This is a genomic window from Lentzea xerophila (assembly GCF_051094245.1).
GTDB lineage: Bacteria > Actinomycetota > Actinomycetes > Mycobacteriales > Pseudonocardiaceae > Lentzea > Lentzea xerophila.
Window position 1 is genome coordinate 6,145,001 of the sequence record NZ_CP194934.1, and the last position, 111,807, is coordinate 6,256,807.

Below are 111,807 nucleotides of genomic sequence, written 5' to 3' on the forward strand. Positions count from 1 at the left end.
GTCGAGTTCGACGTCCTGGGCGGACAGCACGGGCGGTGTCGCCGGAGTCGCACGCCGGGCCAACGCCCGTACGCGCGCGACCAGCTCGGGGAACGCGAACGGCTTCGCGAGGTAGTCGTCCGCACCCAGGGACAACCCGGCCACGCGGTCCTCGATGGTGCCGCTGGCCGTCAGCATCATGACCCTGGTGAGCGCGCCGGAGCTGAGGATCTCCTTGCACAGTTCGTCACCGGACATCCCCGGCAGGTCGCGGTCGAGCACAACCACGTCGTACCGCGTCACGGTCGACTTCTCGTGCCCGGTCTCGCCGTCGTAGGCGACGTCCACGGCCATACCTTCGCGCCTCAAGCCGCGAGCGATCGCGTCGGCCAGAGGTGCCTCGTCCTCGACAACCAGAATCCGCACGCCACCAAAGGTGCCATATCGACCTGAGACCACGCTTAACGACACCTTCACGTGAGCTGTCGGCGCTAGGCGCGCTGGTGGTGCGCGAGCAGCACGCCGAGCAGGCGGGTCAGGGCCTGCCGGTCCTGCGGCGCGAGGGGGCCGAGCAGGTCGTCCTGCGTCTGGTCGAGCGCGGCGTCCAGTCGCCGCAGCTGCTCTTCGCCCGCCTCGGTGAGCGTCACCAGGTTGCGCCGGCGGTCGTCCGGGTCCTGTGTCCGCTCGACGAAACCCCGCTCCGCCAGCTCGGTCACCGCCGCCACGACATCGCTGCGGTCCATGTTGCAGCGGCGGCCGAGTTCGGCCTGGCTGGCCACGCCGAACTCGTCCAGCGCGGCCAGCACGCGGTAGTGGTAGCCGCGCGCCCCCGCTTCGCTGAAACCCTCGGACGCCAGCCGGTGGGCGTGCACCGCCAGCTGGGTCAGCAGCCAGCTCGGCCTACCTGCCAGGCGTGCGGGGGTCTGCTCCATGAACACCATCCTAAAACGTTGGCGCAACCAACGACGGTCTGTATGGTTGGTGGCGCCAACGTTGGCGCCACCAACCAAAGGAGAATTCCGTGGACGCACTGGTCGACCGCATCGAGATCACGGACCTGTTCAGCCGGCTCTCGCGCCTGCTCGACGAGAAGCGATGGGACGACGCGGACACCGTCTTCGACCGCGACATCTCGGTGTCCTCGCCGCGCAACGGCGAGCTCAACGGCATCGACGAGCTCGTCGGCGTGATGCGGCGGGCCGAGAACCCGGACGAGCTCACCCAGCACGTGACCACCGATCTGCTGGTGGAACTCGCCGGTGACAAGGCCGTCACCTCGGCGAACTCGGTCGTCTACTTCTTCCGCGACGGCCAGGCACCCTTCCGCACCGCGGGGCTGCGCATGAACGGCGTCGCGGTCAGGACGCCCGCCGGCTGGCGACTGCGCGAGTCGCGAACCACCCTCGTCTGGCTGGACGAGAAGTGATCAGGACTTCCTCGCAGGCCTGTCCACCACGACGGTCGAGGCGGCCTGCAGGGCGCGGAGTTCCAGCAACGCCGGGTGCTCCTCGGCCAGCCGGGCCGCGTTCAGCAACGACCGCAGCGCCGCGGTCTCACCGCGCGCCCGCTCCAGCGCGGCACGTCCCTCCGCGGCCGCCACCAGCTCGGCCAGCGCGGCCCGGCGCAGCTCAGCGGGCATGACGACGTCGCGGACGGCCACGTCGGCGACCGACATGCCCAGCTCGTCGGCGCGTGCCGCCACGCTGGCGGCCACCTCGGCAGCGATGGCCGCACGCTCCGGGTCCACCGCCGAGTGCGCACGAGTCAGCACGGCACCGCGCAACGCGAGCTGCACCGCCGTGTAGAGGTCCGACTCGGGCTCCGCCGCCTCCATCACGAACCGCGTCGGCGAGGTCACCGCCCACCGCACGACGACAGTGACGCGCACCAGCACGCCATTCGCGGTCGGCACGTCCTGCGCCGCCGGGGTCATCGTGCGCGGACGGACGTCGACGCGGTTCAGCACGGTCCGCATCCGCATCCGGTGACGGCCCGGACCGACCTCTCCGACCAGCACGCCGCGGTCGAACAGGACGCCCCGCTCCCACGGGTACAACGTGCGCTTCATCGTCTCCACCCCCGTCCAGGCAGACCACGACCCCGGCCGGCGGGACGTCGAGGCGGGAGTCCACAAGGGACTCGCAAAGCCCGACACCCCCGTGTGCGACCGGGGTCGTGGCGTTCAGGAATTGAACCTGGTGCCTTTACAGCGCCAATGCGTCCGCCCGATCGCGGGACCCGGAACAGGGAGTCCTGCCGTGGCCGCTTGAAGCGGACGCAAGGGGAGGTTAGCCGAGCTACTTCTCCGCGGGCGCGTCAATTTCGACGGGCAGGCACTCCAGCCGGGCGGCCCACTCCGTCACGCGGCGCGCCACGTCCTGCGCGGTGATCCCGCACAGCGCCAGCACCTCGCCACGTTCGCCGTGGTCGTGGAACTGTTGCGGCAGAGCGATGTCCCGCAGGGGCACCTCGACGTCGGCGTCACGCAGGGCGGCCGCGAGAGACGACCCGAAACCACCGTGGCGGCCTCCGTCCTCGACCGTCACCACGAGCTTGTGCGACGCCGCCATCTCCACGAGGTCGACCGGCATCGGGTAGATCCACCGCGGGTCGACGACCGTCACGCCGATGCCCTGGTCCTCCAGCCGTTGCGCGGCATCGAGGCCAAGCTCGCCCAACGCGCCGACCGTCACCAACAGCACGTCGTTGCCCGACCGCCGAAGCACGTCAACGGAACCCACGCGCTCCAACGCGGGCAGGTCGGCGCCGACGGAGGCCTTCGGGTAGCGGATCACCGACGGCGCGTCCGAGATCGCCACGGCCTCGCGCAGCTCCTCGACCAGCGTTCCGGCGTCACGCGGCGCCGCCACGTGGACACCGGGGACGACGCCGAGGATCGACATGTCCCACATGCCGTGGTGCGACGCGCCGTCCGGGCCGGTGACGCCCGCGCGGTCCAGCACGACCGTGACGCCCTGCTTGTGCAGGGCGACGTCCATCAGCAGCTGGTCGAACGCCCGGTTGAGGAACGTCGCGTAGACCGCGACGACGGGGTGCAGGCCACCGATCGCCAGACCGGCGGCGGAGGTCAGCGCGTGCTGCTCGGCGATGCCGACGTCGAAGAAGCGCTCCGGGAACGCCTTGGCGAACGCGTTCAGGCCGGTGGGTCCCTGCATCGCGGCGGTGATCGCCACGACGTCGGAACGCTCGCGGCCGACCTCCACCAGTGCGTCGGAGAACACGTGCGTCCAGGTGCGCTTGCTCGGCTTGACGTCCTCGCCGGTGATCGGGTCGATGATCCCGGTGGCGTGCATCTGGTCGGCCTCGTGGTTCTCGGCCGGCGCGAACCCCATGCCCTTGCGGGTCACGGCGTGCACGATCACCGGGCCACCGAACGACTTCGCGCGCTGCAGAGCGGACTCCAGCGTCGCCATGTCGTGGCCGTCGACCGGGCCGATGTACTTGAGGCCGAGGTCCTCGAACATCGCCTGCGGTGCCAGCGCGTCCTTGATGCCGCGCTTGGCGGCGTGCAGGGCGGAGTAGAGGGGCTTGCCGAAGAACGGCGTCTGCTGCAGCGCGCTCTTGCCCTTCTCCAGCACGCGCTCGTAGCCGGGGCGCAACCGCAGCGACGAGAGGTGGTCCGCGAGACCACCGATCGTCGGCGAGTACGAGCGGCCGTTGTCGTTGACGACGATCACGACCGGACGCGTCTTGTCCGCCGCGATGTTGTTCAACGCCTCCCAGCACATGCCGCCGGTCAACGCGCCGTCACCGACGACCGCGATTACGTGGCCGTTGGTGCCGCTGAGCTGCTTCGCCTTCGCCAGGCCGTCGGCGTAGGACAGCGCCGTCGAGGCGTGCGAGCTCTCCTGCACGTCGTGCTCGGACTCCGACCGCGACGGGTAGCCGGACATGCCGCCCCGCTGGCGCAGCCGGTCGAAGCCGTCACGACGGCCGGTCACGATCTTGTGGACGTACGACTGGTGACCGGTGTCGAACACGATCGGGTCCTGCGGCGAGTCGAAGACCCGGTGCAGTGCCACGGTCAGCTCGACGACCCCCAGGTTCGGGCCAAGGTGCCCGCCCGTCTTGGACACCTTGTCGACCAGAAAACGACGGATCTCCTCGCACAGCCGCGTCAGCTGCGCCTCGTCCATCCGTTTCAGATCAGCTGGTCCGTGCACGGACTCCAGCAGGGTCACCACGCCCACCTCACTCCTGAAGACTTCGGCTCAGTCTACGGAGACACGACTGAGACGCATGGTCACCGTGTCTCAGGTACCAGCAGGGCGATGCACTCCATGTGCTGCGTCATCGGGAACGCGTCGAACGCCCGCAGCTCCGCGAGCCGGTACCCCTGAACTGTGAATTCGGCCAGGTCACGGGCCAGTGCGGCGGGGTCGCAGGCCACATAGACGACCCGCTCGGGACGGCGCCGTGCGACTTCAGCCACAACGACCTTGCCCGCTCCCTTGCGCGGAGGGTCGAGCACCACGACATGAGGGTCTTCCACGGGCAGTTCGCGCGTCACGAGCCGTTCGACCTTGCCGACGACCCACTCGACCTGGGGCATGCGCCGGAGGTTGCGCCGACCGTCCTCCACAGCACCCGCGAAAGACTCCACGACCAGCACCGATCCGGTGTCGCCGACCTGCCGTCCGAGCACTGAGGCGAAGAGTCCCGCACCGCCGTAGAGGTCCCACGCGCGTTGCCCCGGCTGAGCCGCGGCCCACTCCCCCACTACGGACGCGAACGTGTCCGCGGCCTCCGGGTGGACCTGCCAGAAACCGTCGGCCGAAACTCGCCACTTTCGTTGGGCGGCGGTCTCGACGGCCGTACCGGTTCCGGCGCGTCGCACGGTGTGTCGGCCGCGCACCTCACCCACATGACGGTTGCCGTCACCGTCCTGGACGATCGTCAGCTCCTGCGCCCGCCACTTTCGGTCGGCCACGGCCTCGACCATGCCCGGCCGGGATATCACACAGTGGTCGACCGGGATCACATCGTGGGAACGGGTGCCCCGGAAACCCGGCCTCCCGTCGCGGTCGACGGCCATCCGGATCCGGGTCCGCCACTCCAGCGGGCCACCCGGCAACGCCTCCACGACGACGTCCCGCTCGATCTTGCCGAGGCGGCTCAGCTGCTCGCGGACGACCTGGGCCTTCAGCTCCCGTTGCGCGTCCCACGACACGTGCTGGAAGTCGCAGCCACCGCACATCCCCGGACCGCTGAACGGGCACGGCGCCTCGACGCGGTCGGGTGAGGGCGTGAGGATCTCCACGGCGTCCGCACGGCAGAACGACCCGCCGTTGTCCTCGTACACCGACGCCACAACGCGCTCGCCGGGCAGCGCGTGACGCACGAACAGAACGCGTCCCTCGTGCCGTGCGACGAAATGCCCGCCATGAGCGACAGGCCCCACCTCTACCTCGAACTGCTCGCCGACCCAGTTCTCTTTGGCCAAGCTCATCGGTCGTCCAGACCCCTTCGGACAGCGCCGGGCACGATGACGTCCTTGTCCTTGACCTTCACCGACGACTCGAGCTGCCACGGCACACTGGTCACCATCACACCCGGCTGGAACAGCAGCCTTCCCTTGAGCCGCAACGCGCTCTGGTTGTGCAGGAGCTGCTCCCACCAGTGGCCGACGACGTACTCGGGGATGAACACCGTAACAACGTCGCGGGGGTTGTCCGACTTGACGCGCTTCACGTAGTCGAGAACGGGCTTGGTGATCTCCCGATAGGGTGACTCGATCACCTTGAGCGGGATCTTGAAGTTCTCCTTCTCCCACTCCAGCACGAGCCTGCGGGTGTCGCCGTCGTCGACGTTGACCGTGACGGCCTCCAGCACGTCCGGACGCACGGCCTTGGCGTAGGACAGCGCCCTGATCGTCGGCATGTGCAGTTTGGACACCAGCACCATCGCGTGGTTGCGCGCGGGCATCGTGCGCACGCGCTCCTGCTTGCGCAGTTCCTCGGCGACGGTGTCGTAGTGCTTGCGGATCGCCGTCATCAACGCGTAGATGGCGGCCATCGCGGCGATGGCGATCCACGCGCCCTTGGTGAACTTCGTGATCAGCACGATGATCAGCACCGTCGCGGTCAGCACCAGGCCGAACGTGTTGATCGCCTGCGAGCGGCGCATCCGCCTGCGCGTCTGCTCGTCGGTCTCGGTCTTCAGCAGCCGCTGCCAGTGCTTGATCATGCCGAGCTGGCTGAGCGTGAACGACACGAACACACCGACGATGTAGAGCTGGATCAGCCGGGTGACCTCGGCGTCGAACGCGATCACCAGCACGACCGCGAACCCGGCCAGGAACAGGATGCCGTTGGAGAACGCCAGCCGGTCGCCGCGGGTGTGCAGCTGGCGCGGCAGGTAGCGGTCCTGGGCGAGGATCGAGCCGAGCACCGGGAAGCCGTTGAACGCCGTGTTCGCCGCGAGCACCAGGATCAGCGCCGTGACGCCGGCGATGAAGTAGAAGCCGGGCGGGAAGTTGTCGAACACGGCGTGCGCGATCTGCGCGACCATCGTCTTCTGCTCGTAGCCCTCGGGCGCGTTCGTGATCTGCTGCTTGGGCGACTCGGCCACGCGCACGTCGGTCAGCTGGGCGAGGATGATCAGGCCCATCAGCATGAACACCGAGATGCCGCCCATCAGCAGCAGCGTGGTGGCGGCGTTGCGGGACTTGGGCTTGCGGAACGCGGGCACGCCGTTGCTGATCGCCTCGACACCGGTGAGGGCGGCGCAGCCGGACGAGAACGCCCGCAGCACCAGGAACACGAACGCGAGACCCATCAGGTGGTCGGACTCGGCGTGGATCTCGAGACCGGAGCTCTCCGCCCGCATCTCGTCGCCCATCACGAAGCCGCGGATCAGCCCGTAGCCGATCAGGCCGAAGACGCCGATCATGAACGCGTAGACCGGCACGGCGAACGCGGCGCCGGACTCGCGGATGCCGCGCAGGTTCACCGCCGTCAGCAGCACGATGGCCGCGACCGCGAACTCCGCCTTGTGGGTCGCGACGAACGGGATCGCCGAGCCGATGTTCGCCGCCGCCGCCGAGATCGACACCGCGACCGTGAGGATGTAGTCGACGAGCAGGGCGCTCGCCACCGTGAGCCCCGCCTTGCGGCCGAGGTTGACCGTCGCGACCTCGTAGTCGCCGCCGCCCGACGGGTAGGCGTGCACGTTCTGGCGGTAGCTGGCGACCACGGTGAGCATGACCACGACGACCGCGACCCCGACCCACGGCGCCATGGTGTAGGCGCTCAGACCCGCCACCGACAGCATCAGGAAGATCTCCTCCGGCGCGTACGCGACCGATGACATGGCGTCGGAGGCGAACACGGGCAGAGCGATGCGTTTGGGCAGCAGGGTGTGCGAGAGGCGATCACTGCGGAACGGCCGTCCGACCAGGAGGCGTTTGGCAGCGGTGGCGAGCTTGGACACGGCCAGAGCGTAAGGGGTCCGCTCACCGGGACGGGCTAATGCTCGGTAGGTTCTGCGCAGAGTTCGCCTGAGGAGGCATGTCGTGCACGTCGTGATCATGGGGTGTGGCCGGGTGGGAGCCTCCCTGGCCAGGGCCCTCGAGCGGCTCGACCACCAGGTCGCCGTGATCGACAAGGACCCGCAGTCGTTCCGCCGGCTCGGCAGCGACTTCCACGGGCAGCAGGTCGTCGGCAACGGTTTCGACCGCAATGTCCTGGTCGAGGCCGGTGTGGAGCGCGCGGGCGCGTTCGCGGCGGTCTCCAGCGGCGACAACTCGAACATCATCTCGGCCCGGGTCGCCCGCGAGACGTTCGGTGTCGAGCACGTCGTCGCGCGCATCTACGACCACAAGCGCGCCGCCGTGTACGAGCGGCTGGGCATCCCGACCGTGGCGACGGTGCCGTGGTCGACCGACCGGTTCCTGCGGATGTTGCTGCCCGAGGGGGCGGCGACGGCGTGGCGCGACCCGTCCGGCACCGTCGCGGTGCTGCCCATCGAGGTCGACGAGGCCTGGGTCGGACGTCCCGTGTTCGAGCTGGAGAGCGCGATCGGCGCGCGCGTGGCGTTCCTGATGCGGTTCGGCACGGGTGTGCTGCCGGACGCCAAGGCCGTCGTGCAGGCCGACGACACCATCTACGTGGCGGCGCTGTCCGGCACGATCACCGACGTCGCGGCGGCGGCGCTGCAGGCACCGGAGGAGAGCTGATGCGGGTCGCGATCGCTGGCGCGGGCGCGGTGGGGCGGTCCATCGCGCAGGAGCTCGTGTCCGACGGGCACCAGGTCATGCTGATCGAGCGGGACCGGGCGCACTTCGACCCGAACTCCGTCGAGCAGGCCGAGTGGGTGCAGGCCGACGCGTGCGAGCTGTCCTCTTTGGAGGACGCGGGCATGCAGCTGTGCGACGTCGTGATCGCCGCGACGGGTGACGACAAGGTCAACCTCGTGGTGTCGCTGCTGGCGAAGACGGAGTTCGCGGTCCGTCGTGTCATCGCGCGCGTGAACGACCCGACGAACGAGTGGCTGTTCACGGAGTCGTGGGGTGTCGACGTGGCCGTGTCGACACCACGGCTGCTGGCCGCGATGGTCGAGGAGTCCGTGACGATCGGTGACGTCGTGCGGCTGATGACGTTGCGGCAGGGGCAGGCGAACCTCGTGGAGATCACGCTCGACGAGGCGACGCCGTTCGCCGGCCGTGCCGTGTCGGAGCTGTCGCTGCCCCGTGACGCCGCGCTGGTGACGATCCTGCGTGGCGGGCGGGTCATCGTGCCGCAGCCGGACGACACGCTCGAGGGCGGCGACGAGCTGTTGTTCGTCACGACCGCCGCCGTCGAGCAGGACATCAAGAAGGCCCTGGGCTACTAGATCGCGCCGGGCATCTGTCGTGGCGGACGGCGAGTGTTGCCGATCAGCTGACGCGCATCTCGTCCTCGATGGCGGTGCGGCGCGCTCTGCGCCACCTGACGCGAGCCGGGCCGGAACGCGACGCGGCCGGCGTCTCCTGGGAGGCGCCGGCCGCGAGAGCAGAGCGGGTCAGTCTCTGGACTTGTCGCGAGCCTCGGCGTCGACGACGCGCTTGAGCTCGTCCATGTCCGGGGTCAACAGGTCGTCTGCCGTGCGGGCCAGCACGCCCTCCATCTCGGCTTCCGCCGCGGCCTTGGCCTCGGCGGCTTCCTCGGCGGCCTTCAGGCGCTTGTCGGCCCGGCGGACCGCCCACACCGTGGCGAGCAGGGCGATGGCCATCAACGGGTAGCCCATGCCGAGACGGGCGACCGCGAGCCAGCCGACCTGGTCCTCGTCGTAGAGCCAGCGCTGGACCACGAAGCGGGCGAAGAACACCAGCGCCCACACGAAGGTGGCGATGTCGTAGTCGCGGACCGAGGCCTTGTCGGCGCGCCAGGAGCGGTCTCTGCCGTTGAGGAACGTCCAGATCACTCCGGCGAGCGGCCAGCGCACGATGATCGACAGCAGGAACGCGCTGCCGTACACGACGCTCTGCCAGATGCCGAAGAGGAAGAAACCCTTGGCCTCGCCTGTCTTGTAGGCGATGAAGGCCGCGATGCCGACGCCGAAGACGGCGGAGATCGCGGGCTGGACGGTGCCCTTGCGCACGGCCAGGACCACGCCGATGACGAGGGCCGCGGCGAGGGAGCTGATGATCGCGGCCATCAGGTTCTTGGTCGTGAAGTTGACGATCACGAAGACGAGGACGGGCAGCGACGAGTAGAGCATTCCGCTCACGCCGCCCATCTGGTCGAGGACGGTGGGCTGCTTTTCTTCGGTCTTGGCTGAAGTCATGAAGCGTTCTGCAACTCGTAATAGGGGTTGTAGAGCACCTTGCGCCCGTCGCGCACGGCGATGCGGCCGCGAGCCTTGATCGTCCGACCAGGCTCGATTCCCGCGATGCGACGGCGGCCGAGCCAGACGAGGGTGACGCCCTCGGTGCCGTCGTAGAGCTCGGCCTCCAGCGTGGCGGCCGCGTCCCGGGGGCAGAGCTCCACGCTGCGGAGCCTTCCGAGGACGGTGACCTCCTCACCGGACTTGCAGTCGCAGGCCTTCACCGCGCCGACGGCCTCCGCTTCTCGCGACAGGTCATCCGCGTCGAGCTCGGCAACGTCGCTGGTCAAGCGACGTACCAAGCGGCGCCAATAGCCGCCCATCCCCGACTCCTGCAGTGCTCTGGTGGCCCAGTGGTGTGGACCGTCTGACAGTGAGGGTACGCACGAGGGCCGACAATCTCGGGCGTGCCTGCCGAGACCGTCCTCCTGCTGCCCGGAACCGCCTCCGACGAGGTATTTGTCCGTTCCGTCTTCGCCGACCCGTTGTCCCAGGTCGGGGCCGTTCTCACCGCTCCGCGGGTCCGCACACTCAGTGAACGGTTGACGGCCCTCGAAAATGCCCCAGCAGGCCACCCGATCGTGGTGGGTGGTGTCTCACTCGGCGCGCACGTGGCCGCGAAGTGGGCGGTGGACAACCCGGACAGGTGCGCCGGCCTGGTCCTCGCCCTGCCGGCCTGGACAGGGGCACCGGACGAGGCACCGGCGGCACTCGCGGCCAGGGCCAGCGCGGAGATCGTCGCGACGCAGGGGCTTGCGACCGCGCTCGCCGGCACGACCGGGTGGCTGCACGACGAGCTGAGCCGGGCCTGGCGTGGCTACGGCGAGCAGCTCGTGCCGCACTTCGAGGAAGCCTCGCGGTCACACGCGCCGACGCTCGCCGAGCTGAGCACGCTGACGGTGCCGACGGGCATCGTCGGGTGCACCGATGACCCGGTGCACCCGATCGAGATCGCGGAGCAGTGGGCGGAAGCCATCCCACGCGCCGTGCTGGTCACAACGACGCTGGACGCCTACCCGCACGCGTTGGGCCGTGCGGTGCAGGCGTGGCAGCAGGCTCGTTAGCCCTGCTGCTGGATGTGCCGGGCGATCGCCTCCGGCAGCTCGATCGGCAGCGGGGTGCGGGGTGGCATCGGCTGCTCACCGCGCACGACGACCGTGCCGCGCAGCAACTCGCGCAGCGCCGCGGAGTTCTGCTCGAAGTGCTCCTCCGGCCCGGCCGCGACGCCGCGCAGCATCCAGCGCGGGCCGTCGACGCCGACGAAGAGGATCTGGACGCCCTGGTTGCGCGCGGTGATCTCCTCGCCCCACTCGCCGTTCTCGCGGTTGATGCGGGCGCCGTCCTCCTTGAGGCCCCCGATCAGCTCGGCGCCGACCTCCTTCCAGAGGCCACCCGACTTCGGCGCGGCGAACGCGCTGACCGTCAGCTGCCCAACGGGCGTGAGGACGTGCACCGCGCGCACGGAACCGTCCTGCTGGTCCATCTCGACCTGCAGCTGGGCCTCTTCCGGCATCGGCAGGAGCACCGATCCCAGGTCGAGCCGCTGCACGTCGTCCTGGGGCGCCACCGTCGAGTCCCACGGGCCGTCGACGTCCTCGTCGAACGCCTCGTCGTGCTCCGAACCGGTGTCGACCGCCCCCGAGGAGTGACGACCGCGCTTGCGGCGCCTTCCGAACATGCCCCTACCCCTCCGCATTCATCCGGGCGAGCACCACGTGCCCGCCGGTCGAGCCGTAGCCTCCCGCACCGCGTTCCGTGTCCGGCAGCGCGGTGACCTCGCGGAACACCGCGTGCTCGACGCGTTGCACGACGAGCTGGGCGATCCGGTCGCCGCGCGACAGCGCGATCGGCTCACGGAGATCATGGTTCACGAGGCAAACGCGGATCTCACCGCGGTAGCCGGAGTCGATCGTGCCGGGCGTGTTGACCACGCTCAGCCCGACCCGCGCCGCCAGTCCGGACCGCGGGTGCACGAACCCGGCGAACCCGTCCGGGAGCGCGATGGCGATGCCGGTGCCGACCACGGCGCGCTCGCCTGGTGGAATGACCACGTCCGACGTGGTGACCAGATCGGCGCCCGCGTCGCCGGGACGGGCGTAGGCGGGCACGGGAACCCCCGGATCGAGCCGGGTCAGCAACACCTCGACGCTGGACACGGCGGCCGAGATTACCCTGACTACGTGAGTGAGACTGCCGTGACCGCCAGTACGACCTTCCGCGAGCGCCTGTACGTGACGTGGTGGATCTGGCCGCTGCCGCTGCTCGCGGCCGGACTGCTGGCCGCCGAGGTGCACATGGGCTTCCCCGGTGTGCGGTCCTGGCTGCCGTACGTGATCCTGCTGCCGTTGACCGTCGTGCTGATCACACGCATGGGCGCGACGAAGGTGGAGGTCGCCGACGGCGAGCTCCGCGCAGGCGACGCGCACATCCCGCTGGAGCTGCTCGGCGAGGTGGAGGTCATCGCCCCCGAGGAGAAGCGCAGGGCCATGGGCCCGCAGCTCGACCCGGCGGCGTACGTCGTGCACCGGGGCTGGGTCAAACCGCTCGTGCGCGTGCGGGTGAACGACCCGGAGGACCCGACGCCCTACTGGATCATCAGCACGCGGCGCCCGGCCGAGCTCGCCGCCGCGATCAAGTCCTGAAGAACCCTGAAGAACACAACTGGGCGCCACCCGTGCGGGTGAGCGCCCAGTTTTCTGGCGGACTTCGTCGCTGACGGGCCTGTCCGGCCTTGGATCAGGCGCAGTCGCGGCAGATGTACACACCACCGTTGTCCTCGGCGAGCCTGCTGCGGTGGTGCACCAGGAAGCACTTCGAGCACGTGAACTCGTCGGCCTGCTTGGGCAGGACCTTGAACGTGAGCTCCTCGCCGGACAGGTCGGCGCCCGGAAGCTCGAAGTTCTCCGCGCTCGCGTCCTCGTCGACGTCGACGACGCCGGACTGCGTCTCGTTCCGCCGGGCCTTCAACTCCTCGAGGGAGTCCTCAGCGAGTTCGTCCGCCTCGCTGCGACGCGGCGCGTCGTAGTCGGTCGCCATCTTCTTCACCCCTGCGGTCTACGGAGACTGTTCGTGTCGCTGGTTAACGCTCCAGCGCCCTCTTTTGTGCCCTACGTCAAGGTGACGTAGGTCTCCCTCACCCAGGCGGCAAGCCAACCCCCTGGACGTGCCCGTCGGCTTGATCCACTTAGGTGCGGAGCGCGCAGAGGGTAGCTCATTGCCCGAGTCGCCCGGCATCGGGTTACCCCTTACCGACCGGACGGGTGACACAACCTTTCTACGCTGGACCGATACCCTGTGCGGGAGCACCTACACCTTGGCGTGCAACCTGGCGCCGAGCCGGTACCGTCCTGACTGTGAGCGACGGGGCCGGTGCCGTGGGTCACGCCCGTCAGGGCGCGTGTCAGCCGGGCAGGGCCTAGGCTGATCTCAGGGGACGGATCACGGGGAGGGCTTCGCACGTGGGATCCGCATCAGGAAGCTTGACGCCATACAAGCGGCGTCGGCCCCTGCCCGCGCTCGTCCTGTTCACGGCACTGATGGTCAGTTCCGTGTTCGTGTGGGTGAAGGTGCTCGGCAACGCGAGCGACGTCGACGCGGCGATCAAGTGCAACCCGCCCAGCCACGTGACGACTTCCGCGAGCGCCGGGGCCGACCCCGCCGCCTCGACCGCACCGCCTCCCGCGCTGGGCACCGTCCTGGAGCACGACGCGCTGGACCGCACGAACCCGGTGCCGGTCGGCGAGGTCAACTTCAAGGTCGTCAACGCCTCGACGCAGCGCAACCACGCCAAGGCCGTGGCGACGATGCTCACCGAACTGGGCCTGAAGCAGGCCGCCGACCCCGACAACGACGCGCTCTACCCGGCGGGCGACATGACCTGCCGCGGCCAGATCCGCTTCGGCGCCCCCGGCGCGCAGGCCGCGCGGACGCTGTCGCTGCTGGAGCCGTGCCTGGAGCTCGTGCGCGACGACCGCCAGGACGCCACCGTCGACGTCGCGATCGGCAAGAAGTTCGACGAGGTCAAGCCGAACAGCGACGCCCGCAAGGTCCTCGACCAGCTCAGCGAGTGGGCGGCGCAGCAGCCGGAACAGCAGGGCGGCCAGGTCGCCGCGGCCGCACCGCCGACGCTGAACGCGGACAACCTCGCCGCCGCCCGCGACGTGACCTGCTGACTTCACGGCCGCGCGCCGCTATCTTGCGCGCATGGGGGTTGGTCTTCTTCCGGACGAGCGTGTCCTCTGGCAGGCCTCGCCGGCGCATCGCTCCGTGTTCCTGCGCACAGATCCGGCCTGGATCCGGTTCAGCCTGAAGTTCGGCACCGTCAAGATCCTGCTCATCGCGGCGCTCATCGCGTGGCTTGGTTCTGTCGACACCTGGGGCGCGATCTTCACCCTGGTCGCGGCGTTCGTCGTGTTCGACGTCCTTTACCTCGCCGAGCCGTTCCTCTGGCGCCACCGCACGCTGCCGCGCACCACCTACTACGTCACCGACCAACGCGTCGTGTCCGTGCCAGGCCGGCGGGCGCGGTCAGTGCGGCTCGCCGAGATCAGCAACCTGACGTTCACGGAGGAGCCGGACGGCTCCGGTCACATCCGGCTCGACCAGCGGGTCATGCCGGACGGCTTCGGCAACGGAACGGTGGCCGAACTGATCCACGTTCCGGACGTGCGTGAGGTCGTCACGCTGCTGTCCACGTTGACTGGGCGGACGCCCAATCAACCTCCTAATCAACATTGATTGGGCCTGGTCAAGGCACGCTTATTAGTGCTCTGACCTGCGGTTTCAGACCTTGCCGAAGCCGGACTCGACGAGCGCGCCGTACATGGCGTCGGCGATGCCGGGGGCGGCGGCGAACGTCGCGTCCTCGCCGAGTTCGGGCGACGACCCCGGCAGCCGCACGACCGCGCCGGCCTCCGCGGCGATCAGCCCGCCGGCCGCCCAGTCCCACCGGCCGAGCTCGTGCTCCGCGTACGCGTCGAGCCGCCCGGCGGCCACTGAGCAGAGGTCGAGCGACGCGGCACCGGCCCGGCGCAGGTCGCGCACCCGAGTCGCCATCCGGGCCCACGCGTCGGCCTGCCGCTGACGGCGCTCCGGCCGGTACGCGAAGCCGTACCCGAGCAGGGACAGCGACAGGTCCGTCGTCGCGGACACGTGCAACGGCGTGCCGTCCAGGAACGCGCCGTACCCGCGGGCTGCGGTCCAGATCCGCCCGGTCGCCGGCTCCACCACGGCGCCCGCGACGGACTCGCCGTCGAGCTGCGCCGCGATCGACACCGAGTACCAGGGGATTCCGTAGAGGTAGTTGACGGTGCCGTCGATGGGGTCGACGACCCAGGTCAGGCCTTCGACGACGGTGCCGCCCTCCTCCTCGCCGAGCACCGGCTCGCCGGGGCGCAACTCGGACAGACGCGTCCGGACGAGTTGTTCCGAGGCGCGGTCCGCGGCGGTGACGACGTCGGTCGGGGTGCTCTTGGTGTCGAACGAGACGACGGCGGAAGCACGCATGCGCTGAACAAGAGCGCCCGCTTCCTGTCCGATGGCCGTCGCGATCTCAACGAGTGGCCGGGGATCGAACACGACCGGTTCCCTCCTGCGTCACTAGCACGGGACTATCGGACAACGTCAGGCTAATGTCTGCGCACCACGGTTACTGAATCGAAGCCAGCAGGATCGAGTAGGAAGGACCACGGGGAATGGGCATCACCCGCGGGTTCGGTGTGGACATCGGCGGCTCCGGCGTGAAGGGCGGCCTGGTCGACCTCGAGGCAGGAGCACTGGACGGCGAGCGCATGCGGATCCCCACGCCTCAGCCCTCGACACCGGAGGCGGTCGCGGAGGTCGTCGCCGAGATCGTCGAGAAGTTCCAGTGGGACGGGCCTGTCGGCATCACGCTGCCGTGCGTGGTCAAGCACGGTGTCGCCCACAGTGCCGCGAACGTGGACAAGGGCTGGATCAACTGCGACGCGCAGCAGCTGTTCGCGGAACGTCTCAAGCGCAGGCCCGAGGACATCGTCGTGATGAACGACGCGGACGCGGCCGGCATCGCGGAGATGTCGTTCGGCGCGGGCGTCGGCAAGAACGGGACCGTGGTGCTGCTGACGTTCGGCACGGGCATCGGCAGCGCGGTGTTCCTCGACGGCAAGCTCGTCCCGAACACCGAGTTCGGCCACCTCCAGGTCGACGGGCACGACGCGGAGACGCGCGCGGCCGCCTCCGTCAAGGAGGAGAAGGGGCTGTCCTGGGAGGAGTGGACGCCTCGGGTCACGCGGTACATCAACGTGCTGGAAGACCTCATCTGGCCCGATCTCGTGATCGCCGGTGGCGGTGTGAGCAAGAAGGCGCACAAGTGGTTGCCGTTGCTCGAGGTTCGCACGGAGGTCGTCGCCGCCGCCCTCAAAAACGACGCCGGCATCGTCGGTGCCGCATGGGCCGCCACGCACGGCGTCAGGCCCTGACGAGCGTTCGACACCGAAACGTGTCCGACTCGATCTAGCTGCGGGAACGCAGGTGAGAGCGCCTCGAAGCACCTCGGGGCGCAACACCGCGTCACCGACGTCGTTACAATGGAACACACACCCGCCAAGCAAGATCGGCGGGGAGATCCCCCGAACTCTGGCGACCGAGGTTTCGCGCCCTCTGGTCCGCCTTGAACGACCGTCGCGAAAGGGCGTACGTGGCAGCCGCAGAAACCGCAACCCGACGCTCCAGCTCCGCCGCGAGCGCCGCCAAGACGACCAAGGCGACGGCGGCCGGCGAGGCCGAGGAGAAGCCGAAGCGCAAGACGACCGCTGCGGCAGCGAAGAAGCCCGCAGCCAAGGCCCCGCGCAAGACGGCCGGCAAGGCCGATCCTGCCGCGAAGGGCGCGACCAAGAAGGCCGACGGCGAAGAGCCGGACGACGTGGATGGCGCTCCTGGCGCCGAGGACCTGGTCGACGAGGTCGAGATCGTCGACGAGCCGGTCGTGGACGAGCCCGAGGAGGCGGAGGACCCCAAGAACGAGGGTGACTTCGTCTGGGACGAGGAGGAGTCCGAGGCCCTGCGCCAGGCGCGCAAGGACGCGGAGCTCACCGCCTCGGCCGACTCGGTCCGCGCGTACCTCAAGCAGATCGGCAAGGTCGCCCTCCTCAACGCCGAGGAGGAGGTCGAGCTCGCCAAGCGCATCGAGGCGGGTCTCTACGCCGCCGAGCGCGTCCGCCGCTCCGAGGAGGAGGCGGAGAAGCTCACCCCGCAGCTCCGCCGCGACCTGCGCTGGATCGTCCGTGACGGCGAGCGCGCCAAGAACCACCTGCTCGAGGCGAACCTCCGTCTCGTCGTGTCGCTGGCCAAGCGCTACACCGGCCGTGGCATGGCGTTCCTGGACCTGATCCAGGAGGGCAACCTGGGTCTGATCCGCGCGGTCGAGAAGTTCGACTACACCAAGGGCTACAAGTTCTCCACGTACGCCACCTGGTGGATCCGTCAGGCGATCACCCGCGCGATGGCCGACCAGGCCCGCACCATCCGCATCCCGGTGCACATGGTCGAGGTCATCAACAAGCTCGGTCGCATCCAGCGCGAACTGCTCCAGGACCTGGGCCGCGAGCCCACCCCGGAGGAGCTCGCCAAGGAGATGGACATCACGCCCGAGAAGGTGCTGGAGATCCAGCAGTACGCGCGTGAGCCCATCTCGCTGGACCAGACGATCGGCGACGAGGGCGACAGCCAGCTCGGCGACTTCATCGAGGACTCCGAGGCCGTCGTAGCGGTCGACGCCGTCTCGTTCACGCTGCTGCAGGACCAGTTGCAGTCCGTGCTCGCGACGCTGTCCGAGCGCGAGGCGGGCGTCGTCCGGTTGCGCTTCGGCCTCACCGACGGCCAGCCGCGCACGCTGGACGAGATCGGCCAGGTCTACGGCGTCACGCGTGAGCGCATCCGCCAGATCGAGTCCAAGACGATGTCGAAGCTGCGCCACCCGTCGCGCTCGCAGGTCCTGCGCGACTACCTCGACTAGGTCTTACCCAGTCATACGCACACAGCCCCGCACCGGTTCGGTGCGGGGCTGTTGTGTTTTTCCGCGCCCTCAGGCTGTGGCCGAAAGAGCTTTCTCTTTGCCGGACAAACCGATGGGCGATGGTGAGCTGGAACTCACGCAATTCGCCGTCCGGCGGGCGCGGAGTTCGCCAGATCCGGCGGGGAGAGCAAGCGCTCGACCGGAGTTTGATCACGGTCCCGCGTCCGAATCGTGGGACGTTCGTGACCTGTTCGCTGCGGGCGGACAAGGGCAACCGATATCACACTCCCGGCCGCACGCAACCGACCGTTTGGCCGGAATTCGCTGCTCCACCAGCAGGTTTTCGGTTGCGCAGCGTGCGTGTCAAGACGGTGAACCGGTGGCGAACGCATGTGTAAGCCTGCTGCAGCCGGGTAAATCGCATAGTGACGCGAGTCGCCACGCACACGGGAACACTGACTATCGCCGAAACGTCTGTCAGAGTGGAGCCAGCGAGCACCGCGCACCATCCAGGGGCGCCGTGGTCGCAGCTTGGTAAGAGGGCACCGAAACACAACGTTGCCGGTGCTGGGACGGAGGGAGATTCATCATGACCGCAGCACTCACCCGCCCCGAGTTGACCGCTGCCGACCGCTGCGACCGCTGCGGGGCTGCTGCCCAGGTTCGCGCCTTGCTCCCCTCCGGGGGCGAGCTGCTGTTCTGCGGGCACCACGCTCGCGCGCACAGCGAGAAGTTGCGCGAACTCGCTGCTGAGATTCAGCAGGGCTGACTTCCACCCCACCTAGCCGCTCGGGGCGGGGATCCGCGAGGATCTCCGCCCCCTTCGCTTTCTAGAGCGTGTCCAGCACCGGCTCGAAGGCCAGTTCGGCGGCCCCCACGAGCTTCGCGTCACGGCCCAGCGGCGACGTGACGACCTGGGTTCCCCCAACCGCGCGGGAGACCAGACTGCGTTTCTGCACGGCGGAGCTCACCGAGTCCACGACCGATGCCGGCAGCGCCGTGTAGAGATCACCGAGCACGACCAGCTCGGGCCCCAGGACGTTGACGATGTTCGCGAGCCCCAGTGCGAGCCAACCGGCGAACTCGTCCAGCACCGCCGGGTCGTCGAGCGCCCGCAGTGCCGCGACGACGGCGCCGCGCGGGGCGTCGTCGGGAAGGCCCAGCGCCCGGCACAGCGCCGGTTCGCCGACCTCGGTCTCCCAGCAGCCGTCACAGCCGCAGTAGCAACGCCGTCCGCTCGGGTTGACGACCATGTGCCCCAGTTCGCCCACATAGCCGCCAGAGCCGCGCAACGGCTGCCCCGACAGGATCACTCCGCCGCCGACGCCGACGTCCGCGGAGATGTAGACCATGTCCGAGGACTCCTGCGCCGCACCGCGAACGTGCTCCGCGAGCGCACCGAGCTCCGCGTCGTTGCCGACCTGGACGGGCAGCTTCAGCACCGCCTCCAGGCGTTTGCCGAGCGCGACACCGGTCCAGTGCAAGTTCGGTGCCTCGTGCACGTGCCCGTCGGCGCGTCGCACGACACCGGGCACCGACACGCCGACCCCGACCGCGGTGGTGTCGAGGTCGTCGGCCATGAGGCGCGCCGACTCGACGATGTGCGTGATGACCTCCCCCGGATCACGCGTCCGGTGCAGGTTCCAGCTGTCCCGCCCGAGGATCTCCCCGCCGAGGCCGACGAACCCCATCGCCACGTGCTCCACCCGCACGTCGATCGCGATCACGACCGCGGCGTGCGGCTGGGGCAGGACCAGAAGCGACGGACGGCCCGCTCCGCTGCGCAGAGCGGGCACGCGTTCGGCGACCACACCGGCTTCGGCGAGGCCGTCCACCAGAGCCTTGATCGTGCTGCGGTTGAGCCCGAGCTCGGCCGCGAGCGACGCCCTGGTGGACGGTCCGTCGACGTGCAGGCGGCGCAGCAGCGCCGTCCTGTTGTGCCTGCGGATCTCGTCGGGACGGGTGCCGGACGTGGGTCCCGTCACCGCGTCAGCGAGCCGCGGTGGCCGCCCGGCGGCGGGACAGCGCGTCGACGCTCGCGGCGAGCAGCAGGACCAGGCCGGTCACGATGAACACGACGGCGGCGGGCTGCTTGAGCAGGCCCATGCCGTTCTGGATGATCGCGAGCACCGCGCCACCGATCACCGCGTCGCGCAGGCGGCCCTTGCCACCGAACAGCGACGTGCCACCGATGACGGCCGCGCCGACGGACAGCAGCAGCGTGTTGCCGCCACCGGCGTTCGGGTCGACCGAGCCGACCTTCGACGAGTACACGATGGCGCCGATCGCGGCCGCCGCGGAGGCGATCACGAACACGCTCATCCGGATGCGCTCGACGTTGATACCGGCGCGGCGCGCGGCTTCCTTGTTGCCGCCGACGGCGTAGATGTGGCGGCCGTAGCTGGTGCGGTCGAGCACGAAGGTGCCGATCACCAGCAGCACGAGGACCAGCGGCACCACGAACGGCACGCCTTCGATCACCACGAGGTTGCTCGGCGCGCGGTTCATCGACAGCGCGTAGGTGATCACGGCGGCCAGCACCGCGAGGGCACCGATCTTGGTGAGCACCAGCGCGGTCGGCTGGGCCACGAGGCCCTTGCGGAGGCGGGAGAAGTGCCGGGTGAGCACGACGCCCGCGTAGCCGCCGACGGCGATGACGAACAGCGCCCACGAACCCGCGACGTTCAGGTTGCCGTTGGCGACGTTGAAGATCGTGTCGTCGCGCAGGCCGAGCGTGCCGCCCTGGCCGATGAGCTGCAGCACGACACCGCCCCACACCAGGAACAGGGCCAGGGTCACGACGAACGACGGGATGCCGACCTTCGCGACGAGGAAGCCGGTGATGCAGCCGATCGCGGCACCGACGCAGACGGCGAGCAGCATCTCGAGCCAGGCGTTCGCGGGGATGCCGACCGCGGCGATCACGAGCGCCACCGCCGACAGCGCGGCGCCGGCCCAGATCTTCATGATCACGGCGAGCACGATCGCGAGGATCAGCAGGCCGCAGAACACGTAGAACACCGTGTCGCCCATGCCGCCGAGCAGGTTGCCGTTGTGGATCAGGTGCAGCGCCATCACCGCGGCCGTCACACCGGACGCGGTACCGGCGGAGAGGTCGATCTCGCCGAGCAGCAGCACGAACACCAGGCCCATCGCGATGATCGTGATGCTGGCGCCCTGCTGGAGCAGGTTGGCGAGGTTGCCCAGGGTGAAGAAGCTGTCCGACAACGCGCTGAACACGATCAGCAGTGCGACGAGCCCGAGCAGTGCGGGCAGTGAGCCGAGCTCGCCGCCGCGGACCCGCGCCCAGTAGTCGCGGACGGCCTCGCCGGTGGACTGCGACGTCGTGTCGATGCCGAAGTCGGAGATGGCGCCCTGCTGCGGGGTGTCCTGCGCGGGCGATTCGGTGGTGTCGGTCATGCTGCCCTCTTCGGAACTCATCAGATCGTCGCCGCCTCGGGGCGGGCGATGCCCAGGTCACCGGAACGCCCGGCGGTGATCAGCTCGACCACCTGGCCGTGCGTGACGTCCTTCGACCCCACGACGGCGGCCATGCGGCCGAGGTAGAGGCACGCGATGCGGTCGGCGACCTCGAAGACGTCGTTCATGTTGTGGCTGATCAGGACGACCCCCAGGCCCTGCTCCGCGAGCCGGCGGACCAGGTCGAGCACCTGGCGCGTCTGCGCGACGCCCAGCGCGGCGGTGGGCTCGTCGAGCAGCACCACCTTGCTGTTCCACAGCACGGCCTTGGCGATCGCCACGGTCTGGCGCTGACCACCGGACAGCGACGAGACCTGGGTGCGCACCGACTTGACCGTGCGGACCGACAGCGAGGCGAGCGTCTTGCGCGCCGCCTGCTCCATGTCCGTCTCGTCGAGCAGACCGCCCTTGGTGCGCTCACGGCCGAGGAACATGTTCTGGACGATGTCCAGGTTGTCGGCCAGCGCGAGGTCCTGGTACACGACCTCGATCCCGAGCTCCGCGGCGTCGCGCGGGCCCTTGATCTCGACCGGCTTGCCGTCGAACAGGACCTCACCCGAGTCGGTCGGGTGGATGCCCGCGATGCACTTGACCAGCGTCGACTTGCCCGCGCCGTTGTCGCCGACGAGGGCGGTGACCTCGCCGGGGTTCACGACGAGGTCGATGTCGTGCAGGACGTGCACGGGGCCGAAGCTCTTGTTGATGCCGCGCAGCTCGAGAATCGGCTCGCTCACTGGGGATTCCTCCGTGGTTACCACGCGCCGAGGCGGGGTGCGCAGGTTCCGCACCCCGCCTTGACGCAAGCGGTCCTACTTGATGCCGAGCTCGGTGCAGGCTGCCTGGGTGTCAGCCACGCAGATCTCCGAGGCCTTGACGAAGCCCGCGTCCACCACGGACTTGACCTTGTCCTTGGTGATCAGCTGAGCGGTGAGCAGCACGGACTTGACGTCGCGGTTGCCCTTGTCGTCCTTCACCGAACCGGTCGCGAGGGCGTCGGCGGCGGCGGTGTCGCCCTTGGCCAGCGCGGCGGCCAGCTTGGCGGCGGCCTCGGCCTCGTCCTTGATCGGCTTGAAGACGGTCATGTACTGGTCACCGCGGAGCACGGCCTGCAGGCCGTCCGGGGTGGCGTCCTGACCGGTGACCGGCACCTTGCCGTTCAGGCTGTACTTCTTGAGGACCGTGATCACGGCGCCGGCGAGGCCGTCGTTCGCGGCGACGACGCCGTCGACCTTGCCGCCGTTGGAGGTCAGGATCTGCTCGAAGACCTGACCACCCTTCTGGTTGTCCCAGTTGTCGATCGGCTGCGACTGGACCAGCTTGAGCTTGCCCGAGTCGTACAGCGGCTTGAGGACCTTCTGCTGACCCTCGTAGAACAGGGTCGCGTTGTTGTCCGTCGGCGCGCCCTCGATCTCGATGACGTTGGCGCCCTGCGGCGCGGACTTCATCGCGTCCGCGAGACCCTGGCCCTGCAGCTCGCCGACCTTCACGTTGTCGAACGACACGTAGTAGGACGAGGAGCCGCCGGTGTTCAGGCGGTCGTAGTCGATGACCTGGATGCCTTGGGCCTGCGCCTTCTTGGCGACGGAGGCGCCGACCTCGCTGTTGGGGGTCGCGATGATCAGGACCTTGACGCCGGCGTTGATCATGCCGTCGGCCAGGGTGCTGAACTTCTGGACGTCGCCCTGGGCGTTCTGGATGTCGGGGTCGAGCCCCTCCTTCTTCAGAGCCGCCTCGAGGAGCGGCTTGTCGAAGCCCTCCCAGCGAGCGGAGGAGGCGGTCTCAGGAAGGATCACGCCGACCTTCGCGCCCCCGGCGCCGCCAGAGTTCGTGTCAGTGCTTCCTCCGGTGCCGGAGGACGTGTTGGCGCCACACGCCGAGACCGCCAGGGCGAGGCCCGCGGTCACGGCGATGGAAGCGAGGCTCTTGCTGCGCATCCGCCATCCCTTTCACTGCGCTGTGTCACAGAGAATGTTGTGGCGCACAACGTATGCCGGACATATGCGTGACCGGAACCACACTGGATCGATTAAGTCGCAACGATGCGGTAACCGTGGCGAAATTTGGTGACCGAGAGTTGTGAGAGCGTTACCACGGCGCTACTGCATTCAGCGGCGATATATTGGATATCGCTTGCGGTGAACACTCGCCCGTTGCCTCCCGGACATCTCTAGGTTGGGTCCATGACGGTCGACAAGGAAGCCGCCAAGCGGCTGGCGATCTCGTTCGGCGCCGATGCGGCGCGTTACGACCGCACCCGCCCTGCCTATCCGGACGAGCTGGTCCGGAAGATCGTCACGGCCAGTCCCGGCCCGCGCGTCGTCGACGTCGGGTGCGGCACCGGCGTCCTGTCCCGCCCACTGGCCGCGGCCGGGTGCGAGGTGCTCGGCGTGGAGCACGACGAGCGCATGGCCGAGTTCGCCCGCGGCACCGGGGTGACCGTGGAGGTCTCGAAGTTCGAGAGCTGGGACCCTGCCGGTCGCGAGTTCGACGCCGTCGTCGCCGGGCAGTCGTGGCACTGGGTCGACGCCGAGGCGGGGCCGCTCCAGGTGGCACGGGTGCTGCGGCCGGGTGGCGTGTTCGTGGCGCTGTGGCACGTGTTCGCGCCGCCGGAGCCGATCAGCCAGGCCATCGCCGACGCCTACCGGACGGTGGCGCCGGACCTCCCGTTCCCCGCCGGCCAGACCCGCGCGGAGGCGCTCGAGTCCTACCGGGCGGGCTGTGTGCGCACGGGTGAGACGTTCGCCGGCACTGGCGCGTTCGGCGGCGCCAAGCAGTGGAAGACGAACTGGGCGCACACCTACACGAGCGCCGAGTACCTCGAACTGATGCTCACCATGGGTCCGATCGCCCTGCTCGGCACCGAGCAGATCACCGCACTGCTCGAGGCGGTCGGCGGCGCGATCGATGCCGCCGGCGGCCGGTTCACCATGCAGTACGACACGCTGGCCGTCGCCGTCACCCGAAGCTGATCGGCTACCAGGAACGCAGGGTCGCGATCCGCTCCTCGAGCTGTTCGATGGTGGCCATCGCCGTCGGCGGGCCGCCGCAGTACTCCCGCAGCTGGTTGTGGATCTTGCCGTGGGGCTTCTTCGTGCGGTGGTGGTGCATCGCGACGAGTGTGTTGAGCTCCTTGCGCAGTGACGTGAGGCGCTCCTGCACGCCGACCGGCCTCGCCTCCCGTACGGCGACCTCGGGCTTGGGCCGCTTGGCCGCCAGCGCCATCTGCTCCTCCTGCCGCTGCAGCAGCAGGGTGCGCACCTGGTCCGGCTCCAGCAGCCCCGGCAGGCCGAGGTACTCCTGCTCCTCGTCCGAACCCGCGATGGTCGGGGCGCCGAACGACGAGCCGTCGAAGATCACCTGGTCGAGCTCGGCCGTGGTGCCCAGGGCCGTGAAGGCGCGCTCGTCCTCGCCAGGCTCGTCCTTCGCCTGGTTCGCGGCGGCCATCAGCTCGTCGTCCCAGCCGTCCTTCTCGCGGTGCGGCTTGCCCAGGACGTGGTCGCGCTCGGCCTCCAGCTCGGACGCGAGCTGCAGCAGCACCGGCACCGACGGCAGGAACACCGAGGCGGTCTCGCCGGGTTTCCGGTTGCGCACGAAGCGGCCGATGGCCTGCGCGAAGAACAACGGGGTCGACGACGACGTCGCGTACACGCCCACGGCGAGCCGCGGCACGTCGACGCCCTCGGACACCATGCGGACGGCGATCATCCAGCGTTCGTTCGTGGCGGCGAACTCCGCGATCTTGCCGGACGCCTTCGGGTCGTCGGACAGCACGACCGTGGCGACCTGGCCCGTGACGCGCAGCAGCACCTGCGCGTAGGCCTTCGCGGTCTCCTGGTCGGTGGCGATCACCAGCCCGCCCGCGTCCGGCAGCCCGTTCTCACGCTTCTGGGTCAGCCGCTGGTCGGCGGCGCGCAACACGGACGCGATCCAGTCGCCCGCCGGGTCCAGCGCCGTACGCCACGCACGCGCGGTCTGTTCCTGCGTCAGCGGCTCACCCAGGCGAGCGGTGAACTCCTCGCCCGCGCTGGTCCGCCACGACGCCTCACCCGAGTACGCCAGGAACAGCACGGGCCGGACGACGCCGTCGCGCAGTGCGTCGGAGTAACCGTAGGTGTGGTCGGCCTTGGACGTCTTGAACCCGCCGTTGCTCTCCTCGTACTGCACGAACGGGATCGGCGAGTCGTCCGAGCGGAACGGCGTGCCGGTGAGGCAGAGGCGACGCACCGCGGGCGTGAACGCCTCACGGATCGCCTCACCCCACGACTTGGCGTCACCGCCGTGGTGCACCTCGTCGAGCAGCACGAGCGTCTTGCGGTTCTCCGTGCGCACCCGGTGCAGCGTCGGGTGGGCGGCGACCTGCGCGTACGTCACGGCCACACCGTGGTAGTCGCGGGAGGTCATCGCGTTGGTGTTGCGGAAGTTCGAGTCGATGTGGATGCCCTGCTCGGCCGCCGCCTTCGCCCACTGGTGCTTGAGGTGCTCGGTGGGCGTGACGATCGTGACGGCCTCGATCGTCCGGTCGGCCAGCAGTTCGGCGGCGACGCGGAGCCCGAAGGTCGTCTTGCCCGCGCCGGGGGTCGCGACGGCGAGGAAGTCCTGCGGCTTGGCGGCGAGGTACTTGGTCAGCGCCCGGCGCTGCCATGCCCGCAGCGGTCGCATTGCTGCTGTCGCTGTCACAGACGTGTTTCTCCTCATTTGTGCAGGTCAGACATAGCAATACCCTCAGGCGGACCGTGGCCGAGGGCACTGCGACTGTACCTGTTGTGGGCGTCGATGCCGCGAAACGTGGCGGCATGCACCATGCTTGTCATTGCGATGGGCCCGGCTTCCGACAACGACGCACGCAGGTCCGGCCGCAAGGGGCCGCTGCGTCTACTCGCGCGCACACTGTCGAAGGCGTGGGAAGGCAACATCTTCTCAGAAGCGGCCGAGGCGGCGTTCTGGCAGACCCTGTCGTTCCCGCCACTGCTGCTCGGTGTGCTGGGCGCGATGGGCTGGTTCGGCGACTGGTTCGGCGACGAGGTGGTCAACGCCGTCCAGGAGAGGATCATCGGCTTCAGCCGCACGATCTTCAGCCAGGACGTGGTCCGCGGTGTGATCGAACCGACGGTCGCCGAGATCCTCACCACCGGCAAGGGCGAGATCGTCTCGATCGGCTTCCTGATCTCGCTGTGGGCCGGTTCGTCGGCCATGTCGTCGTTCGTCGACGCGATCACAGTCGCCCACGGCCAGTACGGCGTGCGCAACGAGCTGTGGCAGCGCATCTTCGCCCTGCTGCTCTACATGGTGTCGCTGGTGGCACTGGTGGTCGGCCTGCCGGTGCTGGCGCTGGGCCCCGACATCCTGCCGCAGTTCTTCCCGACGTCCTGGCAGCCCTACATCGAGACGTGGGCCGGCCGCTTCTACTACCCCGGCGTCGGGCTGCTGCTCGTGCTGTCGCTGTCGCTGCTCTACAAGGTCGCGCTGCCGCGGCGACTGCCGTACCACCGCGTGCTGCCCGGCGCGATCCTCGCGATGGCCGTCTTCATCCTGTCGTCGATCGGCCTGCGCCTGTACATCCAGTGGATCACCACGACCGGCTACACCTACGGCGCGCTGGCGACGCCGATCGCGTTCCTGCTGTTCGTGTTCTTCATCGGCCTGGCGATCACCATCGGCGCGTACTTCAACAGCGCCATCCAGGACATGTGGCCCGCCCGCATGACCCGCCGGCAGCGCCGCCGGTGGCGTCGGCTCGAGATGGAGCGCGCCGCGTCCCGCATCCGCGAGGAAGCCTCGCAGCCCCAGGAATCGTCACGGCAGGAGACGAACAACACCGGCTACTCGGCGCCCTCGCCCGCGGACACGCAGCTGACGACGCCGCTCAAGATCCAGGACCAGCGGCAGCACTCCGAGGAGGAGCGGCAGCGGGGGTAGCCGAGGCCTCCCCGCCGCGGCAGTCGAAGACGTAGACCCTGTCGTTCTCGACTCCGAGCTGACCGTCGAGGCAACGGCCGGTTGCTGACGCGGATCTTGCCGTCCGAGCCGATCGGCACGACGACGGACTGCGCGCTCTGCGGGATGCCGGCGACGCCTCGGATCTGCACCGCGGCGGCGGTGAAGCCGGACCCGGCGGGGGCGGCGGGCGGGGTGGCCGGCGTCGGACGCTGAGCGGCCCGTTGTCCCAGGTGTTGTTGAACTGCTTGGGGTTCGCGGCGTTCTGCAGCGCGGTCTGCAGCTGCAAGGCATCGAGCGCGGGGTTCGCCGACTTGAACAACACGGCTGCGCCGGCCACGTGCCCGGCCACGGCGGAAGTGCCGCGCAGCACGCCCATCGCGTTCGTGGTCACCTGGTCGTAGCCGTGATGTCCGGCTTGGTCCGGCCGTCGACCGTCGGGCCGCGGCCGCTGTGGTCCTGCACCCGTCCCGATGCGGGATGGGTCGCACCGACCGCGATCACGTGGGCGACGTCGCCGGCTCGACGACGCTGCCGGCCTCGGTGTACTGCTGCAGCTGCTGGTTGTTGCTCGGTCCGCTGACGAAGAGCTCCATCGGGGTGTTGAGCGGAGCGTTGTTGTTCTTCACGTAGATCCAGTAGGACTGCGTGATGCCCGTGTCGTTGCGGAACGTGGCCGACTCTAAGGCCGATCTGTGGATCACCGACGGCAAGAGGGGCGCCAACGTCAAGGTCGGCATCATCGACGTCGGCTTCGGCAACCTGGCCGACGCGCAGGACAACGGTGATCTGCCCGCGACAGGTTCCGAGCTCACCATCAACAACGCGGGCTGCGTCGACAGTTCGGTGCGGACTCCGCACGGCACCGCCGTCGCGGAGCTCGTGCACGACATGGCCTGCTCTACCTCGCCTGCATCGAGGACGCGGCCGGCTTCTCCTCGGCCGCCGACTGGCTGAAGCAGCAGGGTGTTCAGGTGATCACCGCCGCGGTTGGCTTCCTCAGCCCGACCGGTGGCCGCGGCGACGGCACCGGCCCCGCGGACAGCCCGGCCGATGTGGTCAAGCGCAGCCCGCGAGTCCGGCATCCTCTGGTCCGTCGCGGCGGGCAACCAGGCCCGCCTGCACTTCGCGGGCACGGCCGCGGACGCGAACGGCGACGGCTGGGTCGAGTTCTCGGGTACCACGCAACGGCTTCCGTTGGAGCCGAGTCGCACCGCGACGGTCGGTCTGCGCTGGGACGCGTGGCCGACGACGAACGAGGACCTCGACCTCTACGTCATGTCGCAACCGCACCCGCCCACAGGCGACAATGACCCGGACCTCAAGGCCGTGTCGACCAGGTCGCAGAAGGACACGACCGACGGGCTCAGCCCGACCGAGCAGGTCACCTTCACCAACACGACCTCGATCACGACGACCCACTGGGTGTACGTCAAGAACAACAACGCCAAATTCGTCACGCCGGTCGAGCTGTTCGTCAACGGTCCGAGCGACCAGCTGCAGACCTTCACCAAGGCTGGCAGCGTCGCCGAGCCCGCCACCTCACCGCACGTGATCGCGGTCTGCGTGACGGCGCCGAACTCGGGTGCGGTTGAGTCCTGCAGCAGCCGCGGACCCACGGTCGACGGCCGGATCAAGCCGGGCATCACAGCGTTCGACAAAGTCTCCACGCGACCATCGGCCAGTTCTCCGGCACGTCGGCCGCCGCGGCGCACGTGGCCGATGCCGCGGCGCTGCTCAAGTCCGCCAACTCCGGTCTCGACGCCGCGTAGCAGGTCAATGTGCGAAATTTCACTCGTGCGGGTGTAACGGACGCGGACGCAATCAGACGCCGCTCACATGATCACGACAGCGGTGCAGAACAGCAGCGCCCTGCGCCTCGCTGGGAAGCGAGGCGCAGAGCGCTGCTGTCAGCTTTGAGGAGTTGCCTTACTCGTCGCCGCCGGGCGGCAGGCTCTCGTAGATCTTCTTGCAGTCCGGGCACACCGGCGAGCCGGGCTTCGGTGACCGCGTGACCGGGAAGACCTCGCCGCACAACGCGACCACGTGTGTGCCCATCACGGCGCTCTCGGCGATCTTCGCCTTGCGCACGTAGTGGAACATCTTCGGGCTGTCGTCCCCGGACTGGTCGGTCTCATCCGGCCGTACGTCGACCTCGGGGAGAGTCTGGGTGCTCACGCGCCCAGGGTACCTGGGATGATGTCCTCTCGTGACCACGCTGCACATCGCCGATGAAGTTGCCGCCGCACTGGCCGAGAACCGGCCCGTCGTCGCTCTCGAGAGCACCATCCTGTCCCACGGCCTGCCCGCGCCGCGCAACCTGGCCGTCGCCGCGCGCCTGGAGGAGGTTGTGCGGAAGGCAGGCGCCGTACCCGCGACGATCGCCGTGCTCGACGGGGTGCCGCACATCGGCCTCTCCTCCTCCGAGCTCGACCGCGTGTGCAACGCGGGCGACCTCGTGAAGCTCTCGCTGCGCGACCTCGGCCCCGCCTACGCGCTGGGCCGCAGCGGCGCGACGACCGTGGCCTCGACCACGGCCCTCGCCCACCAGGCCGGCATCCGCGTCTTCGCGACCGGCGGCCTCGGCGGCGTGCACCGCGGCGCCCGCGAGACGTGGGACGTGTCCGCCGACCTCGACGTGGTGGCGACGACGCCGGTGCTGATCGTCTGCTCGGGCGTGAAGTCGATCCTGGACATGGGCGCGACCCTGGAGGTCCTGGAAACTCGCTCCGTCCCGGTCGTCGGCTACCAGACGTCCCGTTTCCCGGGCTTCTACCGCCGCGAGTCGGAATTCGACGTGCCGTGGCGCGTCGAGACCGCCGCCGAAGCCGCCGCCGTGTTCGCCGCCGGTGGCCGCGGCATGCTGCTGGCGAACCCGATCCCCGCCCCGTTCGAGATGGACTCCGCACTGCACGACCGCCTGCTCGCCGAGGGCCTGCAGAAGCTCGTCGACCAGGACGTGCGCGGCAAGGACGTCACGCCCGTGCTGCTGGAGCACTTCCACACGGCGAGCGCCGGTGTCAGCCTCGACACGAACGAGGAACTCGTCGTCAACAACGCCTCCGTCGCCGCGGCCGTTGCCGTCGAGCTGTTCCAGTGAGGCCGGTGATCGTGGTCGGTGACGCGGGCCTCGACGTCGTGGCCCGCCACACCGGCCCCATTGCTCACGGCGGCGATGTGCGCGCGAAAGTGACCATCGAGCCAGGCGGTGCCGGCGCGAACACGGCCGTGTGGCTCGCCTCGTGCGGCGCCTCGCCGGTGCTGGTGGCCCGTGTGGGCGCCGACTCGGCCGGCCGCCAGGTTCACGCCGAACTGACCTCGGCCGGCGTCCAGTGCGCCTTCGCCGTCGACCCGGACCTCGCGACCTGCTGCGTGGTCGTCCTGGTCGACGAGAACGGCGAGCGCTCGATGCTGCCCGACCGCGGCGCGAACGCCCGCTTCTCCCCCGCCGACCTCGACCCTGGCCTACTCACCGGCACCGACGGTCACCTGCATCTGTCCGGCTACGTCCTGCTGGACGCCACCTCACGCCCCGCCGGCCTGGCGGTGCTGGCCGCCGCCCGCGCCGCCGGGTGGACGACGTCCGTCGACCCCCAGGCGGCAGTGCTGATCCACTCCGCCTCCGCCTTCCTCGAGGACGTGCGCGGCGTCGACTTCCTGCTCCCCAACGCCGACGAGCTCGTCGCCCTCACCGGCTCTCCCGAACCGGCCGCCGCGAAGGTGCTGCTGTCCCACGTCGGTGCGGTCGTCGTCACCTCCGGCGCTGACGGCGCTTCGTGGGTGGACGCCGACGAGGTGATCTCGGTCCCCACTGAACCCACTGAGTGCGTCGACTCGACCGGCGCCGGCGACGCGTTCGACGCCGGTTTCCTCGCCGCCTGGCTGTCCGGCGCCTCGAAGCGCGCCGCTCTCGTCGGCGGCGTCCGCGCGGGCTCGCGCGCGGTCAGTGTCGTAGGCGCCCAGCCGCCTCGATAGCCCTCCGGCTTCAACCGATATATCAGCTCACCCACTGATATATCGGTTCTCGGCTGCCCGCGATCCGCCGCCTGCTCCAGCCTCCACCGGATGCAAAAAACGTTTGCGGACGACTACAAAAGACTCATTGCAAAGGGCGGCAGGCGTGGTGAGCTTTGCAATGAATCTTTTGCGGACGTCGTCAAAAGACTCGTTGCTAAGTTTTGGGCGTGTAGGAGTAAGCGGCGGCCGTGAACGGCCGAGCTGGAAGGGCGGGGTTCGGCGGGCTCAGCCGTCGATGACCGTGGTGCTCTTTGGGGCGATGGCGCGGCGCTCGGCGTCGTAGCGGCTGGCCTTCTCGGTCTTGCGCGGCGGCCTGTCGTTCGCGATCAGTACCGCCATCCACGGCAGCGGCACGGACAGCACGATGAAGAACAGGGCGAGCCACCAGGTGTGGGCGAACAGCGCCGCGAGGATGAGGCATGGGAAGCGCAGACTCATCATGATCGCGTACTTCTTGCGCCGGGCGGCGTGCTGTTCTTCGTAGGACGGGGCCGCCTCGGTGATCAACACCGGGGTGTCGTTCCGGTCGGGACTGCTCACGACACCACCTCCACGTGTCATATGGTCCCACGTCCAGGTGACGTCCGGGACAGCCGGGCGGCGGTTAACATCCGCGGGTGGTCGCCCTTGATCGCCTCGTGGACGTGCTCGGCAGTCTGGGCACGCATCTGGCCTGCGCGCCGAGGGGCCGTGACGCCGAACTTCGTGGGGTTGCCCTGCACGACCCGGCGGAAAACACGCCTGCCGCCGCGGGTGACGTGCTTCTCGGTCTGGGCACTCCGTCGGTCGCCGCGGCCGTGCGCCTGGTGTCCTCCACCGCGGCTTCCGCCGTTGTCCTGCACGGCAAGCCGCCGCTCGACGAGCGGGTGATCGCCGCGGCGAAGAAGTCCGGTGCGGCTGTGTTGCTCGTGGACCCGTCCGTGCCGTGGAGCCAGCTCGCGAACGTCACGCAGACGCTGGTCAACGGCGGTACGCGCACTGGAGACCTGTTCGGCCTCGCCGACGTGATCGCGGGCGTTGTGGGTGGTCCGGTGACGATCGAGGACCAGCAGTCCCGCGTGCTCGCGTACTCGTACCGGCAGGAGGACGTCGACCCCGTCCGGGTGCAGACCATTCTCGGCCGGCGCGTCCCGGAACAGGCCCGGCGCGCGCTCGACGAGTTCGGCGTGTTCACGCATCTGGCGTCGTCCGACGAGCCGATCTTCGTCCCCAAGCTGACCCCGCAGCTGGGCAACCGGCTGGTCGCGGCGGTGCGGGCGGGGCGTGAGCTGCTCGGGTCCGTCTGGGTCGAGGTGACCGGGCCGGTCGACGCCGCCCGGAGCGCCGCATTGGTCGATGGCGCGCGCACGGCGGCGTTGCACCTGTTGCGGTCGCGGGCGTCGACGGATCTCGAACGTCAGGCCGAAGCGGATCTGGTGATCAGGCTGCTGGAGCATCCGGAGTCCGCCGATGTCGCGCGGCTCGGTCTGCCGTCCGCCGACCTGCGGGTGATCGCCGTCCAGGCCCACGCCGGTGAGGGTGAGCACGGCGCGGCGGTGCTCGCGTTCCAACGGGCCACCGCGGGCTTCGGCTGGTCCCGGCCCGGTCGCAGCGCGCTGTTCGGCAACGTCCTCTACACGGTCATCCCGGCCGCCGACGACGCCGTCGAGTGGGTGCGCTCACTGGTTCGGGAACTGCCTGCCGAAGCCACCGTGCTGGCCGGAATCGGAGGTCCTGCCGAGGCGACGCAGCTGCCGGTCTCGCGGCAGGAAGCCGATGAATGCCTCGCGCTCTCCACCGGTGCACCGGTTGTATACGACGACGCGTGGGCGCGGGTCCTGCTGCACCGGCTCGCCGCCGTGGCCGAGGCCGGACGGGTTCCGACACGCGGGCCGATATCCAATATTTTGCGGTACGACGCTGAATACGGGACGCAGTACGCGACGACGTTGAGGGCGTGGCTGGCGGCTCAGGGCGACGTGCGGGCGGCCGCGCGCGAGCTCAACGTGCACCCGAACACGATGCGGTACCGCTTGCAGAAGATGTCCGAGGTGACGCCACTCCCCCTCGACGACCCGGAGCAGCGGCTCGCGATGGCCATCGCCCTCCAGATCACGCGGTGAACCGGGCGGCGTGAAAGCATCTCCACCCGTGCACCCCGATCAGCTGCCCACCCTCTCCGGCGATCTCTGCGCTCGCCTGCGCGAGGCCTTCCTGAACGCCGGCTACACCGCGGACGGCGTCGTCGACGCGCTCGGTCCGCAGGCCCACGCCGCGCTCGGCCGCGGCGAGCCGGAGCCCGCCCGCCGCGCGAGCAAGGACGCCGGGTCGCTCGGCACGTTGATCCGCCTGTTCCTGCTCGGTGACCAGGAGCCGGAGAAGGACGTCCGCAAGGCACTCGACGGCGTCGACCTCGACGACGCCGTCAAGAACGAGATCCTGACCAAGGATCTGAAAGCCGGGCTGGACGTGCGGCCGTACGAGGACAACTGGTGGGTCATCGCCGACCTCGACTCCGACCTGCGCGGTGCAGCGGTCCCCGAGGACCACGTCCTCGGCGTCGGCCACGCGTCCATCAGCCTCGCCCGCGCGACCAAGCGCACGCCGGTCGGCACGCTGCTCGACCTCGGCACCGGCTGCGGTGTCCAGGCACTGCACGCCAGCACGCACGCCGAACGCATCACGGCGACCGACCTGTCCGAGCGCGCACTGAGGCTCGCGCAGGGCACGTTCCGCATCAACGAGCTCGACGTGGAGACGTTGCCGGGCGAGTGGTTCGGCCCGGTGCGCAACCGGCGGTTCGACCAGGTCGTCTGCAATCCGCCGTTCGTCGTCGGTCCGCCGCGCGTGGACTTCGTGTACCGCGACTCCGGTCTCGGCGGCGACGACGCGTCGGCGCTCGTCATCCGGCAGCTCCCCTCGTTCCTGAACGAGGGCGGCGCGGGCCAGCTGCTCGCGTCCTGGGTGCACCGCAAGGGCGAGGACTGGGAGGAACGCGTCTCCGGCTGGCTGCCCCGCGGCGGTGTGGACGCGTGGTTCGTGCAACGCGACATCGCCGAGCCCGCCCTCTACGTCGGCACGTGGCTCAAGGACGCGGGTGTCGACCCGCGCAGCCCCGAGGGCCGGGCCAAGGCGAGCGCGTGGCTCGACTGGTTCGAGGAGAACCAGGTCCAGGGCGTCGGCTTCGGGTACGTGACGCTGCGGCGCACTGATGAGATGCACTCACAGGTCGTGTGCGAAGACCTGCGCCACGCCTACGACGACCCGCTGGGCCCGGAGGCGGCGCGCTGGCTCGACAACGTCGCGTGGCTGCGCGCGAACCCCGATCTGCTGGGGCAGCGGTTCCGGGTCGCCGACACCGTGCTGCTCGAAGAGGTGTCCGAGCCGGGCGAGGAGGGCTGGCGCAAGGTCGTCGCCCGGCTGCACCGCACCGACGGGCCCGGCTGGCAGCACGAGGTCGACGAGGCGACCGCGAAGCTCGTGGCCGGCTGCACCGGTGCGCTGCCGCTGGAAGACCTGCTCTCGTTGCTCGAGTTCGCGTACGGGGAAATCGATGCAGAAGCGGCTTTGCCGATCGTTCGTGATCTCATCCGGCACGGAATGCTGATTCCCGCGTGAAAGCAGTTGTGGCGCGCGTCACAGAGGCGAGTGTCGAAGTCGAAGGGCAGATCGTCGGCTCGTTCGACGAGCCCGGATTGCTGGTGCTACTCGGCGTCCACCACGACGACACGGACGCACACGCTCGCAAAATGGCACAGAAGCTGCACGGTCTGCGCATCCTCGCCGACGAGCAGTCATGTGAGTCGACCGGTGCTCCGTTGCTGGTCGTCAGCCAGTTCACGCTCTACGGGGACACGCGTAAGGGCCGCCGCCCGTCCTGGACGGCGGCCGCGCGGCCCGAGCACGCGGAACCGTTGGTGAACGCAGTCGTGCAGGAACTACGCCAAAAGGGCGCGCGTGTCGAAACGGGACGATTCAGAGCCGAGATGAAGGTACGGAGCGTGAACGACGGTCCGTTCACCGTGCTCGTCGAGGTGTGACTAAAGGGTTCTCAGCCAATCCTCAGATTAGCCGCGCAACCGCTGTGACAGTGGCGACGTCTTCAGGTCATGGAAGTCGGGAACGAATTCGGAATCGGGTTCGTTACCCAGGTATCAGCCAGCTAGCGATGGGATCCCGAGCGGGCCCCGCCGCAACCGGCAACCAGGGCGCAGCGCCGCGCCGCCTTGACCGCCACGCGCGACTGTCCTGACCGGCAGCAGCGTCGCCCGCAGCAGGGGGAGGGAGATCCATGACTGTCACGAGGATCTCCGACCGTGAAGTCGGAGAGAACATGCCCACCGTCGTCGAGCACGAACTCGACGCGCAGGGACCAGCAGCCGACCTCGTTCGAGTCTACCTGAACGGAATCGGCAAGACCGCGCTCCTCACCGCCGAGGAGGAGGTGGAGCTCGCCAAGCGCATCGAGGCAGGTGTGTTCGCGCAGCACGTCCTGGAGACGGCCAAGCGCCTTACTCCCACTCGCCGCGACGAGATGGGGGAGCTCGTCCGCGACGGCCGCCGCGCCAAGGACCACCTGCTCAAGGCGAACCTGCGCCTCGTCGTGTCGCTGGCCAAGCGCTACACCGGCCGCGGCATGCCGCTGCTGGACCTGATCCAGGAAGGCAACCTGGGCCTGATCCGCGCGGTCGAGAAGTTCGACTACACCAAGGGCTTCAAGTTCTCGACGTACGCGACGTGGTGGATCCGCCAGGCCATCACCCGCGGCATGGCCGACCAGGGCCGCACCATCCGCCTCCCCGTCCACCTCGTCGAGCAGGTGAACAAGCTCGCGCGGATCAAGCGCGACCTGCACCAGACGCTCGGCCGCGAGGCGACGAACGAGGAGCTGGCGAAGGAGTCGGGCCTGTCGGTCGACAAGGTCGCCGACCTGCTCGACCACGCGCGTGACCCGGTATCGCTCGACATGCCGGTCGGCACGGAGGAGGACGCACCCCTCGGTGACTTCATCGAGGACTCGGACGCGACCGACGCCGAGAGCGCCGTCATCTCCGGCCTGCTGCAGGACGACCTGCGCCGCGTGCTCGCGACGCTGGAGCCGCGCGAGCAGGCGGTCATCCGGTTGCGCTACGGCCTGGAGGACGGCCAGCCGCGCACGCTGGACCAGATCGGCAAGCGGTTCGGGCTGTCGCGCGAGCGGGTGCGCCAGATCGAGCGCGAGGTCATGTCCAAGCTCCGCCAGGGCGAACGCGCTGCGAAGCTGCGGGCCTACGCCTCGTAGTCACGGTCGGGTCTCACCTGACCGGCAGTATTGACTTGTGACTCAACTCACGGCACGGTCGGGCGTTACCAGAGCCACGCGACGCCCGTCGTGAGTCGGGTGTCGCACACGAAGGAAGGTCGGGGCAGCCGGGGGCTGCCCCGGCCTTCCGCGTTCATGGGGTCCTGTGGGGCACGGAACAACGCGGTGGTCGGGGATCACACCAATACGTCCCTTTGATGGCGGTACGGTTTTCTGATCCGAACTGCACACCGTTGGAGTTGTGTACGACGTGCCCACCACTTTCGAGTACACCGATGTCCTGCCGCTCGCGAAGGACACCGAGACCGAGTACCGCCTCGTCACCTCCGACGGGGTGAAGCTGATCGAGGCCGGTGACCGCAGGTTCCTGGAGATCGCCCCCGAGACGCTCACCCTGCTCGCGAAGGAAGCGATCCGGGACATCCAGCACCTGCTGCGCCCGTCGCACCTCGCCCAGCTGCGCAAGATCATCGACGACCCCGAGGCGTCCGGCAACGACCGCTTCGTGGCCATGGACCTGCTGCGCAACGCGGCCATCTCGTCCGGCGGAGTGCTGCCGATGTGCCAGGACACCGGCACGGCGATCATCATGGGCAAGCGCTCGGAGACCGTCCTGACCGGCGGCGACGACGAGCAGGCCCTCGCCCGCGGCGTCTTCGAGGCCTACCAGGAGCTCAACCTGCGCTACTCGCAGATGGCGCCGGTGACGTTCTGGGACGAGAAGAACACCGGCACGAACCTGCCCGCGCAGATCGAGGTGCTCCACAAGCCCGGCCAGGAACCCGTGTACGAGTTCCTGTTCATGGCCAAGGGCGGCGGTAGCGCGAACAAGACGTTCCTCTACCAGGAGACGAAGGCGGTCCTGAACCCGAAGCGCCTCGCGTCGTTCCTCGACGAGAAGCTCCGCTCGCTCGGCACCGCCGCATGCCCGCCGTACCACCTGGCCGTGGTCGTGGGTGGCCTCTCGGCCGAGCAGAACCTGAAGGTCGCGAAGCTCGCCTCCGCCCGCTACCTCGACAATCTGCCGACCGAGGGCTCGCCGCTGGGCCACGCGTTCCGCGACACCGATCTCGAGCAGCAGGTCCTGGAGCTCACCCGCAACTTCGGCATCGGCGCCCAGTTCGGCGGCAAGTACTTCTGCCACGACGTGCGCGTCATCCGCCTCCCCCGCCACGGCGCCTCATGCCCGGTCGGCATCGCGGTCTCATGCTCGGCCGACCGCCAGGCCAAGGCCCGCATCACGGCGGAGGGCGTGTTCCTCGAGCAGATGGAACGCGACCCGGCCCAGTTCCTGCCCGAGGTGGAGGGTGAGGACCTGTCCGACGAGGTCGTCCGCATCGACCTCACGCGCCCGATGCAGGAGATCCGCGAGGTCCTCACCACCCTTCCGGTGAAGACCCGCGTCTCGCTGACCGGTCCGCTGGTCGTGGCACGCGACATCGCGCACGCCAAGATCAAGGAACGCCTCGACGCCGGCGAGGAGATGCCGCAGTACCTCAAGGACCACCCGGTCTACTACGCCGGTCCGGCCAAGACGCCCGAGGGCTACGCCTCCGGTTCGTTCGGCCCGACCACCGCCGGCCGGATGGACTCCTACGTCGAGCAGTTCCAGGCCGCGGGCGGCTCGCTGGTGATGCTCGCCAAGGGCAACCGCTCGAAGCAGGTCACGGACGCCTGCTCCGCGCACGGCGGGTTCTACCTGGGCTCGATCGGTGGCCCGGCGGCACGGCTGGCGCAGGACTGCATCCGCAAGGTCGAGGTGCTCGAGTACCCCGAGCTCGGCATGGAGGCGGTCTGGAAGATCGAGGTCGAGGACTTCCCCGCGTTCGTCGTCGTCGACGACAAGGGCAACGACTTCTTCGCGGAGACGTCCGCGCCGACCCTGCAGATCAGCTTCCGCCGCTAGCCCTCACAGCTACCTCACGAGACCCCTGGTCGGACAGGACGCTTGTCCTGTCCGACCAGGGGTCTTTTGCGTTGCTCCACCCTGTGTAACAGGACTTTTGCTGACGAAGTCAAAAGAGTCATTGCTAAGGCGCAGGTCAGCATAGGGGCGGGAAGATCGAAAACTGATATATGGCCGTCAAGGCCAGGGTCAGGCGAATCTCAGCGTGGGGATCGCGGAAGGCGAAACCGCCGGACCGGCGCACCGCGAACGTCAGGACATCCAAGACAGCAGCGATATGCGATATATCAGCTGCGGCCGTCACCAACGAGCGCTGAAAGGGTTGGGCTGGCCGTGGCTCCAGCCCAACTCAAGATCCACTATCAGCGTCTCATCGTCAGCCCATCTCCTCGCGGGAGTCGAGGACCAGGCGGCGGTCACCGAGCGGCGCGCTCAGGCGGACGGTCAGCGGCACCTGGCGGATCTCCTGGGTGCACGCGGTACCCGGAGACTGCTTGGTGATCGTGACCAGCGTGATGTGGACGACCTCGGCGGACTGGCCGGTCACCTCGGCACGGGCCTCCTTGCAGCCACCGCCGACGCCGAAGACCTCGATGTCACGACCGTCGCCGAAGACGTAGGCCTCGTCGCGGTAGGTGTCTGACAACGATGTCGTGTCGACCTTCTCCTTCGCCACGGGCGTGACGTTGGGCGGGATGACCGGCTTCTCCTCCGAGATGGAGACCGGGGGCTGGGCGGGAGCCGTGGGGTTCGCGCCGGACGAGCCGGTGGAACCGGGGGCGGACGTGCCCGTGGTGGGTGTCCCGCTGGACGACCCGGTGCCGGGCGCGCTCGACTCCGTGCCGGACGAGCAGCCGACGAGCACGACGGCGAGAGCAACGGCAGCGACGGCGTTTCTCATGCTCACCATCCTTGCAAACCGGGACAAGAGTTCCGGTGAAGTAAGTAGTGATGCCCGGCCGGCGGGGCAGATGCCGGCCGGGCACCGTGGGGAGGAAGGTCTACTTCTGTTCCTGCCGTGACGTCAGCACGACCGTGCGCTCACCAAGGGGCTCGGACAGCTGCACCGTCAACGGAGGGAAGCGGATGTCCATCGTGCACATCTGCTTGGTCAGCGGCAGCGTCTCGAGGAGCTCGATCTTCACCGTGGAAGCGTTCTGCTCCAGCACGGACGCGCTCGCCTTGCCGCAGCCGCCCTCCTGGCCGATGACGCCGACGGTCCTGCCGTCGTCTTGCGTCCACACGGTGCGTGGATGGTCCGGCGTCAAAGCGCTGGTGTCGAGCTTCGTCACGGGTTTGCCGTCCGGAGGCACTTCTCCGGGCGCGACACCAGGAGGCGCTTCAGAAGGTGAGGTGGCGGTCGGCAACGTCGGACCGCCACCTGCCCCGGTGCTCGCGTTCTGCGCACCGCCACAGGCCGAGATGACCAGCAGCAGGACGCCAGTGCCAACTACGGTTCCTATGTGCCTCATGCACCAAGGACGGAACCGCGCTCACAACGGGTTGCAGCGACTTCCCTTCACAGTTACCGCGACACGGCGGCCACGGCCTCGCGCAACGCCTCCAGACGTGCGGCGGACGCCAAACCGCCGTGGTAGAGGTGGAACTCCTCCACGCCGGCGTCCAGGTAGGCCAGCCATTCCTTCGACAGCGCCGCGCCGTCGGCCGGCTTGGGCGGCAGCCCCAGCACGTACGCGGCGATCCGCGTGTCCGGGGCGATCGCGCGCAGTGCCTCGATGCCGGGCACGGCGACGTCCTGGCCCGGCCAGCACATCGTCGTCAGGACGTCGACGTCCGCGTCCACACCACCGGCGACGGTCGCGAACGGCCCGGTACCCCACGGGTCCGCGGTCACGTGCAGCCCGACCCGGACCGAGGGTGCGGCGGCACGGATCTCGCCGACCAGCTTCTGCCGCAACGACCGCACCACGCCGGTGCGCACGGCCTGAACGTCTTCCGCGAGCGCACCCAACGCTTCCTCAACGCTGGGTGCACCGCGATCAACCCCGGCCCGGACCGCTTCACGCAGGGCATCCGGGTCGGCGTACCGGGCGGTGCAGGCAGAGCAGAAGCACAGCGACAACAGCTTCTGCTGCACCGCGTTCCAGTCCGTGCCATCGGTCTTCTCGTGGTGCCCGCCGTGGAAGAACCCGAGCGGCCCGCAGGCTTCGAGGATGATCCCGTCCGGCGCGCCGAGTTCCAGCACCTCGGACACCAGCGCCGACGTGTATTCCACGACATCGGGCTGTGCGGTGCACAAGGCGTACGGGTAGCGGTCGCCGAACGCGTTCACGACGGTCACGTCCGGATGCAGGTCACCCAGGCGCGAGTTGTGCGTCAGCACGGTCCACGCGTACACCGGCAGCCCAGCGGCACGAACCAAAGCCGCTGCCGCGCCGAAGGAATCCGAACCGTCCATCCAGGACGGTTCCGCCGGTACCAACCGGCCGTACTTCGAAGCCCGCACCGGCAGGTAGAACGCCGCATGCCGCGCATCGACCATCCGATGCGCGGGATGCAACGGCGTCGCAGCCCGCACGGTGTGGTACGACGCGGCAAGAGCGATCGCGTCGACCCCGAGGTCCTGATACCGCGCAACGGCTTCAGGATCTCCGATCAGGTCCCACGGGTAGGCGTGGACCACCGACTTCACCACCGGGGACGCTTCCTCTCGTAGCTCGGGTCGAACTTCTGCATGTACCCCGTGTCGTCGCGGGCCGTGATGCCGCAGCGAACGTAGTTCTCCGCCAACCGCGCCAGCGCGTCGCGGTCCAGCGACACGCCGAGGCCCGGCGTGACCGGCACCGGCACCGCTCCATCCACAAAGGACAACACGCCGGGCTCGACGACCTCGTCGGCAGCGTTCCACGGGTAGTGCGTGTCGCACGCGTAGTTCAGGTTCGGCGTCGCCGCCGCCAGGTGCGTCATCGCGGCCAGCGAAATGCCCAGGTGCGAGTTCGAATGCATCGACAGCCCGATGCCGAACGTCTGGCAGATCATCCCCAGCTGCCGCGACCGCTGCAGACCGCCCCAGTAGTGGTGGTCGGACAGCAGCACCTGCACGGCGTCCTGCTCCACGGACGGCTTGAGGTGCTCGAACGCGACCACGCACATGTTGGTGGCCAACGGCATCGGCGCCTTCGCGGCCACTTCCGCCATGCCGGAGATCTCCGGCGCCGGGTCCTCCAGGTACTCCAGCACGCCGTCGAGCTCGGCCGCGACCTTCAGCGACGTCGCGGGCGACCAGGCCGCGTTCGGGTCGAGCCGCAGCGGGTGATCGGGGAACGCCTCGCACAGCGCCCGGATCGCCTCGATCTCCTGTTCGGGCGGGAACACGCCGCCCTTGAGCTTGATCGACCCGAACCCGTACCGGTCGATCATCATGGCGGCCTGGGCCACGATGCCGGCGGGGTCGATCGCCTCGCCCCACTCGTCCGGCTCCGCGCCGGGATGCCCGGCCCACTTGTAGAACAGATAGGCGGAGTACGGCACAGCGGACCGCACCGCGCCGCCCAGCAGGTCGTGCACCGGACGTCCCAGCGCCTTGCCCTGGATGTCCAGGCACGCGACCTCGAACGGCGAGTACACGCGGTCGACGGTGCTCTCGGCAGTGATCTTCCCGGTCAGCCCGTGCTTGTCCGGCCCGGCCTGGCCACCCAGCCGAGCCGCCACCCGCGCGTGCATCTCGTTCAACGCGAAGACGTCGAGCCCGATCAGGGAGTCCACAACGGACCGCGAGCGCTCCAGGTGCCCGAGGTCGCCGTAGGTCTCCCCCAGCCCCGAGATGCCTTCGTCGGTGTACACCTCGACGATCGTGCGCAGCGCCCACGGCTCGTGCACGCCGGCCGAGTTGAGCAGCGGCGGGTCCCGGAACGCGATCGGTGTCAGAACGATTTCGGTGATCTTCACTCCGAACCCCCTCTCAGCTCAGCAGTGCCTTGCCCGCCGCGATGATCTTGTCGAGAGCGGCGAGGTGCTCGTCGGCCGGGTCGACCAGCGGCGGACGCACGCCGCCGACGTCGAGACCGTTCGCCCGCACGGCGGCCTTCACCAGCGCGACCGCGTATCCGGGAACCTTGTCCCGCAGCTCGACCAGGGGCTTGTAGAACTCGAGGAGGAAGCGGTTCACCAGCTCGGTGTCGCCGGAGTGCACGGCGTTGTAGAAGCCGAGCGAGATCTCCGGCGCGAAGCAGAACACCGCCGACGAGTACAGGTCGACGCCGATGGCCCGGTACGCGAGCTGGGTCATCTCCGCGGTCGGCAGGCCGTTGAAGAACTGGAACGGCTTGTCGACCGCCGCGCGGACCGACAGCACGATCCGCTGCATCTGGTCGAGGTCGCCGATGCCGTCCTTGAAGCCCACGACGTTCGGGATCGACGCGATGTCGACGGCGGTCTCCGGCGTGAACCGCGCGTTGTTGCGCTGGTACACGATGATCGGCAGCTCGGTGGCGCCGGCGGCCTCCGCCACGTACCGCACGAGACCGGCGGCCGGGTTGGACACCAGGTACGGCGGCAGCAGCAGGATTCCGTTGGCACCAGCGCGTTCCGCCGCCTGCACGAACTGCTTGGTGGCGACGATCGAGCCGCCCGCGCCGGCGAACACCGGCACCTTGCCCGCGGTCGCCTCGACCGCGACGGCGACCGCGCGCTCGAACTCCTCCAGTCCCAGCGCGTGGAACTCGCCGGTGCCACAGGCGGCGAACACGGCGCCCGGCCCGGCGGAGACACCGTGCTTGACGTGCTCGGCCAGCACGTCGTACGCGATGTTCCCCTCGGTGTCGAACGGGGTCACCGGGAAGAACAGCACACCATCGAGTTGCATAACGAGACTCATCCCTTGATCGCTCCGGTGGTGATCCCACGCAGGAAGGACTTCTGCAGCGACAGGTACACGACCAGGCTCGGTACCAGCGCCAGCAACGCACCGGCCAGCACGATGCCCGTCCCGACCATGTCGTCGGACCGGAGCGCGAGAAGTGCGACCGTGAGCGTGTAATCGGAGGGGTCAGCGGCGACGATCAGGGGCAGCAGGTACTGCTCCCAAATCATGTTGAAGCCGAACACGGCGATGACGCCGAGCGCGGGTTTGCACAGCGGGAGGATGATCTGCGCGAAGAGGCGCAGCTCTCCGGCACCGTCCACTTTGGCCGCCTCCTCCAGTTCGGCGGGGATTTCCTTCATGAACTCCGTCATGACGAAGATGGAGAAACCCCACGCCCCCAACGGGAGGATGACGCCGAGCAGGGTGCCCTTGAGACTCACGTGCACCAGCGGCAGGTCTCCGATCACCAGCGACAGCGGGATCGCGATGACCTCCTCCGGCAACATCATCGTGGCAAGGATGACCAACAGTGCGATGGCCTGACCGCGGAACTTCTTGCGCGCCAGCGCGTACGCGGCGAAAACGCTCACCGCCAGCTGCAGCAGCAGCGCACCACCGGCGATGATCAACGAGTTCGTCAGGTAGTGCCAGATCTTGTTCTCCGCCGCGACCTGGAAGTTGATCAGCGACGGGTTCTCCGGGATCACCGACAGCTTGGTCGGGTCCGGGTTGTGGTCGAACGCGCCGGAGAAGATGACCAGCAGCGGGCCGCAGAAAAGGATTACAGCGAGGGCGCTGAAAAGGAACCGGATGCCCCTGCTGACCCACGCGTCCGGGCGGGCGGACCAGCCGATGGCGCTGTCGAAGCGACTTGAGTTGACGCTCATCGCGCCTCCTTCCAGCGGCGGTACCACTGCACGCTGACCGTCAAAATCAAGGTAACCAGGAACAAGAGCACGGAACCAGCGGATGCGAGTCCGGCTTCGGACTGTTCGAACGCCGTGGTGTAGACGCGGGTCATCCACACGTCGGTCGACCCCGCGGGGCCACCACCGGTGAGCACGTACACCTCGGTGAAGACGCGCAGGCCGCGGATCGCCGCCAGCGTCAGCAGGATCGTGATGACGGGACGCAGCGCGGGAAGCGTGACGTTCCAGATCCGCTGCGGCGTCGTGGCTCCGTCGATCGCGGCGGCCTCGTACTGCTGGCGGTCGATGCCCGCGAGCCCGGCCAGGATCAGCACCATGTCGTACGGCGCATGCTTCCAGATGCCGACGAACATGACCGACACCAGGGAGGTGTCCGTGCTGTGGATGTACTCCCACGGCCCGAGGCCGACCCACGAGATGAGCTCGTTGAGGAAGCCTTCGGGCGCCGGGTAGAAGAACAGACGCCAGATCTCACCGATGACGGCGGTGGCCGCCACGACGGGCAGGAACACCGCGGACCGCACGAACCACAGCGACTTGGTGTGGCCTTCGAGCAGCAACGCCAGGAAGAAGCCGATGACCATCGCGCCGACCGTCTGACCGCCGGCCAGCACGAGGGTGTGCCAGCTGGCGGTCAGGAACTTCTCGTCCCGCAGGATCGTCGCGTAGTTCTCGAAACCGACGAAGATGTCGCCGAGGAAGGGGCGGACCTCGAACAGCGAGAGCCGGATCCCTTCCGCCATCGGGATGAACTTGAAGACCAGGAAGATCAGCGCGGCGGGGAGCAGGAACAACCACGGAACCCAGGCCGGTCCCTTCGAGGTGGCTCCCGTGAGGCGACGCCGGCGGCGCCGCCTCACGGGGTGGGTTTCGACGGCACCGCCGCCACTAGCCGTCGAGCCCACGTCTCGGGTGTCCCAGTGACTTTCCACGGGCGGTTGGACCGCCGTCACTGCGACGCCTTCTGGTTCTCGAGCTCCTTCTCCAGCGCCTCGGCCAGGGACTTCAGCTCAGTGGAGGAGTCGGCCGGGCACTTCGCGAAGATGGAGTTCAGGGTCTCCGAGGTCTTCTGCCGGAACGGCGCGAAGTTCGGAACGCTGGGGAACGGTCGCGCCTCGCTCTGGTAAACACCCGCCACGGTCGCCCACCGCGGGTCGTTGTAGGTCGCGTTGACGTCGACGTTCTTGTTGACGGGCAGGCGGACGACCGGTTGCGGGGCGCCCTTCATGCCGGCCTGCTGCGCCTCGGGCGTGATCAGGTACTCGGCGAGCTTCTTCTGGTCGGCGGTCTTGGCGGACCCGGCCATCTGGTAGATGTTCTCGCCCTCGCCGAGCACCGTGGCGCCGGCCGGGCCGCGCGGGGACGCGATGACCTCGTACTTGTCCTTGCCCATCGACTTGTCGAAGCGGCCGATCATGTACGGGCCGGTGAGGTAGATGCCGCTCTTGCCCGATTCGAACAGCGGGTGCGCGTCGTTCGTGCCGAGCGTCAGCGAACCGGGCTGCATGACCTTCTCTTCGCAGAAGAGCTTGCGCAGCCGTTCGACCGCCCTGGTCGACTCCGGCGAGTCGATGCCGACGGCGAACTTGCCGTCGCCCTCTTCCTCGAGGATGTCGCCGCCGCCCTGCCAGATGTAGCTGGACGCCCACCACGCGAGGTAGCCGCGGTCGGTCGTTCCCGGGACGAGCATGCCGTAGGTGTCGTTCTGCCCGTTGCCGTCGGGGTCGTCGCGGGTGAAGGCCTTCGCGAGGTCGTCGAGCTCCTCCCACGTGGTGGGGACGGGCTTGCCGAGCTTCTCGCGCCAGTCCTTGCGGATCAGCGTGACCATCGCCTGGGTGGAGTACGGGATGGCGTAGAACTTGCCGTCCGCGCCCTTCCCGTTGTTCCACGCGCGGTCGACGATGTCGCCGCCGCCCGCGACGTCCTCACGCTTGACCTCGGTCGTCCAGCCCTGCTTGACGAAGTTGCCGAGCGAGCCGGTGTCGGTGATGACGACGTCGGGGAGGTCCTTCGACGCGGCGCGCTGCTGCACCTGCTTGTCGAAGTCGTTGAAGATCGGCTTGTAGTCGACCTGCACACCGGTCTTCTCGGTGAAGGACTTGAAGATCGTCTCGTAGACCTTCGCGGTCGCCTCCGTCGAGCGGGTCCACACCTCGAGGGGCTTGTTCGGGTCCTTGGCCGACGACGCCGTGCCACCACCACTGCCACAGCCTGCGAGCAGCGCGACCACGCTGAGCGTGGCGATGGTTGTGGCTGTTCTACGGCGCATCGTCGGAGCCCTTCGTTTTCACGTATGTGAACTGGGGTCGTACTTGTGAACCTGGTGCAGGACTGTAAGAATCAGCACAGCGACGTGTCAAGGGCAAGTTGCTTACCTGTTTCGAGGAGGCCAGGTGGCGTCACCGATCGACAAGGGCACGGCTCGTCCGGGCGCGGTGAAGTCCGCCGACCGCACGGTGGAACTGCTCGAGGTGCTGTCCGCGTCAGACCGCAGGCTGACCCTCACGGAGCTGCACCGCGAGCTCAGCTACCCCAAGTCCAGCCTCTACATGCTGCTGCAGACGCTGGTCGCGCGCGGCTGGGTGGAGGTCGACTCGGACCGGGGCACGTACGGCATCGGCGTGCGCGCGCTGCTCGTCGGTACGTCCTATTTGGACCACGACCCGGTGGTGCGCGCGGCGATCCGCGTGATGGAGCAGGTCCGCCAGGAGATCAACGAGACCGTGCACCTCGCCCGTCTGGACGGGGCGGACGTCGTCTACCTGGCGAGCCGCGAGTCCGAGCACCACCTGCGCGTCGTCTCGCGCGTCGGCCGCCGGCTGCCCGCGCACTCGACGTCGCTGGGCAAGGCCGTGCTCTCGACGCGCACGCCGGAGGAAGTCGACCTGATCCTCCCCGACGAGCTGGCGCCGCTGACGCCCAACACGGTGACGGAACGGGCCGCGTTGCATGAGCAGCTCGCGGGGTTCCGCAACGTCGGGTACGCCCACGAACGCGAGGAGAACACGCCCGGACTGGGCTGTTTCGCGGTGGCGCTGCCGTACCGCAATCCCGTTCTCGACGCGATGAGCTGCTCGGTCCCGCTGGGCAGGCTGACCGCCGAGCACGAGAAGCAGGTCATCTCCGCCCTGCTGGACGCCGCCAGGACGATCACCGAACTCCTGCGCCAGTTCGGCCGCTGAACGAGTTTCACCCGAACACCCGAACACGACGGAGGGTCCCAACCCGTGACCGCACGCATCCTGATCACCGGCGCCGGTGGCGGGGTGGGCACGCTCATGCGTACCCGCCTCGCGGCGCCGGGCCGCGTCCTGCGGCTGCTGGACATCGCGGAGCTCCCCGCGGCCGCCGACGGCGAGAACGTCGAGCTCGTCGAGGGCTCGGTGACCGACATGGCCACGATGGAAGCCGCGATGGCGGACGTCGACGCCGTGATCCACCTCGGCGGCCACAGCCTCGAGGAGTCGTGGGACAAGATCCTGCGCGTCAACATCGACGGCACGCACACGGTGCTGGAGGCCGCACGGCGGTCCGGCGTCCGCCGCGTGGTCCTGGCCAGCTCGAACCACGCCGTCGGCTTCCTCGAGCAGGCCGATGGGGAGGCGGGTGATTACGCGTTCCCCCGCCCGGATACCTACTACGGTGTGTCCAAGGTGGCGCTGGAAGCGCTGGGGTCGCTGTACGCCGACCGCTACGGCATGGACGTGATCGCGATCCGCATCGGCTCGTGCTTCGAGAAGCCGCGTGACGTGCGGATGCTGTCGACGTGGATGTCGCCGGACGACGGCGCGCGCCTGTTCGAGGCGTGTCTTTCCGCTCCGTCGCCGGGGTTCCGGGTCGTGTGGGGCGTTTCGGACAACAAGCGCGGCTGGTTCTCGCTGGACGAGGCCCGCGCGCTGGGGTACGAGCCGAAGGACGACTCGGAGGTGCACGCGGCCGCCGTGCTGGAGCAGCACGGTGAGCCCGACCCCTCGTCGTACGCGGTGAAGTACGTGGGCGGGGTCTGGTGCGGCCCCGATTTCGACACGGCAGTCAAGGAGGCAGGGCGTTGAGCCACGTCGTGCAGGGATACGACCCGCGCACCGGTGAGCCGTTCGGCGAGCCGGTTGCGAAGACCCCCGACAGCGAGGTGGACCGGATCGCCTCCGCCGCGGCGCTCGCGTTCCCGGCCTGGTCGGCCGTCGCGGCGGCGGACCGCGCCGTGGTGCTGGAGAAGGTCGCGGACGCGCTGGACGCCGAGTCGTCGCTGCTGGTCTCCACCGCCGACAGCGAGACGGCCCTCGGGGTGCCGCGGCTGACGACGGAGCTGAAGCGCACCACGAACCAGCTGAGGCTGTTCGCGGAGGTGTTGCGCGAGGGCAGCTACGTCGAGGCCACTTTGGACACGGCGAACCCGGACATCATCCCGCCGCGTCCCGTGCTGCGCCGGGTGTTGCGTCCACTGGGGACGGTCGCGGTGTTCTCCGCGTCGAACTTCCCGTTCGCGTTCTCGGTGGCCGGTGGTGACACGGCTTCCGCGCTGGCGTCCGGTTGTCCCGTTGTGGTGAAGGCACATTCGGCGCACCCGTCGACCTCGCGCGAGACCGCGCGGGTCGTGGTGGACGCGCTGCGCGAGGCCGGCGCGCCGGAAGGTGTGTTCGGCATCGTGTACGGCACGGAGTCCGGCGTGGCGCTGGTGAAGCACCCGGCGGTGCGCGCGGTCGGCTTCACCGGTTCGACGGGTGGTGGCCGGGCGTTGTTCGACCTGGCCCAGGGCCGGCCGGACCCGATCCCGTTCTACGGCGAGCTGGGCAGTGTGAACCCGACGGTGATCCTGCCGGGTGCGGCCACTCCGGAGATCGCCGCCGGTTTCGCGCAGTCGCTGACGATGGGTGTCGGCCAGTTCTGCACGAACCCCGGTCTGGTGTTCGCGCCCGAGTCGATCGTGCCCGCGCTGGGTGAGGCGGTCGCGGCGTCCACCGGTGGCGCGATGCTGAACGAGCGGATGTGCGACTCCTACAAGGCGGGCACCGATGCGTTGGCGGCGTCGGATCTCGTCTCCGTGGTGTCGACCGGTGTCCGCCCGGACGAGGCATGGGCGGTGGCACCGCTGCTGTTCGCCACGCCGGTGAAGGTGTTCGAGGAGAACCTCGAGAAGCTCACCGAGGAGCACTTCGGCCCGGCGGCGTTGGTCGTGACGTACTCGGAGCCGTCGGAGCTGCACTCGGTGCTGGCCAAGCTGCCCGGAACGCTGACCGGCACGGTGCACGCGGCCGAGTCGGACCACGCGGAGGCCGGTGCCGTCGCGGAGATCTTGAGGCACGTCGCGGGTCGCATCATCTTCAACGCGTGGCCGACCGGTGTCGCGGTGGCGTGGGGCCAGCACCACGGTGGTCCGTGGCCGTCGACGACGAACCCGCTGCACACGTCGGTGGGCGCCACGTCGATCCGCCGCTGGATCGCCCCGGTGACGTACCAGTCGTGGCCGGACGCGTTGCTGCCGGCCGAACTGCAGGACGCGAACCCGCTCGGCATTCCGCGCCGGGTGGACGGCGTGCTGGGCGTGCACTGAGGTTGCGGAGCGGGCGGGGTCACCGGCGGTGGCCCCGCTTTTCGTTGGGAGGCCTCGTGGTCGGTCGTCGTGCCTATGACTTCATGTACCGGACCTGGGCGCCGTGGGAGGTGGGCCCTCGTTCGGAACTGGTGCGGCTGGTGACGTCGGGACGGATCCCGGCGGGGCGCGACGCCCGGCTCGATCTTCGTGATGTGGTGCTTCTACGACGAGATCGCGTGGTGGAAGCGTCATGGCGGACGGTTCCCCGGCCTCGCGGTCGGCGACGAGCAACCGCTGTTCGGCGCTTCGTTCGACATCGAGCGGTTGCCGGAGCCCGTTCCGGGCAGCGGATTCGCCTGTTCGTGATGACTCGGGCTTGACCTTGGAGTGCGCTCACAGGTTTAGCGTGGAGCGCATGAGAGTCGCCGAGCTCGCCCGTCAGGTCGGGGTCCGGCCGGACACGGTCCGGTACTACGAACGCGCGGGACTGCTCGCGCCGCCACCGCGCACGTCGTCGGGGTATCGGCAGTACCCGTCGTCGGCCGCGGACCGGATCCGGTTCATCCGCGACTGCCAGCGCCTCGGGCTCACGTTGCGGGAGATCTCGTCGTTGCTCGCCGTCCGCGACACCGGCGAGTGCCCGTGCGAGCCGGCCGAGGAGTTGCTGCGACGGCACATCGCCGAGATCGACGCGGAGATGGAGCGGCTCGCGCGACTGCGTTCGGACCTGGTGGGCATGGTCGGCACCGACTGCCCGCCGTGGTGCCCGCCCGAGGGGAGGTGAATGGGATGGATGACTGCTGCACCTCTTGCGACTGCTGCTGACTGACGGTTGATTAGCCAGTCGACACCGGTCCGGCGAGGCGCCCGCCGGATTCGTGTCATCGGCATGACCAGCGCTATGAGCCGCTTCTCCCGCCCGGGCTCTGTTTGCGAGCTACTGCTCCGGCAGCGTCTCGCGAGCCATCACGTGGCAGCCGCAGCAGAGCCGACATCTCCGCAGCACCTGCGGCTTCCGCCCTCAACGGGTCTCGATCCACTCGGCGATCACCTTCGCGCACTCGACCGCCTCGGCACGCGCGGTGTCGACCTCGACGTCGTAGGCCATCCCGCGATGCACCAGATCGGCCCGTGCCTCGGCCATCCCGGACACCCGATCACCGCGAGCAAGCTCCCGACCAGCGGCGACGGCAGCGGCACACCGCACCCCCACCACGTCGAGCCCGCCCAGCACCTTCTCCCACCGCCGCCGCGACTCGGGCCCACCCAGGAACACATCGTCGACGATCACTCGCGCTCCGGCACGCACCATCGCGGCGACGCCTTCCATCCACGCGTCCTCCAGCAACCGGAACTCCGCTCCGACGCTGACCTCACCGCTCTCCGCGAACTCGATCCCCTCCGACCCGAGCTGCAACCGAGCGGGCATCACGTCGATCAACGCGTCGACCCCGATCGCCAACCAGGCATCGGGCGACAGCGCCTGCAGACACCGCGCGATCCCCGACTTGCCGGAGCTCGACCCACCGTTGAGAACGATCACCTGAGCAGTCGACGACACGCTCCGACCGTACCCACGCCGTCCCAAGCCCACGTCCGCTCCGCCGCACCCCAGCCTTAGCAATGACTCGTTTGCGGACGTCCGCAAACGAGTCATTGCTAAGCCGCAGCTCAGAGCGTCCTCACAACTAATATATCGCCCGTCGCACCACGCCGGATGCAAAAACGTTTGCGGACGAAGTCAAAAGACTCATTGCAAAGCTCGACAGCCAGCCGCCAGCGCTCGTCAGCGGCGAGCGGCGCCGGCCCGGCGTTCCGCCTGCAGCTCCCGCTGGTACCCGAGGAAGTCGACCTCCAACGTGTGCCGCTTCGACTTCACGTACCGGCGCCGCAGTGCCTGCCGGTACGAGGTGATCTCCGCGTTCATCTCCGGCACTGAAGGCAGCGCGGCGCGGCCCGAGATCAGGTCGGCGATCCACTCGGACTGGGCCTCGGCCAGCGGCATGATCGCCCCCAGGGGCTGGATCAGCCCGATGAAGTACAGCCCGGGATGCGCCGGGTCCACGACCCGCCGGTACAGCGACACGTCGTTGTCCTCGGACGACACGGCCGGGAACTCGGCGGCGGAGAGGAACGGGAAGTCGACCTTGTACCCGGTGCAGTAGACGATGACGTCGACGTCCTCACGGCTGCCGTCGGAGAACACGACCCCGGAGCCGTCCAGCCGCGAGAGGTTCGGCTTCACGGTGATGTCGCCGTGCCCGAGCCGGGTCAGCAGGTCGTCGGACACCGTCGGGTGCGCGGCGAGGATGCCGTGCGACGGCTCGGGCAACCCGTAGCCGGAGAGCTTGCCGCGCGCCAGCCGCAGCATCACCCGCAGTGACAACGCCTGCAGCCAGGCGGGCGCGAACCGGGCGAGCGGCGACGTCGTCAGGTGGTCGGTCGGCATGCCGAAGAGGTACTTGGGCATGATGTGCGCGCCGCGGCGCATCGCCAGAAACGTTCGCGAGGAGACGCGCGACGACTCGACCGCGATGTCGCAGGCAGAGTTGCCGATGCCGAGGACCAGCACCTTCTTGTCCGCGAAACGCTCGGGCGTCTTGTAGAAGTGCGCGTGCATCTGCTCGCCGTCGAACGCGCCGGGAAACGCCGGTTCGGGCATCCGCGGCGACCAGTGGTGCCCGTTCGCGACGATCACCGAACGGTAGACAACCGAAATCTCCTCCTCCGTGTCGCGATCGCGCGTCGTGACCGAGTAACCATCCGGCGCGACGGAAACGGAGATGACCTCGGTCCTGAACCGGATGCGGTCGCGGAAGCCGTGGTGCTTCACGAAGTCGTCGAAGTACTCGGCGATCTGGAAGTGCGACGGATAGGCCGGCAGGTGCGCGGGCATCGGGAACGACTTGAACTCCATCATCTGCCGCGAGGTGTTGATGTGGAGGGATCGATAGGCGGAGGACATGCCGTTGTCGTTGAGGTAGCGCCAGTTGCCACCGATCTCGGACCCGGTCTCGAAGCAGTCGAACTCGATGCCGCGGGCGCTGAGCACCTGACATGCGGCGATGCCGGACGACCCTGCTCCGATTACGCACACGCGCTCCATGGCGCTGAAGTATTTTCACGTTCAACGTGGCTGTCAATCACCGGCCACGGTCGTCAATCGCACGAAAATTGTCGGACAGGACCGCCATGATGCCCGCATGACAGACGCGATCGTGGCCGAAGGCCTGGTCAAACGCTACGGGTCGGTCGTCGCGCTCAACGGCCTGGACCTCAGGGTTCCCGAAGGCACCATCACGGGTCTGCTCGGTCCCAACGGCGCCGGCAAGACGACGGCGGTGCGGGTGTTCACCACCCTGCTCGAAGCCGACGAGGGGTCGGCGCGCGTCGCCGGGCTCGACGTCCGCGCGCAGGCGGACGACCTGCGCAAGAAGATCGGGCTCTCCGGCCAGTACGCGGCCGTCGACGACAACCTCACCGGATTCGAGAACCTCGACATGGTCGGCCGCCTCTACCACCTCGGCCGCGTCCGGAGCCGGGAACGAGCCCGCGAACTGCTCGCGAGGTTCGACCTCGAGGACGCCGCCGACCGCCCGGTGAAGGGCTACTCCGGTGGCATGCGCAGGCGGCTCGACCTCGCGGGCGCGCTCGTCGCGAAGCCGAGCGTGCTGTTCCTCGACGAACCGACGACGGGCCTCGATCCGCGCTCGCGCCTGGGCATGTGGGACGTGATCGAGGAACTCGTCAAGGGCGGCACGACGTTGCTGCTCACCACCCAGTACCTGGAGGAGGCTGACCGCCTCGCCGACCAGATCGCTGTGATCGACCACGGCAAGGTGATCGCGGAAGGCACCTCGGACCAGCTCAAGGACCAGGTCGGCGGCGAACGGCTGGAGCTTTCCGTCGCCACGTCCGGTGAGCTCGGCACCGCCAGGTCCGCACTCGCCGGGCTCGCCATCGGCCAGATCGAGTCCGACGAGCGCCAGTACCACCTCACCGTGCCGGTCGCGGGCGGGTCCACGGTGCTGATGGAGGCGATCCGGCGGCTGGACGCCGAGTCGGTGAAGGTGCTCGACATCGGGCTGCGCAGGCCGACGCTCGACGACGTGTTCCTGGCCCTGACCGGCCACCACGCGGAAGACGATTCAGCGGGGGAGGAAGAGAAGTGAAGCTGCTGCAGGCGCTCGCGGACGGGTCGGTCGTCGCGAAGCGCAACCTGATCAAGATCAAACGGGTTCCGGACCTGCTGGTGTTCTCCACCGCGGCGCCGATCATGTTCGTGCTGCTGTTCGCCTACGTGTTCGGCGGCTCGATCGAGATCCCCGGCATGGACTACCGCGAGTTCCTGATGGCCGGCATCTTCGCGCAGACGGTGCTGTTCGGCGCCACCATCACCGGCAGCGGTCTCGCCGAGGACATGACCAAGGGCATCATCGACAGGTTCCGGTCGCTGCCGATGGCCCGCTCGGCCGTGCTGGTCGGCCGCACCACGTCCGACCTGGTCAACAACGCGCTGGTCATCGTCATCATGATGATCACCGGCCTGATCGTCGGGTGGCGCATCCACTCCTCACCGCTGGAGGCGCTCGGCGGGGTCGCGGTGCTGCTGCTGTTCGCCTACGCGTTCTCGTGGGCGATGGCGTGGATCGGGCTGCTGGTGCGCAGTCCCGAGGTGTTCAACAACGCCAGCTTCATCTTCCTGTTCCCGATCACCTACATCGCGAACACGTTCGTGCAGTCGGAGAACCTGCCTTCGGGACTGCGTCACATCGCGGAGTGGAACCCCGTTTCGGCGGTGACGCTGGCGGCCCGCGAACTCTTCGGCAACACCTCTCCCCTGCAGACGCCACCGGACGTGTGGCCACTGCAGCACCCGGTGCTCGCCTCGCTCTGCTGGGTCGTGATCTTCCTGCTGATTTTCGTTCCGCTCGCCAACTACCAGTACAAGCGCGCGGTCGCCCGATGAGTGGAATCGGGTATGCCCGGCACGTCGGGAGGAATACGTTGGGCCGCATGCGAAATCTTCTTGTGGCGGTCACGTCGGTACTGGCGTTCGCGGTCTCCACCGGCACGGCGGCGGGCGCGCCGCTGCCGTTCCCGGAGATCTTCGCGACGAACAACACCGCGATCATCACCGATCCCGGCGATCCGCGCCTGCGGGACAGGCTGGTGCGGTTCGACCGCGAAGTCCGCGGCATCGTGCACGCCAACGGCGGTGTCACCACCCGTTCCACGTTGCTCGACGGTGTGTTCTGGTCGAGCGACCTGCAGCAGACGACGTTCGAACGCTCCCGCAAGTTCGATGTCACCCTCGACGAGGAAAGCCTGCGCCACACCGCCTCGACGATCAGCAAGCAGTTCCGGCAGGAGTCGGTGCTCACGTTCCGTTTCCTGCTCGCGAACTCGCCGGAGGTCGACGCCGTCCAGGTCGAGGTCGACGGCATCACCGCGGCACAGGTCCGCGAGGGCCTGCTCAACGACGCCACCGCGCGCGAGAAGCTCGGCGGCGGTAGCGTCACGTTGCAGAACAAGGCGATCCTCATCGCGGACGTCGACGACCTGCCGACCGTGCGGGCCTTCGTCACCGGCATCGGAGGCGACATGCGCAAGGCGAAGGTGCGCAAGGGGACCTGGGAGTTCGTGTCCGGCGCAGAGGAAACTCCTTTGTGGAACGGGCAAAACGCGGCCTAACCTCGAAGACATGGCAGCAACCCTGGTCCGCGGCCAGAACGTGGACATCCGCATGTGGACTCGGCCCGACGAGGTCGAGGAGTTCGCCATGCGGCAGCTTCAGAACATCTCCGCGCTGCCGTGGGCCGTCAAGCACATCGCGGTCATGCCTGACGTGCACTACGGGAAGGGCGCCACGGTGGGCTCGGTGATCGCGCTGCGCGACGCCGTCTCCCCGGCGGCCGTCGGCGTGGACATCGGCTGCGGCATGGCCGCCGTGCGCACCTCACTCACGGCGAGCGACCTCCCGGAGACGTTGCGTGGCCTGCGGTCCCGCATGGAGGCCGTGGTCCCCGTCGGTTTCGGTCAGCACAAGGCGACCGCGTTCACCGACAGGGACGCGTCCGACTGGGGAACGTTCTGGCGGAAGTTCGACGACCTGACGCCGGCGGTGAAGGCCCGCGCCGACAAGGCGATGCACCAGATGGGCACGCTCGGCGGCGGGAACCACTTCCTCGAGGTCTGCCTGGACACCGACCAGCGGGTGTGGGTGATGCTGCACTCCGGGTCGCGCGGCATCGGCAACGAGCTGGCGCAGCACCACATCTCGGTGGCGCGCACGCTCGCGCACAACGCCGAGCTGCCGGACCCGGACCTCGCCGTGTTCCTCTCCGGTACGCCCGAGATGGCGGCGTACCGGCACGACCTGTACTGGGCGCAGGACTACGCGCGGCGTAACCGCGCGGTCATGCTGCGCTTGGTATGCGACGTGCTGCGCGCCGAGTTCCCGCAGATCGCCTTTGAGAAGCCGATCTCGTGCCACCACAACTACGTCTCCGAGGAGAACCACTTCGGTGAGGACGTTCTGGTGACGCGCAAGGGTGCGATCCGCGCCGGGCGTGGCGAGCTGGGGATCATCCCGGGCTCGATGGGCACCGGCTCGTACATCGTGCGCGGCCTCGGGAACCCGGACTCGTTCGAGTCGGCATCGCATGGCGCCGGCCGGAAGATGTCGCGCAACAAGGCCCGCAAGACGTTCACCGAGCAGGATCTCGCCGCCCAGACAAGTGGCGTCGAGTGCCGCAAGGACTCCGGTGTGGTGGACGAGATTCCGGGCGCCTACAAGGACATCGACGCCGTGATGGCGAACCAGTCCGACTTGGTCGAGGTGGTCGCCAAGCTCAAGCAGGTGGTATGCATCAAGGGCTGATGTTTCCCTTCTGAGACCATGGGAAAGCCTCCGGACAGCAGAAATTTTGCCTGTCTTGGAGGTTTTTCCATGTCAACGGGCGCCATCATCGGCCTGGTGGTCGCGGTTCTCGTGGTGCTGACGGTCCTCGCATTCGTGCTGAGGCCCGCGATGCAGCGCAAGAAGCTACGCGACCGCTTCGGCCCTGAATACGACCGCGCGGTCTCGCACAGCGACAGCAGAACGGCCGCGGAGAAGGAGCTCGCGGAGCGGGAGCACCGCCACAGCGAGTTCGACCTGAAGCCACTTTCCCCGACGGCGCAGGAGAGTTACCGCCGGCACTGGGCGAACGTCCAGGCGAAGTTCGTCGACTCGCCGGAGAGCGCGATCGCCGACGCCGACCGCCTGGTGACCGACCTGATGGCCGAGCGCGGCTACCCCACTGAGGGTTACGAGGCGCAGCTGAGCGTTCTGTCCGTCGAGCACGCACGGACGTTGGAGCACTACCGCAAGGCGCATGACATCTCCGAGCGCCAGGAGATCGGCGAGGCGAGCACGGAGGACCTGCGCACCGCGATGGTGCACTACCGCGAACTGTTCACCGATCTGCTCGAACGCGGCGCCACGCCGCACAAGAACCGGGAAGCCGTGCGGAAGGAGAAGTCGGATGTCTGAGACACCCACTCACGCCGCTGGAGTTCCCACTCCTGCTCGGCCGCAACCGACCGAGCGCACCGCGCAGACTGAGCGCGCAGCGCAGACCGAGAACATGCCGCAGCAGTCACAACGTCACGATCAGCAGCGCACCGACCAGCAGCGCACGGACCAGCAGCGCACGGACCAGCAGCGCACTGGGGCGCAGCGCGTCGATCCTCAGCCGTCCAGCAAGCTCGCGGACGAGTGGCAGGCGGTGCAGTACGAGTTCGTCGACGATCCGAAGGCGGCCGTCCGCAAGGCCGACGGCCTCGTGACGCGGGCGCTCGAGGAGCTCACCACCCGGCACCGCTCCCTCGCCAAGCAGTTCGAGGGAAACGGTGATCCACAGACCGAGGACTTGCGACTGGCTCTCCACCGGTATCGGGAATTGTTCAAGTCGCTGGTCGCCGTCAAATAAGTGCTGGAAGCCCCGGCGCCGTGGCCGTAACAGGTGGCGGCGCCGGCAGGCATGTCCGGACCATCCCGGGCCTGGTTCAGCTGGGCAGCTCGCGGATCTCCATCTCGAGCACGTCGATCTCGTCGCTGATCGCCTCGTCGAGCATGTCGTCCAGCAGCTTGCGGCACTCCGCCGATCCGCAACTCGGCAGTCCCGCACCGAACCGCGGCACCTGCTCCCACCACACCGCCGGGTTGTTCCAGAACGAGCCGGAACCCTGGTCGACACCTTCGAGGGACCTCAGCCTCTGGTCCGCCGCCGGAAGGGCTCGCACGAACTCGATGAACAACGCCAGTGCGTCGGGGTTGCTCACCGGGACCGCGCCGTAACCGCGCAGACAGTCCTCGAGTTCAGCGAGGAACTCCGCCTTGAAGGACACGGCACACCCCCGCTCCTCCGCACCCCTGCGGACATCCTGAAGTCGTGGCATCAACAGTACCTCCGCGACTTGAGCGGGAAACGAGTGCGAACGGGCGGTACTTTTCTGTGCCCGCAACGGTGTCCGGTGACCCGCAGTCACTTCGCCGAGGTACCGCTCGCCCACGTCAGCCTCACGGACGCGCCCGGCGGGTCACGCAAAGTGCGCGACCACTCCGTTGGGACCCAAAGGAGACTCTGGGTCGACTGGTCCACTGTGGACGGTGTGGCGTTCCTAGCGGTCCGCGTGCAACCTCGCGACGAAACTGAACCGATCACCCCGGTACAGCGATCGGGCGCGTTCGATCGGGTGGCCGTCGACGTCGTAGGAGACGCGGTGCAGCAACAGCATCGGCAGCGCCGGGTTCGTGCCGATCAGCAACGCCTCGCGGGGCGTCGCGAGCACCGTCTCGACGCGTTCCTCCGCCTCGGCGAACCGCACGCCGAGCCGTTCGGTGAGGCACGCGTAGAGCGATCCGGCGGGGTCGAGCTTCTCCAGCAGGTCCGGGAAACGGCCGAGGCTCAGGTAGGTCGACTCCAGGCCGACGCGTTCGTCGTCGGCGAGCAGGACGCGTTCGAGGTGCACGACCGGGTCGCCGGGCTCGATCACCAGGTCGCGGGCCAGGCCGTCGTCGGCGCTGAGCTCCTCGACCGTGATCACGGTGCGGTTCGGCTCGACGCCCTGACGGCGCATGCCCTCGGTGTAGCTGACCAGGGACAGCGGCTGGACGAGCTTGGGCGGCGCGACGAACGTGCCGCTGCCCTGGCGGCGGATGAGCTTGCCTTCGAGCACCAGTTCGCTGACGGCTTGGCGCAGCGTGACGCGCGAGACGGAGAACCGTTCGGCGAGTTCGCGTTCGGACGGCAGGACGGTGCCTTCGCCGAGGGTCTCGACGAGGTCGAACAGCTCGGCCTTGACCGCGTAGTAGCGCGGAACTCGGCCGTGTTCGGGAATGCCCGCGCGAACGGGTCGATCAGCACGGTGCGGCGGGACGCGGTTCACGTTGCGTGAGCCTACGTGACGCCCCGTGTGATCAGGGCGCCAGCTTCGGTGGGTCGGGAATCTTGTAGCCGGAAGATCCGATGTTCACCTCGAGCGACTTGCGCCAGGCTCCCGTGTCGATCATCTTCTGCAGCGCCGCCTGCACCTTGGCCTTGCTGTCGGGGTCGTCGCGACGCAGGCCGACGCCGTACTCCTCCTTGCTGAACGGGTCGCCGACGACCCGCAGCAGCTCGGGGTTCTGGGCCGCGTAGCCCGCGAGCAGGACGTCGTCGGTGGTGACGGCGTCGACGTTCTCCGCGAGCAGCGCCGTGACGCAGTCGCTGAACTTCGCGTACTCGACCATCTTCACGTCTTTCGCGAACTGGTCGCGCACGTACTCGGCGGAGGTAGAGCCGGCGGTGGAGCAGAGGCGCAGGCTGGCGTTGAGCGACTTCGGACCGTCGATGCGGCTCTCGTTCATGCGCACCAGCAGGTCCTGGCCGGCGACGAAGTACGGGCCGACGAAGTCGACAATCTGCTTGCGCTTGTCGGTGATCGAGTAGGTGGAGACGACCATGTCGGCCTCACCGCTGGTCAGCAGCGTCTCCCGGTTGCCGGGCTGCGCTTCCTTCCAGGTGATGTTCTCCTCCGTGACGCCCAGTTCGCCCGCGATGTACTTGGCGACGTCGACGTCGAAGCCGCGGTAGCTGCCGTCGAGCCTGCGCACCGACAGTCCCGGCTGGTCGTACGACACGGCGATGACCATGCGGTCGTTCGAGCTGACCTTGCCGACCATCGTGGACACGTCACCAGCGGCGCACGAGGCGAGTAGGAGCACGGCCGCGCATGTTGTCGCCACCAGGCGGAGAAGTGCTCTCGGCGTCATTCTTCCCTCTTACGGCGTTATTCCACGGGCATGCGCCTGCGCACCTGGGTCGGCACAGCTCGGCGATGCCGGAAACCTAAGCGGCGAAAGGACGTATGTCCATACCTCAGCGCGAATGAAACATCGGAATCGTTGCCGTGACCGTGTCAGCGCAAGCGACGCGGACCGACGTCGTGCAGGGACGGAGGTGGGCCGATGACCACACGCGCGCTGCTCACGAAAGCACCTGCGGCAGAAGCAAGAACTGGTTCGAGCTTCAGCGAGCGCACCTCCGGAAGGTCCTCGGCCAGTGCGGCCAAACGGAGTACCAGTTCCTGAAGTGCCTTCAGATCCGCGGGTTCGTCGCCGCGGTAACCGGTGAGCAGCGGCGCGGCTTTCGGTGCGGCAACGAGTTCCGCGGCATCGGTGTCGGTGAGGGGTACCGCACGGTAGGCGCGGTCGCCGAGGAGATCGCTGACCAGTCCCGACAGTCCGAACCAGACCAACGTGCCGAAGCTCGGGTCGTCCTGCAGGCCCAGGACACAGCTGACTCCCTTGGGCGCCATGCGTTGCACATACACGCCCTGTTTGCCGGAGAGCGCGGCGAGGTCGTGGTAGGCGGCCTTGACCGATTCCTGCTGGGCGATGTCGAGCCGGACGCCGACGAGGTCGGTGCGGTGGCGGAGGCGTTCACTGGTGGCCTTCATCGCGACCGGGAAGCCGAGCTCGGTGGCCGCCAGCACGGCTTCCTCGGCGCTGTGGGCGATACGGAACGGGACGACGTCGATGCCGTAGCACTCCAGCAGCTCGACGGCCTTGTGGTCGTCAAGCACGACTTCGGCCCGCACGTTGTCCACAATGGACCGCGCTCGGGCGGTGTCGATGCCGTCCGGCCGCATGAAGGTGCCCTGGGGTGCGGCGCGCCAGCGGGCGTAGCGGACGACGCGGGCCAGTGCGAGCACGGCGCGTTCGGGGCTCGCGTAGCTGGGGATCGAGCCCTTCCCGGGCATCTTGAGCTCGGCCGGGATGCCTTCGACCGCCAGGAACGTTGAGACGATCGGTTTCGTGCCATGCGCGGCTTCTTTGAGCGCTCGGGCGTAGGCGGCGCCCGGAACCGCGATCGGCGGCACGAACACGACGACGAGGGCGTCGGTGTCGGGGCGGTCGAGGGCCTCCTTCACCGCCTTCGTGAACTCCTCGGGGGCGGCCTGGGCGCCGACGTCGACCGGGTCGCCCGCGAGGTCCAGGTCCTGGGCGAGCAGCGTGTCGGCGGCGAGCAGGCCGATCGCGGTGGAGTTGCCGACGACGGCGACGCGCTTGCCCTCGGGCAGCGGCTGGTTGGCCAGCAGGAGCGCGGTGTCGAACAGCTGGGCCAGCGAGTCGACCCTGATCACGCCGGCCTGCTCGAACAGCGCCTGGACGCTCGCCTCGTCGACTTTCGCGGCGGTGGCGGCGAGTCCGGGCACGACGGCGTGGCGGCCGGACTTCACCGCGACGATCGGCTTGGTGCGGCCGAGCCTGCGCGCGAGCCTCGCGAACTTGCGCGGGTTGCCGAACGACTCCAGGTAGAGCAGGACGACGTCGGTCGCGGGATCGGTCTCCCAGTACTGCAGCAGGTCGTTGCCGGAGACGTCGGCGCGGTTGCCCGCCGAGACGAACGTGGACAGGCCGAGGCCCCACCCGGCGGCGTTGGCGAGGATGGCCGTGCCGAGGGCGCCGGACTGGCAGAAGAAGCCCGCGCGGCCCCGTGACGGCAACTGCGGGGCGAGGCTCGCGTTGAGGCGCACCTTGGGATCGAGATTGAGCACGCCGAGTGCGTTCGGACCGACGACGCGCATGCCGTGCGCCCGTGCTTCCGCCGCGAGCCTGCGTTCGGCCGACAGACCGTCCGGACCCGTCTCGCCGTAACCCGAACTCACGACCACGAGCGCCTTCACGCCCTTGGCGAGGCAGCCGTCCATGACCTCGTCGACGCTGGCCGCGGGCACGGCGACGACAGCGAGGTCGACATCGTCGGGAATGTCGAGCACGGTCGGATAGGCCCTGACACCCCGTACGGCACGGTGCTCGGCGTTGACCGGGTAGACGGGTCCGTTGAAGTCGGCTTCGAGGAGGTTCTTGAGGACCGCGTGCCCGATCTTGGTCGGATCCGTGGAGGCACCGATGACGGCGACGCTGCGCGGGTGCAGCAGGTTGTGCACGCTGCGGGCCTCGGCTGCCTGCTCGCGGGCCCTGGCGACGGCGACGGACTCGTCGGTGGGGTCGATCGCGAACTCCAGGTGCAGCACGCCCTCCTCGAACGCCCTGCTGACCTGGTAGCCGGCGTCGCGGAACACCCTGACCATCTGCCCGTTCTCGGCCAGCACCTCGGCCTCGAACCGCACCAGCCCGACCTCCTTGGCCGCGGCGGCGAGGTGTTCGAGCAGGATGCTGCCCAGCCCGCGCCCCTGATGCCCGTCCTCGACTACGAACGCGACCTCGGCGCTCTCCCCCTGGGCGTCACCGTGGTTGAGCCGGTCGAACCGGCCGACGGCGACGATGTCGTCGCCGAGCAGCGCGATGAGCGCCACCCGGTCGTGGTGGTCGACCGTGCTGAACCGCTCGAGGTCGCGCTGCGGGATCCGCGGGTAGGGCCCGAAGTAGCGGAAGTACCGCGTCCGCTCGGACAACCTGCCGTGGAACTCCCTCAGCTTCTCGCCGTCGTCGGGCGTGATCGGCCGCAGGTGGACGGTGCCACCGTCGCTGAGGACGACGTCCGCCTCCCACTGCCTCGGGAAATCGAACGGATCTCGCGCGGAGTCCGCCACCGGGCCCACCTCTGGCACTTGGCTTCAGTCCCTGGGGTCGTCGGGATCAAGACCGTGCAATGGGAACACCGCGCGACGCGTGTCGCGGATCGCCTTGTCCACCGGCTGCTCCGCGTCACCGCCCCACGGCTCGTGTCCAGGGTCGCATCCATCCGTCATCGACGCAGGCAACGGCCACTCAGGTGCGATCTGTGTCGCATGCGCGACCCAGTCGGCGGGCAACGGCCGGTTCGGGTCGACATCCCGGTCCAGCACCGTCGCGAGCAGGTGCGTCCACGACCGCGGCACGACCCTGAGCAGCTCGTACCCGCCACCGCCCAGCGCGAGCCACTTGTACCCGTGCTCGTTCACCAGCTCCCGGAACGCCTGGTAGATCGCCCGGTGCCCGTCCACGCTCAACGACAGGTCCGCGAGCGGGTCCTCCTTGTGCGTGTCCACGCCGCACTGCGTGACCAGCACCTGCGGCCGGAACGCCTTGAGCAGCGACGGCACCGTCGCGTGAAAGGCCCGCAACCACGCGCCATCCCGCGTCCCCGCGGGCAACGGCACGTTGACCGCACTCCCCTCGGCCCCGGCGCCACCGACCTCACCGGCCCAGCCGGTCCCGGGCCACAGGCTCATCGGATGCTGATGCAACGAGATCGTCAGCACCCGCGGGTCGTCCCAGAACGCCGTCTGCACCCCGTCGCCATGGTGCACGTCGACATCGACATACGCGATGCGCTCCACACCGCTGCGCAACAACCACTCGATGGCCACCGCACAGTCGTTGTAGACACAGAACCCAGCCGCGCTGTCCGGCATAGCGTGGTGCAGCCCACCGGCGATGTTGACCGCCCGGTCCGCCTCACCGGACGCGATGGCCCGCGCCGCCACCAGCGACCCGCCGACCACCAACGCCGACGCCTCGTGCATCCGCTCGAACACGGGGTTGTCCGCCGTCCCCAACCCGTGCCCGACATCCCACCCAGCCGTGGGCGCCGCCCGCACAGCGCTCAAATACCCAGGCTTGTGGACCAGCTCGATCTCTTCGTCGCCAGCCGGCTCAGACGCCCGCAACTCGACGTCGTCAAGCACCCCGAGCGCCGTCGCGAGCCGCACGGTCAGATCGAGCCGAACCGGATTCAGGGGATGGTCGCCACCGAGGTCGTACCCGAGGAATGACCTGTCCCAGACAACAGCGGCTGGCTTACCCATGCCCCGCAACCTACAGTCGCAGCTCGCCGGCGCACCTTCCCGGCGATCCCATCGGCACGAACCCAGAGCCCGAACCCAGAGCCCGAACTCGGAACCGATCTCACCGAACAGAGGTCAGAGGCGACATGCACCTGCGACCGGCAGCCATCCTCATCGCACTGGGCCTGACCCTCGCCGCCGTCACAGGCTGCAGCGACCAGATCAAGGGCTCCGCGACGGCCGGCACCAACGCCGCCCCGGAACCCGCCGACCCCACCACGACCTCGAAGAAGCCACCCGCCAGCACCCAGGCCTCGAAGCCCGCGGACCCCACCGCCCAGAAGCCGGGCGACGTGAAGATCACCACGAAGAAGAAGGCCGCCGGCCTGGAAACCTGCGGCGTCCTCAAGGCGGCGGACATCGAAGCCGCCACCGGCGGCAAGTCCTCGGCGGACGGCGGCTGCATCCACACCATCACCGGCCCGTCGGCCGTCATCACCCAGATGGTCACGGTGCCCGACGTGGCGGACCAGGACGGCGAGAAGAAGCAGATCGAGATCGGCGGCAACACGGCGTGGCAGGTCGCCGCCTCCAAGGAGGACTGCCAGGTCACCGTCATGCTGACCGACGACCCGGCGGTCATCACCCCGGCGTTCTCGGTGAGCGTCCTGGCGATCGAGGAGCTGGACACCTGCGCCACGGCCCTGAAACTCGCGACCGATGGCTTCAACCGCATCCCGAACGCCTGACCGCCTCCACCGGCCGCACCAACGTCAGCCGCCGGTCGCGACCTCCCGGTCCAACGCACACCAGTTGGACCACGACCCGGCGTACAGCGCCGCCGGTTTCTCGGGCGACGTGATCCCCGCGACCTCCAGCGCGAGCACCACGGACGACGCGGTCACCCCGGACCCGCAGTACGCGCCAACAGCCACACCACCCGGCACCCCGATGTCCGCGAACCGCGAGGCCAGCTCCGCCGCGCCGAGCCACCGCCCGTCCGCCCCGACGTGCCCGGTGGCCGGCGCGTTGAGCGCACCCGGGATGTGCCCGGCCTTGGGATCCACTGGCTCGGTCTCCCCGCGATACCGCGCACCCGCACGCGCGTCGAGCAGCACGCCCTCCTGAGCGAGCACCGCCGCCTCGTCCGCGTCCAGCACGGGCATCTGCCCGGGCCGCACCACCACGTCGCCAGCCGAGTCACCCGTCAGGGCCGCCGGCACCTCCGCGGTCACCGGCAGCCCGGCCGCCTCCCATGCGGCGAACCCGCCGTCCAGCACCGCGACCTCGCCATACCCGGCCCACCGCAGCAGCCACCACACCCGCGCGGCGACCGAACCATCCGCAGCGTCGTACGCAACGACCTGACCGCCCTCGCGCACACCGGCGCGACGCAGCACCTCCTGCAACCGCTCCGGATCCGGCAGCGGATGACGGCCCCCGACGCCGGGGGGAGCGGACAGTTCGGTGTCCAGATCCACATACACCGCACCGGGCACGTGGCTGACCTCGTAGTCTTGGCGTCCGGGCGGTCCGCCGAGCCGCCACCGGACGTCCAGCACGACGGTGCCTGGCCGCGCACTCAGCGCGTCGGCGAGGGCCTCAGGAGTGATCAAGGGATGCACGGCTCACATCCTGCACCCGCGCGGACACCTGTGTCCCCCGGCACGACTACCATTGACACCATACGAAGGGGAGCGGGTGTGAACGACCTCATCGACACCACGGAGATGTATCTCCGCACGATCTACGAGCTCGAAGAAGAGGGCGTGGTACCACTGCGCGCCCGCATCGCCGAGCGCCTCGGCCAGAGTGGACCGACGGTGAGCCAGACCGTCGGCCGCATGGAGCGGGACGGCCTGGTGGTCGTGGCGGAGGACCGCCACCTCGAGCTCACCGAGCAGGGTCGCAACCTCGCGATCGCCGTCATGCGCAAGCACCGGCTCGCCGAGCGCCTCCTCGTGGACATCATCGGGCTCGAATGGGAGCACGTGCACAGCGAGGCATGCCGCTGGGAGCACGTGATGAGCGAGGCGGTCGAGCGCAAGCTCATCAAGCTGCTCGGCAACCCCACCACCTCGCCCTACGGCAACCCGATCCCCGGCCTCGACAAGCTGGGCGACGGCGAGCCCGCCCCGCCCGCCGAGGCGGACCTGGTGCGCGTGGACGAGGTGGCCCGTCGCGGCGGCGGTCGGGTCGAGGTGCGGCGCATCGCCGAGCACGTCCAGCTCGACCCGGACCTGATGGCCGAGCTGAAGGACGCGGGCGTCGTGCCGGGCGGCACCGTGGAGGTCGAGGCGCTGGGTGGCGCCAAGGTCATCCAGGTGCGCGGCGGCAACGGCAACACGGCCGAGCTCGACCCCGCGGTGGCCCACGCCGTCCTGGTGCTCGCCCGGTGACCCAGGCGAAGACACCGGCGGCGAAGGCGGCCGAGGCGTTCCAGCGCCTTCACGGACGCGACCCTGAAGGGGTCTGGTCGGCCCCAGGCCGCGTCAACCTCATCGGCGAGCACACCGACTACAACGACGGCTATGTGCTGCCGTTCGCGCTGCCCCACCGCATCGCGGTCGCGGCGTCGCCCCGCACCGACGGCGTGATGACCGTCGCCACGATGGGCGATGACGGCGAGACGCAGGAGGCGGACCCGCTCGTGGTGGCCGACCTAGTCCCCGGCACCGTCAAGGGGTGGGCCGCGTACCCCGGCGGCGTCGCCTGGGCGCTGCGTGAGCAGGGGATCGCCGTCACCGGCGGAGCGGACCTCGTCATCGCGGGCGACGTGCCCGCCGGGGCCGGTCTCTCCTCCTCGCACGCCTTGGAGTGCGCCGTCGCGCTCGCGTTGCTCGGCCTCGCCGGCGTTGACGCCGAGCGGCCGGACATCGCGCGCTGGGTGCAGCGTTCCGAGAACGACTTCGTGGGCGCGCCCACCGGCATCCTGGACCAGACGGCATCGCTGTGCTGCGTCGAAGCGCACGCCCTGTTTTACGACGTGCGCTCCGGCAAGCCTGAGCAGGTCGCGTTCGACGCGGCTGCCAGCGGGCTCGAGGTGCTCGTCATCGACACCCGTGCCAGCCACGCCCTCGTCGACGGCGGCTACGGCGCCCGGCGGGCCGGTTGCGAGCGTGCCGCCGAGATCCTCGGCGTCCCCGCCCTGCGCGACATCGACATCGCCGAGCTCGATCAGACGCTCGTCCGGTTGCCCGAAGAGCTGCGTCCGCTGGTACGGCACGTCGTAACCGAGAACGACAGGGTCCTGCGCACCGTCGAGCTGCTCCGCGCGGGCCGGCTCGCCGACGTCGGACCGCTCCTCTCGGGCTCCCACGCGAGCCTCCGGGACGACTACCGGGTCTCCTGCCTGGAACTCGACGTCGCCGTCGACTCCGCGATGACGGCCGGCGCTCTGGGGGCCAGGATGGTCGGCGGCGGCTTCGGCGGCTCGGCCATCGCCCTCGTGCCCGTCGAACGGCACGACGAGGTCGAGCGGTCCGTGCTCGCCGGCTTCGCCTCGCGTTCGCTTACGCGACCGAGGCTCTTCACGGCGGTTCCGTCCGCGGGCGCGGGCAGGGACCGGTAGCGAACAGCGATTTTGACCAGGAATGCGAGGACTGCGGTGAAGCTGCTCGTGACGGGCGGGGCCGGATACGTCGGCAGCGTGTGCGCTGCCAGGCTGCTCGAAGCCGGGCACGAGGTGGTCGTCCTCGACGACCTCTCGACCGGCCACGAGGACGCCGTTCCCGCGGGAGCGCGCTTCATCCGGGGTGACATCGCCGAGGTGATCGGCGATGTCCTCGCGGAAGGGTTCGACGGCGTTCTGCATTTCGCGGCGAAGTCCCTCGTGGGCGAGTCCATGCAGGACCCCGGCAAGTATTGGACGGGCAACGTCCTCACTGCGATGCGCCTGCTCGACGCGATGAAGGAGCATGGCACGCCGAAGCTCGTCTTCTCCTCGACTGCCGCGACGTACGGCGAGCCGCGGGAGGTGCCGATCCCCGAGACCGCCCCGACCGCGCCGACGAACACCTACGGCGCCACCAAGCTGGCCATCGACCACGCGATCACGTCGTACGCCGCCGCGCACGGCCTGGCGGCGACGAGCCTTCGGTACTTCAACGTCGCCGGCGCCTACGGCAGCATCGGCGAGCGGCACGCGACGGAGACCCACCTCATCCCGCTCGTGCTCCAGGTCGCACTCGGGCAGCGCGAGCACATCTCGATCTACGGTGAGGACTGGCCGACGGAGGACGGCACCTGCGTCCGCGACTACATCCACGTCACGGACCTCGCGGACGCCCACCTCCTCGCGCTCGACCACGCCACCGCGGGCGAGCACCGGATCTACAACCTGGGCAACGGCACCGGCTTCTCGGTCAAGCAGGTCATCGACACCTGCCGCGAGGTCACCGGCCACCCGATCCCCGCCGTCGTCGCCCCCAGGCGTGCCGGCGACCCGGCCGTCCTGGTCGCCTCCGCCGAGCGGGCCCGCACCGATCTCGGCTGGAAGCCCGAACGCGCCGACCTCGCCGGCATCGTCCGCGACGCGTGGGAGTTCACCCGCGCCCGGCACGGGGCCTGAGCCGGCATGACCGACTTCGCCTCCTTCGAGAGCTACAACGCCACCCCGCGGCTCGCGTCGCTCGCGCTGTCCCCGGACGGCACCCGGCTCGTCACCGTCGTGTCCTCGCTCGCCCCGGACGGCAAGACGTGGCAGGGCGCTCTCTGGGAGGTCGACCCCACCGGGGAGCGGGAGGCCGTCCGGCTCACCCGCTCCGCGAAGGGCGACTCCTCCCCCGTGTTCGCGCCGGACGGGTCGCTGCTGTTCCTGTCGGCCCGTCCCGACCCGCTCGCGAAGCCGGGTGAGACCAAGGACAAGAAGGCGCTGTGGCGGCTTCCGGTCCGCGGTGAGGCCGCCGAGGTGCTGCGTCCGGGTAGCGGAGTCGGTCAGGTGCGCGCCGCCGGTGAGACGGTGTTGTTCACGTCGTCGGCGTACCGCTTCACGGAGTTCGGCGACGAGGACGACGCCAAGCGCAAGGCCCGCGAGGACGCCGGTGTGACAGCGATCCTGCACGAGTCGTACCCGATCCGGTACTGGGACGCGGACCTCGGCCCGGCCTATCCGCGCCTGTTCTCGGCCCCGCTGCCGGACATCACGGCCGGCGAGGTCGCCGCTCTCAGCGAAGACTCCGAAAGCAGGCTCAGCGACGAGGACATCGCGCTCAGCCCAGACGGGAAGTGGGCCGTCTACGGCCACGCCGTGGACGTCAGCTCCTCCTACGGCCGCCGGACCGAACTGCGCGTCGTGCCGGCGAGCGGCGGCGCGTCGCGGACGATTGCCTCCGAGGACGGTTTCTCCTTCGGCGGCGCCACTTTCACGCCGGACTCCGCAGCCGTGATCGCGATCCGGTTCCGCGAGTCCACTCCGGACTCCCCGCACCGGCGCGACCTCGTGCGCGTCGACCTGGCGGGCGGCTCGGTCACGCCACTGGCGCCCGATTTCCAGGAGGAGCCGGACCACCCGGTGGTGAGCCCGGACGGGTCGGCGGTCTACTTCACGGCCAGCCACCTCGGGCACCAGCCGGTCTGGCGACTGGACCTGGCGAGCGGCGAGGTTACGAAGCTGACAGTCTCCGGTTACTACAGCGATCTGGTCGTAAGCCCGGACAGCAAGACGCTGTACGCGCTGCGCAACTCGATCGACCACCCGCCTCAGCCAGTGCGGTTCGCCGCCACCGGAGCCGACCAGGACCCGGAGCGGTTGCGCGCGCCCGGTGCCATCGCCTCGGTGCCCGGCACCCTCACCGAGATCTCGACCGTCGTCGCCGACGGCAGGACCGTCCGCTCCTGGCTGGTGCTGCCAGAAGGCGCCTCCGCCGAGTCCCCCGTGCCGCTGGTGCTGTGGGTCCACGGCGGCCCGGTCATGAGCTGGAACGGCTGGACCTGGCGCTGGAACCCGTGGCTGATGGCCGCTCGCGGGTACGCCATCCTGCTGCCCGACCCCGCGCTGTCCACCGGGTACGGACCTGACTTCATCAAGGCCGGTTGGGGTCGTTGGGGCTCCGAGCCCTACACCGACCTCATGGCCATCACGGACGTCGCTGTCGAGCGCGCCGACATCGACGCCTCCCGGACCGCCGCCATGGGCGGATCGTTCGGTGGCTACATGGCCAACTGGATCGCCACCCAGACCGACAGGTTCCGCGCGATCGTCACCCACGCGTCCCTCTGGCACCTCGACGCGTTCTCCGGTGGTACCGACAGCTCCTACTTCTGGATGCGGGAGATGGGCGACCCCCTCACCCAGCCGGAACGGATCCTGGCGAACTCCCCGCACCTGCGGGTGGCCGACATCAAGACCCCGATGCTCGTCATCCACGGGGACAAGGACTACCGGGTTCCCATCGGCGAGGGGCATCGGCTGTACTTCGACCTCGTCCGGCACGGGGTCACCGCGAAGTACCTTTACTACCCAACCGAAAACCACTGGATCCTCACCCCCGGGAACTCTCGGGTCTGGTACGAGACGGTGTGGGCGTTCCTGGCCGAGCACGTCCTGGATCAGGACTGGGAGCGACCCGAACTGCTCTGAGCGCCGGCGAGCAACTGACGGGCGTCGTCCATGTACTTGATGGACAGCGCCCGCATCTCGTCCGGCGGGAACGCGGCACTGACGGCGGCACGGAGGAGCTTGCTCAGCGTGTGGCCGGGGCAAGCGTCCTCGGCCGCGTCGAGCGCGATGGACGCGACCCCTCCGTCGCCGCGCTGGTAGGCGTAGAAGGCGAGCAGGCACGCGGCCTCCGCACGTTCCGGTGCCGGGCAGGACCTGGTGAGCTCGAGCCACAGGCGTTCCGCCAGTCTGGACCTGGACTGTGCCGCGAACCCCATGCTCGCGTCCCGCACCTCGGGTACCGCCAGAGCCCTCGCCAACGCGGCGATCTCCTTGTCCGGCAACGGCCCCTTGCGATCCTCTACGGCGTCGATCGCGGCGCTCACCCGGTGCAGCTCCGTGCCCGGATCAGGCTCGCCCAAGCTCGTCATCAGCTCGTCGAGCAACGAGGATCTGCGTTCCAGTGCTTCGGGTGGATCCAGCGCGGCGATCGCGGCCAGAGCGGCACGGGACTCGAACGTCACGTTGCCCTCGTGCGCTGACGCGGCGGCAACAGCCGACAGCCGAGGATCCGGCAACTTCCCATGGCAGTCGATGTCGAGATAGCAAAGCCACTGCGCGTCCTTCTGGCAGGCGGGCAGCCACACCGCCTCGACGACTTCGATGCCGACAAGGCCCAGCTTGTCTTTGAGCATGGTGATCAATGGTTCATGCGGCAGTTCCTCTGGCATGTGTTCGGACGGCGCGCAGACAACCACGAGGACCACGTCCGTGGCGCCCTGTTCGAGCAGCGGCATTTCCAGTTGCGCCGCAAGAAAGCCTCTATGTCGCGGTCGCGGCAGGTCGACGCGCATGGTCATGCTGACCAGGTCGTCCTTCAGCACCAGCACGACGAGCGAGTCGGCGGGGTGGAACCCCGTGAGGTGCGGGATCGCGGCGTAGAGGTCGGCCGCGCCACGGACGCGGATCGGTTTCGGAAGGGTTGTGGGCATGGGCCCACTGTGGCGGGTCGGAGTGGGTGCTGACCCCGGCTGACCGCGAGGTTGTGGACAACTCAGCGGTTGTGGACAGGTCGAGATCTTGGAGCGTGCGGGAACGGGGTTTCGTCAGGGGTGGGTGCTAGGTTGCCGCGCTTCGGTCCCGGCGATCACGGACCGAAGCGCGGCGCCATGTCAGAACGTCTGGAACAAGGCACGCCAGCCGCCGACGACCGGCAGCTCCACCGACGTCCGGGTGAGGTCCAGCGACAGGCCGGCACCCGGCCGCGGGCGCAGCGTGTAGTCGTAGTCGCTGGAGATCACGACGAACTCGAGCCGGTGACCGGCCTGCAGGACGTAGTCGTCAGGAACGATCGGCACCTCGACGTCATAGAACTTGCCGGGCTTGATCGGCGACGTCTTGTCCGGCCGCTCCCTGTTCTGCGGATCGGTCGAGCCGCGCGTGATGACGTGCGACCGTCCGTCCGGGGCGCGGTCGACGAGCAATGTCGTCACGTTGGCTGCGGGGCGGTCGAACGCGACCCGCAGGTTCGCGGTCGGCTTGCCGGACAGCCGCAACGGCTTCCGCGTCGGCTCGGAGGTGTAGGAGAGCCGGTTCGGCGAGGTCGCCAGGTCGATCAGCGACTCAGCCGTCTTGGTCGCGTCATCGGTCAGCTTCTCCACACCCCGGCCGGGCAGAACTCCCAGGCCGCCCTTGGTGGATCCACCCGCGGACAACCGCAGCCGCACGTCCGACGTGCCGGGCGCCGGCCAGTCCTTCTCATCGACCCACGTCTTGTCCTCGCGCTGCAGCGTCGCCTTCGGCTCCTGGTCGATGCCGTTGCGGTGTCCCCAGAGGTATTGGGTGAACCAGCGGTTCAGCGTGCGGCGCCACTCGACCGAACGCAGCGTGTCGGCGTCGGTGTGCCCGGATTGGTGCAGCCAGATCTTCTGCGGCACGCCGACCTTCTTCAACGCCGAGTACCACTGCTCGACGTGCGTCATCTTGACGTTCCAGTCGTTGAGCCCATGGACCGCCAGCACCGCCGCACGCACCTTGCGAACGTCGTTGAGATAGTTCCGCTTGTCCCAGAACTGGCTGTAGTCACCGGTGACGCGGTCCTGGTCCTTCGCGATCTCGGCGATGATCGGCTTGCAGATCTCCCTGTCGGCGCGCGTGTAGACGTACTCGGCGAGCACGTCGGCGTCCTCGCCCTGGAACGTGCCGGGCGCGACGACGGCGCCGTCCGCGCGGTAGTAGTCGTACCAGCTGGAGATCGCGGCGATCGGCACGATGGCCTCCAGGCCGCGGACACCGGTGGACGCGACGGCGTTGGGCAGCGTTCCGTTGTAGGAGACGCCCATCATGCCGGTCTTACCGGTCGACCAGGTCGCCTTGATCGCTTCGCCCGTGGCGGTGCGTGCTGTCGCACGGCCGTTGAGCCAGTCCACGACGACACGCGCACCGATCGTCTCGTTGACGTCACCCGTCGTCGGGCAGCCCGTCGACTTGCCGGTGCCGAGCGATTCGGCGTAGACGACCGCGTATCCGCGCGCGATGAAGTAGGCCTCGTAACGGCCGGACGTGATGGGGTTCGGGCCGAGCGCGGCGGTGATGCGTTCGTCGGAGGAGGACTTCAGCAAACGGCCGTTGCGCTTGTCAGGCACGTACAGCTCGACGTCGACATTGTGGTTTGCGACGTCGTTGCCGCCTGAGAAGTACGGGCTGACCATGTAGACGACCGGGACCTTGAGGCCGCGTTCGGTGGCACGTGGCCGGACGACTTCGGTGTACACCTCGTCGTCCTTGCCGTCGCGGTCGCTGTCGACCGGCGCGCGGACCCAGAGGCTCTCCTTCACCACGTCCTTCGGGTCGAAGACGGGTTGCGCCTCGCCGTCCTTGAACACGGGTCCTTCGGCGGCCTGAGCCGTGGCGGGCAGGAATGGCAGGACCAGCACAGCGGTCAACAGTGCAACTCTTCGTGCGCCCCTCACGAGGCACCCCCAATGCAATGCCAGAGACAGGGATTTCGCCCTGCACCCTTCCCCTTGACTGCAAGACATGTCACCCGTCGAACGGCTCTTGACCTGAGAGCATGGATCGTGCACATTTCCGACTTCGTCCACGCGCTGCCGAAGGCCGAGCTGCACGTCCACCTCGTGGGCGCGGCTTCCGTCGACACCGTCCTCGCACTCGCCCGCAACCACCCCGACGGGCCGGTGCCGACCGACGAGGCGGCGCTGCGGAGGTTCTACGAGTTCACGGACTTCCGGCACTTCATCAACGTCTACGGCATCGTCAACGACCTCGTCACCACCGGCGAGGACGTGCGCACACTCGTCGTCGGATACGCCCGCGACGCCGCTCGGACCAATATCCGATTTGCGGAGCTGACGATCAGCGCCACCAGCCATCTACGAGCGGGCATCGCGCCCGACGAGCTGGTCGAAGCGTTGCGCGCAGGTCGTGACGAGGCACTCGCCGTGCACGGCGTGGCGTTGCAGTGGATCTTCGACGTCCCTGGTGTCTGGGACGGGGACTGGGGCATGACGAGCGCGCGGTTCGCGACCGAGCACCGGCCGGAGGGACTGGTCGGGTTCGGACTGGGCGGATTCGAGTCCGACTCGCCGAGGACGAACTTCCGGGAGGCGTTCGCGATGGCGCGTGACGCCGGGCTGCACATGGTGCCGCACGCGGGTGAGACGACGCCGCCCAGCGAGATCTGGGCCGCGCTGCGCGACCTGCGTGCCGAACGGATCGGTCACGGCGTGAGTGCGGTGCAGGATCCCGCGTTGCTGCAACATCTCGCCGAGGAGGGCGTCGTCGTGGAGGTGTGCCCGACGTCGAACATCCGCACCGGTGCGGTGAAATCGCTGGACGAGCACCCGTTGCCGCGACTCGTGGAGGCCGGCGTCCCGGTGACGATCAGCACCGACGATCCCGGCATGTTCCACACCGATCTCGACCGCGAGTACCTGCTGTGCCACGAGCGGTTCGGCTTCGGCCGCGACGAGCTTGCCGGCCTGGCACAGGCCGGGGTGCGGGCGTCGTACGCGCCGGCCGAACTGAAGGACCAACTGCTGAAGGAGATCGACGCGCTATGAGTGGTGCCAGTGTCGTGACCACGACCGTCGACTCCGCCGAGGCCGCGGAGTCGCTGGCGAGGGGCATCGTCGAGGCACGGCTCGGCGCGTGCGTTCAGATCGTGCCTATCCGCAGTGTCTACCGGTGGGACGGCGAGGTGCGCGTCGACGCGGAGTGGCAGTGCGTCGTGAAGACGTCCGCCATCCGCGTCGACGAGCTCGTCGCGCACATCAAAGCGCATCACAGCTATGACGTGCCCGAGGTCGTCGTCACCCCTGTGGTCGGAGGCAACGACGACTACCTCGCGTGGATCTCAGATGAGACTTCGTAGGTGACGTGGCAACGGTTGGGTGTGCAGGACACCGAGCCGTTGCGTCGCTCTCGTCAGCGCCACGTAGAGCTCGCTGGGCGACATGCGTTGCGGTTCGACGACGAGGACGACGTCGAATTCCAGCCCTTTCGACGCGCGCGGCGGCATCCAACCGCCGCCGATGACAGCGATCGTGCGTCCGCTGCGTGCCTCGGCGTGCGCGTCGAGTTCGTCGCGCACGGCCGCCGATATATCAGTCACGCGGCGAGCCCACGGCCGCACGCCGGTCGTGCGCACCGACGTCGGCGCCGACGCGTCGGGGTCGACGAGTTTCAGTACCGGGGTGGCGACGGCCATGATCTCGCCCGGAGTGCGGTAGTTGACCTCCAGCCGGCGGTAGGTGAACCGGTCGAACACCGAACCCCAGCTCCGGACGCCGCCCGCTGCCTGGCGCTGGGCCAGGTCGCCGACGACGGTCATGGACCTGTTGGGGCACCGGCGCAGCAACACACGCCAGTCCATCGCGGACAGCTCCTGTGCTTCGTCGACGACGACGTGGCCGTACGTCCAGGTGCGGTCGTCGGCGGCGCGTTCGGCGAGAGAACGGCGGTCGCGCACTTCGTGTCGTGCGGCCAGGACCTCGGCGTTGATGAAGTCGGTGACGATGTACTCGTCGTCATCGGCGCGCTTGTCGATCGACAGGACGTCCATGACGCCACGGGCGTATCCGAGCTGTTCTTCCTCCTGACGCCTCACCGCGCGCTCCGCGGCGCCGTCAGATCCGAGCAGGTCGGCGAGTTCGTCGAGCAACGGCACGTCGGACACCGTCCACGCCTCGGGGTCTGCCCGGTACAGCTCGGGTGCACCGATCCGGAAGCAGCGGCCCGCGTACAGGTCGGCGAGCAACTGCTCGGGCGTGAGCAGCGGCCACAGCCTGTCGACGGCATCGCGCAACTCCGAGCTGTGGCGGAGTTCGTGGCGGACGTCCTCCTCGATCTCGGGCCAGTCGACACCGATCAGCCGCATCGCCGGAGCGACGAGTTCCTCGGCCAGTGCGAGGAAGAAGTACTTGCGGGCGGCGTTGTGCGGTAGCCCGTAGTACCGCGTCTTCTCTCGTGCCACGGCGGCGACGTGCGCGTCGAGGGGGACGACGACGTCCTCCAGCTCGATCTCGATCGGATCGTCGGGAAGCTCCTGCCGATCGGCGACCGCGACGGCCAGCAGGTCCAGGACCGACAGGTCGCCCTTCATCCGTTGCAACGACGGAGTGTCCTCGACGTCGGTCGCAATGCCGGGATAGAGCTCGCCGGGTGTTGCGAACACGACGTCGGTCTCCCCCAGCGAAGGCAGGACGTCGCCGACGTAGTGCAGGAAGCCGGTGTTCGGGCCGACGATCAGCACACCGTGCCGCGACAGGCGTTCACGGCGGGTATACAGCAGGTATGCCACACGGTGCAGGGCCACGGCGGTCTTGCCGGTGCCAGGGCCACCTTCGATCACCAGAACGCCGGGGCCGGAGTAGCGGATGATTCCGTCCTGCTCGGCCTGGATGGTCGAGACGATGTCGCGCATCGTCGCCGTCCGCGGCGCGTTGAGGGCGTCGAGCAGTGTGGTCGTGTCGGTCAGCAGTTCGTCGTCGTGGAAGTCGCGCAGTTCCCGGTCACGGACACGGAAGTGCCGCCGCAGCACGAGGCCCTCCGGATTCGCGGCGGTCGCGGTGTAGAACGGCCGCGCGGCCGGTGCACGCCAGTCCAGCAGCAGCGGCTGGAAGTCGTCGTCGAACAACCCGACGCGTCCGATGTAGGTGCATTCCCCTTTGTCCGAGTCGATGCGGCCGAAGCACAGCCCGTCCTCCGCCGCGCGGTACTTCCCGACCTGCCTGATCAGCACCTCGACGGCGGCTTCACGGTCCAGCCTCTGGGTGGTGCCGTCCCGCAGCGCGGCCGCGAGGTCCACTGCCGCCTTGTTCCGTTCCTGGTCGAGCTTTTCATACAGAGAGGTGATCCGTGCCTGTTCGCTCGCCAACACCTTGCCCCCTGTGATACAATAATTCCGTCTTCCCGGAAAATTCATTCCGAAAACACAAAGCCATTCTTTGTATCACAGCTCTGTCGCGCTCGAAACCCCGTCGCGGAGATTTTCGAGTAATCGCGAGCGCCGACAAGCAAGACCATCAGCGTGCCGCAGCCGACGTCCATCGCATGGCTGAGCTGGCCTAACGCGATCCACGCCATCGTCTCGCCCGGCGCGCCCTCAAATGCGCCGACCGCCCGGCGCGCCCTCAAATGCGCCGACCGCCCGGAACTGCGTTCTGGAGCCTTGAGGTGTCCGGCGTCGGCCTGGTCGGCACGATGACCATCCAGTAGAACTGGAACATCAACAGCTGCACGTCCAGGATCAATACGACGTGGCGTTTCAATACAAGAGGCCGGAGCGGATGTGACTGAAGCATGAAGCTGGTGATCCTGGGCGGGGGCGGCTTCCGTGTGCCACTCGTATACCGCGCGTTGCTGGCCGATCGGTCGCCCGGCCGCGTGTCCGAGGTAGTGCTGCACGACCTCGACCCGGCCCGGCTCGCTGCGATCGGTGGCGTCCTCGCCGAGCTCTCGACCGGTGTGTCGGATGCGCCGTCCGTGACGATGTCGACGGACATCGACGACGCTCTGCGCGGGGCGGATTTCGTGTTCTCCGCCATCCGGGTCGGCGGACTCGGCGGACGCGCGGCCGACGAGAGCGTCGCGGTTGGCTGCGGCGTGCTCGGACAGGAGACCGTCGGCGCCGGCGGAGTTGCATACGGTCTGCGTACCGTGCCCGTCGCGATCGACGTCGCACGTCGTATCTCCGCGCACGCGCCGGACGCGTGGGTCATCAACTTCACGAACCCCGCGGGCATGGTCACCGAGGCGATGTCGACACATCTCGGCAACCGCGTCATCGGCATCTGCGACTCCCCCGTCGGGCTCGGCAAACGGGTCACGCGCGCCGTCGGCGCCGACCTCCGCGACGCGTGGCTCGACTACGCCGGCCTCAACCACCTCGGCTGGCTGCGAGGGGTCCACGTGCACGGGAGGGATGTGCTGCCGGACCTGCTCGCCGACACCGAGCGGCTCGAGTCGTTCGAGGAAGGCAAGCTCTTCGGCGCGGAGTGGCTCCGCACGTTGGGCGCCATCCCGAACGAGTACCTGCACTACTACTACTTCACGCGTGAGGCGGTGGAGTCTGGTGCGTCGCGGGGGGCGTTCCTGCTGGAGCAGCAGAAACAGTTCTACGCGGCGCCGTCCTGGGAGAGCTGGGAGCGGACCCGCCTCGAACGCGAACAGACGTACATGGCCGAGACCCGAGATGACGAACGCGACGCCGACGACCTCGACGGGGGCGGCTATGAGCGGGTTGCCCTCGACCTGATGCACGCCATCGCGTCGGACAACCAAGCCACCCTGATTCTCAACGTGCCGAACCGGACAACGCTGTCGTGCCTCGACGCGGACGCCATCATCGAGGTGCCGAGCCTTGTCGACGCCAACGGCGCGCGGCCTGTCTCCGTCAGTCAGGTCCCGGACGAGGGTGTCGGGCTCGTCACCGCGCTCAAGGTCGTCGAACGCGCCACCATCAAGGCGGCCATCAGCGGCGAGCGAGCGCACGCGGTGAAGGCGTTGGCGCTGCATCCGCTCGTCGACTCCGTCAACGTCGCTCGCAAGATCGTTGACACTCACCCGCTGCTGTCCGGGGTCTTCCGCGCGCGGTGATCGCTGAGGTGGGACCGAAACGCCAAGTTGCGCGGGGCGGTGTCCGCACCAGCTTCTGAGCGTGGATGCCGGCCTGCTCCGACGGCTCGATGACCTCTGGCAGCCGTGCCGGCACGGCTACGCGCAGCTGCACACGTCGGCGTTGCTGGACCTGTACTCGCCGGAGCTCATCAGCGCGGGCGGCGCGGCGACCAGGACGTGACCAGGGGTCTGATGCCGAGTGGTGGTGTTCTTAACTACGCTCGTCGGCAAATGGACACCACCACCTCTCGCCGCGTGCCACTCGTCATGGGCATCGCCGTGCTCGTGCTGCTGCTGGACCAGGCCACGAAGTTCTGGGCCGAGAGCGCGCTGACCGGCCGCGCGCCCATTCCCGTACTTGGGGAGTTCCTGCAGCTCAGGCTTCTCTACAACCCCGGCGCCGCGTTCTCGATCGGCGCGGGGTCGACGTGGATCTTCACCATCGTCGCGGCCGTCGCCGTCGTCCTGCTCGCGCGGTACGGCATGCAGCCGCAGACGAGGCTGCGGGCGGCCGCGCTCGCGCTGATGCTGGGTGGCGCAACGACGCACCTGCTCGACCGGCTGTTCCGGCCGCCGGGCTTCGCGCGCGGGCACGTCGTCGACTTCCTCGACTACAACGGCTGGTTCGTCGGCAACGTCGCGGACATCGCGCTGGTCTGCGGCGCGATCCTGCTCGTGCTGCTGAGCTTCACGCCGACGAAGCAGCCTGCCTCGTGAGCGCGTCGGCACGGCGGGTCGTCTCGGGCAGCCGATAGCGCGGGGCGAGACGCAGTACCTCGGCGCACGCCCGGTCCAGGTCGATCTTGTGGCCGATCGACACGAAGACCGGCTTCACTCCGTCCTGCGTCCGCAACGCCCTGCCGACGACCTCGTCGCCGTTGTCTCCGGCCATGACGAGGTCGCTCACCGACCCGCGTTCGCGGCCGGGCGGCTCGAACCTGCCCATCGGGTTCTTCGCGAGGCCGATGCTCGGGATGCCGGTGTGCACGCCGAGATGGCACGCCAGGCCGAACCGGCGCGGGTGCGCGAGGCCCTGACCGTCCGCGACCAACAGGTCCGGGGCGACGGTCACCTGATCGAGTGCGCGCAGCAGGACCGGCATCTCCCGGAACGCGAAGAGACCGGCGATATACGGGAAGTCCGTCGTGTCCTCAACTACGACTTCGTCGAGGACGACCAGCGTTTTTGCATCAAACACCACGCAGACGCCCGCAACTGTGTCATTGCTACGGTAGCCGACGTCCAGGCCTGCGACAGTGTCTATGCGCAGGTCAGGGGCACTGGTGGTGATCACCTGGGCGCGCAGGCGTTCTTGCGTTGCAACAGCGTCGTCAACCGTTCTGGGCCACTCCACGGACGACAGTGTGCCGTGACGCGTTGTAGTGGGCAGCGAGAAGGTCGTCGCCGAAGTCACCTGAATGACGACGCCAGACCGTATGCACATGGTTGGCCTCGTTGGCCGTGTTGTCGTACTCGATGAGCAGTTCCGGGCCCTCGATGCGGTAGTAGTGGCCCTCGCCGCGACGCAGTGAGCCTTCCCACGAGAAGTGCAGGCGTTCCGGGTCGACTCGCGCGAACTCCTCGTCGGCGAGCTCGAACGCAAGCCGGTCGAGGTAGAAGCGGACGATGTCGAGGAGCAGTTCACCAGAGGACTTGCCGAGCTGTGCCGGCGTCACGCCGGCCGTTTCGGACGGGCTGATCCGAGATGAGTTGCCGGTGCGGATGTCGTGTGGCGCGGTGTCCGCCACGACGGCCAGGCGGCGTGCGGTCGGGCCCATGCGGTCGAGAAGCTCGCGGGCCAGTTCCTCTTCCAGCCGTAGTGGCTGGCCGACGACCCGGCCTCGGTAGGTGACGCGCGCCGGGTTCGCGCCGAGGAAGAACGGTGTCGCCGAGACCCGGCCGTCGGCGACGACGACGTTCACTGAGAGGTGGTGCCCTTCGACGCGCCAGCCCCACGGCTCGTCGCCACCGGGCTTGCCGAAGAGCACCGTCCAGAAGTCACCGTTGTGCCTGTCACGATTCCCGCCCTCGCGGTGGTCGAGCACGTCTTCCAGCGCCATCACTGCCGCGGCCTGCGCATATGCGTGCGGGCTGAGCACCGTCGCGAGCATGCCGTGCACCGCTTTGCGCTGGTCTCGGTGAAGTTCGCCCAGCACGAGGCCGGGTCGTGTGCCGGGTGTATACGACCAGCGGTGCCTCAAGTCGTCGTCGGTGATGGCGCGAATCGCGTGTTCGCGCTGGTCAGCGGACAGCAAACCAATATATTGGCGCGTGGCGTCGGCGACGTCGTGCAGCATGATTCGAACTTATAGGCCGTGAGGTCGCATAGCAGCAGGTAGCGGTCACCGGCCGACTCCGGCGCCGGTCTTCAGGGTCAACGGGAGCAGCGCCAGCGGAATCAGCACGACGCCGACCAGCGAGACGACGTTGCCGACCTGGTCGACGAACGACATGTGCGACAAATGGTTCAGGTGGAAGACCAGGTGCGGGACGGCGAACACCAGGTAGCCGGCCAGCGCCGCCTGAGTGAGTTTGCGTTCCATCGTCACCGCCGCGAACACGAGCACGACGCACAACGCGAGGTTGAGGGCGCCGAAGTCACGGAGCAGGTGCTCGTTGAACGGCGGAAAGTAGGCCACCCAGGGATTCGACGGCAGCGGGAAGTTGTCGTAGAAGCCCTGCGGGGCGAGCAGTGCCCAACCGCCCGAGACAGCCTGGACCAAGGCGAGGAACGCGAGACCTGCGCGAAGAATGCTCATACCGGTACGGACGAGGCACGGTCTCGACTTGTGACCGGCTGCTCGACGTCCTGCGTACCGGTCCACGCACCACCGGCGAGCTGGTAGAGGCGTTGGAGACCAGCCGGCACGTCGTCATGCAGCACCTCGGTGTGCTCCGCGAGGCTCATCTGGTGATCGTGGAGCCACGGGGCCGGAAACGGGTCAACCACCTGAATCCCGTGCCCATCCAGCAGATCCACCAGCGGTGGGTCATGCACTACGAGCAGGACCGAGCAGCGGCGCTGGTCGGCTTGAAGCTCACGGTCGAGGGCGCCGAACAGGAGGATGAGGACGTTGGCTGAACCCGGCCCCGAGCTGTTGCACAGCATCATGATCGCCGCGCCCATCGAGAAGGTCTGGGCGGAGATCACCGAACTCGACGGCAAGCAGCGCGCCATGATGGACGCCGTCCTCGACTCCACGCTCGAGCCGGGCGCGCCGCTGTACTACCGGTCGGCCGACGGCAAGCGGGTCTTCGTCGTCGGTCGCGTCGTCGAGGTCGCCTCGCCGCGGCTGCTCTCCCACACGCAACGGCTCACCATGCGCGACGATCCGTGGACCGTCGTCTCCTGGGAGCTCGAAGAGGTCGACGGCGGCACGCGCGTCACGTTGCGCAACTCCGGTTGGCCCGAGGGCGTCAAGCGGCTCGACAAGGTCGACGCCACGTGGAAGGGCATCCTCGCCGCGCTCAAACAGGTCGTCGAGGACGGCGACGTCGGCACCGGCTTGAAGTTCCAGTACGCGATGATGCGCGCCTACATGTGGGCGATGCCGTCCGGCACCAAGACCGAGAACGTCTCCGAGCCGCCCGGCATCGGCAGGCGTCTGAAACGTGAAACCTGTTTTTGCAACAACTCTTTTGACGACGACGTCAAAAGAGTTGTTGCTAAGCAGCAGGTCAAGGGCGGTTGATAAACCGATATATCAGTGTGGCTAGGCGTGGCAGGTGATGGGGCCGCCGTGGAGCTTCATCATGTCCGTCCAGACGCTGGGCAGGTCCAGGCGTTCGGAGAGGGGCTTGCCGTCCAGCTCGTGGTAGGCGCGGTGGAGGTTGGCGACGAGGCGTTCGGACTCTTGCCATGCCGAGAAGCGCGACTCCCCCGCCTCGGTGACGACCTCCATCGGGCTCTTGCCCGTGGCGTGGCCGGAGGTCGCAAGTTCGGAGAGGTAGGTCGTGTAGGCGGTCAGGTCGTCCAGGACGCGGTTGATCTCACCGTCCCGCAGTAGCGGGCCGTGGCCGGGTACGACGACCGCGGCGTCGAACGCGCGCAGGAACTCAAGTGCGGAGAGGTAGCCGTTGATGCTGCCTTCGGCGAGGAACGGCTGGCCGCCCGCGAACACCAGGTCGCCGGTGAACAGGACGCGCTCGGCCGGTAGCCACACGACGGTGTCGCCGCGGGTGTGCGCCGGGCCGGGGTGGTGCAGTTCGACGACGCGCGTGCCCAGGTGCAACGTCAGGGACGTGGTGTAGGTGAGCGACGGCGGGCGGACTTCGAGGTGGCCGTAGTCCGGGCCGGCCAGGACCTGGGAGGCGATCAGCCCGGCGGCGAGGACCTCGTCGCGGCACGCCTCGTGGCCGACGATGACGGTCGACGGCGGGACGAGCCAGTTGCCGAAGGTGTGGTCGCCGTGGTGGTGGGTGTTGATCACGTAGGCGGGATCGGCGGCGCTGACCGACGCCACCGAGGCGAACAACGCGCGGTTGCGCGCCTCGGTGGACGTGGTGTCGACGAGCAGCAACGTGTCGTCGGAGCCGACGACGACGCCGGTGTTGTTGATCATCCACGACCCGTCGGGCTGGATGTAGGCGTGGACTCCTGGTGCGACTGCCACCAGCTCCGGGACGAGTTCGGGCCGGCCAACGGAAGGCTTCACCCGATCAAGCCTAGTGAGGCCGGAGGATCAACCCTGAGCGATGTAGGCCTGCAACTGGTCCTGCGACTGCTCCAGCTGTCCGATGCGGCTCTTCACCACGTCGCCGATGCTGACGATCCCGACCAGCTGCCCGTCGGACAGCACGGGCACGTGGCGGAAGCGCCGTTCGGTCATCACGACCGTGAGGCTGTCCACGGTGTCCGACGGCGTGCAGGTGAACACGTCGGCGGTCATGATCGACGACACGGGCGAAGACAGCAGTTCAGCGCCTGTTTCGTGCAGCCTGCGCACGACGTCACGTTCGGACACGATCCCCGCCACGCCGGAAGGACCGACGACGACGATGGCGCCGATGTTGTGTTCGGCGAGCGCTCTGAGCAGTTCGGACACCGGAACGTCCGGGTCGATCGTCGCAACCGCCGTTCCCTTGTTGCGCAAAACGTCAGCGATTCTCATCTGGCGCCTCCGATCCTGTCGGTCCGGTAGCACCTCAGGCTAGATCGGATCCGGACAGAACGGGAGATCGAACCCACGAAGGGAGCAGGGGACGCGGGTGAACGCGTCCCCTGCGGTGTCGCGCCTGGTTCGGCGTCGGCTACGCGGTTCCTCCGCGGCGACGGGTCGCGAACTGGCGCGCCTGGACCACGGGAACACGCTGCTGGGGCAGCTGGAAGTGCGTGGCCTGGTCGTGCTTGCCCCGCTTCTGCGCACGGCGTGCGGCGCGGTTGGCGGGTTCGGGCTGGGTGGTGTCAGGCATGCGAAAGCCTCCTCACGAAGAGGGCGTGCAAAGGGCACGGCGAAAGACGGCCGTGAGAGATGGACCCGCGTGAGGGTCACCGAAGAAGAGCGCGACGCCGAGGTCGCAAGGGCAGCGTCGAGAGCGCTGCGGAGCTTCATCAGTTGAAGAACATGTCCGCAACGCTAGCGACGACGGCGCCTCATGCCAACCGAATTAACCGCGGGCTCGTGCGGCGGCCGCACCGGCGCCGAGCATCACCAGGACGATCGTCACCATCGCCCACTTGCGGGACTTGGTCATCGGCGTGGTCTCCGCCTCCTGGGGGAGGTCCTTGCGCGGCTGGGGTTTCTGGCGCGCGGCACGCACCGGCACCGGCTGCGGCGGGACCGAGGGTGCAGTGGCCGTGGCGGCCGGAGGCGGCGGAACGACCGGGGCCGGGGCCGGCACCGGGGCCGGGGTCGATTTCGGCGCGGGAGGCGGTGGCGGCGGCGGTACCTCGGGGCGGGGGGCGGGAGGGTCGACGCGCGGCGGCATCGGGGCCGGCAGGCAGCCCGCCGCGTCGATCATGCCCATCCGCGGGCCCGACGACAGTTCCACCGCGGTGGTGCCGGTGATCCGGTAGAGGCGGCTGCGGCCGTTGTACCCGTTGTTGACGGCGTAGACAGTGCCGGCCGAGTCGATCACGACGGCGCCGTAGGTCGACTTGCCGGGCAGCCCGGCGATCTCCGTCCGGCTCAGCACCCGGCCGGACACCGGGTCGAACGACACGACCTCACCCGGCCCCTTGCCCGCGGCCGAGACGCCCGTAAGCCTTCCGCTCGCCGGGTCGACGGCGAAGTCGTCGAGCGTGAGAGCGGGCCAGTCGAGCACGACGGTCCGGACGATCTCGAGGTACGACGCGCTGAGCGGGTCGATGTCGATCGCGTGCAACCGGGCGTGGTCGCGCACGTAGAACGTGGTGCCGACGACCGTGCCCGCCGACACGTCGTCGGTGCGGAACCAGTGCGCCTCAACGGGTCCGAGGTCGTTGACCACGCCCTTGGTGTCGATCAGCACGACGTGCGACGGATTCTTCCACCAGTGGTGGCCGCGGGAGGTGAGACCGACCAGACGGCCCAACGCCGCCGAGTATCCCAATGCGTTCACCGCGTAGTCGAGGCGAGCTACTTCCGTCACCCCACCGGATGACGCGTCCACTTTCGTGAACGTCGAGAGACCTCCACGATGGGATGAACGTACTTGAAACGCGTCACAGTTCTGCGGTGCGGCCTGAGCAACGGCGCTGGTGAACGGCACGGAAAGCACCAGCATCGACGAGACGGCGCTCAACGCGAGCAAATCCCGCCGCCACCGGAATGGAGTAACCCAATACGACAACCGGGTATTTCTGCTGTTGTCGCGCATTCCCACCTGACCATTACTCGTTACCCAGACCGCGCTGTACCGGTCACAGTAGACCGTGGTCTAATCCCACACCAGAAAGGAGCCGAATTGAGCATTTACCTCAGCGGCACGCTCTGGGTTCTCGGTGCTGCCGTCATCTCCGCCGTACTCGTCGTCATCACCCGCCGGTTCGGCTCGGAGGAGGTGGGCGAGAAGAACCTCGGCGCGGGCGGATCGGTGTTCAGCATCGTCGCCGGCCTGCACGCCGTGCTGGTCGCCTTCATCCTGATCTCCCTGTTCGACTCGGCCAACAGCGCCGAGGAACAGGTGCAGAAGGAGGCCAACTCGCTCGTCGCGGTCAACTGGGCGTCGGACTCGCTGCCGGAGCCCGCGAAGTCGAAGGTCGACGGGCTGATCCGCGACTACGTGTCGACCGTGGTCGAGGACGAGTGGCCCCGCATGCGCGAGGGCGAGAACGTGGACAACCAGGGCTGGGTCACGTTGAACCAGCTCAGGGACACGATCGCGACCGCGGCGCCGGACGGCGACTGGCAGGAGGACCGCAAGACCGAGGCCGCGAACCAGCTGTGGGAGGTCTACCAGGCCAGGCAGGAGCGGCTGGACGCGGCGGGCAACGGCGTCAACCCGGTCGTGTGGCTCGCGCTGCTGATCGGCACCGGTCTCTCACTGCTGTTCCCGTACCTGTTCGGCGGTCCGACCCTGACCTCGCAGCTGCTGATCACCATCACGCTGAGCTCGACGCTCGTTCTGCTGCTGTTCGCGATCTACCAGTTGCAGAACCCGTTCAGCGGTGGCGTGCTCATCCCGTCGGACGCGTTCAGTTCCGCACTGGACCGGCTGAGTTAACGCGAATCGGCCGTTCCGCCCGCTTCTTCGATCTCCACGGACAGCACCTCACCGTCGATGACCTTCGGCAATGCGTCCGCCTGAGTGAAGTAGCGATTCGCGAAAGCGCCGACCGCTCGGGTGGAGGCAGCGTCGACACCACCGCCGATGACGCCGCCCAGCAGCGGAACGCCCTTCGCCGCGACCGTGCCGAGCTTTTTTGTACCGTATTTTGTGATGAGTGCCGACGTGGCCTTCTTGGTGAACTGCTTGATGCCGACCTTTTTGAACAGCTCGGTTCCGGCATTGCCGAGAAGGCACAGCAGGATGGCCGTCTGCACCTCTTCGCTGTCGACGTCGTGGCCGCGCAACGACGCGATGGACGCGATGAGGTGCGTTTGGATCACGTACGTGGCCGCGACGTTGGACGGCAACGAGATCGGCAACGTGATCAGGCCGCCGAGGTTCGTCACGAAACCCTGCGCGCCTGCCAGCGCCACGTGCTTGCGGATGAGGTGCTTGACGGCGTCGGCCTCGTCGCCCTTCTTGGCGAGAGCGTCGGACGCGGACTCACGAGCACTCTTGAACGGACCGAAGCCGTCCACGCCCGCACGCAGCAGGTAGTCGGCGAGGCCCTGCTGGACCTTGTTCAGCTCACCCTTGGACTCAGCCACAATCCCGACATTACGCGTCCGGCTGCCGCTATGAGACCTCAACCGGGGAGCCCAGCGTGGTCACCGCGCCCGTGCTGCCGTCGACGGTGATCCGCTCACCGGTCCTGATCCGCGTCACAGCCTCGCGCACGCCCACCACGGCGGGGATTCCGTACTCCCGCGCCACCACGGCGCCGTGCGAGTTCGCGCCGCCCATCTCCATCACCAGGCCGCCCGCGGTCAGGAACAGGGGCGTCCACCCGGGATCCGTCGACGGTGCCACGAGGATCTCGCCGGGTTCGAGGTACGCGCCGACCGGGTCCATCACGACGCGCGCCACGCCGGTGACCGTGCCCGCCGACGCCGGCGTGCCGACCAGGTCGCCCTCCGCCGGAACACCATGGTGCGCGGCTTCGGGTTCCGTGCCGTCCGACAGCAGCACGCGCGGGATGTGCCTGCGCCGCATCTCGCGGTCGTATACCTCACGTCGCGCGGCCACGAGCGGGCGCAGATCTCCTTGCGTAGAGCGCATTTCCTCGAAGTTCAGGAAGAACACGTCGTCCGCGGTGCCGAGGCGGCCGTCCGCGGCGAACTGGGCGCCCATCTCGGCCACCCGCTTGCGCAGCGTGCCGAACAAGGTGATGACCAGGTACTTTGGGTACTCGCGCAGGCCCGCGAGTAATCTGGTGCGGCGCAACGCGAAGCGCACGAACCAGCCGCGGCCCCAGGCCCGCCGGGCCAGGGTCTCGATCATGGCGTCGGCTTCGGCGGCGCCGCGGGCGAAGACCGCGTCCGGGTGCGCCTGCTCGCCTTCCAGTCGCAGGAAGTTCTTCACGACGCCGACGACGTGTGCCGGATCGTCGGACCACCGGGGCAGGCCCAGGTCGATCTCCGCCACGGCGCGGTGCCCCCACCTCGCGAGGAAGCGGTCGAGTGCGGCGGGGCGTTCGCCGTCGTGGAACTGCCGCAGTGCAACGGGATCGTGCCGGATCTCCTGCGCGAGGTGCCACATCGCCAGGTCCATCTCGGTGGTGATGTTGTTCGGCAGGCCGCGCAGCACGGTCTGCAGCTCCCCCGGCTTCGTCTGCACGACCTTGCCGACGAGGCCGAGCATCACGAACCCGATCAGGGCGGTCGGTGCGAGCCGCGGCAACATCGGCACGACGCACTGCCGCAGTGCCTGCTCGATCGACAGGCCGGCGGACCTCTCCAGGACCTCGCGTTCCATCAGCAACGCGGTCCGCACGGCCTTTTCCGGGTTCACCAGCGCCTTCGCCACCGTCACCGGCACGCGGAACCGGCGAGCCAGCCGCAGCACCCGCTTCAGGGCGGGCGTCGGCGAGGAGCTCCTGACCGCGAACCGCGGGTCGTCGAACAGGCCGCGCAGCACCTCCGACGAGCGCGCCTCCATCACGCCGAGCAGGCGCGTGACGAACTCGCGGCCGACGCGGCTGTGCAGCACCTTGGTGACGTCGAAGAAGATCCGCTCGCCACTCTCCACATAGGACCGGCTCCGCGGGTCGCCGATGACGATCTCGAAGGCGGCCTTGGAGATCTCCCGGAACGCCGCGCGCCCCATCGGCGTGATCGGCCGTTCGAGGCCCTGCGCGAGGCTGAAGCAGAAGTACACGTGAGCGGTACCGTCCGGGTTGTCCGGCAACGGGAACAGCGTCGTGATCGGCCGCGCCTGGGTGAGGTGCAGGTCGCCGCCGGCGTCGATCGCCCACTCGATGTCCTGCGGCGAGCCGTAGTGCTGCTGCACCTTGCGGCCGAGGACGGCGAGCGCGTGAATCTGCCCGTCGGTGAGGCACGGCTCCTCGTTCTCGCCGACCTCGACGTGCTCGGTGCCGCCGCCGGGCAGCGAGCGGATGACGACTTTCTTGTCCCCCAGCCGCTTCTCGGTGATCTCGCCGCCGTCGACGACGAAGTGGTCCGGGTTGACCGCGCCGGACACGACCGCCTCGCCGAGGCCGGGGCTCGCGTCGATGACGATCTGGTCGCGCGTGCCGGTGACCGGGTTGGCCGTGAACATCACACCGGAGATCGCGGACTGCACCATCCGTTGCACAACAACGGCGAGGTACGTCGTGGTGTGATCGATACCGTTCATCTCGCGGTAGCTGACCGCACGGTCGGTCCACAGAGAGGCCCAGCACCGGCGCACGGCGTCGACCACCTCGTCCTCGCCGACGACGTTGAGGAACGTGTCCTGCTGGCCCGCGAAGCTCGCGAACGGCAGGTCCTCGGCCGTCGCGCTCGAGCGCACCGCAACGGGCACGCCGTCGCCGAGCTCGCGGTACCCGTCGACGATCGCGTCCCGGATCTCCTGCGGCACAGCGGTTTCCAGCAACGTCCTGCGGGCGTTCCCAGAAGCGGCGTCGGCCTGCGCGACAGTGCGGTAGGCGTTCGTGGTGACGCAGAAACCCTGCGGCACCGGCAGGCCGGCCCTGGTGAGCTCACCGAGGTTGGCGGCCTTGCCGCCCACGACGGCGAGCATGGTGCCGTCGATGCCGCCGAAGCTGATGGTGAACGCCATGGCCACCCCTTCCGGTTCCGCCTGAAGAGGAGGTTACGAGCGTCCGGTCAAAAACTCAACACATGATGAATAAATCACTCGTCAAAGCCGAAGCCCCTGATCAACCCCGCGATCTCGGCCAGGTCCTCCTCCAGCGCGAAGTGCCCGGTGTTCAGCAGGTGCAGCCGCGCGCGAGGCAGGTCGCGCAGGTACGCCTTGGCGCCGGGCTCGAGGAAGAACGGATCTCCCCTGCCCCACGTGATCAACGTCGGCGGCTGGTGCTCGCGCAGGTAGGCCTGCCACTCCGGGTACTTGGCGACGTTGGAGTGGTAGTCGAGGAAGAGGTCCACCTGCGGTTGCGGGCGCAGGTCGAGGTAGCGCTGGTCGAGCGTCCACGTGTCGGGCGAGATCGTTTCGGGGTCGCGCGCGCCTTCGAGGTAGCCGAACTTCGTGTACTCCAGCGCCAGCAGGCTCCGGGCAGTCCGCGGATCGCGGTTGCGGATGAACTCCCAGGCGAGGTCGGACAGGCCGTCCTCGTAGGCGTTGCCGTTCTGGACGATCAGACCCTTGATCCACTCGGGGTGGCGGGTCGCGACGCGGAAGCCGACCGGGGCGCCGAAGTCGAAGACGTACATCCGGAAGCCCGTGAAACCGATGGTCTCCAGGAACTTCTCCACGATGTCGGCGAGGAAGTCGAAGGTGTACGTCCGCTCGGGTGCGTCGCTGTGACCGGAGCCGGGGTGGTCGGGCGCGATGACGTGGAAGCCGTCCTTGAGCTCCTCGATGAGCCGCGCGTACTGGTGCGACGCGGACGGGAAGCCGTGCAGGAGCAGGAGTTTGGGTGCCGCCGGGTCGCCGGCCTCCCGGTAGAAGACGTTGAGCCCGCCGACGTCGGCGAACCGGTGGCGCGTCACATGCATATCTGCCGTCATGACACATTAGGCTAATGGATAGTCGGAGTGTTGTACAGTTAGATCGTGCTCGCGATCGATTTCGTCAACACGCTGACGTCCGAAGAGGACCGGCTGCCGCAGTGGCTGTCCGAGCAGGGTCTGCCCTGGTCGGAGGCCATCGAGGAGCTGCGGGGCCAGGTGGAGGCGGCGGTGCTCGCGGCGCGGGACGGCCAGGAGCCCGATCTGACGCCGTTGAACGCGGCCTTGCGCGGAGCACCGGCCTACGAAGTGCTGGCGTGGTCCGACGGCGTCACGGTGACGCGGGAACGCTCGGGTGACGAGGTCGCGCAAGCGCTTGCCACGCTGGCGGGCGCCGCGGCGGAACTGCTCGTGTCACCGGCCGTGCGGAAGGTGAAGACGTGCGAGGGGCCGGGGTGCCGGTTGCTGTTCGTGCCCGCGCACCCGCGACGCCGGTGGTGCGACCCCGCGACGTGCGGGAACCGGGTGCGGGTGGCGCGGTACTACCAGCGGCACAAGGACTAGCGGTCCACCCAGTCCGGCAGCGGTTCGCGTTCGTCGCGCCACTGCGGCGGTGCCGTCCCGATGATGCCGCCCACGATCGCGGCGGTCGTGTCGATGTCCCCGCCGGCCTGGACGCACGTCGTGATGGCGGTGCGGTAGTCGTCGAGGTGGTGGGCGGCGACCCAGAGCGCGAACGGCACGGTGTCCTGCGCCGTCACACGTGAGCCGTTGCCGAGGACGTACGCGGCCTCCTCGGCGTTGTCGATCTCGCGCGCCTTCTCGATCCCCTTGCGCACGAAGGATTCGCCGAGATGGCCGAGCACGGTGCCGAGCAGGTCACGCGGTGGCGTTCCCGTCAGGCGCGCCTTCGCCGCGACGGCGGCCGCGTGCGCCACCGCGACCCCGCCCGCGATGCCCTCCGGGTGCTGGTGCGTCACCTCGCTGGCCCGGATCGCTTGCGCGGTAACGGCTTTCGGGTCGTCGGCGAAGTACGCGCCGAGTGGCGCTATCCGCATCGCGGCACCGTTGCCGCACGAACCCTGGCCCTTGAACGCTTCCGAGGCCGCCTTCTTCCACGGCGTGCCTTGACGAATCCTGCGCAGGATGGTGAAAGCCCCTGCGCCGTAACCACGATAGGGCTCGCAACGCTCGGCGAACGTCGCCGCGAGCCGGTTCTGGTCCACCCCACCGTGATCACGGAGCTCGGTGACGAGGTTGCAGGCCATTTCGGTGTCGTCGGTCCACTCCCACGGCCCTCGCGGCGGCTTGCCGGCCACGAGGTCGGGCAACGAGCGGCCGACCATGAAGAACTGTGCGCCCAGCGCGTCGCCGACGGAGAGGCCGTCGAGCGAGTCGTATGCGAGGTCCAGGCGGGCGCGATCATGCAGAACTATGCGCATCACCTGCGATTTTACCCGGAGATGGTCACCGCGACAGCCCTGCCGGGGTGAAGACGAAGCTGTCCCGGAAACCGCCGTCGCCCCGTCTCGTCGCCATCAGCCGCAGCTCGGGCATGAAGTGGAAGAACACCAGCGAACCCGACCGGTCCGGGTAGCCGAGCGTCTTGGAGTACTTGGGGTTCGTGCCGCCCAGCCACAACGGCGGCTCGCCGTACTCCTCGATCACGTCGTCGAGCAGGCAGTCCCGCTCCCCCAGCACGCCGGGGATCCGGCTGTCGGCGTCCAGCGACAGCCAGCCCTGCCGGTGCGCGAGATCCGCGTACACCGACGCCATGACGTCCTCGCTGCGGTGGCCGAGCGCCTCGTGCACGGCGCCGCTCACCATCGCCGCGTTCGCCGCGCCCCGCTTCACCAACGCGTCGAGCTCGTGCTGCCACCGGTCCGTGCGGTCGTCGGCGAACGCCAGCGCGTCGAGCAGGGTGAGGATCACCGCCTCGCCGCCGTACATGCCGGGACGCCGGACAGCGGCGTTGAGCTGGCCGAGCAGGTAACGGCGCAAGTCGTCGAACGAAGGCATCTCTCCCCCTTTAGTGCGTTGTTCTATCAGTTGCGCGCATCCGAAACGGAATCGCCTTCACGACCGACAGGAGAGGCAACAACTGGGGAGAGCACATGGTCAGCAACGAGCAGATCGTCGCGTACTGGGTCGAGCACGAGATCGACCTGGCGGTCGACTGGAGCACGGCACACGAACGGTGCTGGCGCTGCGGATACAAGTCCTCGCTGGACAAATGCCACATCGTGCCCGCCGCTCTGGGCGGGAGGACCTCCGCTGACAACCTCGTCCTGCTGTGCGGCCGGTGTCACCGCGAGGCGCCGAGCCACCAGGACCCGCGGTACCTGTGGCGGTGGCTTCGGGCGACGTGCGTCTCGTCCCGCGACACGTACTGGACGTTGCGCGGCTGGGAGGAGTTCGAGGTCATGTTCGGCAGGAAGCCGCTGGAGTGCTTCAACCAGGCCCAGGTCGACCACCGCTCGCTCAACGCCGAATGCCGTGCGCTGGCGGCGGACGAGTTCGCCAAGACCGTCCTGCACTTCGGGGAGGGGCGGCTCAACCCGTCGACCATCGCGTGCGTGATCGCGGAGATCGAGAAGAAGCTGGCGGACCGTCACGGCATCGAGTTGCCATGACGGTGCGCCGCACCGACGTCGACCAGGAGAGCGGGAACCCACAAGAAGACCTTCGGATCACCCAGCCCGGAAGCCGTGAGCCACGCCGCGGCCCGACGAGCCTCCTGCTCGTCCTGGATCAACCCCCATCTGTCCGGCCGGACGCCCGTCGCCTGCCGAACGTCGTCGACGAGCCCGCCGAGGCAGGTCCACGTGTGCCATCCTCCGGTGTCGAAGCCGACCAGCTCGAAGCCCCTCGGTCCACCGGAGCAGGCGCCGGGAAGGGCTTCCCGCCGCGCCAGGCGTCCCGCCACCCCGCCCATGTCCGGGTGGTGGCCCGCATCGGCCATTTCCCGGAGCACGGCCGGAGCGTCGGTCGCGGCGATGCCCACCGCGAGCACGTGCAGCCCTGATCGGCCCGCACGAGTGCGTGATCGTTCAGCCGACACCGGGTCGTCGAACCAGTCGTCCCAGCCATCGCGGTTCGCCGGCACCAGGTCGACGACGCAGTCGCTCATCGAGATCAGGCCGGCGCTCGGCAGCCCCACGTCCTGCCAGTCCGTCCTGACACCTCTCGCGACCACCAGGTAGCCGGCCAGGAGTTGATCGGTATCCATCGGAACTTCCCTGTAGCCGGGGCCAACGCGAGGTGGGGTCCAACCTTGCGGTTGAACCCCACCTGGACGTGCACGTCATACGCCTGTGCGCACCTGGCTCACTGTCGCATCACACGCAACTCGGGCGAATCAGCTGCAGCCGGAGGTGCTGCCGCAGCCCTCGCACAGGTAGCAGGAGCCGGCCGGGCGCATCTTCGTGCCGCAGGTCATGCACAGCGGCGCGTCGGCGGCCTTGCCGAGGTGCAGTTCGAGCAGCTCGGTCGAGCTGCCGACCTGCTTCGGCGCGGCGGCCTCCACCGTGGTCTCGACGGCCGGAGCCGCCTCGACCGACCCGCGCAGGCCCTCGAGGTCCACATCGGACGTCGGGGCGCCGTACTCACCGGCCACCTGCGCCGAACGCTCGTCGGCGGTGAAGATGCCGAGCTGCGCTCGCTTGTCGTACGGCAGGTAGTCGAGCGCGAGACGACGGAACAGGTAGTCCAGCACCGACGTCGCGATGCGCACGTCCGGGTCGTCGGTCATGCCCGCCGGCTCGAAGCGCAGGTTCTGGAACTTCGAGACGTAGAACTCGAGCGGGATGCCGTACTGCAGACCCACCGAGATGGACATCGAGAACGCGTCCATCACGCCGGCCAGCGTGGAGCCCTGCTTGCCCAGCTTGACGAAGATCTCGCCGAGGCCGTTGTCCGGGTAGGAACCGGCGTGCAGGTAGCCCTCGGCGCCACCGACCGTGAACGACACGGTCTGCGACGGGCGCTTCTTCGGCAGCCGCTTGCGGACCGGGCGGTACTCGACGACCGTCTCGGTCTTGGCCTCGGCGCCCTTGTTCGCGCCCTTGCCGGCGGACAGCGGCTGGCCGACCTTGCAGTTGTCGCGGTAGATCGCGAGCGCCTTCAGGCCGAGCTTCCAGCCCTGGTAGTAGATCTCCTCGACTTCCTCGACAGTCGCCGCTTCCGGCATGTTGACCGTCTTGGAGATCGCACCGGACAGGAACGGCTGCGTGGCCGCCATCATCCGCACATGGCCCATGGGCGCGATGGAACGCTCGCCCATGGCGCAGTCGAAGACCTCGTAGTGCTCGCGGCGCAGGCCCGGCGCGTCGACGACGTGGCCGTGCTCGCCGATGAACTCGACGATCGCCTCGATCTGCTCGTCCTGGTAGCCCAGCGACTTCAGTGCGCGCGGCACCGTCTGGTTGACGATCTGCATCGAGCCGCCGCCGACGAGCTTCTTGAACTTGACCAGAGCCAGGTCCGGCTCGATACCGGTGGTGTCGCAGTCCATCATCAGGCCGATGGTGCCGGTGGGGGCCAGCACGGACGCCTGGGCGTTGCGCCAGCCGTTCTTCGCGCCGATCTCCAGCGACTGCTGCCACGCCTCGGTCGCGACCTTGTGCGTGGCGGCGTCGTTTCCGCCGTAGGTGCGGATCAGGTCGTTGGCGGCGGCGTGCTTGCGCATGACGCGCTGGTGGGCCGTGGCGTTGCGCTTGTAGCCGTCGTAGGCGCCGACGATGCCCGCGAGCTCGGCGGAACGGCGGTACGAGACACCGGTCATCAGCGAGGTGATGGTCGCGGCGAGCGCGCGGCCGCCCTCGGAGTCGTACGCGTGACCGGTCGCCATCAGCAGCGCGCCGAGGTTGGCGTAGCCGATGCCGAGCTGGCGGAACTTGCGGGTGGTCTCCGCGATCGGCTCGGTCGGGAAGTCCGCGAAGCAGATCGAGATGTCCATCGCGGTGATGATCAGCTCGACGGCCTTGGCGAACGTGACGGCGTCGAAGCGGCCGTCGTCACCGAGGAACTTCATCAGGTTCAGTGACGCGAGGTTGCAGCTCGAGTTGTCGAGGTGCATGTACTCGGAGCACGGGTTGGACGCGGTGATGCGGCCCGACTCGGGACAGGTGTGCCAGTCGTTGATCGTGTCGTCGTACTGGATGCCGGGGTCGGCACAGGCCCACGCCGCCTGCGCGAGCTTGCCGAACAGCGACTTGGCGTCGACGCGGTCGATGACCTCACCGGTCTGGCGGGCGCGCAGGCCGAAGTCGGTGCCGCTCTCGTAGGCGTGCATGAACTCGTCCGAGACGCGGATCGAGTTGTTCGCGTTCTGGTACTGCACCGACACGATGTCGGTGCCGCCGAGGTCCATGTCGAACCCCGCGTCGCGCAGCGCGCGGATCTTGTTCTCTTCCTTCGCCTTGGTCTCGATGAACTCCTCGACGTCCGGGTGGTCGACGTCGAGGACGACCATCTTGGCCGCGCGACGGGTGGCGCCACCGGACTTGATGGTGCCCGCGGACGCGTCGGCGCCGCGCATGAACGACACCGGGCCCGACGCGGTGCCGCCGGAGGACAGCAGCTCCTTCGAGGAACGGATGCGCGAGAGGTTCAGGCCGGCACCGGAGCCGCCCTTGAAGATCAGGCCCTCCTCGCGGTACCAGTTGAGGATCGACTCCATCGTGTCGTCGACCGCGAGGATGAAGCACGCGCTGACCTGCTGCGGCGAGCTGGTGCCGACGTTGAACCACACCGGCGAGTTGAAGCTGAACACCTGGTGCAGAAGCATGTAGGTGAGCTCGTGCTCGAAGATCTCGGCGTCCTGCTCGCCCGCGAAGTAGCCGTGCTCCTTGCCCGCGCCCACGTAGGTCTTCACGACGCGGTCGATCAGCTGGCGCAGCGACTGCTCGCGCTTGTCGCTGCCGACGGCACCGCGGAAGTACTTGCTGGTGACGATGTTGGTGGCGTTCACCGACCAGAACTCGGGGAACTCGACGCCGCGCTGCTCGAAGTTCACCGAGCCGTCCCGCCAGTTCGTCATGACGACGTCGCGGCGCTCCCAGGTGACCTCGTCGTAGGGGTGGCGGCCTTCGGTGGTGTAGACACGCTGGACCTTCAGCGCGGCAGGCTTCGCAGCCGCCCGTGCGGCTGTCTTCTTGGCTGAGCCGCCGACGGTCTCGGTCACGGTGGATCTCCCTCGTACTGGTGCTTTAGAAAAGATGGTGTAAGCGTGCGCTTCAGCAGCGCACGCGGATCACTGCTCTTGAGCCGCTTCGGCCCGTGCAGTGCGAAGATCAAGGATTTCCTTCTCGAAGTCCTCGACGGACGAGAAGGATCTGTAAACGCTCGCGAAGCGCAGATAAGCGACCTCGTCGAGCTCGCGCAGGGGTCCGAGAATGGCCAGACCCACCTCATGACTCGGGATTTCCGCACATCCCGTCGACCGGATCGACTCTTCCACCCGCTGGGCGAGTTGCTGGAACGCGTCCTCGTCGACCGGGCGGCCCTGGCACGCCCTGCGCACACCGACGACCACCTTGTCGCGGCTGAAGGGCTCCGTCACCCCGGAGCGCTTGACCACAGCGAGAACCGCTTCCTCGACCGTGGTGAACCTGCGGCTGCAGCTGTTGCAGGAGCGACGACGACGGATCACCTGGCCCTCGTCGACCTCACGGGAGTCGACCACCCGTGAGTCCGAATGACGGCAGAACGGACACCGCACGCCACCTCACCCCTTCCCTGCGCAGCACCCATCGCAGCAGCCACACTGGTCGGGTTACCCACAACCTGTGGACTACTTACAACGGTGTAACCACTAGATGTAGGGGTAGAACCTAGATCGCGGCGGACGGCGACGCAACTCGACACACCACTCGAACGAGGGAACGTCGCGCCGATCAGCGGCGATTACACAAAGATGCCCGCCATGACGGAGAGTTCACGTCATCGCGGGCGTGGAAACACAAGATGTAGGGGCAGGCCTACGGGGTGACCCCCGCCTGCTGGAGGTAGAGCACGCCAAGCGCCACGACCGTCAACGCGCTCAGCACACCGACGGCGACGAGCTCGAACAGCGACTCGCGCTTCGGCCGGACCTCACACGAGCTCGACTCACGCGAGTCGGGTACCACGACCGGATGCGGCCGAGTCGCCGGGCGGCGAGGCATGACACGAGGACCCGAACGGAGTGGACGTCCCGCTGCGACGGCAGCGACGTCACTGCCCTCGACACCCGGCAACCGCTTCTCGACGAGCACCGCCATCACGACCTCCATCGCAGGTCAGATACCATGATCGAACAGGGGTTCGATCGAACGTCCGTGCGAATTTCTACCACGCTGACTCCGCGGACGCCACAACACGCGGCCAAATACCTCGAACAGGTGTTTGATCTGTGCAGCAAACACGACTACCGTCGACCACGAAGATCGACGGATGCCGGAATCCCATTCGAACTGGGGGCGGCGAGGAGGACAGCGACCGTGGCAGGCAAGACGATCGATCCGGACCCCGCTCTCGTGGAGCCAGTGGTGAGCGAGATCGCGGGCAACGCCGGCCTGACTTTGCGGCAGCGCAAGGTGCTCGACGTGATTCGCGACTGGGTCGACCGCTTCGGTTACCCGCCGAGCGTGCGTGAGATCGGTGAGGCCGTGGGCCTGACGTCGACCTCGTCGGTCGCGTACCAGCTGCGCGCGCTGGAGCGGAAGGGCTTCCTGCGCCGCGACCCGAACCGCCCGCGCGCGGTCGGCATGCTGCCCACCGAGATCGACCCCGGTCTCGACCCGATGTCGAAGCCGACCCCCGCGTACGTGCCGATGGTCGGCCGGATCGCGGCTGGTGGCCCGATCCTGGCCGAGGAGTCGATCGAGGACGTGTTCCCGCTGCCGCGCGAGATCGTCGGTGAGGGCGAGCTGTTCCTGCTGCGCGTCGTCGGTGACTCGATGATCGACGCCGCCATCACCGACGGCGACTGGGTCGTGATCCGCAAGCAGCCCACGGCCGACCAGGGCGAGATCGTCGCCGCCATGATCGACGGCGAGGCGACCGTGAAGACGTTCAAGCGCAAGGACGGCCACGTGTGGCTGATGCCGCACAACACGGCCTACCAGCCGATCAACGGCGACGAGGCCACCATCCTCGGCAAGGTCGTCACCGTGCTGAGGCGTCTCCCGTAACTTCGCCGCGGGCCCGCTTCTTCTTCTCGAAGAAGTCGAGCCATTTCTGGCGCGTGGCCTCCATGTCCACCACGACGAAGGCGAAGAACTGGCCCATGTCCTTGAGGCGGGCGCCGACCGGGGTGCCGAGACCGAAGATCTCGGCACCCTCCAGCGCGGTGTCCGCCCAGGTCGAGTTGCGCTGGGCGCTGGACAGCCAGGCCCGGTACCAGATGTCCTGGTCGAGGAAGTAGCGCATGCGCTTGCCGTCGCGCTCGCTGCGCAACACCCCCAGGTCCTGCAAGTAGGCCGTCGACCTCGACACGGTGCCGGGGCTGACCGAGAGCCGCAGCACCAGTTCGGTGGCGGACAGGCTGCCCTTGTCGACCATGAAGATCTCGGCGAGGATCCGGGCGGCCGTCTTCGGTATGCCGGTCTGCCGGAACGACGCGACCAGCCTCAGGTGGAACTCCTGCACCTCGCCCGGACTGCGCCCGAACGCGTACGCCTCCTCGTCGACGTCGAGGTCGTCCACCGCGGGCATCCGGCGCATCGCCCGCTCACTCGCCGCCCGGTGCGCGGCACCCGGCCGGTAGTTGTTGTGGCCCCCGTTGCGGACCACCTCCCGCTGGATCGTCGAGGCGGGCCTTTGCAACCGCCTGCCGATTTCGGAGTAGCCCAGCCCGTCCCACAGGAACTGGGCGATGAGCTGGCGTTCTTCCTCGTCTAGCCGCTTACCAGGCACAACCCCATAGTGCCTTGCGCTTCAGGCCATTGCAATGAGTCTTTTGACTTCGTCCGCAAACGTTTTTAGCTTGCAGGAAGGGGAAAGACACTCGTTGCAAGGGGGGAACGATGCCACTGAGTCCGATGACGTTTCCGGACGGGCACGTGGGCTGGCGGGCGCACGACCACGCCACGGTGCGGGCGGTGCTGGCGAGCGACCGGTTCAGCATCCGGCCGGATCTGATGCACAACCCGTTCGGGCCGGGCAGCCCAGGCGACGCGCCGCCGTCGCCGCCCGGTGCGTTCACCGACCACGACCCGCCGGACCACACCCGCTACCGGAGCAGGCTGACCGGGCAGTTCACCGTGCGGCGGATGCGGCTGCTCGCCGAACGGCTCGAAGTGATCACGGCCGAGCACCTCGACGAGCTGGCGGCGCAGGGCTCGCCGGCGGATCTGGTGGAGCACTTCGCGGTGCCGGTGCCCGGGTTGATGATCTGCGAGTTGCTGGGCGTCCCGTACGAGCGGCGGGAGGAGTTCCAGCAGGACGCGATGGTGCTTACCGGCGCCAGCGGCGCGGAAGCCGACGCAGGTGAGGCGATGTACGCCGCGTTCGGGCGGCTTCAGCGGTTCATGCTGGACATGGTCGCGGCCAAGCGGGCACGGCCGACCGATGACGTGCTGAGCGATCTCGTGAACTCGGAGGCCGCGGGATCGAGTGCCGCCCTCACCGACGACGAGATGGCGGCGATGAGCATGGCGTTGCTCGGTGGCGGCCTCGACACGACGACGAACATGCTGTCGCTCGGCACGCTGGAACTGCTCCGCGAACCGGCGCGGGTGGAGGCGATGCTCGCCAGTCCCGACGCCGCCGTGGAGGAGCTGCTGCGATATATCAGTCTGACGCCCGCGACGGCGCGGACGGCGCTGGCCGATGTCGAGGTCGACGACGTCGTCGTGCGCGAAGGCGACACGGTGTTCGTCGAACTGGGGCCGGCGAACCGCGATCCGGCGCGGTACGCCGATCCGGACGTCCTCGACCTCGCCCGGGGTGCGGCCGGGCACCTCGCGTTCGGGCACGGTATCCACCAGTGCATCGGGCAGCACCTCGCGCGGATCGAGCTGAAGATCGCGTTTCCCGGGCTCTTCACCCGGTTCCCGAAGCTGCGGCTCGCCGTGCCCGAGGACGAGTTGCCGCGCCGGGCGAGTCTGGTGATCGGCGGGCTGGAGCGGATGCCCGTCGCCTGGGACTAGAACAGCGGTACAGGAAGTCCGGGAGGTGCGAGAGCCTGCTGTCGTGACACAGGGAACTCCGTCGCCACGGTTCACCGAGACGCAGATCGTGGAGTGGCTGGTCGACGAGTCGCGAGACGTCGCCGGCCGGATCACGACCGTCACGACCTCCGGTGATCGCATCTTCGCCACGGGCAGCACGGTGATCGCGCTGGCGGCCACCGTCGCGATCGGCGGCGGCAAGGGGTACCTGCTGATGTGGTTCCCGCTGGCCGTGTCGATCGTGATCCTGCACGGCCTCTACCTGAACAACATGGTCCGGAACCTGATCGGGTACCAGATCGGGCTCGAGAAGGAGATCCTGCGGCGCACCGGTCTGCCGCTGGTCGCCTGGCAGTCGCACGTCCAGGAGGGCGGGCGGTCTCACCGGCAGGTCAAGGTCCTCCTGCTGACCGCCGTCGTCGTGTACGCCGCCAGCGCGGTGATCGGCTTGGCGCAAGCGCTTCGCACGGCTACACCCGGCGCGTGGGGACACGAGCGGGCGTGGCTCTACATCGCGCTGACCGTGGCGAATGTCGTCGGCAGTGCGGGCCTCATCGCCTACTCGCACCTGAGTCAGCGCGGTGCGACGAAGGCGGCGGCGAGCAAGGTCGAGCGGGCCTTCGCCGCTGCCACCTCGCCGGGCGCGGACTGACGGCGGTCAGGCTCGGCGGCGGAAGCGCAGGCCGATGACCAGGGCAGCGACCAACACGATGCCGCCCAGGGTGAGTGCCAGGGGCCAGTTCTGCCAGGAGCCGCTCGACGAGTCCGGGGGCACGGCCTGTGGCTGGTCGGCGGCGGGTGGCGGTGCCGTGGTCGTCGGAGCGGGTGGCTGGGCCAGTGCCGCGGCGCCCGCGACGGCGCGGATCGCGGTGCCGGCGCCTTCGGAGGCGGAGAACAGGGTGCCGTCCGGGGCGAAGGCGATGGCCTCGCCCTGGGACTCGTTCGGCAGCGGGACGCGGACCGGGTCGCCGGACAGGGCCTTGACGATGTCGCCGTCGGGGACCGGGTAGAGGTAAGCGTCGGTGTAGGTGCGCAGGGCGATGACGGAGCCGTCGGCCGTGGCCGCCGCCCCGGTCACCAGGCGCGAGTCGAGGCTGCCCTCCAGAGGGCCGCCGGGTGTGTCCGTCGTCGACAGCGACACGCGTGCGACCTGCTCCAACGGCACCGATATATCAGTTCGGAGCGGGGCCGTCGGGCGATATACCAGTGCGGAACCGAGCGGCTCCTTGGTGACGATGTACGGCACACCGGACTTGTCGACGAACAACGCCTCGGCGTCGTGCTTGCCATCCGGGTACGTGACGCGGAACCGCTCCACGGCACCCGTTGGCGAGACCTTGTGCACGCCGACCGTGGAGCGGGACTTCCGGTTGTCGCCGGTGTCGGAGGCCCAGAGGGTGCCGTCCGGCGTCATCGCCAGGTCTTCGACGTCGTACGGGTCGACGGGCGCGGTGATCGTGCGCGTCACCACGCAGTCACGGCCCATGACCTGGATGCGCAGCGTGCCGTTGTCGCTGTCGCTGACGGCGAAGAACTGTTTCCCGTCGGACGTGAGCCCGGAGAGCTCCTGCATGGCTACCGGGCACACGTCCACCGGTGGAGGCGGGAGGATCAAGCAGGTGTCCCGTTCGTCGCGAACTCCTCGAGCACACCGGCGAGGTCCGGGCGTACGCGGGCGTTGAGCAGCGTGCCCGACTCCGTGTGCTTCTCGGACAGCACCTCGCCGTCGCGGTGCACGCGAGCGACGACCTCGCCGCGCGCGTACGGCACGAGAGCCTCGACCACGACCTCGGGACGTGGCATCAGCTCGGCGATCCGGACCCGCAGTTCCTCGATGCCGAGACCCGAGTGCGCCGACACGAACGACGCGTCCGGGAACAGGTGCCGCAGCCGGGCCATGCCCAGGTCGCCCACGGCGTCGATCTTGTTCACGACGAGCAGCTCGCGCGGCATCGGCGTGCCGGACTCGTCGTTGATCTCGGCGAGGACCTCGCGCACGGCCTTGACCTGCTTCTCCGGCATGCCGTCGGAGCCGTCGACCACGTGCACGAGCAGATCGGACTGGCCGACCTCCTCGAGCGTCGAGCGGAACGCCTCGACCAGCTGGTGCGGCAGGTGCCGGACGAAGCCGACCGTGTCCGTCAGCGTGTACGGCAGGCCTTCGGGCGTCAGCGAGCGGCGCGTCGTCGGGTCGAGGGTGGCGAACAGCGCGTCCTCCACCAGGACACCGGCGCCCGTCAGCGCGTTGAGCAGCGACGACTTGCCCGCGTTCGTGTAGCCCGCGATGGCGACGCTCGGGATCTCGTTCGCCGTGCGGCGGCCGCGCTTGGTCTCGCGGATGACGCCGATCGCGGCGATCTCGCGGCGCAGCTTGGCGATGCGCGCGCGGATCCGGCGCCGGTCGGTCTCGATCTTGGTCTCACCGGGACCGCGCAGACCCACACCGCCGTTGCCGCCACCGGCACGTCCACCGGCCTGCCGCGACAACGTCTCACCCCAGCCGCGCAGGCGCGGCATCAGGTACTGCAGCTGGGCCAGCTCGACCTGCGCCTTGCCCTCCTTGGACCGCGCGTGCTGCGCGAAGATGTCCAGGATGAGCGCGGTGCGGTCGATGACCTTGACCTTGAGCTTCTCCTCCAGCTGACGCAGCTGGCCGGGAGAGAGCTCACCGTCGCAGATCACGGTGTCCGCGCCGGTCGCCTGCACCACGTCACGCAGTTCGGAGACCTTGCCGGACCCGATGTACGTCGCGGCGTCGGGCTTGTCGCGGCGCTGCACGACGCCTTCGAGCACCTCGGAACCTGCGGTTTCGGCGAGGCGGGCCAGTTCGGCCATCGACGCGTCGGAGTCCGCGGCGGTGCCCTCGGTCCACACCCCGACGAGCACGACCCGCTCCAGGCGGAGCTGCCGGTACTCGACCTCGGTGATGTCCTCGAGCTCGGTGGACAGGCCCGCGACACGACGCAGTGCGGCGCGCTCGACACGTTCGTAGTCACCTGTGGAGAAGTCCTCCTCTTCCCAGGTGCCGTCGAACTCCGGGTCGAACTCTGTGCTCTGGATGTTTTCCGTCATTTGCCCTTCATCGTCCCACGGACAGTTAGTCCCCCGGATACACCGCGAGGTAGATCGCCACACGGGGAACATCCGGCTTGACCGGTTGCGCGGCCAGCTCATCCATCAACGTCGCGAGCCGCCGCTTTAGTTCCTCCGGGTCGACGGTGACGACCAGGCGGCTCTGATCCACGTCACTGAGCCCGATGTCGGCAACCTCGCCGAGGAAAGCGTGCAGCATCGCCTCGCCGACGGCGACCATATTTTCGCTGTTGTCGAGCTGCCACGACAGGCCTGTCGACCGATAGGGGATCTCCTTCGCGCCCCGGTTGCCCGCCCGCGACGGCATGGCCTCCAGGAATCCGGCGGCGACGAGCTTGCGCACGTGGTGCAGCGTCGTGGCCGGGTCCTTGCCGAGCCGCTGCGCCAGCTCCTTGTTGGTGAGCGGGCGGTCGAACGTCATGCGGATCATCCGAAGCCGCAGGTCAGAGCTGAGAGCCGCGGCCTCCTCGCTCGTCGCGGGACGTCGCTTCCGGGAGAGTGGCACGGCCCCAGTCTAAGTGATTGACAGTTTCCAATCACTCGGCGCAGACTCCCCGGCATGGCGCTTTGGGGGCATCACGACTTCCGCCGGCTCTGGATCGGCGACACCATCAGCCAGTTCGGCTCGACGATCGGCATGACCGTGATCCCGCTGCTCGCGGCGGGTGTGCTGAACGCGACACCGTTCGAGATGGGGCTGCTGGCCGCGGCGGGCACGATGGCGTTCCTGCTGATCGGGCTTCCCGCGGGCGTCTGGGTCGACCGCATGCGCCGCAAGCCGCTGATGATCGCGATGGACGTCGCCCGCGCCGCGCTGCTGCTGAGCGTGCCCGTCGCGTGGTGGCTGGACGCGCTCGACCTGCCACAACTCGTCATCGTGAGCCTCGCGGTCGGCGTGTGCACCGTCTTCTTCGACGTCGCCTACCAGTCCTATCTGCCGTCACTGGTCGGGCGCGACCAGCTCGTCGACGGCAACTCGAAACTGCAGGCCAGCATGTCCGTGGCCGAGGTGTCGGGACCGGCGATCGGCGGGTACGTGGCGCAGTTCCTCGGCGCGGCCAACGGCGTGCTCGCCACCGGCCTGGGCTACCTGAGCTCGGCGTTCTTCCTGTTCCGGATCAGGAAGGTGGAGACCGCGCCGGAACGTCACCCCGACCCGCACCTGCGCCGCGAGGTCATGGAGGGCCTGCGGTTCGTGTTCGGCAACGTCACGCTCCGGATGATCGTCGCCTGCACCGGCACGTCGAACTTCTTCCACGGCATCCAGAACGCCGTGATGATCCTGTTCCTGTTGAACTTCGCCGGCCTGAACGAGGGCACGGCGGGCCTCGTGCTGAGCGCGGGCGGCGTCGGCGGCGTGCTCGGCGCGGCGGTCGCCTACCGGCTCGGCAAGGCCGTCGGGCAGGCCAGGATGATCTGGCTCATCCCGGTCGTGACCTGGCCGTTCACCTTGCTGCTGCCGTTCGTCTCGCCGGGCTGGGGCCTGGTGCTGCCGATGGTCGGGCTCGCGGTGAGCACGTTCGGCATCATCGTCTACAACGTCGGCCAGGTGAGCTACCGGCAGGCGATCTGCCCGGACCACCTGATGGGCCGGATGAACGCCTCGATCCGCTGGGTGGTGTGGGGCGCGACGCCGCTGGGCGCGCTGGCGGGCGGCGGGCTCGGCTCGTGGCTCGGGGTGGTCCCGACGTTGTGGATCTCGCTCGTCGGTTCGGTGGCCGGTGTTGTCTGGGTGCTGCTCTCCCCGCTGCGGTCTATGCGGGACCTGCCCGCCCCGTCTAGCGTCGAGGCCCATGGCTGACGCTGAACATGCAGGTACCACGGTGCTTCGGGAAGGTCTCCACTTCGGCGAGGGACCGCGACGCGGGCCCGACGGACGCCTCTACTACTCCGACTTCTACGCGGGCGAAGTGCACGCCCTCGACCTCACGACGGGCGACGACGAGGTCGTCGTCGCCTTCGACGGCCAGCCCTCCGGGCTCGGCTGGCTGCCCGACGGACGCCTGCTCGTAGTCTCGATGCTCGACCGCACGGTGCGCCGGCTCGAGGGCGACGACCTCGTCCTGCACGCTGATATATCGGATATCGCGACCTTCCACGCCAACGACATGCTCGTCGACGGCGAGGGCCGCGCCTACGTCGGCAACTTCGGCTTCGACCTGCACGGCCTCATCGACGAGGTCGGCATCGCACGCCTGCTCGAACCGGACTTCGACCCGCAGGGCGCCGCGCTCGCCCTCGTCGGGCCCGACGGGTCCGTCAGCGTCGCCGCCGAGGACCTCAAGTTCCCGAACGGCATGGCGCTGCTGCCCGACCCGACGGGCGAGTCGGAGAGCGGCCACCTCCTCGTCGTCGCCGAGACCGTTGCATTCCAGCTCACTTCGTTTTCGGTCGACCGCAACGGATCGTTGCAAAACCGCAGGGTGTGGGCCGATGTGAAGGAGTTCGGCATCGCGCCGGACGGGATCGCGGGTGACGGCGACGGCGTGTGGGTGGCGCCGGCGTTGCAGCCGGCGGTGTTCCGGGTGACCGAGGGCGGCACGATCACGCACCGGGTGGAGACGACGCAGACGTGCTTCGCCGTCGCCGTCGTCGACGACCACCTCGTGTGCCTGACGGCGCCGGACTCGAACCCGTCCGTGGTCAGGCCCGACCGGCTCGGGAAGATCGAGACTTACAAGCTCTAACTGATATATCGGATATCAGGCGAGTGCATCCCACCAGGACTTGTCGAGCTCGCCGCGCGCGACGAGCACGGCGGGTCCGGTGAGCGTCGACGTCGTCGGCTCGATGGTGACGAACACCTGACCGCCGAGGACGTCGACGGACGCCGAGCCGGTCGTCCTGCCCTGACCGGCGAGCCACGAGGCGACGGACGCGACGGTGCCGGTGCCGCACGAGCGGGTCTCGCCGACGCCGCGTTCGTAGACACGCATCTTGAGCGCGCCGTCGCGGCCGGACGAGTCGCCGGCGTCCAGCACGTTGATCAGCTCGACGTTCACGCCGTGCGGGAACATCACCGGGTCGAAGCCCGGAGGCACGGTGAGGTCGAAGCCGTCGACGGCGGCGTCCGTGACGCACGCCAGGTGCGGGTTGCCGACGTCGACCGCGAACCCGCCGATGCCCTGGCCGTCGACGGCGGCGATGGACGTGCCGGTGACCCGCGCGGGGCCCATGTCGTTCGTGACGGTGCCGTCCGGGTGCGTCACCACGGTCCTGTCACCGGCGCGCGTCCCGACGACGAACTCGCCCTGCGGCTGGTGGCCCGCGTCGACGAGGTAGCGGGCGAAGACGCGCAGGCCGTTGCCGCACATCTCGGCGATGGAGCCGTCGGCGTTGCGGTAGTCCATGAACCACTTGGCCGCGGAATCGCCACCGGGCCGCACGACGCGCAGCACGCCGTCGGCGCCCAGGCCGCGCTGCCGGTCGCACAGCGCCTGCACGCGTGCGACGGTCAGGTTCAGCTGGTCATCGAGGTCGGGGAGGATGACGAAGTCGTTCTCCGTGCCGTGCCCCTTCACGAACTCCACGGCACCAGATTACCGGCGGCGTCCACGAGATCCGGCCGAGCACCGTCGAGCCAGGTGATGCGCTGGTCACGCCGGAACCACGACCGTTGCCGGCGCACGAACCGGCGGGTGGCGCGCTTGGTCTCCTCCGCGGCGAAGTCGATCGTGCACGCGCCGTCCATTGCGGACAGCACCTGCTGGTAGCCCAGCGCGCGCGACGCCGTCTTGCCGTCGCGCAGGCCGAGGCGGACCAGAGCACGCACCTCGTCTTCGAGACCCGAGGCGAACATCACGTCCACGCGCTGGTCGACGCGCGAGTCCAGTTCGGACACCTCGCGGTCCACACCGATCTGGACGGTGCCGTAGCGCGCGGGACCGGGTTTGGGCAGGTTCGCGGAGAACGGCTGCCCGGTCAGCTCGATGACCTCCAGCGCGCGCACGATGCGGCGGCCGTTGGACGGCAGGATCGCGATCGCGGCGGCCGGGTCGAGCTCCTGCAGCCGCCGGTGCAACGCCTCCGGGCCCACCGTGGCCAGTTCCGCCTCGAACCGCTCCCGCACGGCGTCGTCGGTGCCGGGGAACTTCAGGTCGTCGAGCACCGCCTGGACGTACAGGCCGGAGCCGCCGACGAGGACCGGTGGCCGTCCGGCGGCGAGCAGGTCCTCGATGACGGCACGCGTTTCGCGCTGGTAGGCCGCCACCGACGCGGTCTCGGTGACGGAGAGGACGTCGAACAGGTGGTGAGGCACACCACGGCGCTCGGACACCGGCATCTTCGCCGTGCCGATGTCCATGCCGCGGTAGAGCTGCATGGCGTCGGCGTTGACGACCTCTCCCCCGAACCGCTCCGCGAGCGCGACGGCCAGGTCGGACTTGCCGGTCGCGGTGGGTCCGACGACAGCGATGGGGGTGATCACGGGCGCTCCCAGACGGCGACGTGGTAGCCCACGCCGAACGGTGCGAAGAACTCGGCGCCCGAGCAGCGCCACGGTCCGGGCACGCCGGCGAGGACCTGCCACGCCGCACGTCCCTGCGCGCCCAGCTCACGGGCGAGGTCCGGATCGAGGTCGAGCAGGCCGTCCACGTCGGCGGCGGCCAGCAGACTGTGGACCAGAGCGTCGAAAGGTCCCGAACGCTGGTCGTCCGAACCCGGCGAGCGCGGGCCGTGCCGCGTGGAGCCGTCGCCGAGGACCAGCAGCCCGGCGTCCTCGTCGGCGAGTTCCCGTCCAAACGAGACACAGTCGGAAACCGGCAGGTCACGCGGGATGAGTTCGATGCGTGACACCTCGGCTGCGCAGCGTTCCCGCAGCCATGCGGTGACCAGTACCGGCAACGGAATCGTGGCATTCGGCGGCAGGTCACCGCCGAGTGACACAGGGACATCGACCCCATAACCGAGAAAAGTTCCCGACAACGGCGGCCGATACGTCGCCCGGCCACCGTCGTCCACGGCCACGGCGATCCACGGACCGGGGAGTTTTCCTGCTGCGGCAAGGGTTGCGGCACGCACGGGCTCGGTCTCGGCGGCTGCTCCGACGACCAGTTCCGGCACCAGAAGAGGTGGGTGCGGCACCACCGCGACACGGGTGATCACGACGGACGAGGCTACCTATCGTGGACTCCCAGTACCGAGTCGAGCTCTGACCTGTTTGAATGCGCGCGGGGAACTGGGGACGGGAGACCCTCCAGCGCCCGTATTGCATCGGCCCCGCTTCTGGCGGGGCGCCCGTGGCAGGCACGGGCGTCAGATGGGAGGAACCGGCGATGTCGGAGCAGGACAGCACACCGGAGGCCGTGGCCGAGGCCACCCCCGTGGAGGTCGTAGCCGAGGGTGTGGTCGAGGAAACGCCGAAGGAGACCGCGCAGGCGACGCCTCCGGCCGTCCCCGTGGCGTCGGACCACCCTGACCGCTGGGGGCGCGTCGACGCCGACGGCACCGTGTACGTGAAGACCGAGGACGGCGAGCGCGCCGTCGGGTCGTGGCAGGCCGGTGAGCCGGTCGAGGGCCTCGCGCACTTCGCGCGGCGTTTCGACGACCTGCGCACCGAGGTCGAGCTGCTGGTGTCGCGGCTCGCGTCCGGCGCCGGCGACCCCAAGCACGCCCTGACCAGCGCGAAGCACGTCAAGGAGCAGCTCGCCGAGGCCGCCGTCGTCGGTGACCTGAAGGCGCTGGCCGCCCGTGTCGAGCACGTGCTGGTCCAGGCAGAGGCCGGCATGGAGAAGGCGAAGGAGGCCAAGGAGGCCGCCCGAGCCCAGTCCGTGGCGCGCAAGCAGGCGCTGGTCGACGAGGCCGAGTCGATCGCGAACGAGTCGACCCAGTGGAAGGTCGCGGGCGACCGGCTGCGCCAGATCCTCGACGAGTGGAAGACCATCCGCGGCGTCGACCGCAAGACCGACGAGCAGCTGTGGCGCCGGTTCTCGAAGGCCCGTGACGCGTTCAACCGCCGTCGCGGCTCGCACTTCGCGGACCTCGACCGCCAGCGCTCGGTGGCGAAGTCCTCCAAGCAGGCGCTGGTCGAGGAGGCCGAGAAGCTCGTCGACTCCGACGACTGGGGCCCCACGGCCGCTCGCTACAAGGAGCTGATGGTCGAGTGGAAGGCCGCCGGGCGTGCGCCCAAGGAGGCCGACGACGCGCTGTGGCAGCGGTTCCGGGCCGCGCAGGACGCGTTCTTCCAGAAGCGCTCCGAGGCGTTCAGCGAGCGTGACGCCGAGTTCGCGGCCAACGCGAAGCTGAAGGAGGAGCTGCTCGCCGAGGCCGAGGGCATCGACCCGTCGACCGACCTCGAGTCGGCGCGCGCGCACCTCTACAAGATCCAGGAGCGCTGGGACGCGATCGGCAAGGTGCCGCGCGAGCGCATCCGCGAGTTCGAGGGCAAGCTCCGCGCGATCGAGGAGAAGGTCCGCGGCGCGGTCGACGCCCAGTGGCGTCGTTCCGACCCCGAGGCCGAGGCCCGCGTGGCGCAGTTCCGCGAGCGCGTGGAGCAGTTCGAGGCGCAGGCCGCGAAGGCCCGTGCCGCGGGCGACAAGCGCCGCACCGAGCAGGCCGAGGCGCAGGCGGCGCAGTGGCGCGAGTGGCTCGCTGCCGCTGAGCAGGCGCTGGCGACCCGCTAGTCCTCACCACCCTGAGGGCCTCTCTCCCGTAGCGGAGAGAGGCCCTCAGGCGCTTACAGCGGGCGTTACGCGTCGCTACAGCTGGGGCGGGCGCGAGGCCGCGATCTTCACCCACTTCACCAGCAGGACGATCACCGCGACCACCGCGATGACGAGGCCGATGCCGGGTCCGGGGCCGACGGTCTTGTTGCTCGTCGTTGTCTGCTGCGTCCAGATCGACAGCACGCCGATGATCGACCCGGCGAACAGCCCCAGCGAGCACACCCAAGCGAGGCCCCAGCGCCGCACCGCCAGCGTGATGCCGGAACCCAGCACGCCGACGCCGAGCGCGAAGTACGAGAACAGCCGCGGCAGGAACAGCTCCGACTCACCGAGCACCACCCGCAGCCCCGAGTGCTCCCCGATCCACGGCAGGACCAACGACACCAGCAGCGCGAGCACGGCGATGGAGATCGTCAGCGCGCCTGTGCCGGGGTCGATGCGCTTGGCCGCCTGGTGCTCCACCGCGTCGATTTCCTTGCGCAAGAAGTCCTCATCACTCACTGGGCCGCACACCCCGAGACTGCGGGCAGCGGCGCGGGTGCCCCGAACGACGGCAGACCGAGGCCGACGCCCGCGGTCTTGGGCTTGATGCCGGCCTCGGAGCGGTCACCGGCCGTGGTACGCCGCCACGACAGCGGTTCGCCGTCCGCGACCAGGTAGTGCGGGGCCGCGTACGTCACGACGGTCTCGACCACGTCACCGGGACGCGGGACGGTCGCGCCGGGCGTGAAGTGCACGAGACGTCCGTCCCGGGCACGGCCGCTCATGCGGTGCGTCTCGGCGTCGCGCTTGCCCTCACCGGTGGCCACGAGGACCTCGACGGTGCGGCCGACCTGCTCGATGTTCAACGAGTGGGTCATCTCGTTCTGCAGCGTCACGAGCCGGTCGAAGCGCTCCTGCACGACGGCCTTGGGCAGCTGGTCCGGCAGGTCGGCGGCGGGTGTGCCGGGACGCTTGGAGTACTGGAACGTGAACGCCGACGAGAATCGGGCCTGGCGCACCACGTCGAGCGTGCCCTGGAAGTCCTCCTCGGTCTCACCGGGGAAGCCGACGATGATGTCGGTGGTGATCGCGGCGTCCGGCATGGCGGCACGGACCTTCTCGATGATCCCCAGGTACTTCTCCGTGCGGTACGAGCGGCGCATCGCCTTGAGCAGGCGGTCGGACCCGGACTGCAGCGGCATGTGCAGGCTGTGGCACACGTTCGGCGTCTCGGCCATGGCGGCGATGACGTCGTCGGTGAAGTCCTTGGGGTGCGGCGAGGTGAAGCGCACGCGCTCCAGGCCGTCGATGTCACCGCAGGCGCGCAGCAGCTTGCCGAACGCGAGCTTGTCGCCGAACTCGACGCCGTAGGAGTTGACGTTCTGCCCGAGCAGCGTCACCTCCAGCACGCCCTCGTCCACGAGCGTCTGCACCTCGGCGAGCACGTCGCCGGGGCGGCGGTCCTTCTCCTTGCCGCGCAGCGACGGGACGATGCAGAACGTGCAGGTGTTGTTGCAGCCCACCGAGATCGACACCCAGCCCGAGTAGGCGGAGT

120 protein-coding genes and 1 pseudogene (2 of these 121 only partly in view) are annotated in these 111,807 nt (G+C 68.8%); 55 read left to right on the forward strand and 66 right to left on the reverse strand.

Going from position 1 to position 111,807, the window contains the following annotated elements; all coding sequences use genetic code 11:
- Positions 1-405, reverse strand: partial view of a response regulator transcription factor gene (locus tag ACRSBM_RS28995; protein ID WP_434448016.1) — the 5' portion only. The gene continues 279 nt to the left of window position 1, outside the view; the window shows 405 of its 684 coding nt (coding positions 1-405); the start codon lies at positions 403-405; its stop codon lies off the left edge, out of view.
- A 65-nt stretch (positions 406-470) separates the two neighbouring features.
- Entirely contained in the window at positions 471-911 is a 441-nt protein-coding gene (locus tag ACRSBM_RS29000; RefSeq protein ID WP_434448019.1) for a MarR family winged helix-turn-helix transcriptional regulator, read from the reverse strand.
- 89 nt (positions 912-1,000) lie between these two features.
- Between ACRSBM_RS29000 and ACRSBM_RS29005 the strand changes: the two genes are divergently transcribed.
- On the forward strand, positions 1,001-1,405 hold the full coding sequence (locus ACRSBM_RS29005) for a nuclear transport factor 2 family protein (protein ID WP_434448021.1): 405 nt from the start codon (positions 1,001-1,003) through the stop codon (positions 1,403-1,405).
- Here the strand turns inward: ACRSBM_RS29005 and ACRSBM_RS29010 are convergent, their stop codons facing one another.
- The 4 genes from ACRSBM_RS29010 to ACRSBM_RS29025 all read right to left on the reverse strand — a co-directional run bounded on the left by ACRSBM_RS29010 (position 1,406) and on the right by ACRSBM_RS29025 (position 7,431).
- Positions 1,406-2,047, reverse strand: coding sequence for an SPFH domain-containing protein (locus ACRSBM_RS29010; RefSeq protein ID WP_434448023.1), 642 nt, complete (start codon positions 2,045-2,047; stop codon positions 1,406-1,408). It abuts the gene before it with no gap.
- Positions 2,048-2,276: 229 nt separating this feature from the next.
- Positions 2,277-4,181, reverse strand: a complete 1,905-nt coding sequence (gene dxs, locus ACRSBM_RS29015) for a 1-deoxy-D-xylulose-5-phosphate synthase (protein ID WP_434448025.1) — start codon at positions 4,179-4,181, stop codon at positions 2,277-2,279.
- Positions 4,182-4,243: 62 nt separating this feature from the next.
- Positions 4,244-5,449: a class I SAM-dependent RNA methyltransferase gene (locus tag ACRSBM_RS29020; RefSeq protein WP_434448027.1), complete on the reverse strand. Its 1,206-nt coding sequence runs from the start codon at positions 5,447-5,449 to the stop codon at positions 4,244-4,246.
- Positions 5,446-7,431 carry an APC family permease gene (locus ACRSBM_RS29025; RefSeq protein WP_434448029.1) on the reverse strand — a complete coding sequence of 662 codons (1,986 nt, stop codon included), beginning with the start codon at positions 7,429-7,431 and terminating at the stop codon, positions 5,446-5,448. Before ACRSBM_RS29025 ends, ACRSBM_RS29020 begins: the two co-directional genes overlap by 4 nt.
- A gap of 82 nt (positions 7,432-7,513) precedes the next feature.
- On the opposite strand from ACRSBM_RS29025, the gene ACRSBM_RS29030 reads away from it, so the two are divergent.
- Positions 7,514-8,176 (forward strand): potassium channel family protein, encoded by a 663-nt coding sequence (locus tag ACRSBM_RS29030; RefSeq protein ID WP_434448032.1) that lies wholly within the window; start codon positions 7,514-7,516, stop codon positions 8,174-8,176.
- A complete protein-coding gene (locus tag ACRSBM_RS29035) occupies positions 8,176-8,832 on the forward strand; it encodes a potassium channel family protein (RefSeq protein ID WP_434448034.1) in 657 nt (218 codons plus the stop codon). The genes ACRSBM_RS29030 and ACRSBM_RS29035 overlap by 1 nt, the downstream gene beginning before the upstream one ends.
- 168 nt (positions 8,833-9,000) lie before the next feature.
- Here ACRSBM_RS29035 and ACRSBM_RS29040 read toward each other — a convergent pair whose 3' ends face one another.
- Together ACRSBM_RS29040 and ACRSBM_RS29045 are read right to left on the reverse strand one after the other, a co-directional pair.
- Positions 9,001-9,765 (reverse strand): DUF3159 domain-containing protein, encoded by a 765-nt coding sequence (locus ACRSBM_RS29040; RefSeq protein WP_434448035.1) that lies wholly within the window; start codon positions 9,763-9,765, stop codon positions 9,001-9,003.
- Positions 9,762-10,127, reverse strand: coding sequence for an OB-fold nucleic acid binding domain-containing protein (locus ACRSBM_RS29045; protein WP_434448038.1), 366 nt, complete (start codon positions 10,125-10,127; stop codon positions 9,762-9,764). The genes ACRSBM_RS29040 and ACRSBM_RS29045 overlap by 4 nt, the downstream gene beginning before the upstream one ends.
- A gap of 84 nt (positions 10,128-10,211) precedes the next feature.
- Between ACRSBM_RS29045 and ACRSBM_RS29050 the strand changes: the two genes are divergently transcribed.
- A complete protein-coding gene (locus tag ACRSBM_RS29050) occupies positions 10,212-10,868 on the forward strand; it encodes an alpha/beta fold hydrolase (protein ID WP_434448040.1) in 657 nt (218 codons plus the stop codon).
- On the opposite strand, the gene ACRSBM_RS29055 is transcribed toward ACRSBM_RS29050, so the two are convergent.
- Together ACRSBM_RS29055 and dut are read right to left on the reverse strand one after the other, a co-directional pair.
- Positions 10,865-11,482 carry a DUF3710 domain-containing protein gene (locus ACRSBM_RS29055; protein WP_434448042.1) on the reverse strand — a complete coding sequence of 206 codons (618 nt, stop codon included), beginning with the start codon at positions 11,480-11,482 and terminating at the stop codon, positions 10,865-10,867. The two genes, ACRSBM_RS29050 and ACRSBM_RS29055, sit on opposite strands and share 4 nt — an antisense overlap.
- 4 nt (positions 11,483-11,486) lie before the next feature.
- The gene (gene dut / locus ACRSBM_RS29060; protein WP_434448044.1) at positions 11,487-11,960 is read right to left on the reverse strand and encodes a dUTP diphosphatase; all 474 of its coding nucleotides are present in this window, start codon (positions 11,958-11,960) and stop codon (positions 11,487-11,489) included.
- A gap of 24 nt (positions 11,961-11,984) precedes the next feature.
- Here dut and ACRSBM_RS29065 point away from each other — a divergent pair, with 24 nt between their 5' ends.
- Positions 11,985-12,446: a DUF3093 domain-containing protein gene (locus ACRSBM_RS29065; protein WP_434448046.1), complete on the forward strand. Its 462-nt coding sequence runs from the start codon at positions 11,985-11,987 to the stop codon at positions 12,444-12,446.
- Between the two features lie 94 nt (positions 12,447-12,540).
- Here ACRSBM_RS29065 and ACRSBM_RS29070 read toward each other — a convergent pair whose 3' ends face one another.
- Positions 12,541-12,840 carry a DUF4193 domain-containing protein gene (locus tag ACRSBM_RS29070; protein ID WP_086667480.1) on the reverse strand — a complete coding sequence of 100 codons (300 nt, stop codon included), beginning with the start codon at positions 12,838-12,840 and terminating at the stop codon, positions 12,541-12,543.
- 422 nt (positions 12,841-13,262) lie between these two features.
- On the opposite strand from ACRSBM_RS29070, the gene cei reads away from it, so the two are divergent.
- A complete protein-coding gene (cei, locus tag ACRSBM_RS29075) occupies positions 13,263-13,976 on the forward strand; it encodes an envelope integrity protein Cei (RefSeq protein ID WP_434448049.1) in 714 nt (237 codons plus the stop codon).
- A 31-nt stretch (positions 13,977-14,007) separates the two neighbouring features.
- Positions 14,008-14,541, forward strand: a complete 534-nt coding sequence (locus ACRSBM_RS29080) for a hypothetical protein (RefSeq protein WP_434448051.1) — start codon at positions 14,008-14,010, stop codon at positions 14,539-14,541.
- A gap of 45 nt (positions 14,542-14,586) precedes the next feature.
- Here ACRSBM_RS29080 and ACRSBM_RS29085 read toward each other — a convergent pair whose 3' ends face one another.
- Positions 14,587-15,381 carry an inositol monophosphatase family protein gene (locus ACRSBM_RS29085; protein ID WP_434448052.1) on the reverse strand — a complete coding sequence of 265 codons (795 nt, stop codon included), beginning with the start codon at positions 15,379-15,381 and terminating at the stop codon, positions 14,587-14,589.
- 116 nt (positions 15,382-15,497) lie between these two features.
- Here ACRSBM_RS29085 and ppgK point away from each other — a divergent pair, with 116 nt between their 5' ends.
- From ppgK to ACRSBM_RS29100, 3 genes are all read left to right on the forward strand, one after another.
- The gene (ppgK, locus tag ACRSBM_RS29090; RefSeq protein WP_434448055.1) at positions 15,498-16,259 is read left to right on the forward strand and encodes a polyphosphate--glucose phosphotransferase; all 762 of its coding nucleotides are present in this window, start codon (positions 15,498-15,500) and stop codon (positions 16,257-16,259) included.
- Positions 16,260-16,477: 218 nt separating this feature from the next.
- A complete protein-coding gene (locus tag ACRSBM_RS29095) occupies positions 16,478-17,794 on the forward strand; it encodes an RNA polymerase sigma factor (protein ID WP_434448057.1) in 1,317 nt (438 codons plus the stop codon).
- A 589-nt stretch (positions 17,795-18,383) separates the two neighbouring features.
- On the forward strand, positions 18,384-18,563 hold the full coding sequence (locus tag ACRSBM_RS29100) for a DUF7455 domain-containing protein (RefSeq protein WP_231642793.1): 180 nt from the start codon (positions 18,384-18,386) through the stop codon (positions 18,561-18,563).
- A gap of 61 nt (positions 18,564-18,624) precedes the next feature.
- On the opposite strand, the gene ACRSBM_RS29105 is transcribed toward ACRSBM_RS29100, so the two are convergent.
- The 4 genes from ACRSBM_RS29105 to ACRSBM_RS29120 form a co-directional block, all read right to left on the reverse strand.
- Positions 18,625-19,779: an ROK family protein gene (locus ACRSBM_RS29105; protein WP_434448060.1), complete on the reverse strand. Its 1,155-nt coding sequence runs from the start codon at positions 19,777-19,779 to the stop codon at positions 18,625-18,627.
- Positions 19,780-19,783: 4 nt separating this feature from the next.
- Complete coding sequence (locus tag ACRSBM_RS29110) at positions 19,784-21,214, reverse strand: sugar ABC transporter permease (RefSeq protein ID WP_434448063.1); 1,431 nt, start codon at positions 21,212-21,214, stop codon at positions 19,784-19,786.
- 20 nt (positions 21,215-21,234) lie between these two features.
- Entirely contained in the window at positions 21,235-22,008 is a 774-nt protein-coding gene (locus ACRSBM_RS29115; protein WP_434448065.1) for an ATP-binding cassette domain-containing protein, read from the reverse strand.
- 75 nt (positions 22,009-22,083) lie between these two features.
- On the reverse strand, positions 22,084-23,208 hold the full coding sequence (locus ACRSBM_RS29120; RefSeq protein WP_434448068.1) for a sugar ABC transporter substrate-binding protein: 1,125 nt from the start codon (positions 23,206-23,208) through the stop codon (positions 22,084-22,086).
- A 246-nt stretch (positions 23,209-23,454) separates the two neighbouring features.
- Here ACRSBM_RS29120 and ACRSBM_RS29125 point away from each other — a divergent pair, with 246 nt between their 5' ends.
- Positions 23,455-24,243 carry a class I SAM-dependent methyltransferase gene (locus ACRSBM_RS29125; RefSeq protein ID WP_434448071.1) on the forward strand — a complete coding sequence of 263 codons (789 nt, stop codon included), beginning with the start codon at positions 23,455-23,457 and terminating at the stop codon, positions 24,241-24,243.
- 4 nt (positions 24,244-24,247) lie between these two features.
- On the opposite strand, the gene ACRSBM_RS29130 is transcribed toward ACRSBM_RS29125, so the two are convergent.
- Positions 24,248-25,933 (reverse strand): DEAD/DEAH box helicase, encoded by a 1,686-nt coding sequence (locus ACRSBM_RS29130; protein ID WP_434453248.1) that lies wholly within the window; start codon positions 25,931-25,933, stop codon positions 24,248-24,250.
- Between the two features lie 141 nt (positions 25,934-26,074).
- Between ACRSBM_RS29130 and ACRSBM_RS29135 the strand changes: the two genes are divergently transcribed.
- Positions 26,075-27,190: a YihY/virulence factor BrkB family protein gene (locus ACRSBM_RS29135; RefSeq protein WP_434448073.1), complete on the forward strand. Its 1,116-nt coding sequence runs from the start codon at positions 26,075-26,077 to the stop codon at positions 27,188-27,190.
- 81 nt (positions 27,191-27,271) lie between these two features.
- Complete coding sequence (locus tag ACRSBM_RS29140; protein ID WP_434453538.1) at positions 27,272-27,424, forward strand: hypothetical protein; 153 nt, start codon at positions 27,272-27,274, stop codon at positions 27,422-27,424.
- Between the two features lie 31 nt (positions 27,425-27,455).
- Here the strand turns inward: ACRSBM_RS29140 and ACRSBM_RS29145 are convergent.
- Both ACRSBM_RS29145 and ACRSBM_RS29150 read right to left on the reverse strand, forming a co-directional pair.
- Positions 27,456-27,602, reverse strand: a pseudogene (locus ACRSBM_RS29145) (S8 family serine peptidase); the annotation flags it as partial.
- A 106-nt stretch (positions 27,603-27,708) separates the two neighbouring features.
- Positions 27,709-27,837, reverse strand: a complete 129-nt coding sequence (locus ACRSBM_RS29150) for a hypothetical protein (protein WP_434448076.1) — start codon at positions 27,835-27,837, stop codon at positions 27,709-27,711.
- 43 nt (positions 27,838-27,880) lie between these two features.
- Here ACRSBM_RS29150 and ACRSBM_RS29155 point away from each other — a divergent pair, with 43 nt between their 5' ends.
- Positions 27,881-28,165: a hypothetical protein gene (locus ACRSBM_RS29155; protein ID WP_434448079.1), complete on the forward strand. Its 285-nt coding sequence runs from the start codon at positions 27,881-27,883 to the stop codon at positions 28,163-28,165.
- Between the two features lie 96 nt (positions 28,166-28,261).
- The gene (locus ACRSBM_RS29160) at positions 28,262-29,017 is read left to right on the forward strand and encodes a hypothetical protein (RefSeq protein WP_434448081.1); all 756 of its coding nucleotides are present in this window, start codon (positions 28,262-28,264) and stop codon (positions 29,015-29,017) included.
- Between the two features lie 120 nt (positions 29,018-29,137).
- On the opposite strand, the gene ACRSBM_RS29165 is transcribed toward ACRSBM_RS29160, so the two are convergent.
- Positions 29,138-29,386, reverse strand: coding sequence for a DUF3039 domain-containing protein (locus ACRSBM_RS29165; protein ID WP_434448083.1), 249 nt, complete (start codon positions 29,384-29,386; stop codon positions 29,138-29,140).
- A gap of 31 nt (positions 29,387-29,417) precedes the next feature.
- Between ACRSBM_RS29165 and ACRSBM_RS29170 the strand changes: the two genes are divergently transcribed.
- Together ACRSBM_RS29170 and ACRSBM_RS29175 are read left to right on the forward strand one after the other, a co-directional pair.
- The gene (locus ACRSBM_RS29170) at positions 29,418-30,308 is read left to right on the forward strand and encodes a pseudouridine-5'-phosphate glycosidase (protein WP_434448086.1); all 891 of its coding nucleotides are present in this window, start codon (positions 29,418-29,420) and stop codon (positions 30,306-30,308) included.
- On the forward strand, positions 30,305-31,183 hold the full coding sequence (locus ACRSBM_RS29175) for a carbohydrate kinase family protein (protein ID WP_434448089.1): 879 nt from the start codon (positions 30,305-30,307) through the stop codon (positions 31,181-31,183). Before ACRSBM_RS29170 ends, ACRSBM_RS29175 begins: the two co-directional genes overlap by 4 nt.
- 267 nt (positions 31,184-31,450) lie before the next feature.
- On the opposite strand, the gene ACRSBM_RS29180 is transcribed toward ACRSBM_RS29175, so the two are convergent.
- Entirely contained in the window at positions 31,451-31,786 is a 336-nt protein-coding gene (locus tag ACRSBM_RS29180) for a DUF3099 domain-containing protein (RefSeq protein ID WP_434448092.1), read from the reverse strand.
- 56 nt (positions 31,787-31,842) lie between these two features.
- Here ACRSBM_RS29180 and ACRSBM_RS29185 point away from each other — a divergent pair, with 56 nt between their 5' ends.
- From ACRSBM_RS29185 to ACRSBM_RS29205, 5 genes are all read left to right on the forward strand, one after another.
- Complete coding sequence (locus tag ACRSBM_RS29185) at positions 31,843-33,327, forward strand: PucR family transcriptional regulator (RefSeq protein ID WP_434448094.1); 1,485 nt, start codon at positions 31,843-31,845, stop codon at positions 33,325-33,327.
- A gap of 43 nt (positions 33,328-33,370) precedes the next feature.
- Positions 33,371-34,822, forward strand: a complete 1,452-nt coding sequence (locus ACRSBM_RS29190) for a DUF7782 domain-containing protein (RefSeq protein ID WP_434453249.1) — start codon at positions 33,371-33,373, stop codon at positions 34,820-34,822.
- On the forward strand, positions 34,819-35,244 hold the full coding sequence (dtd, locus tag ACRSBM_RS29195) for a D-aminoacyl-tRNA deacylase (protein ID WP_434448097.1): 426 nt from the start codon (positions 34,819-34,821) through the stop codon (positions 35,242-35,244). The genes ACRSBM_RS29190 and dtd overlap by 4 nt, the downstream gene beginning before the upstream one ends.
- Positions 35,245-35,537: 293 nt before the next feature.
- Positions 35,538-36,485 (forward strand): sigma-70 family RNA polymerase sigma factor, encoded by a 948-nt coding sequence (locus ACRSBM_RS29200; RefSeq protein ID WP_434453252.1) that lies wholly within the window; start codon positions 35,538-35,540, stop codon positions 36,483-36,485.
- A 262-nt stretch (positions 36,486-36,747) separates the two neighbouring features.
- Complete coding sequence (locus ACRSBM_RS29205) at positions 36,748-38,412, forward strand: fumarate hydratase (RefSeq protein ID WP_434448099.1); 1,665 nt, start codon at positions 36,748-36,750, stop codon at positions 38,410-38,412.
- 376 nt (positions 38,413-38,788) lie between these two features.
- Here ACRSBM_RS29205 and ACRSBM_RS29210 read toward each other — a convergent pair whose 3' ends face one another.
- The 8 genes from ACRSBM_RS29210 to ACRSBM_RS29245 all read right to left on the reverse strand — a co-directional run bounded on the left by ACRSBM_RS29210 (position 38,789) and on the right by ACRSBM_RS29245 (position 46,435).
- Positions 38,789-39,313: a hypothetical protein gene (locus ACRSBM_RS29210; protein WP_434448101.1), complete on the reverse strand. Its 525-nt coding sequence runs from the start codon at positions 39,311-39,313 to the stop codon at positions 38,789-38,791.
- Between the two features lie 100 nt (positions 39,314-39,413).
- Entirely contained in the window at positions 39,414-39,704 is a 291-nt protein-coding gene (locus ACRSBM_RS29215) for a hypothetical protein (RefSeq protein ID WP_434448104.1), read from the reverse strand.
- Between the two features lie 233 nt (positions 39,705-39,937).
- Entirely contained in the window at positions 39,938-41,068 is a 1,131-nt protein-coding gene (locus ACRSBM_RS29220; RefSeq protein ID WP_434448106.1) for a hypothetical protein, read from the reverse strand.
- Positions 41,062-42,321: a glucarate dehydratase family protein gene (locus ACRSBM_RS29225; RefSeq protein WP_434448108.1), complete on the reverse strand. Its 1,260-nt coding sequence runs from the start codon at positions 42,319-42,321 to the stop codon at positions 41,062-41,064. Before ACRSBM_RS29225 ends, ACRSBM_RS29220 begins: the two co-directional genes overlap by 7 nt.
- A gap of 13 nt (positions 42,322-42,334) precedes the next feature.
- The gene (locus ACRSBM_RS29230) at positions 42,335-43,237 is read right to left on the reverse strand and encodes a 5-dehydro-4-deoxyglucarate dehydratase (protein ID WP_434448111.1); all 903 of its coding nucleotides are present in this window, start codon (positions 43,235-43,237) and stop codon (positions 42,335-42,337) included.
- An 8-nt stretch (positions 43,238-43,245) separates the two neighbouring features.
- On the reverse strand, positions 43,246-44,124 hold the full coding sequence (locus ACRSBM_RS29235) for a carbohydrate ABC transporter permease (protein ID WP_434448113.1): 879 nt from the start codon (positions 44,122-44,124) through the stop codon (positions 43,246-43,248).
- Positions 44,121-44,960, reverse strand: a complete 840-nt coding sequence (locus tag ACRSBM_RS29240) for a carbohydrate ABC transporter permease (RefSeq protein ID WP_434448116.1) — start codon at positions 44,958-44,960, stop codon at positions 44,121-44,123. Before ACRSBM_RS29240 ends, ACRSBM_RS29235 begins: the two co-directional genes overlap by 4 nt.
- Before the next feature lie 155 nt (positions 44,961-45,115).
- Positions 45,116-46,435, reverse strand: a complete 1,320-nt coding sequence (locus ACRSBM_RS29245) for a sugar ABC transporter substrate-binding protein (RefSeq protein WP_434448119.1) — start codon at positions 46,433-46,435, stop codon at positions 45,116-45,118.
- Between the two features lie 124 nt (positions 46,436-46,559).
- Here ACRSBM_RS29245 and ACRSBM_RS29250 point away from each other — a divergent pair, with 124 nt between their 5' ends.
- The 5 genes from ACRSBM_RS29250 (at position 46,560) to ACRSBM_RS29270 (ending at position 50,483) form a co-directional block, all read left to right on the forward strand.
- Complete coding sequence (locus ACRSBM_RS29250) at positions 46,560-47,348, forward strand: IclR family transcriptional regulator (RefSeq protein WP_434448122.1); 789 nt, start codon at positions 46,560-46,562, stop codon at positions 47,346-47,348.
- Positions 47,349-47,393: 45 nt separating this feature from the next.
- Positions 47,394-48,218, forward strand: coding sequence for an NAD-dependent epimerase/dehydratase family protein (locus tag ACRSBM_RS29255; protein ID WP_434448124.1), 825 nt, complete (start codon positions 47,394-47,396; stop codon positions 48,216-48,218).
- Positions 48,215-49,717 (forward strand): aldehyde dehydrogenase (NADP(+)), encoded by a 1,503-nt coding sequence (locus ACRSBM_RS29260; RefSeq protein ID WP_434448127.1) that lies wholly within the window; start codon positions 48,215-48,217, stop codon positions 49,715-49,717. The genes ACRSBM_RS29255 and ACRSBM_RS29260 overlap by 4 nt, the downstream gene beginning before the upstream one ends.
- 192 nt (positions 49,718-49,909) lie before the next feature.
- On the forward strand, positions 49,910-50,065 hold the full coding sequence (locus ACRSBM_RS29265; protein ID WP_434448129.1) for a hypothetical protein: 156 nt from the start codon (positions 49,910-49,912) through the stop codon (positions 50,063-50,065).
- 49 nt (positions 50,066-50,114) lie between these two features.
- On the forward strand, positions 50,115-50,483 hold the full coding sequence (locus ACRSBM_RS29270; RefSeq protein WP_434448131.1) for a heavy metal-responsive transcriptional regulator: 369 nt from the start codon (positions 50,115-50,117) through the stop codon (positions 50,481-50,483).
- 237 nt (positions 50,484-50,720) lie between these two features.
- On the opposite strand, the gene cpt is transcribed toward ACRSBM_RS29270, so the two are convergent.
- Positions 50,721-51,260: a chloramphenicol phosphotransferase CPT gene (gene cpt, locus ACRSBM_RS29275; protein WP_434448133.1), complete on the reverse strand. Its 540-nt coding sequence runs from the start codon at positions 51,258-51,260 to the stop codon at positions 50,721-50,723.
- 225 nt (positions 51,261-51,485) lie between these two features.
- The gene (locus ACRSBM_RS29280) at positions 51,486-52,805 is read right to left on the reverse strand and encodes an NAD(P)-binding domain-containing protein (protein WP_434448135.1); all 1,320 of its coding nucleotides are present in this window, start codon (positions 52,803-52,805) and stop codon (positions 51,486-51,488) included.
- A gap of 97 nt (positions 52,806-52,902) precedes the next feature.
- Here ACRSBM_RS29280 and ACRSBM_RS29285 point away from each other — a divergent pair, with 97 nt between their 5' ends.
- The 6 genes from ACRSBM_RS29285 to ACRSBM_RS29310 all read left to right on the forward strand — a co-directional run bounded on the left by ACRSBM_RS29285 (position 52,903) and on the right by ACRSBM_RS29310 (position 57,675).
- Positions 52,903-53,871: an ATP-binding cassette domain-containing protein gene (locus ACRSBM_RS29285; RefSeq protein ID WP_434448138.1), complete on the forward strand. Its 969-nt coding sequence runs from the start codon at positions 52,903-52,905 to the stop codon at positions 53,869-53,871.
- The gene (locus ACRSBM_RS29290) at positions 53,868-54,668 is read left to right on the forward strand and encodes an ABC transporter permease (RefSeq protein ID WP_434448140.1); all 801 of its coding nucleotides are present in this window, start codon (positions 53,868-53,870) and stop codon (positions 54,666-54,668) included. The genes ACRSBM_RS29285 and ACRSBM_RS29290 overlap by 4 nt, the downstream gene beginning before the upstream one ends.
- 47 nt (positions 54,669-54,715) lie before the next feature.
- Positions 54,716-55,393, forward strand: coding sequence for a hypothetical protein (locus ACRSBM_RS29295; RefSeq protein ID WP_434448143.1), 678 nt, complete (start codon positions 54,716-54,718; stop codon positions 55,391-55,393).
- A 10-nt stretch (positions 55,394-55,403) separates the two neighbouring features.
- Positions 55,404-56,582, forward strand: a complete 1,179-nt coding sequence (locus tag ACRSBM_RS29300; protein ID WP_434448145.1) for an RtcB family protein — start codon at positions 55,404-55,406, stop codon at positions 56,580-56,582.
- Positions 56,583-56,651: 69 nt separating this feature from the next.
- The gene (locus tag ACRSBM_RS29305) at positions 56,652-57,236 is read left to right on the forward strand and encodes a hypothetical protein (protein ID WP_434448146.1); all 585 of its coding nucleotides are present in this window, start codon (positions 56,652-56,654) and stop codon (positions 57,234-57,236) included.
- Positions 57,229-57,675, forward strand: a complete 447-nt coding sequence (locus tag ACRSBM_RS29310) for a hypothetical protein (protein ID WP_434448149.1) — start codon at positions 57,229-57,231, stop codon at positions 57,673-57,675. The genes ACRSBM_RS29305 and ACRSBM_RS29310 overlap by 8 nt, the downstream gene beginning before the upstream one ends.
- A gap of 76 nt (positions 57,676-57,751) precedes the next feature.
- Here the strand turns inward: ACRSBM_RS29310 and ACRSBM_RS29315 are convergent, their stop codons facing one another.
- The 5 genes from ACRSBM_RS29315 to ACRSBM_RS29335 form a co-directional block, all read right to left on the reverse strand.
- Complete coding sequence (locus ACRSBM_RS29315) at positions 57,752-58,093, reverse strand: hypothetical protein (RefSeq protein WP_434448151.1); 342 nt, start codon at positions 58,091-58,093, stop codon at positions 57,752-57,754.
- Positions 58,094-58,366: 273 nt separating this feature from the next.
- Positions 58,367-59,134: a GntR family transcriptional regulator gene (locus tag ACRSBM_RS29320; RefSeq protein ID WP_434448154.1), complete on the reverse strand. Its 768-nt coding sequence runs from the start codon at positions 59,132-59,134 to the stop codon at positions 58,367-58,369.
- 31 nt (positions 59,135-59,165) lie between these two features.
- Entirely contained in the window at positions 59,166-59,951 is a 786-nt protein-coding gene (locus ACRSBM_RS29325; protein WP_434448157.1) for a glutamate ABC transporter substrate-binding protein, read from the reverse strand.
- A 194-nt stretch (positions 59,952-60,145) separates the two neighbouring features.
- Positions 60,146-62,785: a GNAT family N-acetyltransferase gene (locus tag ACRSBM_RS29330; protein ID WP_434448159.1), complete on the reverse strand. Its 2,640-nt coding sequence runs from the start codon at positions 62,783-62,785 to the stop codon at positions 60,146-60,148.
- 24 nt (positions 62,786-62,809) lie between these two features.
- Positions 62,810-63,982: an acetoin utilization protein AcuC gene (locus ACRSBM_RS29335; protein ID WP_434448161.1), complete on the reverse strand. Its 1,173-nt coding sequence runs from the start codon at positions 63,980-63,982 to the stop codon at positions 62,810-62,812.
- 125 nt (positions 63,983-64,107) lie between these two features.
- On the opposite strand from ACRSBM_RS29335, the gene ACRSBM_RS29340 reads away from it, so the two are divergent.
- Positions 64,108-64,710: a hypothetical protein gene (locus tag ACRSBM_RS29340; protein ID WP_434448164.1), complete on the forward strand. Its 603-nt coding sequence runs from the start codon at positions 64,108-64,110 to the stop codon at positions 64,708-64,710.
- A gap of 24 nt (positions 64,711-64,734) precedes the next feature.
- Here the strand turns inward: ACRSBM_RS29340 and ACRSBM_RS29345 are convergent, their stop codons facing one another.
- Complete coding sequence (locus ACRSBM_RS29345) at positions 64,735-65,586, reverse strand: sulfurtransferase (protein WP_434448167.1); 852 nt, start codon at positions 65,584-65,586, stop codon at positions 64,735-64,737.
- 78 nt (positions 65,587-65,664) lie between these two features.
- Between ACRSBM_RS29345 and ACRSBM_RS29350 the strand changes: the two genes are divergently transcribed.
- Genes ACRSBM_RS29350 through ACRSBM_RS29365 form a run of 4 tightly spaced genes read left to right on the forward strand, consistent with a single transcriptional unit; the run spans position 65,665 to position 70,541 of the window.
- Complete coding sequence (locus ACRSBM_RS29350; protein WP_189159431.1) at positions 65,665-66,360, forward strand: metal-dependent transcriptional regulator; 696 nt, start codon at positions 65,665-65,667, stop codon at positions 66,358-66,360.
- Positions 66,357-67,532, forward strand: coding sequence for a galactokinase (galK, locus tag ACRSBM_RS29355; RefSeq protein ID WP_434448170.1), 1,176 nt, complete (start codon positions 66,357-66,359; stop codon positions 67,530-67,532). The genes ACRSBM_RS29350 and galK overlap by 4 nt, the downstream gene beginning before the upstream one ends.
- A gap of 36 nt (positions 67,533-67,568) precedes the next feature.
- The gene (gene galE, locus ACRSBM_RS29360; protein WP_434448172.1) at positions 67,569-68,531 is read left to right on the forward strand and encodes a UDP-glucose 4-epimerase GalE; all 963 of its coding nucleotides are present in this window, start codon (positions 67,569-67,571) and stop codon (positions 68,529-68,531) included.
- A 6-nt stretch (positions 68,532-68,537) separates the two neighbouring features.
- Positions 68,538-70,541, forward strand: a complete 2,004-nt coding sequence (locus ACRSBM_RS29365; RefSeq protein WP_434448174.1) for a S9 family peptidase — start codon at positions 68,538-68,540, stop codon at positions 70,539-70,541.
- Here ACRSBM_RS29365 and ACRSBM_RS29370 read toward each other — a convergent pair.
- Together ACRSBM_RS29370 and ACRSBM_RS29375 are read right to left on the reverse strand one after the other, a co-directional pair.
- Positions 70,511-71,551, reverse strand: coding sequence for a DUF4192 domain-containing protein (locus ACRSBM_RS29370; RefSeq protein ID WP_434448176.1), 1,041 nt, complete (start codon positions 71,549-71,551; stop codon positions 70,511-70,513). The two genes, ACRSBM_RS29365 and ACRSBM_RS29370, sit on opposite strands and share 31 nt — an antisense overlap.
- A gap of 180 nt (positions 71,552-71,731) precedes the next feature.
- Positions 71,732-73,531, reverse strand: a complete 1,800-nt coding sequence (locus ACRSBM_RS29375; protein ID WP_434448178.1) for a Xaa-Pro dipeptidyl-peptidase — start codon at positions 73,529-73,531, stop codon at positions 71,732-71,734.
- Between the two features lie 108 nt (positions 73,532-73,639).
- On the opposite strand from ACRSBM_RS29375, the gene add reads away from it, so the two are divergent.
- Together add and cutA are read left to right on the forward strand one after the other, a co-directional pair.
- Positions 73,640-74,641, forward strand: coding sequence for an adenosine deaminase (gene add, locus ACRSBM_RS29380; RefSeq protein WP_434448180.1), 1,002 nt, complete (start codon positions 73,640-73,642; stop codon positions 74,639-74,641).
- Entirely contained in the window at positions 74,638-74,952 is a 315-nt protein-coding gene (gene cutA / locus ACRSBM_RS29385) for a divalent-cation tolerance protein CutA (protein ID WP_434448182.1), read from the forward strand. Before add ends, cutA begins: the two co-directional genes overlap by 4 nt.
- Here the strand turns inward: cutA and ACRSBM_RS29390 are convergent.
- On the reverse strand, positions 74,935-76,959 hold the full coding sequence (locus ACRSBM_RS29390) for a helicase (RefSeq protein WP_434448184.1): 2,025 nt from the start codon (positions 76,957-76,959) through the stop codon (positions 74,935-74,937). The genes cutA and ACRSBM_RS29390 overlap by 18 nt on opposite strands.
- Positions 76,960-77,381: 422 nt before the next feature.
- Here ACRSBM_RS29390 and ACRSBM_RS29395 point away from each other — a divergent pair, with 422 nt between their 5' ends.
- The 3 genes from ACRSBM_RS29395 to lspA all read left to right on the forward strand — a co-directional run bounded on the left by ACRSBM_RS29395 (position 77,382) and on the right by lspA (position 79,415).
- Positions 77,382-78,677 carry a 6-phospho-beta-glucosidase gene (locus ACRSBM_RS29395; protein ID WP_434448185.1) on the forward strand — a complete coding sequence of 432 codons (1,296 nt, stop codon included), beginning with the start codon at positions 77,382-77,384 and terminating at the stop codon, positions 78,675-78,677.
- A gap of 61 nt (positions 78,678-78,738) precedes the next feature.
- Positions 78,739-78,879 carry a hypothetical protein gene (locus ACRSBM_RS29400; protein WP_434448187.1) on the forward strand — a complete coding sequence of 47 codons (141 nt, stop codon included), beginning with the start codon at positions 78,739-78,741 and terminating at the stop codon, positions 78,877-78,879.
- A 50-nt stretch (positions 78,880-78,929) separates the two neighbouring features.
- Positions 78,930-79,415 (forward strand): signal peptidase II, encoded by a 486-nt coding sequence (gene lspA, locus ACRSBM_RS29405; protein WP_434448189.1) that lies wholly within the window; start codon positions 78,930-78,932, stop codon positions 79,413-79,415.
- On the opposite strand, the gene ACRSBM_RS29410 is transcribed toward lspA, so the two are convergent.
- The 4 genes from ACRSBM_RS29410 to ACRSBM_RS29425 are packed head-to-tail and all read right to left on the reverse strand — an operon-like array spanning position 79,387 to position 81,606.
- Positions 79,387-80,142 (reverse strand): endonuclease V, encoded by a 756-nt coding sequence (locus ACRSBM_RS29410; RefSeq protein WP_434448191.1) that lies wholly within the window; start codon positions 80,140-80,142, stop codon positions 79,387-79,389. The genes lspA and ACRSBM_RS29410 overlap by 29 nt on opposite strands.
- Entirely contained in the window at positions 80,030-80,995 is a 966-nt protein-coding gene (locus ACRSBM_RS29415; protein WP_434448193.1) for a DUF3500 domain-containing protein, read from the reverse strand. Before ACRSBM_RS29415 ends, ACRSBM_RS29410 begins: the two co-directional genes overlap by 113 nt.
- Before the next feature lie 45 nt (positions 80,996-81,040).
- On the reverse strand, positions 81,041-81,457 hold the full coding sequence (locus tag ACRSBM_RS29420) for a hypothetical protein (RefSeq protein WP_434448195.1): 417 nt from the start codon (positions 81,455-81,457) through the stop codon (positions 81,041-81,043).
- Entirely contained in the window at positions 81,454-81,606 is a 153-nt protein-coding gene (locus tag ACRSBM_RS29425; RefSeq protein WP_434453540.1) for a hypothetical protein, read from the reverse strand. The genes ACRSBM_RS29420 and ACRSBM_RS29425 overlap by 4 nt, the downstream gene beginning before the upstream one ends.
- On the opposite strand from ACRSBM_RS29425, the gene ACRSBM_RS29430 reads away from it, so the two are divergent.
- Positions 81,550-81,780, forward strand: coding sequence for a hypothetical protein (locus ACRSBM_RS29430; protein ID WP_434448197.1), 231 nt, complete (start codon positions 81,550-81,552; stop codon positions 81,778-81,780). The genes ACRSBM_RS29425 and ACRSBM_RS29430 overlap by 57 nt on opposite strands.
- Positions 81,773-82,390, forward strand: coding sequence for an SRPBCC domain-containing protein (locus ACRSBM_RS29435; protein WP_434448199.1), 618 nt, complete (start codon positions 81,773-81,775; stop codon positions 82,388-82,390). Before ACRSBM_RS29430 ends, ACRSBM_RS29435 begins: the two co-directional genes overlap by 8 nt.
- Positions 82,391-82,411: 21 nt before the next feature.
- On the opposite strand, the gene ACRSBM_RS29440 is transcribed toward ACRSBM_RS29435, so the two are convergent.
- The 4 genes from ACRSBM_RS29440 to ACRSBM_RS29455 all read right to left on the reverse strand — a co-directional run bounded on the left by ACRSBM_RS29440 (position 82,412) and on the right by ACRSBM_RS29455 (position 85,268).
- Positions 82,412-83,353 (reverse strand): MBL fold metallo-hydrolase, encoded by a 942-nt coding sequence (locus tag ACRSBM_RS29440; RefSeq protein WP_434448201.1) that lies wholly within the window; start codon positions 83,351-83,353, stop codon positions 82,412-82,414.
- A 27-nt stretch (positions 83,354-83,380) separates the two neighbouring features.
- Positions 83,381-83,809 carry a CBS domain-containing protein gene (locus tag ACRSBM_RS29445; RefSeq protein WP_434448203.1) on the reverse strand — a complete coding sequence of 143 codons (429 nt, stop codon included), beginning with the start codon at positions 83,807-83,809 and terminating at the stop codon, positions 83,381-83,383.
- 139 nt (positions 83,810-83,948) lie between these two features.
- The gene (locus ACRSBM_RS29450) at positions 83,949-84,110 is read right to left on the reverse strand and encodes a hypothetical protein (RefSeq protein ID WP_434448205.1); all 162 of its coding nucleotides are present in this window, start codon (positions 84,108-84,110) and stop codon (positions 83,949-83,951) included.
- 195 nt (positions 84,111-84,305) lie between these two features.
- Positions 84,306-85,268 (reverse strand): DUF6923 family protein, encoded by a 963-nt coding sequence (locus ACRSBM_RS29455; protein WP_434448206.1) that lies wholly within the window; start codon positions 85,266-85,268, stop codon positions 84,306-84,308.
- A 109-nt stretch (positions 85,269-85,377) separates the two neighbouring features.
- Between ACRSBM_RS29455 and ACRSBM_RS29460 the strand changes: the two genes are divergently transcribed.
- Both ACRSBM_RS29460 and ACRSBM_RS29465 read left to right on the forward strand, forming a co-directional pair.
- Positions 85,378-85,506: a hypothetical protein gene (locus ACRSBM_RS29460; RefSeq protein ID WP_434448208.1), complete on the forward strand. Its 129-nt coding sequence runs from the start codon at positions 85,378-85,380 to the stop codon at positions 85,504-85,506.
- 77 nt (positions 85,507-85,583) lie between these two features.
- The gene (locus tag ACRSBM_RS29465; protein WP_434448210.1) at positions 85,584-86,342 is read left to right on the forward strand and encodes a DUF4239 domain-containing protein; all 759 of its coding nucleotides are present in this window, start codon (positions 85,584-85,586) and stop codon (positions 86,340-86,342) included.
- On the opposite strand, the gene ACRSBM_RS29470 is transcribed toward ACRSBM_RS29465, so the two are convergent.
- The 3 genes from ACRSBM_RS29470 to ACRSBM_RS29480 all read right to left on the reverse strand — a co-directional run bounded on the left by ACRSBM_RS29470 (position 86,339) and on the right by ACRSBM_RS29480 (position 90,421).
- Entirely contained in the window at positions 86,339-86,995 is a 657-nt protein-coding gene (locus ACRSBM_RS29470) for an EcsC family protein (protein WP_434448212.1), read from the reverse strand. The two genes, ACRSBM_RS29465 and ACRSBM_RS29470, sit on opposite strands and share 4 nt — an antisense overlap.
- A gap of 28 nt (positions 86,996-87,023) precedes the next feature.
- Complete coding sequence (locus tag ACRSBM_RS29475; protein WP_434448214.1) at positions 87,024-89,510, reverse strand: PEP/pyruvate-binding domain-containing protein; 2,487 nt, start codon at positions 89,508-89,510, stop codon at positions 87,024-87,026.
- Positions 89,511-89,584: 74 nt separating this feature from the next.
- Complete coding sequence (locus ACRSBM_RS29480) at positions 89,585-90,421, reverse strand: alpha/beta fold hydrolase (protein WP_434448216.1); 837 nt, start codon at positions 90,419-90,421, stop codon at positions 89,585-89,587.
- Between the two features lie 45 nt (positions 90,422-90,466).
- On the opposite strand from ACRSBM_RS29480, the gene ACRSBM_RS29485 reads away from it, so the two are divergent.
- The gene (locus tag ACRSBM_RS29485) at positions 90,467-90,925 is read left to right on the forward strand and encodes a CGNR zinc finger domain-containing protein (RefSeq protein ID WP_434448218.1); all 459 of its coding nucleotides are present in this window, start codon (positions 90,467-90,469) and stop codon (positions 90,923-90,925) included.
- Here ACRSBM_RS29485 and ACRSBM_RS29490 read toward each other — a convergent pair.
- Positions 90,922-91,803, reverse strand: a complete 882-nt coding sequence (locus ACRSBM_RS29490) for an ADP-ribosylglycohydrolase family protein (RefSeq protein WP_434448219.1) — start codon at positions 91,801-91,803, stop codon at positions 90,922-90,924. The genes ACRSBM_RS29485 and ACRSBM_RS29490 overlap by 4 nt on opposite strands.
- Before the next feature lie 25 nt (positions 91,804-91,828).
- Positions 91,829-92,380, reverse strand: coding sequence for a hypothetical protein (locus tag ACRSBM_RS29495; RefSeq protein ID WP_434448221.1), 552 nt, complete (start codon positions 92,378-92,380; stop codon positions 91,829-91,831).
- A 95-nt stretch (positions 92,381-92,475) separates the two neighbouring features.
- Here ACRSBM_RS29495 and ACRSBM_RS29500 point away from each other — a divergent pair, with 95 nt between their 5' ends.
- Positions 92,476-92,994: an HNH endonuclease gene (locus ACRSBM_RS29500; RefSeq protein WP_434448223.1), complete on the forward strand. Its 519-nt coding sequence runs from the start codon at positions 92,476-92,478 to the stop codon at positions 92,992-92,994.
- Here the strand turns inward: ACRSBM_RS29500 and ACRSBM_RS29505 are convergent.
- The 4 genes from ACRSBM_RS29505 to ACRSBM_RS29520 form a co-directional block, all read right to left on the reverse strand.
- Positions 92,973-93,590: a hypothetical protein gene (locus ACRSBM_RS29505; RefSeq protein ID WP_434448225.1), complete on the reverse strand. Its 618-nt coding sequence runs from the start codon at positions 93,588-93,590 to the stop codon at positions 92,973-92,975. The genes ACRSBM_RS29500 and ACRSBM_RS29505 overlap by 22 nt on opposite strands.
- Positions 93,591-93,719: 129 nt before the next feature.
- A complete protein-coding gene (locus ACRSBM_RS29510) occupies positions 93,720-96,545 on the reverse strand; it encodes a vitamin B12-dependent ribonucleotide reductase (RefSeq protein WP_434448227.1) in 2,826 nt (941 codons plus the stop codon).
- 69 nt (positions 96,546-96,614) lie between these two features.
- Positions 96,615-97,082, reverse strand: a complete 468-nt coding sequence (gene nrdR, locus ACRSBM_RS29515) for a transcriptional regulator NrdR (RefSeq protein WP_053738461.1) — start codon at positions 97,080-97,082, stop codon at positions 96,615-96,617.
- 259 nt (positions 97,083-97,341) lie between these two features.
- Entirely contained in the window at positions 97,342-97,635 is a 294-nt protein-coding gene (locus tag ACRSBM_RS29520; protein WP_434448229.1) for a hypothetical protein, read from the reverse strand.
- A gap of 222 nt (positions 97,636-97,857) precedes the next feature.
- On the opposite strand from ACRSBM_RS29520, the gene lexA reads away from it, so the two are divergent.
- Positions 97,858-98,535, forward strand: coding sequence for a transcriptional repressor LexA (gene lexA, locus ACRSBM_RS29525; RefSeq protein ID WP_434453255.1), 678 nt, complete (start codon positions 97,858-97,860; stop codon positions 98,533-98,535).
- Here lexA and ACRSBM_RS29530 read toward each other — a convergent pair.
- Positions 98,510-99,259: a helix-turn-helix domain-containing protein gene (locus ACRSBM_RS29530; RefSeq protein WP_434448231.1), complete on the reverse strand. Its 750-nt coding sequence runs from the start codon at positions 99,257-99,259 to the stop codon at positions 98,510-98,512. The two genes, lexA and ACRSBM_RS29530, sit on opposite strands and share 26 nt — an antisense overlap.
- A gap of 110 nt (positions 99,260-99,369) precedes the next feature.
- On the opposite strand from ACRSBM_RS29530, the gene ACRSBM_RS29535 reads away from it, so the two are divergent.
- A complete protein-coding gene (locus ACRSBM_RS29535) occupies positions 99,370-100,494 on the forward strand; it encodes a cytochrome P450 (protein ID WP_434448233.1) in 1,125 nt (374 codons plus the stop codon).
- Between the two features lie 43 nt (positions 100,495-100,537).
- Complete coding sequence (locus tag ACRSBM_RS29540) at positions 100,538-101,167, forward strand: hypothetical protein (RefSeq protein ID WP_434448235.1); 630 nt, start codon at positions 100,538-100,540, stop codon at positions 101,165-101,167.
- Positions 101,168-101,173: 6 nt separating this feature from the next.
- On the opposite strand, the gene ACRSBM_RS29545 is transcribed toward ACRSBM_RS29540, so the two are convergent.
- The 3 genes from ACRSBM_RS29545 to ACRSBM_RS29555 are packed head-to-tail and all read right to left on the reverse strand — an operon-like array spanning position 101,174 to position 104,113.
- Positions 101,174-102,130 carry a hypothetical protein gene (locus ACRSBM_RS29545; protein ID WP_434448237.1) on the reverse strand — a complete coding sequence of 319 codons (957 nt, stop codon included), beginning with the start codon at positions 102,128-102,130 and terminating at the stop codon, positions 101,174-101,176.
- Positions 102,127-103,587: a GTPase HflX gene (gene hflX, locus ACRSBM_RS29550; protein WP_434448238.1), complete on the reverse strand. Its 1,461-nt coding sequence runs from the start codon at positions 103,585-103,587 to the stop codon at positions 102,127-102,129. Before hflX ends, ACRSBM_RS29545 begins: the two co-directional genes overlap by 4 nt.
- A 25-nt stretch (positions 103,588-103,612) precedes the next feature.
- On the reverse strand, positions 103,613-104,113 hold the full coding sequence (locus tag ACRSBM_RS29555; protein WP_434448240.1) for an ArsR/SmtB family transcription factor: 501 nt from the start codon (positions 104,111-104,113) through the stop codon (positions 103,613-103,615).
- A gap of 54 nt (positions 104,114-104,167) precedes the next feature.
- Between ACRSBM_RS29555 and ACRSBM_RS29560 the strand changes: the two genes are divergently transcribed.
- Both ACRSBM_RS29560 and ACRSBM_RS29565 read left to right on the forward strand, forming a co-directional pair.
- Entirely contained in the window at positions 104,168-105,409 is a 1,242-nt protein-coding gene (locus ACRSBM_RS29560) for an MFS transporter (protein ID WP_434448242.1), read from the forward strand.
- Complete coding sequence (locus ACRSBM_RS29565) at positions 105,402-106,295, forward strand: SMP-30/gluconolactonase/LRE family protein (RefSeq protein ID WP_434448244.1); 894 nt, start codon at positions 105,402-105,404, stop codon at positions 106,293-106,295. Before ACRSBM_RS29560 ends, ACRSBM_RS29565 begins: the two co-directional genes overlap by 8 nt.
- Positions 106,296-106,310: 15 nt before the next feature.
- On the opposite strand, the gene dapF is transcribed toward ACRSBM_RS29565, so the two are convergent.
- The 3 genes from dapF to ACRSBM_RS29580 are packed head-to-tail and all read right to left on the reverse strand — an operon-like array spanning position 106,311 to position 108,711.
- On the reverse strand, positions 106,311-107,138 hold the full coding sequence (gene dapF, locus ACRSBM_RS29570) for a diaminopimelate epimerase (protein ID WP_434448246.1): 828 nt from the start codon (positions 107,136-107,138) through the stop codon (positions 106,311-106,313).
- Positions 107,126-108,034, reverse strand: coding sequence for a tRNA (adenosine(37)-N6)-dimethylallyltransferase MiaA (miaA, locus tag ACRSBM_RS29575; protein WP_434448247.1), 909 nt, complete (start codon positions 108,032-108,034; stop codon positions 107,126-107,128). The genes dapF and miaA overlap by 13 nt, the downstream gene beginning before the upstream one ends.
- Positions 108,031-108,711: a hypothetical protein gene (locus ACRSBM_RS29580; RefSeq protein WP_434448249.1), complete on the reverse strand. Its 681-nt coding sequence runs from the start codon at positions 108,709-108,711 to the stop codon at positions 108,031-108,033. Before ACRSBM_RS29580 ends, miaA begins: the two co-directional genes overlap by 4 nt.
- 170 nt (positions 108,712-108,881) lie before the next feature.
- Here ACRSBM_RS29580 and ACRSBM_RS29585 point away from each other — a divergent pair, with 170 nt between their 5' ends.
- Positions 108,882-110,228, forward strand: a complete 1,347-nt coding sequence (locus ACRSBM_RS29585) for a DUF349 domain-containing protein (RefSeq protein ID WP_434448251.1) — start codon at positions 108,882-108,884, stop codon at positions 110,226-110,228.
- Positions 110,229-110,303: 75 nt separating this feature from the next.
- On the opposite strand, the gene ACRSBM_RS29590 is transcribed toward ACRSBM_RS29585, so the two are convergent.
- Both ACRSBM_RS29590 and miaB read right to left on the reverse strand, forming a co-directional pair.
- Positions 110,304-110,771, reverse strand: coding sequence for an Rv2732c family membrane protein (locus tag ACRSBM_RS29590; RefSeq protein ID WP_434448253.1), 468 nt, complete (start codon positions 110,769-110,771; stop codon positions 110,304-110,306).
- On the reverse strand, positions 110,768-111,807 hold the 3' portion of the coding sequence (miaB, locus tag ACRSBM_RS29595; protein WP_434448255.1) for a tRNA (N6-isopentenyl adenosine(37)-C2)-methylthiotransferase MiaB. It continues 427 nt past the right edge of the window; the window shows 1,040 of its 1,467 coding nt (coding positions 428-1,467); its start codon lies off the right edge, out of view; the stop codon is at positions 110,768-110,770. The genes ACRSBM_RS29590 and miaB overlap by 4 nt, the downstream gene beginning before the upstream one ends.

What these genes read in the sequence shown, in the direction of transcription:
- hflX (WP_434448238.1), bottom strand. Translation starts at nt 103,587, where the DNA reads ATGACGGAAAACATCCAGAGCACAGAGTTCGACCCGGAGTTCGACGGC.
- ACRSBM_RS29245 (WP_434448119.1), bottom strand. Translation starts at nt 46,435, where the DNA reads ATGCGCCGTAGAACAGCCACAACCATCGCCACGCTCAGCGTGGTCGCG.
- ACRSBM_RS29040 (WP_434448035.1), bottom strand. Translation starts at nt 9,765, where the DNA reads ATGACTTCAGCCAAGACCGAAGAAAAGCAGCCCACCGTCCTCGACCAG.
- ACRSBM_RS29480 (WP_434448216.1), bottom strand. Translation starts at nt 90,421, where the DNA reads ATGACGGCAGATATGCATGTGACGCGCCACCGGTTCGCCGACGTCGGC.
- ACRSBM_RS29335 (WP_434448161.1), bottom strand. Translation starts at nt 63,982, where the DNA reads ATGGGTAAGCCAGCCGCTGTTGTCTGGGACAGGTCATTCCTCGGGTAC.
- ACRSBM_RS29370 (WP_434448176.1), bottom strand. Translation starts at nt 71,551, where the DNA reads ATGCCCACAACCCTTCCGAAACCGATCCGCGTCCGTGGCGCGGCCGAC.
- ACRSBM_RS29585 (WP_434448251.1), top strand. Translation starts at nt 108,882, where the DNA reads ATGTCGGAGCAGGACAGCACACCGGAGGCCGTGGCCGAGGCCACCCCC.
- ACRSBM_RS29280 (WP_434448135.1), bottom strand. Translation starts at nt 52,805, where the DNA reads ATGGAGCGCGTGTGCGTAATCGGAGCAGGGTCGTCCGGCATCGCCGCA.
- ACRSBM_RS29340 (WP_434448164.1), top strand. Translation starts at nt 64,108, where the DNA reads ATGCACCTGCGACCGGCAGCCATCCTCATCGCACTGGGCCTGACCCTC.
- ACRSBM_RS29505 (WP_434448225.1), bottom strand. Translation starts at nt 93,590, where the DNA reads ATGGATACCGATCAACTCCTGGCCGGCTACCTGGTGGTCGCGAGAGGT.
- ACRSBM_RS29265 (WP_434448129.1), top strand. Translation starts at nt 49,910, where the DNA reads ATGTGGTGCTTCTACGACGAGATCGCGTGGTGGAAGCGTCATGGCGGA.
- ACRSBM_RS29045 (WP_434448038.1), bottom strand. Translation starts at nt 10,127, where the DNA reads ATGGGCGGCTATTGGCGCCGCTTGGTACGTCGCTTGACCAGCGACGTT.
- ACRSBM_RS29565 (WP_434448244.1), top strand. Translation starts at nt 105,402, where the DNA reads ATGGCTGACGCTGAACATGCAGGTACCACGGTGCTTCGGGAAGGTCTC.
- ACRSBM_RS29010 (WP_434448023.1), bottom strand. Translation starts at nt 2,047, where the DNA reads ATGAAGCGCACGTTGTACCCGTGGGAGCGGGGCGTCCTGTTCGACCGC.
- ACRSBM_RS29080 (WP_434448051.1), top strand. Translation starts at nt 14,008, where the DNA reads ATGGGGGTTGGTCTTCTTCCGGACGAGCGTGTCCTCTGGCAGGCCTCG.
- ACRSBM_RS29100 (WP_231642793.1), top strand. Translation starts at nt 18,384, where the DNA reads ATGACCGCAGCACTCACCCGCCCCGAGTTGACCGCTGCCGACCGCTGC.
- ACRSBM_RS29070 (WP_086667480.1), bottom strand. Translation starts at nt 12,840, where the DNA reads ATGGCGACCGACTACGACGCGCCGCGTCGCAGCGAGGCGGACGAACTC.
- ACRSBM_RS29160 (WP_434448081.1), top strand. Translation starts at nt 28,262, where the DNA reads ATGTGGTCAAGCGCAGCCCGCGAGTCCGGCATCCTCTGGTCCGTCGCG.
- ACRSBM_RS29230 (WP_434448111.1), bottom strand. Translation starts at nt 43,237, where the DNA reads ATGCAACTCGATGGTGTGCTGTTCTTCCCGGTGACCCCGTTCGACACC.
- ACRSBM_RS29420 (WP_434448195.1), bottom strand. Translation starts at nt 81,457, where the DNA reads ATGAGCATTCTTCGCGCAGGTCTCGCGTTCCTCGCCTTGGTCCAGGCT.
- ACRSBM_RS29210 (WP_434448101.1), bottom strand. Translation starts at nt 39,313, where the DNA reads ATGAGAAACGCCGTCGCTGCCGTTGCTCTCGCCGTCGTGCTCGTCGGC.
- ACRSBM_RS29110 (WP_434448063.1), bottom strand. Translation starts at nt 21,214, where the DNA reads ATGACCGACACCACCGAATCGCCCGCGCAGGACACCCCGCAGCAGGGC.
- ACRSBM_RS29130 (WP_434453248.1), bottom strand. Translation starts at nt 25,933, where the DNA reads ATGCGACCGCTGCGGGCATGGCAGCGCCGGGCGCTGACCAAGTACCTC.
- ACRSBM_RS29490 (WP_434448219.1), bottom strand. Translation starts at nt 91,803, where the DNA reads ATGCGCATAGTTCTGCATGATCGCGCCCGCCTGGACCTCGCATACGAC.
- ACRSBM_RS29410 (WP_434448191.1), bottom strand. Translation starts at nt 80,142, where the DNA reads ATGTGCATACGGTCTGGCGTCGTCATTCAGGTGACTTCGGCGACGACC.
- ACRSBM_RS29310 (WP_434448149.1), top strand. Translation starts at nt 57,229, where the DNA reads ATGTCTGAGACACCCACTCACGCCGCTGGAGTTCCCACTCCTGCTCGG.
- ACRSBM_RS29395 (WP_434448185.1), top strand. Translation starts at nt 77,382, where the DNA reads ATGAAGCTGGTGATCCTGGGCGGGGGCGGCTTCCGTGTGCCACTCGTA.
- ACRSBM_RS29365 (WP_434448174.1), top strand. Translation starts at nt 68,538, where the DNA reads ATGACCGACTTCGCCTCCTTCGAGAGCTACAACGCCACCCCGCGGCTC.
- ACRSBM_RS29450 (WP_434448205.1), bottom strand. Translation starts at nt 84,110, where the DNA reads ATGCCTGACACCACCCAGCCCGAACCCGCCAACCGCGCCGCACGCCGT.
- ACRSBM_RS29125 (WP_434448071.1), top strand. Translation starts at nt 23,455, where the DNA reads ATGACGGTCGACAAGGAAGCCGCCAAGCGGCTGGCGATCTCGTTCGGC.
- ACRSBM_RS29000 (WP_434448019.1), bottom strand. Translation starts at nt 911, where the DNA reads ATGGAGCAGACCCCCGCACGCCTGGCAGGTAGGCCGAGCTGGCTGCTG.
- ACRSBM_RS29235 (WP_434448113.1), bottom strand. Translation starts at nt 44,124, where the DNA reads ATGAGCGTCAACTCAAGTCGCTTCGACAGCGCCATCGGCTGGTCCGCC.
- lspA (WP_434448189.1), top strand. Translation starts at nt 78,930, where the DNA reads ATGGACACCACCACCTCTCGCCGCGTGCCACTCGTCATGGGCATCGCC.
- ACRSBM_RS29520 (WP_434448229.1), bottom strand. Translation starts at nt 97,635, where the DNA reads ATGGAGGTCGTGATGGCGGTGCTCGTCGAGAAGCGGTTGCCGGGTGTC.
- ACRSBM_RS29500 (WP_434448223.1), top strand. Translation starts at nt 92,476, where the DNA reads ATGGTCAGCAACGAGCAGATCGTCGCGTACTGGGTCGAGCACGAGATC.
- ACRSBM_RS29305 (WP_434448146.1), top strand. Translation starts at nt 56,652, where the DNA reads ATGTCAACGGGCGCCATCATCGGCCTGGTGGTCGCGGTTCTCGTGGTG.
- ACRSBM_RS29180 (WP_434448092.1), bottom strand. Translation starts at nt 31,786, where the DNA reads ATGACACGTGGAGGTGGTGTCGTGAGCAGTCCCGACCGGAACGACACC.
- ACRSBM_RS29475 (WP_434448214.1), bottom strand. Translation starts at nt 89,510, where the DNA reads ATGGCGTTCACCATCAGCTTCGGCGGCATCGACGGCACCATGCTCGCC.
- ACRSBM_RS29200 (WP_434453252.1), top strand. Translation starts at nt 35,538, where the DNA reads ATGCCCACCGTCGTCGAGCACGAACTCGACGCGCAGGGACCAGCAGCC.
- ACRSBM_RS29425 (WP_434453540.1), bottom strand. Translation starts at nt 81,606, where the DNA reads ATGAGCCTCGCGGAGCACACCGAGGTGCTGCATGACGACGTGCCGGCT.
- ppgK (WP_434448055.1), top strand. Translation starts at nt 15,498, where the DNA reads ATGGGCATCACCCGCGGGTTCGGTGTGGACATCGGCGGCTCCGGCGTG.
- ACRSBM_RS29055 (WP_434448042.1), bottom strand. Translation starts at nt 11,482, where the DNA reads ATGTTCGGAAGGCGCCGCAAGCGCGGTCGTCACTCCTCGGGGGCGGTC.
- ACRSBM_RS29535 (WP_434448233.1), top strand. Translation starts at nt 99,370, where the DNA reads ATGCCACTGAGTCCGATGACGTTTCCGGACGGGCACGTGGGCTGGCGG.
- ACRSBM_RS29445 (WP_434448203.1), bottom strand. Translation starts at nt 83,809, where the DNA reads ATGAGAATCGCTGACGTTTTGCGCAACAAGGGAACGGCGGTTGCGACG.
- ACRSBM_RS29495 (WP_434448221.1), bottom strand. Translation starts at nt 92,380, where the DNA reads ATGCCTTCGTTCGACGACTTGCGCCGTTACCTGCTCGGCCAGCTCAAC.
- ACRSBM_RS29270 (WP_434448131.1), top strand. Translation starts at nt 50,115, where the DNA reads ATGAGAGTCGCCGAGCTCGCCCGTCAGGTCGGGGTCCGGCCGGACACG.
- ACRSBM_RS29135 (WP_434448073.1), top strand. Translation starts at nt 26,075, where the DNA reads ATGCTTGTCATTGCGATGGGCCCGGCTTCCGACAACGACGCACGCAGG.
- ACRSBM_RS29295 (WP_434448143.1), top strand. Translation starts at nt 54,716, where the DNA reads ATGCGAAATCTTCTTGTGGCGGTCACGTCGGTACTGGCGTTCGCGGTC.
- ACRSBM_RS29120 (WP_434448068.1), bottom strand. Translation starts at nt 23,208, where the DNA reads ATGCGCAGCAAGAGCCTCGCTTCCATCGCCGTGACCGCGGGCCTCGCC.
- cutA (WP_434448182.1), top strand. Translation starts at nt 74,638, where the DNA reads ATGAGTGGTGCCAGTGTCGTGACCACGACCGTCGACTCCGCCGAGGCC.
- ACRSBM_RS29415 (WP_434448193.1), bottom strand. Translation starts at nt 80,995, where the DNA reads ATGCTGCACGACGTCGCCGACGCCACGCGCCAATATATTGGTTTGCTG.
- ACRSBM_RS29020 (WP_434448027.1), bottom strand. Translation starts at nt 5,449, where the DNA reads ATGAGCTTGGCCAAAGAGAACTGGGTCGGCGAGCAGTTCGAGGTAGAG.
- ACRSBM_RS29300 (WP_434448145.1), top strand. Translation starts at nt 55,404, where the DNA reads ATGGCAGCAACCCTGGTCCGCGGCCAGAACGTGGACATCCGCATGTGG.
- ACRSBM_RS29560 (WP_434448242.1), top strand. Translation starts at nt 104,168, where the DNA reads ATGGCGCTTTGGGGGCATCACGACTTCCGCCGGCTCTGGATCGGCGAC.
- ACRSBM_RS29035 (WP_434448034.1), top strand. Translation starts at nt 8,176, where the DNA reads ATGCGGGTCGCGATCGCTGGCGCGGGCGCGGTGGGGCGGTCCATCGCG.
- ACRSBM_RS29285 (WP_434448138.1), top strand. Translation starts at nt 52,903, where the DNA reads ATGACAGACGCGATCGTGGCCGAAGGCCTGGTCAAACGCTACGGGTCG.